This window comes from Umezawaea sp., assembly GCF_036375055.1.
Taxonomy (GTDB): Bacteria; Actinomycetota; Actinomycetes; order Mycobacteriales; family Pseudonocardiaceae; genus Umezawaea.
This window is the reverse complement of record NZ_DASUSQ010000135.1, coordinates 1-86,497: the sequence shown is the minus strand read 5'-3', so window position 1 is coordinate 86,497 and position 86,497 is coordinate 1. Positions and strand designations below refer to the sequence as shown.

General features: G+C 72.6%; 75 protein-coding genes. 37 read left to right on the top strand and 38 right to left on the bottom strand.

What is annotated here, in order from left to right; all coding sequences use genetic code 11:
• Together VFZ92_RS33845 and VFZ92_RS33840 are read left to right on the top strand one after the other, a co-directional pair.
• Nucleotides 1–375, top strand: a 375-nt coding sequence (locus VFZ92_RS33845; protein ID WP_330880534.1) for a S8 family serine peptidase, incomplete at its 5' end; no start/stop codon positions are given.
• A gap of 189 nt (nucleotides 376–564) precedes the next feature.
• Complete coding sequence (locus VFZ92_RS33840) at nucleotides 565–1,080, top strand: GNAT family N-acetyltransferase (RefSeq protein WP_330880532.1); 516 nt, start codon at nucleotides 565–567, stop codon at nucleotides 1,078–1,080.
• A gap of 149 nt (nucleotides 1,081–1,229) precedes the next feature.
• Here VFZ92_RS33840 and VFZ92_RS33835 read toward each other — a convergent pair whose 3' ends face one another.
• Complete coding sequence (locus tag VFZ92_RS33835; RefSeq protein WP_330880530.1) at nucleotides 1,230–2,390, bottom strand: cytochrome P450; 1,161 nt, start codon at nucleotides 2,388–2,390, stop codon at nucleotides 1,230–1,232.
• Between the two features lie 116 nt (nucleotides 2,391–2,506).
• Nucleotides 2,507–3,214 (bottom strand): peptidylprolyl isomerase, encoded by a 708-nt coding sequence (locus tag VFZ92_RS33830; protein ID WP_330880528.1) that lies wholly within the window; start codon nucleotides 3,212–3,214, stop codon nucleotides 2,507–2,509.
• Nucleotides 3,215–3,345: 131 nt separating this feature from the next.
• On the opposite strand from VFZ92_RS33830, the gene aspS reads away from it, so the two are divergent.
• The 4 genes from aspS to VFZ92_RS33810 all read left to right on the top strand — a co-directional run bounded on the left by aspS (nucleotide 3,346) and on the right by VFZ92_RS33810 (nucleotide 7,913).
• Complete coding sequence (aspS, locus tag VFZ92_RS33825; RefSeq protein WP_330880538.1) at nucleotides 3,346–5,121, top strand: aspartate--tRNA ligase; 1,776 nt, start codon at nucleotides 3,346–3,348, stop codon at nucleotides 5,119–5,121.
• Entirely contained in the window at nucleotides 5,122–6,063 is a 942-nt protein-coding gene (locus tag VFZ92_RS33820) for a DUF389 domain-containing protein (protein ID WP_330880526.1), read from the top strand.
• 141 nt (nucleotides 6,064–6,204) lie between these two features.
• Complete coding sequence (locus VFZ92_RS33815; RefSeq protein ID WP_330880524.1) at nucleotides 6,205–7,404, top strand: hypothetical protein; 1,200 nt, start codon at nucleotides 6,205–6,207, stop codon at nucleotides 7,402–7,404.
• A 191-nt stretch (nucleotides 7,405–7,595) separates the two neighbouring features.
• On the top strand, nucleotides 7,596–7,913 hold the full coding sequence (locus VFZ92_RS33810; RefSeq protein WP_330880522.1) for an STAS domain-containing protein: 318 nt from the start codon (nucleotides 7,596–7,598) through the stop codon (nucleotides 7,911–7,913).
• Between the two features lie 73 nt (nucleotides 7,914–7,986).
• Here the strand turns inward: VFZ92_RS33810 and VFZ92_RS33805 are convergent, their stop codons facing one another.
• The 9 genes from VFZ92_RS33805 to VFZ92_RS33765 all read right to left on the bottom strand — a co-directional run bounded on the left by VFZ92_RS33805 (nucleotide 7,987) and on the right by VFZ92_RS33765 (nucleotide 19,899).
• Nucleotides 7,987–8,157, bottom strand: a complete 171-nt coding sequence (locus VFZ92_RS33805; protein WP_330880520.1) for a hypothetical protein — start codon at nucleotides 8,155–8,157, stop codon at nucleotides 7,987–7,989.
• A 58-nt stretch (nucleotides 8,158–8,215) separates the two neighbouring features.
• A complete protein-coding gene (locus VFZ92_RS33800) occupies nucleotides 8,216–10,063 on the bottom strand; it encodes a CheR family methyltransferase (protein ID WP_330880518.1) in 1,848 nt (615 codons plus the stop codon).
• Between the two features lie 11 nt (nucleotides 10,064–10,074).
• On the bottom strand, nucleotides 10,075–10,821 hold the full coding sequence (locus VFZ92_RS33795; protein ID WP_330880516.1) for an ATP-binding protein: 747 nt from the start codon (nucleotides 10,819–10,821) through the stop codon (nucleotides 10,075–10,077).
• Entirely contained in the window at nucleotides 10,818–11,840 is a 1,023-nt protein-coding gene (locus VFZ92_RS33790; RefSeq protein ID WP_330880514.1) for a chemotaxis protein CheB, read from the bottom strand. The genes VFZ92_RS33795 and VFZ92_RS33790 overlap by 4 nt, the downstream gene beginning before the upstream one ends.
• 305 nt (nucleotides 11,841–12,145) lie before the next feature.
• On the bottom strand, nucleotides 12,146–15,025 hold the full coding sequence (locus VFZ92_RS33785; RefSeq protein ID WP_330880512.1) for a CBM35 domain-containing protein: 2,880 nt from the start codon (nucleotides 15,023–15,025) through the stop codon (nucleotides 12,146–12,148).
• A 24-nt stretch (nucleotides 15,026–15,049) separates the two neighbouring features.
• Nucleotides 15,050–15,913 carry a carbohydrate ABC transporter permease gene (locus VFZ92_RS33780; protein WP_330880510.1) on the bottom strand — a complete coding sequence of 288 codons (864 nt, stop codon included), beginning with the start codon at nucleotides 15,911–15,913 and terminating at the stop codon, nucleotides 15,050–15,052.
• Nucleotides 15,910–16,887, bottom strand: coding sequence for a sugar ABC transporter permease (locus VFZ92_RS33775; protein ID WP_330880507.1), 978 nt, complete (start codon nucleotides 16,885–16,887; stop codon nucleotides 15,910–15,912). Before VFZ92_RS33775 ends, VFZ92_RS33780 begins: the two co-directional genes overlap by 4 nt.
• A complete protein-coding gene (locus VFZ92_RS33770; protein ID WP_330880505.1) occupies nucleotides 16,884–18,230 on the bottom strand; it encodes an ABC transporter substrate-binding protein in 1,347 nt (448 codons plus the stop codon). The genes VFZ92_RS33775 and VFZ92_RS33770 overlap by 4 nt, the downstream gene beginning before the upstream one ends.
• 22 nt (nucleotides 18,231–18,252) lie before the next feature.
• A complete protein-coding gene (locus tag VFZ92_RS33765; protein ID WP_330880503.1) occupies nucleotides 18,253–19,899 on the bottom strand; it encodes a glycoside hydrolase family 13 protein in 1,647 nt (548 codons plus the stop codon).
• 182 nt (nucleotides 19,900–20,081) lie between these two features.
• Here VFZ92_RS33765 and VFZ92_RS33760 point away from each other — a divergent pair, with 182 nt between their 5' ends.
• On the top strand, nucleotides 20,082–21,104 hold the full coding sequence (locus VFZ92_RS33760; RefSeq protein ID WP_330880501.1) for a LacI family DNA-binding transcriptional regulator: 1,023 nt from the start codon (nucleotides 20,082–20,084) through the stop codon (nucleotides 21,102–21,104).
• Nucleotides 21,105–21,147: 43 nt separating this feature from the next.
• Here VFZ92_RS33760 and VFZ92_RS33755 read toward each other — a convergent pair whose 3' ends face one another.
• The 7 genes from VFZ92_RS33755 to VFZ92_RS33725 form a co-directional block, all read right to left on the bottom strand.
• Nucleotides 21,148–22,980, bottom strand: a complete 1,833-nt coding sequence (locus VFZ92_RS33755) for a glycosyltransferase family 39 protein (RefSeq protein WP_330880499.1) — start codon at nucleotides 22,978–22,980, stop codon at nucleotides 21,148–21,150.
• Nucleotides 22,980–24,230, bottom strand: coding sequence for a bifunctional glycosyltransferase family 2/GtrA family protein (locus VFZ92_RS33750; protein WP_330880497.1), 1,251 nt, complete (start codon nucleotides 24,228–24,230; stop codon nucleotides 22,980–22,982). The genes VFZ92_RS33755 and VFZ92_RS33750 overlap by 1 nt, the downstream gene beginning before the upstream one ends.
• Before the next feature lie 38 nt (nucleotides 24,231–24,268).
• Nucleotides 24,269–26,086: an ArnT family glycosyltransferase gene (locus VFZ92_RS33745; RefSeq protein ID WP_330880495.1), complete on the bottom strand. Its 1,818-nt coding sequence runs from the start codon at nucleotides 26,084–26,086 to the stop codon at nucleotides 24,269–24,271.
• A 67-nt stretch (nucleotides 26,087–26,153) separates the two neighbouring features.
• The gene (locus VFZ92_RS33740; protein WP_330880493.1) at nucleotides 26,154–27,860 is read right to left on the bottom strand and encodes a tryptophan halogenase family protein; all 1,707 of its coding nucleotides are present in this window, start codon (nucleotides 27,858–27,860) and stop codon (nucleotides 26,154–26,156) included.
• A complete protein-coding gene (locus VFZ92_RS33735) occupies nucleotides 27,857–29,221 on the bottom strand; it encodes a cation:proton antiporter (protein ID WP_330880491.1) in 1,365 nt (454 codons plus the stop codon). Before VFZ92_RS33735 ends, VFZ92_RS33740 begins: the two co-directional genes overlap by 4 nt.
• A gap of 2 nt (nucleotides 29,222–29,223) precedes the next feature.
• On the bottom strand, nucleotides 29,224–29,808 hold the full coding sequence (locus tag VFZ92_RS33730) for an NADPH-dependent FMN reductase (protein WP_330880489.1): 585 nt from the start codon (nucleotides 29,806–29,808) through the stop codon (nucleotides 29,224–29,226).
• A gap of 20 nt (nucleotides 29,809–29,828) precedes the next feature.
• Nucleotides 29,829–30,716: a phytanoyl-CoA dioxygenase family protein gene (locus VFZ92_RS33725; RefSeq protein WP_330880487.1), complete on the bottom strand. Its 888-nt coding sequence runs from the start codon at nucleotides 30,714–30,716 to the stop codon at nucleotides 29,829–29,831.
• 513 nt (nucleotides 30,717–31,229) lie between these two features.
• On the opposite strand from VFZ92_RS33725, the gene VFZ92_RS33720 reads away from it, so the two are divergent.
• The 6 genes from VFZ92_RS33720 (at nucleotide 31,230) to VFZ92_RS33695 (ending at nucleotide 36,635) form a co-directional block, all read left to right on the top strand.
• Nucleotides 31,230–31,664, top strand: a complete 435-nt coding sequence (locus VFZ92_RS33720) for a lasso peptide biosynthesis protein (RefSeq protein ID WP_330880485.1) — start codon at nucleotides 31,230–31,232, stop codon at nucleotides 31,662–31,664.
• The gene (locus tag VFZ92_RS33715) at nucleotides 31,655–33,493 is read left to right on the top strand and encodes an asparagine synthase-related protein (RefSeq protein WP_330880482.1); all 1,839 of its coding nucleotides are present in this window, start codon (nucleotides 31,655–31,657) and stop codon (nucleotides 33,491–33,493) included. Before VFZ92_RS33720 ends, VFZ92_RS33715 begins: the two co-directional genes overlap by 10 nt.
• Nucleotides 33,490–33,744: an actinodefensin-associated protein B gene (gene adfB, locus VFZ92_RS33710; RefSeq protein WP_330880480.1), complete on the top strand. Its 255-nt coding sequence runs from the start codon at nucleotides 33,490–33,492 to the stop codon at nucleotides 33,742–33,744. Before VFZ92_RS33715 ends, adfB begins: the two co-directional genes overlap by 4 nt.
• On the top strand, nucleotides 33,737–34,612 hold the full coding sequence (locus VFZ92_RS33705) for a DUF6895 family protein (protein WP_330880478.1): 876 nt from the start codon (nucleotides 33,737–33,739) through the stop codon (nucleotides 34,610–34,612). Before adfB ends, VFZ92_RS33705 begins: the two co-directional genes overlap by 8 nt.
• The gene (locus VFZ92_RS33700) at nucleotides 34,609–36,039 is read left to right on the top strand and encodes an FAD-dependent monooxygenase (RefSeq protein WP_330880476.1); all 1,431 of its coding nucleotides are present in this window, start codon (nucleotides 34,609–34,611) and stop codon (nucleotides 36,037–36,039) included. Before VFZ92_RS33705 ends, VFZ92_RS33700 begins: the two co-directional genes overlap by 4 nt.
• 368 nt (nucleotides 36,040–36,407) lie before the next feature.
• Entirely contained in the window at nucleotides 36,408–36,635 is a 228-nt protein-coding gene (locus VFZ92_RS33695) for a helix-turn-helix transcriptional regulator (RefSeq protein WP_330880474.1), read from the top strand.
• On the opposite strand, the gene VFZ92_RS33690 is transcribed toward VFZ92_RS33695, so the two are convergent.
• Entirely contained in the window at nucleotides 36,599–37,402 is an 804-nt protein-coding gene (locus VFZ92_RS33690) for an FkbM family methyltransferase (RefSeq protein WP_330880472.1), read from the bottom strand. The genes VFZ92_RS33695 and VFZ92_RS33690 overlap by 37 nt on opposite strands.
• 245 nt (nucleotides 37,403–37,647) lie before the next feature.
• On the opposite strand from VFZ92_RS33690, the gene VFZ92_RS33685 reads away from it, so the two are divergent.
• From VFZ92_RS33685 to VFZ92_RS33675, 3 genes are read left to right on the top strand one after another with little or no spacing between them, the layout of a single operon-like run.
• On the top strand, nucleotides 37,648–38,856 hold the full coding sequence (locus VFZ92_RS33685) for a glycosyltransferase 87 family protein (RefSeq protein WP_330880470.1): 1,209 nt from the start codon (nucleotides 37,648–37,650) through the stop codon (nucleotides 38,854–38,856).
• Nucleotides 38,834–39,946: a sensor histidine kinase gene (locus VFZ92_RS33680; protein ID WP_330880468.1), complete on the top strand. Its 1,113-nt coding sequence runs from the start codon at nucleotides 38,834–38,836 to the stop codon at nucleotides 39,944–39,946. Before VFZ92_RS33685 ends, VFZ92_RS33680 begins: the two co-directional genes overlap by 23 nt.
• Complete coding sequence (locus VFZ92_RS33675; RefSeq protein WP_330880466.1) at nucleotides 39,943–40,590, top strand: response regulator transcription factor; 648 nt, start codon at nucleotides 39,943–39,945, stop codon at nucleotides 40,588–40,590. Before VFZ92_RS33680 ends, VFZ92_RS33675 begins: the two co-directional genes overlap by 4 nt.
• 22 nt (nucleotides 40,591–40,612) lie before the next feature.
• Here the strand turns inward: VFZ92_RS33675 and VFZ92_RS33670 are convergent, their stop codons facing one another.
• Nucleotides 40,613–42,034: a HAMP domain-containing sensor histidine kinase gene (locus tag VFZ92_RS33670; protein ID WP_330880464.1), complete on the bottom strand. Its 1,422-nt coding sequence runs from the start codon at nucleotides 42,032–42,034 to the stop codon at nucleotides 40,613–40,615.
• A 37-nt stretch (nucleotides 42,035–42,071) separates the two neighbouring features.
• Complete coding sequence (locus tag VFZ92_RS33665; protein ID WP_330880462.1) at nucleotides 42,072–42,812, bottom strand: response regulator transcription factor; 741 nt, start codon at nucleotides 42,810–42,812, stop codon at nucleotides 42,072–42,074.
• Nucleotides 42,813–42,993: 181 nt separating this feature from the next.
• Here VFZ92_RS33665 and VFZ92_RS33660 point away from each other — a divergent pair, with 181 nt between their 5' ends.
• Nucleotides 42,994–43,644 (top strand): hypothetical protein, encoded by a 651-nt coding sequence (locus VFZ92_RS33660; protein ID WP_330880460.1) that lies wholly within the window; start codon nucleotides 42,994–42,996, stop codon nucleotides 43,642–43,644.
• Nucleotides 43,622–44,029: a hypothetical protein gene (locus tag VFZ92_RS33655; RefSeq protein ID WP_330880458.1), complete on the top strand. Its 408-nt coding sequence runs from the start codon at nucleotides 43,622–43,624 to the stop codon at nucleotides 44,027–44,029. The genes VFZ92_RS33660 and VFZ92_RS33655 overlap by 23 nt, the downstream gene beginning before the upstream one ends.
• Here VFZ92_RS33655 and VFZ92_RS33650 read toward each other — a convergent pair.
• A complete protein-coding gene (locus tag VFZ92_RS33650) occupies nucleotides 44,014–44,853 on the bottom strand; it encodes a helix-turn-helix transcriptional regulator (RefSeq protein WP_330880456.1) in 840 nt (279 codons plus the stop codon). The two genes, VFZ92_RS33655 and VFZ92_RS33650, sit on opposite strands and share 16 nt — an antisense overlap.
• A gap of 101 nt (nucleotides 44,854–44,954) precedes the next feature.
• On the opposite strand from VFZ92_RS33650, the gene VFZ92_RS33645 reads away from it, so the two are divergent.
• Nucleotides 44,955–45,716: an SDR family oxidoreductase gene (locus VFZ92_RS33645; protein ID WP_330880454.1), complete on the top strand. Its 762-nt coding sequence runs from the start codon at nucleotides 44,955–44,957 to the stop codon at nucleotides 45,714–45,716.
• Here the strand turns inward: VFZ92_RS33645 and VFZ92_RS33640 are convergent.
• A complete protein-coding gene (locus VFZ92_RS33640; RefSeq protein ID WP_330880453.1) occupies nucleotides 45,713–46,564 on the bottom strand; it encodes a tat pathway signal sequence in 852 nt (283 codons plus the stop codon). The genes VFZ92_RS33645 and VFZ92_RS33640 overlap by 4 nt on opposite strands.
• A 224-nt stretch (nucleotides 46,565–46,788) precedes the next feature.
• Between VFZ92_RS33640 and VFZ92_RS33635 the strand changes: the two genes are divergently transcribed.
• Nucleotides 46,789–48,606 carry a bifunctional metallophosphatase/5'-nucleotidase gene (locus VFZ92_RS33635; RefSeq protein WP_330880451.1) on the top strand — a complete coding sequence of 606 codons (1,818 nt, stop codon included), beginning with the start codon at nucleotides 46,789–46,791 and terminating at the stop codon, nucleotides 48,604–48,606.
• A gap of 1,127 nt (nucleotides 48,607–49,733) precedes the next feature.
• Here the strand turns inward: VFZ92_RS33635 and VFZ92_RS33630 are convergent.
• A complete protein-coding gene (locus VFZ92_RS33630) occupies nucleotides 49,734–50,570 on the bottom strand; it encodes an SDR family NAD(P)-dependent oxidoreductase (RefSeq protein ID WP_330880449.1) in 837 nt (278 codons plus the stop codon).
• A 72-nt stretch (nucleotides 50,571–50,642) separates the two neighbouring features.
• Between VFZ92_RS33630 and VFZ92_RS33625 the strand changes: the two genes are divergently transcribed.
• Nucleotides 50,643–51,548: a LysR family transcriptional regulator gene (locus tag VFZ92_RS33625; RefSeq protein ID WP_330880447.1), complete on the top strand. Its 906-nt coding sequence runs from the start codon at nucleotides 50,643–50,645 to the stop codon at nucleotides 51,546–51,548.
• A 182-nt stretch (nucleotides 51,549–51,730) separates the two neighbouring features.
• On the opposite strand, the gene VFZ92_RS33620 is transcribed toward VFZ92_RS33625, so the two are convergent.
• Complete coding sequence (locus tag VFZ92_RS33620; protein WP_330880445.1) at nucleotides 51,731–52,714, bottom strand: NAD(P)/FAD-dependent oxidoreductase; 984 nt, start codon at nucleotides 52,712–52,714, stop codon at nucleotides 51,731–51,733.
• 67 nt (nucleotides 52,715–52,781) lie between these two features.
• On the opposite strand from VFZ92_RS33620, the gene VFZ92_RS33615 reads away from it, so the two are divergent.
• The 3 genes from VFZ92_RS33615 (at nucleotide 52,782) to VFZ92_RS33605 (ending at nucleotide 54,947) form a co-directional block, all read left to right on the top strand.
• Nucleotides 52,782–53,363 carry an XRE family transcriptional regulator gene (locus tag VFZ92_RS33615; protein WP_330880442.1) on the top strand — a complete coding sequence of 194 codons (582 nt, stop codon included), beginning with the start codon at nucleotides 52,782–52,784 and terminating at the stop codon, nucleotides 53,361–53,363.
• 171 nt (nucleotides 53,364–53,534) lie between these two features.
• On the top strand, nucleotides 53,535–54,539 hold the full coding sequence (locus VFZ92_RS33610; protein WP_330880440.1) for a hypothetical protein: 1,005 nt from the start codon (nucleotides 53,535–53,537) through the stop codon (nucleotides 54,537–54,539).
• Between the two features lie 9 nt (nucleotides 54,540–54,548).
• Nucleotides 54,549–54,947, top strand: coding sequence for a hypothetical protein (locus VFZ92_RS33605; protein WP_330880438.1), 399 nt, complete (start codon nucleotides 54,549–54,551; stop codon nucleotides 54,945–54,947).
• Here the strand turns inward: VFZ92_RS33605 and VFZ92_RS33600 are convergent.
• Nucleotides 54,893–55,345 (bottom strand): hypothetical protein, encoded by a 453-nt coding sequence (locus VFZ92_RS33600; protein WP_330880436.1) that lies wholly within the window; start codon nucleotides 55,343–55,345, stop codon nucleotides 54,893–54,895. The genes VFZ92_RS33605 and VFZ92_RS33600 overlap by 55 nt on opposite strands.
• Nucleotides 55,346–55,449: 104 nt before the next feature.
• Between VFZ92_RS33600 and mug the strand changes: the two genes are divergently transcribed.
• Nucleotides 55,450–55,983 (top strand): G/U mismatch-specific DNA glycosylase, encoded by a 534-nt coding sequence (gene mug / locus VFZ92_RS33595; RefSeq protein WP_330880434.1) that lies wholly within the window; start codon nucleotides 55,450–55,452, stop codon nucleotides 55,981–55,983.
• Nucleotides 55,984–56,086: 103 nt separating this feature from the next.
• Here mug and VFZ92_RS33590 read toward each other — a convergent pair whose 3' ends face one another.
• From VFZ92_RS33590 to VFZ92_RS33575, 4 genes are all read right to left on the bottom strand, one after another.
• Nucleotides 56,087–56,374: a WhiB family transcriptional regulator gene (locus VFZ92_RS33590; RefSeq protein WP_330880432.1), complete on the bottom strand. Its 288-nt coding sequence runs from the start codon at nucleotides 56,372–56,374 to the stop codon at nucleotides 56,087–56,089.
• Nucleotides 56,375–56,431: 57 nt separating this feature from the next.
• Nucleotides 56,432–57,271 carry a MerR family transcriptional regulator gene (locus tag VFZ92_RS33585; RefSeq protein WP_330880430.1) on the bottom strand — a complete coding sequence of 280 codons (840 nt, stop codon included), beginning with the start codon at nucleotides 57,269–57,271 and terminating at the stop codon, nucleotides 56,432–56,434.
• 54 nt (nucleotides 57,272–57,325) lie between these two features.
• The gene (locus tag VFZ92_RS33580) at nucleotides 57,326–57,973 is read right to left on the bottom strand and encodes a DUF742 domain-containing protein (protein WP_330880428.1); all 648 of its coding nucleotides are present in this window, start codon (nucleotides 57,971–57,973) and stop codon (nucleotides 57,326–57,328) included.
• A gap of 167 nt (nucleotides 57,974–58,140) precedes the next feature.
• Complete coding sequence (locus VFZ92_RS33575; protein WP_330880426.1) at nucleotides 58,141–58,335, bottom strand: hypothetical protein; 195 nt, start codon at nucleotides 58,333–58,335, stop codon at nucleotides 58,141–58,143.
• 22 nt (nucleotides 58,336–58,357) lie between these two features.
• Between VFZ92_RS33575 and VFZ92_RS33570 the strand changes: the two genes are divergently transcribed.
• From VFZ92_RS33570 to VFZ92_RS33530, 9 genes are all read left to right on the top strand, one after another.
• Nucleotides 58,358–58,588, top strand: coding sequence for an RNA-binding S4 domain-containing protein (locus tag VFZ92_RS33570; RefSeq protein ID WP_330880424.1), 231 nt, complete (start codon nucleotides 58,358–58,360; stop codon nucleotides 58,586–58,588).
• A 1,147-nt stretch (nucleotides 58,589–59,735) separates the two neighbouring features.
• The gene (locus VFZ92_RS33565; RefSeq protein ID WP_330880536.1) at nucleotides 59,736–61,169 is read left to right on the top strand and encodes a sugar transferase; all 1,434 of its coding nucleotides are present in this window, start codon (nucleotides 59,736–59,738) and stop codon (nucleotides 61,167–61,169) included.
• Nucleotides 61,169–62,230 (top strand): Gfo/Idh/MocA family oxidoreductase, encoded by a 1,062-nt coding sequence (locus VFZ92_RS33560; protein ID WP_330880422.1) that lies wholly within the window; start codon nucleotides 61,169–61,171, stop codon nucleotides 62,228–62,230. Before VFZ92_RS33565 ends, VFZ92_RS33560 begins: the two co-directional genes overlap by 1 nt.
• The gene (locus VFZ92_RS33555) at nucleotides 62,227–63,201 is read left to right on the top strand and encodes an SDR family NAD(P)-dependent oxidoreductase (RefSeq protein ID WP_330880421.1); all 975 of its coding nucleotides are present in this window, start codon (nucleotides 62,227–62,229) and stop codon (nucleotides 63,199–63,201) included. The genes VFZ92_RS33560 and VFZ92_RS33555 overlap by 4 nt, the downstream gene beginning before the upstream one ends.
• Nucleotides 63,202–63,209: 8 nt before the next feature.
• Nucleotides 63,210–64,346: a DegT/DnrJ/EryC1/StrS family aminotransferase gene (locus VFZ92_RS33550; protein ID WP_330880419.1), complete on the top strand. Its 1,137-nt coding sequence runs from the start codon at nucleotides 63,210–63,212 to the stop codon at nucleotides 64,344–64,346.
• Nucleotides 64,347–64,497: 151 nt separating this feature from the next.
• Nucleotides 64,498–69,285 carry a DUF4082 domain-containing protein gene (locus tag VFZ92_RS33545; protein WP_330880417.1) on the top strand — a complete coding sequence of 1,596 codons (4,788 nt, stop codon included), beginning with the start codon at nucleotides 64,498–64,500 and terminating at the stop codon, nucleotides 69,283–69,285.
• Entirely contained in the window at nucleotides 69,282–69,923 is a 642-nt protein-coding gene (locus VFZ92_RS33540; RefSeq protein WP_330880415.1) for a NeuD/PglB/VioB family sugar acetyltransferase, read from the top strand. The genes VFZ92_RS33545 and VFZ92_RS33540 overlap by 4 nt, the downstream gene beginning before the upstream one ends.
• Nucleotides 69,920–70,999 carry a DegT/DnrJ/EryC1/StrS family aminotransferase gene (locus VFZ92_RS33535; protein WP_330880412.1) on the top strand — a complete coding sequence of 360 codons (1,080 nt, stop codon included), beginning with the start codon at nucleotides 69,920–69,922 and terminating at the stop codon, nucleotides 70,997–70,999. The genes VFZ92_RS33540 and VFZ92_RS33535 overlap by 4 nt, the downstream gene beginning before the upstream one ends.
• Nucleotides 70,996–71,556 (top strand): acyltransferase, encoded by a 561-nt coding sequence (locus VFZ92_RS33530; protein WP_330880410.1) that lies wholly within the window; start codon nucleotides 70,996–70,998, stop codon nucleotides 71,554–71,556. Before VFZ92_RS33535 ends, VFZ92_RS33530 begins: the two co-directional genes overlap by 4 nt.
• A 57-nt stretch (nucleotides 71,557–71,613) precedes the next feature.
• Here the strand turns inward: VFZ92_RS33530 and VFZ92_RS33525 are convergent, their stop codons facing one another.
• Both VFZ92_RS33525 and VFZ92_RS33520 read right to left on the bottom strand, forming a co-directional pair.
• A complete protein-coding gene (locus VFZ92_RS33525; protein WP_330880408.1) occupies nucleotides 71,614–72,963 on the bottom strand; it encodes an O-antigen ligase family protein in 1,350 nt (449 codons plus the stop codon).
• A 7-nt stretch (nucleotides 72,964–72,970) separates the two neighbouring features.
• Nucleotides 72,971–73,918, bottom strand: a complete 948-nt coding sequence (locus tag VFZ92_RS33520; RefSeq protein WP_330880406.1) for a hypothetical protein — start codon at nucleotides 73,916–73,918, stop codon at nucleotides 72,971–72,973.
• Between the two features lie 277 nt (nucleotides 73,919–74,195).
• Here VFZ92_RS33520 and VFZ92_RS33515 point away from each other — a divergent pair, with 277 nt between their 5' ends.
• Nucleotides 74,196–75,101, top strand: coding sequence for a hypothetical protein (locus VFZ92_RS33515; RefSeq protein WP_330880404.1), 906 nt, complete (start codon nucleotides 74,196–74,198; stop codon nucleotides 75,099–75,101).
• Between the two features lie 18 nt (nucleotides 75,102–75,119).
• Here VFZ92_RS33515 and VFZ92_RS33510 read toward each other — a convergent pair whose 3' ends face one another.
• From VFZ92_RS33510 to VFZ92_RS33500, 3 genes are read right to left on the bottom strand one after another with little or no spacing between them, the layout of a single operon-like run.
• The gene (locus VFZ92_RS33510; protein ID WP_330880402.1) at nucleotides 75,120–76,322 is read right to left on the bottom strand and encodes a glycosyltransferase family 1 protein; all 1,203 of its coding nucleotides are present in this window, start codon (nucleotides 76,320–76,322) and stop codon (nucleotides 75,120–75,122) included.
• Nucleotides 76,319–77,749 carry a lipopolysaccharide biosynthesis protein gene (locus VFZ92_RS33505; RefSeq protein ID WP_330880400.1) on the bottom strand — a complete coding sequence of 477 codons (1,431 nt, stop codon included), beginning with the start codon at nucleotides 77,747–77,749 and terminating at the stop codon, nucleotides 76,319–76,321. Before VFZ92_RS33505 ends, VFZ92_RS33510 begins: the two co-directional genes overlap by 4 nt.
• Nucleotides 77,746–78,843 (bottom strand): glycosyltransferase family 2 protein, encoded by a 1,098-nt coding sequence (locus VFZ92_RS33500; RefSeq protein WP_330880398.1) that lies wholly within the window; start codon nucleotides 78,841–78,843, stop codon nucleotides 77,746–77,748. Before VFZ92_RS33500 ends, VFZ92_RS33505 begins: the two co-directional genes overlap by 4 nt.
• 119 nt (nucleotides 78,844–78,962) lie before the next feature.
• Between VFZ92_RS33500 and VFZ92_RS33495 the strand changes: the two genes are divergently transcribed.
• Nucleotides 78,963–79,808 carry a glycosyltransferase gene (locus VFZ92_RS33495; RefSeq protein WP_330880396.1) on the top strand — a complete coding sequence of 282 codons (846 nt, stop codon included), beginning with the start codon at nucleotides 78,963–78,965 and terminating at the stop codon, nucleotides 79,806–79,808.
• A 56-nt stretch (nucleotides 79,809–79,864) separates the two neighbouring features.
• Here the strand turns inward: VFZ92_RS33495 and VFZ92_RS33490 are convergent, their stop codons facing one another.
• Genes VFZ92_RS33490 through VFZ92_RS33480 form a run of 3 tightly spaced genes read right to left on the bottom strand, consistent with a single transcriptional unit; the run spans nucleotide 79,865 to nucleotide 84,950 of the window.
• Complete coding sequence (locus tag VFZ92_RS33490) at nucleotides 79,865–81,085, bottom strand: MFS transporter (protein WP_330880394.1); 1,221 nt, start codon at nucleotides 81,083–81,085, stop codon at nucleotides 79,865–79,867.
• A 2-nt stretch (nucleotides 81,086–81,087) separates the two neighbouring features.
• Entirely contained in the window at nucleotides 81,088–82,914 is a 1,827-nt protein-coding gene (gene asnB / locus VFZ92_RS33485) for an asparagine synthase (glutamine-hydrolyzing) (RefSeq protein WP_330880392.1), read from the bottom strand.
• Nucleotides 82,902–84,950, bottom strand: a complete 2,049-nt coding sequence (locus VFZ92_RS33480) for a glycosyltransferase (RefSeq protein ID WP_330880390.1) — start codon at nucleotides 84,948–84,950, stop codon at nucleotides 82,902–82,904. The genes asnB and VFZ92_RS33480 overlap by 13 nt, the downstream gene beginning before the upstream one ends.
• 171 nt (nucleotides 84,951–85,121) lie before the next feature.
• Between VFZ92_RS33480 and VFZ92_RS33475 the strand changes: the two genes are divergently transcribed.
• Nucleotides 85,122–86,456 carry a glycosyltransferase family 4 protein gene (locus tag VFZ92_RS33475; protein ID WP_330880388.1) on the top strand — a complete coding sequence of 445 codons (1,335 nt, stop codon included), beginning with the start codon at nucleotides 85,122–85,124 and terminating at the stop codon, nucleotides 86,454–86,456.
• Nucleotides 86,457–86,497 lie beyond the last annotated feature (41 nt).

Here is an 86,497-nt window from a genome sequence, read left to right as displayed (position 1 = left end):
GCGGGCAACAGCAACGCCAACGCCTCCACGTTCTCCCCGGCCCGCGTCACGCAGGCCATCACCGTCGGCGCCACCGAGCGCACCGACGCCCGCGCCAGCTACTCCAACTACGGTTCCGTGCTCGACGTCTTCGCGCCCGGCAGCGCCATCACCTCGTCCTGGAGCACCAGCGACACCGCCACCAACACCATCAGCGGCACCTCCATGGCCACCCCGCACGTGGCGGGCGTGGCGGCCAGGTACCTCCAGTCGAACACCGCGGCCACCCCGGCCCAGGTCTCCTCGGCACTGGTGGCGGCGGCAACGGCCAACAAGGTCACCAACCCCGGCTCGGGCTCCCCGAACCGCCTGCTCTTCCTGTCCCCCAACGCATAGAGACAACGCGCGGCCAACAGGGAGGGCTCGGCGACGCCGGGCCCTCCCTGCCGCACGACCACGACCACCGGCGAACAGCGAGCCACGGCGTGCACCCGAACGCGACCGGCTGCGGCGGAACGGCCACCGTCGCCCAGCGCTGGTCCGCCCCGTTGGGTCCCGTGCGGTGCCGGGTGTGATGCTGGCGCCATGACTGATCAGCGCGAGGTCGTGGTCGTCCGCTGGCCCGACGGGTCCCCGTCCTCCGACGAGGGGTTGGCCGCGCTGCTGGCGGCCTACCACCTGCGGACGGAGGCGGAGAAGGGCGAGACCGCGGTGGACGTGGACGGGCTGCCGGACCGGTACCGGGCGGAGGTCACCGACCCGCGCACCGTGTTCGCCGACGACGTGGTGCTGGTCGCCCTGAGCGGGGGCACCGCCGTGGGCTGCCTGGTGGTGACCACCCCCACCGCGGGGCAGGCGGAGGTCAAGAGGCTGTGGACGGACCCCGCGTTCCGCGGCCTGGGCGTCGCCTCCGGGCTGCTCGGCGCCGCGCTCGCGCGGGCGGCGGACAGCGGTGCGAGCACCGTGCGGCTGTCGGTGTGGAGGTGGCGGACCGGCGCCATCGCCCTGTACGAGCGGTTCGGGTTCACCGCCACCGAGTCGTGGGACGAGCGGGATCGGCTGGTGTGCATGGAGCGCGTCGTCCCGCGCCGGGTGTTGTGACTGTTGAGGTTGTGGACGGCGTGTCGAGTTGACCGAGCGAGCACCTCCGGGACGGCTCCCGGCACGGGGGTGTGCTCGGCGTGGCCGGAGTCGATTCGGCCACCCCGGCTGGGACCGGCAGTCACCCCATCCGCCGGGACCCCGACCCCCTACCGCCGAACGGGCAGCACCACAGGCCCGTACACGGCCTCGCCGGCGGGCAACCACTCCCCAGCCCCGTCCCGCCGCAGCGAAGGCAACGCCCTGGCCAACCGGGGCAACGCCTCCTGCAACTCCACCCTGGCCAACGCCGCCCCCAGGCAGTAGTGGATCCCACCCCCGTACGTCAGGTGGGCCACCCGCCCCACCGTCACGTCCAACCGGTCGGCCCCCGAGAACACCGCCGAGTCCCGGTTGGCCGACCCCGTCACCGGCAGCACGCACGACCCGGCGGGCAGCACCACCCCGTTCACCACGATGTCCTCCTTGGCGATCCGGGGCAGTCCCAGCAGCGAGGCGGGCTGGAACCGCACCACCTCCTCCGCCGCCTGCCCGGCCAGCGACGAGTCCGACGCCAGCAGCCGCCACTGGTCCGGGAACTCCAGGAACGCGGCCACCCCGCCGCTCAGCTGGTGCTGCACCGTCCCCTGCCCGGCCGACATGAGCGTGACCACCAGCGACCGCAGCTCGGCCTCGGTCAGCGACTGGTCGACCAGCGAACTGACCAGGTCGTCGCCCGGAGTGCGGCGCCGCTGGTCCAGCAGGTCGTCGATGAACGAGTGCAGGTCGTCCAGCGCGGCCTCGATGCGGGACGCGTGCGGGGCGACGGAGTACCCGAACAGCAGCCCCACGTCGGCCGCCCACGAGCTCACCTCCCGCCGCACGTCCTCCGGGACCCCGATGAACCGGCACAGCGCCCGCAGCGCGAACGGGTGCGCGAAGTCGGCGACGAAGTCGAACTCGTCGCCCAGCCCCTCGATCAGCTCGTCGGCCAGGAACCCGGCGGTGGAGCGGAACTCCTCGACCCGCTTCACGGTGAACGCCCGCCCCACGGCGCGCCGCAGGCGCTGGTGCTCGGAGCCGTCGGCGTTGAGCAGGAAGCCCCGCATCGCGTCGACGAGCGGCCCGTCGGTGATGCCCTGCGCGGCCAGGAAGTCCGTGCCGGGCGTGCGCAGCGACCACGACGACAGCACCGTCCGCACCTCGTCGTACCGCAGGATCGCCGTTCCCGCGGCGGTGTCCGCCCGCCAGTCGGCCTCGCGCAGCTCGCGCAGCGCGGAGTGGGGATCGGCCAGGAAGTCCTCGCCGTGCAGGTCCAGGAAACCCCTCATGCCCGACGATAGGCAGCTCGGAGGGGGTGCCGACGCGGAGTTCATCCGGTCGGCCTACCGAACCGGGCCGCGCACCGCCCGCGTCGTCACGGGCTGGTGACCGCGCCGCGTCCGGATCACCCCTCCGTGACCCGGACGAAGGAGAGCGGCGTGGTGGGCTTGCCGTCCTCCGCCCCGCCCGCGACACCGCCCGCCACGACCTGGTCGACGACCTCCATGCCCGCGACGACCTTGCCGATCACCGGGTAGTCGGGGTTGATCTGCGCGGCGCCGTGCACGATGAAGAACTGGCTGCCGTTGGTGCCGGGTCCGGCGTTGGCCATCGCGACGACCCCGCGCGCGTAGGCGCCCCTGGCGGGCAGCTCGTCGTCGAACCGGAAGCCGGGCGTGCCGGTCCCGGTGCCGGTCGGGTCGCCGCACTGGAGCACGCCGAGGTTCGGGTTGGTGGTGAGCCGGTGGCACGTCGTGCCGTCGTAGAACTTCTTCCCCACGAGGTACCGGACGGCCTGCACCGAGCACGGGCCCGCCGCCGGGTCGAGCTCGACCCTCACGTCGCCCCTGTCGGTGGTGAAGGTGAGCGCCGAGGCCTTCGGGTTCGGGGTGGACGGCGGGAAGCCGACCGTGCCGGGGGAGCCGTCCTCGGCGTACTCGCACGGCCCGTCGGTGCCGCTGGTGGCCGTGGTGGGCGCCGTCGTGGAGGCGGTGGTGGACCGGGTCGTGGTCGGGACCGGGGCTCCGCCCGCGACGGGCCGCCCGTTCACGCGCACCGCGCAGCCCGACAGGAGCAGCAGGGCGAAGACGATCACCAGCAGGCGTTTCGGCACCAGCGGATCCTACGGTTCCCGCCGTCACCCACAAGTGGATCGGAAACCTGGTGGCCATACCCGCGGGGCTGTTGGCTAGCCTTGACTGCCAGCCGCCAGTCGGATAGATGAGCACGAGGAGAGCAGCACCCGTGATGCGCACGCACGAGGCCGGGACGCTCCGGGCCGAGCACGCCGGGCAGTCCGTCACCCTGACCGGGTGGGTGGCCCGCAGGCGCGATCACGGCGGGGTCATCTTCATCGACCTCCGCGACGCCTCCGGTGTCGCCCAGGTCGTCTTCCGCGAGGGCGAGATGGCGGAGCGGGCCCACCGCCTGCGCTCCGAGTTCGTCGTGAAGATCGTCGGCGACGTGACCGCGCGCCCCGAGGGCAGCGCGAACCCCGACCTGCCCACCGGCGCGATCGAGGTCTACGCGACCGAGCTGGAGGTACTGAACGAGTCGGCCCCGCTGCCGTTCCAGCTCGACGACCACCTGGAGGTCGGCGAGGAGGCCCGCCTCAAGCACCGCTACCTCGACCTGCGCCGCAGCGGCCCGGCCAAGGCGATCCGCGCGCGCAGCGAGGCGAACCGCATCGCCCGCGAGGTGCTGCACGCCGAGAAGTTCGTGGAGATCGAGACGCCGACGCTGACCCGCTCCACCCCGGAGGGCGCCCGCGACTTCCTGGTGCCCGCGCGCCTGCGCCCCGGCTCCTGGTACGCGCTGCCGCAGTCGCCCCAGCTGTTCAAGCAGCTGCTGATGGTCGGCGGCATGGAGCGGTACTACCAGATCGCCCGCTGCTACCGGGACGAGGACTTCCGCGCCGACCGCCAGCCGGAGTTCACCCAGCTCGACATCGAGATGAGCTTCGTCGAGCAGGACGACGTGATCGCGCTCGGCGAGCGGATCATCTCCGCCCTGTGGAAGGAGCTGGCCGACCACGAGCTGCCCCGGCCGTTCCGCCGGATCAGCTACGCCGAGGCCATGGCGAAGTACGGCTCGGACAAGCCCGACCTGCGCTTCGACGTCGAGCTGGTCGAGCTGACCGACTACTTCAAGGACACCCCGTTCCGGGTCTTCCAGGCCCCGTACGTCGGCGCGGTCGTCATGCCCGGCGGCGCCGACCAGCCCCGTCGCACGCTCGACGGCTGGCAGGAGTTCGCGAAGCAGCGCGGCCACCGCGGCCTGGCGTACGTGCTGGTCGCCGAGGACGGCACGCTCGGCGGTCCGGTCGCCAAGAACCTGTCCGAGGCCGAGCGCGAGGGCCTGGCGAAGGCCGTCGGCGCGAACCCCGGCGACTGCGTGTTCTTCGCCGCGGGCGACCCGGACGGCGCCCGCTCGCTGCTCGGCGCCGCGCGCGTCGAGATCGCGTCCCGCGTCGGCCTGATCGACGAGAACGCCTGGTCGTTCGTGTGGGTCGTGGACTTCCCGATGTTCGAGTCGGCCGAGAAGCTCAAGGACGGCGACGTCGCCGTGGGCGGCGGCAAGTGGACGGCGCTGCACCACGCGTTCACCTCGCCCACCCCGGAGTGGCTGGACCGCTTCGAGGAAGACCCCGGCAACGCGCTGGCCTACGCGTACGACATCGTCTGCAACGGCAACGAGATCGGCGGCGGCTCCATCCGCATCCACCGGGCCGACGTGCAGCAGCGCGCGTTCGGCGTGATGGGCATCGGGCCGGAGGAGGCGCAGGAGAAGTTCGGCTTCCTGCTCGACGCCTTCAAGTTCGGCGCTCCGCCGCACGGCGGCATCGCGTTCGGCTGGGACCGCATCGCCATGCTGCTGTCCGGCACCGACTCGATCCGCGACGTGATCGCGTTCCCGAAGTCCGGCGGCGGCTACGACCCGCTGACCGCGGCCCCGGCGCCGATCACGCCGCTCCAGCGCAAGGAAGCGGGCGTGGACGCGAAGCCGCCGGTCGACAAGTAGGTGCTCCACCTGCGCGCGGTGTGCCCGGTCGACGTCACCGACCGGGCGCTCGCCGTGCTCAAGGCACACCCCGGCGCGACGCACGTGGTGCTGCTGCGCGGGGCGGCGATCGCCCCCGCGGGCGACGTCGTCGAGGCCGACCTGGCGCGGGAGGCCACCGACGAGGTGGTGGCCTCCCTGTGCGACCTCGGTGTCGACCGGGACGGCGGCGTGACGCTGGAGCAGATCGACACCGCCCTGTCGGACGCCGCCGACCGGGCCCAGGACGCCGCTCCCGGTGAGGGCGCGGACGCCGTGGTCTGGGACGAACTGCTGTCCAGGACCGGGGAGGAGTCGCGGCTCAACGCGACCTTCCTGGCGTTCCTGACCATCGCGTGCCTGCTGGCCGCCGTCGGGGTCGTCACGAACTCGACCGTGACGCTCGTCGGCGCGATGGTGGTCGGCCCGGAGTTCGGTCCGCTCGCCGCCATCTCGGTCGGCCTGGTCCTGAAGCGCTGGGACCTGGTCCGCCGGGCCGCCCTCGCGCTGGCCGTCGGGTTCCCGGTCGCGATGCTGATCACCGTGATCGGTGCGCAGATCGGGTCGTTCACCGGGCTGTTCGACCGGCAGACCGTGATCAACCAGCACGACTTCGACTTCGTGTACACCGTCGGCCCGTTCTCGCTGATCGTCGCGCTGCTGGCCGGGGCCGCGGGGATGCTGTCGATGACCTCGGCCAAGTCGGCCGCGCTCGTCGGCGTCTTCATCTCGGTGACCACCGTCCCGGCCGCGGGTTACGCCGCCGTCGCCGCCGTTCTCGGTGAGTGGGAACGTTTCGCCCAGTCCACGGGACAGCTCGTGGTGAACCTGGTAGGCATCGTGGTGGCGGCGTCGCTGGTCCTGGCGGTGCGCAGCCGCAAGAACAGGGCGGACGACCCCGGCAGACCGCTGTCGACGGGATGACGGCACCGCATCTCGCATGGTTCGAACCCGTTACCAACTAGTAGTGGTGGTCATCACCGGCGGAGCACTACCGTCACGGTGCCCAGCCCACTTCTGTCGAGCAGCACGGCACGATGGCCAATCGGAGTAGGGTCGGAGGGGATGAGCGTGGAGATCACCGCCGGCTCACCGGACGTCGACGACGACGCCACGCCCGAGATCGACGAGGCGGTGGCCGCCGCGCAGTCCGTGTTGAGCGGGCGGTTCGGGGCACAGATCAGGCTTGCCGATCCCGAGGACCTCGGGGGTGCGGGCCGGTCCGTGGTCGTCCGGGTCCGGGTCGCCGCGACCCCGTTCTCCCTCCCGCGCACCCTCGTGGTCAAGCGGTACCCGCCCGCGGCGGCCGACCGCGACCCGTTCGCGCACGAGACCGTCAGCCACCAGCTGCTGACCGCGCTGCCGTCCGAGGAGCGCCTCACCCCCGAGCTGGTCGCGCACGACATCCGCAAGCGGCTGGTCGTGCTGGAGGACCTGGGCAAGGCCCCCCGGCTGGCCGACAAGCTCCTCGGCCGCGACGCCCGCGCCGCCGAGCGCGGGCTGCTGTCGTGGGCGCACGCGATGGGCAGGCTGCACGCCACCACCGCGGGCCGCGACGCCGACTTCGACGCGCTCATGCGCCGCCAGGGCACCCAGTGCTGCCAGGACCCGGTCGCCGTGGACGTCCACGCCGCCCTGGAGGGCCTGCCGGACCTCCTGGAGCGCGAGCTGGCGGTCGAGACCACCGGCAAGGCCCGCGACTTCGCGACCGCCGCCGTCAAGGGCTTCGTGTCCTCGCGCCGCCGCGCGTTCAGCCCCTCCACGTCGTGCCCGGACAACCACCTGGTCACCAGCAAGGGCGTCCGGTTCCTCGACTTCGAGGGCGGGTGCGTCCGCGACATCGTGTTCGACGCGGCCTGCCTGCGGGTCCCGTTCCCGTCCTGCTGGTGCGCGTACGGCCTGCCCGCGGGCATGTCCGAGGCCATGGTGGCCGCGTGGCGCGCCGAGGTCGGCTCGGTGTGGCCCGACCTGGACGACGACGCGGTGTTCCTGCCGCGGCTGCTGGAGTCGCAGCTGCTGTGGGTGTGGCTGTCGACGTGGCGCGCGCTGCCGAAGCTGACCGCGACCGAGCAGAGCGGCCACCGCGGCCAGGACGCCCCGCCGCGCAGCACCATCCTCACGGTGCGGTGGGTGCGGCTGCGCACCGACGCCGCGTCCCTGGGCGCCACGGCGATCGTGGAGCACGCCGACGCCGTCATCGGCGCGCTGGTCGAGCGCTACGGCGAGAAGGCCACCCAGCTCCAGCTCTACCCGGCGTTCCGGTAGCCCTCGCGGCCGTCGTGGCGGGCGCCGGGGGTGGTGCGGATCATGGTCACCGACCGCCGGTCTGAACCGATTCGATCGGACAGGACGCCGTGGCGGGGCTACCCTCGGAGGCGGTTGAGCGCACAGCCGCGGGAACGTCAGCCACAACTCGACCGGTCGGGGCAGAACTGGTGGAATACCCGGATTTCGCAGTGGACGAACGGCGCCAGTCGGGGTGCGCCGTCGTGGTCGTGCGCGGTGAGGTCGACGTCGACACCGCCCCGGACGTGTGGGTCGTGGCGCGCCGCGCCCTCGACACCAAGCCCGTCTCGCTGGTGGTCGACTGCACCGGCGTCACCTTCTTCGGGTCCACCGGCATCAGCCTGCTGCTGGAACTGCGCGGCGCGTGCCGCGAACACCGGCTCCCGTTCCGGCTCGTCGCCGACACCAGGGCGGTCCTGCGGCCCCTGGAGCTGACGGACCTGCTGCGCGAGTTCGTGATCCTGCGCGACGTGGCCGCTGCCTGCTAGTCCTGCCGCCCGCGGCACGTCCTGACCTGGTCACCGCGGAGCCCGGTGCCCCGTCAAGCCGTTGAACCCCCGATCACGGCCGGAGCCGCGCGTCAGCGCGCACCGCGGAAGCCCGCGGGTCGGCGCGGTCCAGGGCCACCCCTCGCAGTGCGGCGCCCGGCACCGTTCGCTCCTCCGCGTCCACGCCCCTGCCGCCGCACGCGATCACCGGCCGCACGCTCCGCGCCACGTCCACCGCTCTCACAGCGGTCCACCCCTGCGCGGGAGCGGTGACCGGCGCCGTCGACACCGCCCCGGCCCCGCTACTCCTGCTGCTCCATCACCAGGATCGCGCCGTTCGGCTCCCCGGTGCTCGACCGCAGCGAGCTGCACACGATGCGGACGTGCACGTCCCGGCCGCGGCGGTTGATCGCGTCGACCTTCACCTGCGTGGTGAACGAGCCGTCGGCGAGCGCCTGGCGGACGACCGGCCGGAGTTCCGGCAGCGGCAGGCCGATGTCGAGGTTCAGCAGGTGCATGCCCTCGGCCTCGTCCCGCCGCACGCCCCACAGCTCCTCGGCACCGCGGTTCCAGGCCAGGACGCGCATCTCCAGGTCCAGCACGACGACGCCCGCGCGCAGCGACGTGAGGATCGACTCCAGGAAGCCGTTGACCTGGTCCAGTTCGCCGCTGCGGTCGCGCAGCGTGTCGTTCATGGCCTGGAGCTCGTCGTTGGTCGACTGGAGCTCCTCGTTCATCGTCTCCAGTTCCTCGTTCGTGGACTGGAGCTCCTCGTTGGTCGTCTCCAGTTCCTCCACGGTGGACTGGAGTTCCTCGTTGGTGGTCTCCAGCTCCTCGTTGGTCGACTGGAGCTCCTCGTAGGCCGCTTCGAGCTGGTGGTTCGCCTGCTCCAACTCCTCCAGCAGCCGCCGTGCGGCGCTGACGTCGTGGAACACGATGGAGACGCCGAGGATCCCGTTGCCGGAGTCGACGAGCGGGTTGACGTGGACCTCGAACCACATGGTCTCGCCGGGACTGCGGGCCCACTCGACGTCCTTGACGCGCAGCGCCCGCCGTTCCAGCCTGGCCTGGTCGACGTAGCCGCGCAGCTCGACCGGCCGGTAGGACAGGTCGAGGTCGCGCAGCGGCCTGCCGACGTCCTTGCCGGAGAGGCCGAACGTCGCCTCCGCCTGGTGGTTGACCAGCGCTACCACGTCGTCGCTCGTCACCACGACCTGCGCGACCGGACTCGCGGAGAAGCCCAGCTCGCGCAGCTGGTCGAGGCCGCTGATGTCGATCCGCCGGTCCTGCACGAACGCGTGCGTCACGAAGTGCGAGGCGCCGGTGCCGTTCGAGGCCCGCCGGAAGATCCGCCGCTTGAGGTCGACGGAGTCGAAGATCCGGGTGTGGCTGAGCAGCATCTCGGCCTTGCCGAGGAACAGCACACCGCGCGGCACCAGCGCGAAGTGGAAGCGCCCCAGGATCTTCGCCTGCGTCTCCTGGGTGAAGTACATCAGCGTGTTGCGGCAGATCAGCAGGTCGATCCGCGAGATCGGCGCGTCCTGCACCAGGTCGTTGCGGCCGAAGATGACCGTGCGCCGCAGGTCCTTGCGGAACGAGAACCGGCCCTCGTGCGGCTCGAAGTACTTCTCCAGCAGCTCCGGGGCCAGACCCTCCAGCTCCCTGGCCGAGTAGGTCGCCTGCCGGGCCTGGCCGAGGGCCTCGTCGTCCACGTCCGTCGCGTAGATCTTCACCCGCTGCCGGAACTGGTCCGGCCCCAGCGCCTCGGCCAGCACGATGGCGATGCTGTACGCCTCCTCGCCCGACGCGCAGCCCGCGCTCCACACGCGGATCGGGTCCTCCGGGGCGCGTTCGGCCAGCATCGACGGGATGACCTCGTCCCGCAGGCAGTCCCACGCCTCCGGGTCGCGGAAGAACCCCGTGACGTTGATCAGGATCGTGTTGAACAGCGCGTTGAACTCGTCGGGGTTCAGCTGGAGGTAGTCGATGTAGTCCGCGTGGTCGCTGATCGACACCTGGTTCATCCGGTGCGCGACGCGCCGCATCAGGCTCGTGCGCTTGTACCCGGTGAAGTCGAAACCCCTCGACTCCTTGAGGTAGACGAGCACCTCTTCGAAGTCGCTGTCGTGCTCTGGCCTGCGGTCCGTCACGGCGGACAACGCTACTCGCTCGTCATCGCGCTGTCGGCGAGCGGCAGCACCGCCCAGACCACCTTCCCGCCGCGCGGGGTCGGTGACACGCCCCACGTCTTGCTCAACGCCGCCACCAGGGGCAGACCCCGTCCGCCCGGTCGGTCGGAGGTCAGCGGACGCGGCCTCGGTGGGGACGGGTGGTCGTCGCGCACGGCTATGGCGAACTGGCCGGGCCGCAGTTCCAGCCGCAGGGACGGCGCGGCCTTCGCGTGCCGCACGGCGTTCTCCACCAGCTCGCTCGTGACCAGCACCGCGTCGTCGAGGATGCCGAGCAGGCCCCACCGCTCGCAGGTGTCCCGCACGAAGCCCCGCGCGAGCCGGGGCGTCGCCGTGGAGAAGGGCAGCTGGACCTCGTGCCTGCGCCGCGCCCTCGGCGCGCCGACCGCGTCCAGCGCCAGCCGCACCGTCGGGTACTGCGGCACGAACCTGGCGATGCCGTTCAGCTCCAGGGTCGTGCGCAGCACGTCGTCGGCGACGACCATCACCGGCACCCCCGGCCACTCCGACACCCGCATCCACACCGTCGCGAACACGCTCAGCTCGGCGGTCCCCGAGGCGTCGAACCCGTCGAGCAGGTGCACGATGATCGCCGTCGGCTCGGTGACCGCGCACTTCAGCAGCCCGTCGCGGAACTGCGCGTAGCTCGACAGGTCCAGCCTGCCCGTCGCCCGCACCACGGTCGCGCCCTCCTCGGACGACAACCCGAGCGTGATCACGAGGGACGGTCGGATCGGGCCTGCTCGCCGACGGAGTCGGACAACAGGTAGCGCCGCAGCACGTCAGCGGCGTGCGCGGATTCCTCCTCGGTTCGCGCGTACCGCTCCGCGAGCCTCTCACTGCCCCGGTTGAGGGCGTCCCTCCGCAGCTTGCGGGCCAGGCTCACCTTTTCCTCCAACGTGCGCAGCGCGGTCCACAGCGCACGCTCCAGTGTGCCTGCTTGAGCGTCCAACAGCGCGTCGGCGGTCCAAGCGTGACCCACTCGGCAGCGGTACCTCGTCCGTTCGGCGTCCAGTTCGAGGAGCGTGCCCCCGCAGTCGGGGCAGCTGAAGCCGGACGGTTGACCCACCTCGTCCACCCCGTTCACCTCGTCGGACCTCCGCGCCGAGAACCCGGCCTCCAACCGCAGCAGCGGCGACGGCGCGGGCAGGTCGGAGGTCTCCACCAGTTCACCCGCGTGGCGGCGCACGGCGTCGCCCAGCCTGCTCGCGGGCAGCACGTGGTCCACCCGCACGTGCCTCATCACGCTGCCCGGCATCCCCCGGTACAGCGCGTCCTCCAGGTCCTGCGCCATCGTCACCCCGCCCCGCGCCGCCACGGCGACCATGCCCGCCGTCCCGTCGTCGAGCGCCCCGGACAGCACGATCCCGATCACCCCCGGCCCCCTGGCCATCGCGGCGGACCGGAACAGCGTGTCCACGGCGGGCCGGTGCCCGTTCTCCGTCGGCCCGTGCGACAGCGTCAGCGCCCCGTCCTCCACCACGACGTGGTGGTCGGGCGGTGCCACGTGGATCCGGCCGGGTTCCAGTTCCGTGCCGTGCCGCGCGCTCACGGCGGGCAGCGGGCCGCTGCGGTCCAGGATGGCGGGCAGCGCGCTGGTCCCGCCCGCGGGCAGGTGCAGCACGACGACGACGGCCGCGGGCAGGTCGGCCGGTAGACCGGCGACGAAAGCGCGCAGCGCCTCCACACCTCCCGCCGAGGCTCCCACCACGACCAGGTCACGCGCTTCCAGAGCCATCCGCCTCAGTCCCTCGTTCGTCGGCGGGATACCCCAGTGTGACCCCGATCAGTCCGGAATCACACCCGTGGGCGCCCGCCAACCGGAAGAGCGGGACGACCGCGGCGGACCCACGTCGGTCCCGCGGCTCCGCACGGTCGAGAACCGGCTGGTCACCGTCGCCCCGACGCCGGCACGGCCGTCCCCGCGCCGCGCGATCGGTTGGCACGTCCCGGTTCTCCGTCGGCGCCGTCCCTGGGCCACACGGGTGACGGCGCGCCGCCGGGCCACCCCGCCCGGAGGCGGGGTGGCCCGGCGGAGGGGACTCAGAAGCCCGAGTTGCCGCCGCCCCTGTTCAGCGTGTAGCCGGTGGAGTTGAGCAGGCCGCCCGACGCCGCGCCGGAGACGGTCGTGTTGGAGATCGACGCGCTGCCCGCGGCGTTCAGCTCGATCCCGTGGGTGCCCGCCCCGGCGATCGTCACGCGGTCGAAGCTGATGCCGGTGATGGTCTTCTGGAAGCTGAGCAGCAGACCCTGGTAGGTGCTGTCGGTGATGGTCATGTCCGACACCGCGATCGGCGCGGTGATGTCCCCGGTGTCGGCGTAGATCCACAGCGCGCCGAGCCGCGCGCCCCAGTTCGGTTCGAGGCCACCGGTGCGCAGCAGCGTGTTGCGCCGCACGGAGGTGGTGCCGGTGAAGGGCGTCGGGTTGAACCTGGTGCTGATCGCGATGCCCGCCGATCCGGTCACCGTGTCGCTGACCAGGTTGTCCTCGGCCCGGTTGCCGGTGCCGCCGTAGACGCCGATCCCGTTGGCCAGCAGCGGGCTCTGCACGGTGTTGAACGTGTAGGCGCCGCCGACCACCGGCCGGCCCTCGGAGAACATCGCCAGCGCGTCGTCGCCGGTGTTGCGGAAGGACGACTGGTCGACGCGGACGTTCGTGGTCGGGCCGTCCTTGGCGTGGATGTTCACGCCGTCGGCGAAGGTGTCGCGGACGCGCACCCCCACCACGTACAGGCCGTTGGTGCCCGAGTCCGGCCACAGACCGGTCTTGGTGTGCTCGACCCAGACGTTCTGCACCAGCGAGCCGGTGCCGAAGTTGCCCTCGACCGCGGTGTCGGAGGCGTTGTCCAGCCTGGTCCTCACGTCGCCGAAGACGGCGAGGTCCGCGATGGTGACGTTGCCGCCGGTGGCGAGGAAGCCGCCGCGGGCGGCGGTGCCCTGGACGACCGTGTGCCACGGGCCCGCGCCGAAGATCCGCACGTTGGCGACGGTGATCGCCGCGGTGATCCGGAACGTGCCCGCCGGGATGAACAGCGGCTTGTCCTGCGCCGAGGCCGCCGAGATCGCGGACCTGATCGCCGCGGTGGCGTCGGACCCGTTGTCGGGGACGGCGCCGTAGGCCGTGACGTTCAGCGCGCCCTCGGGAGCGGTGGCCGCGGCCGGGGCCACCTCGGCGTCGATCAGGTCGACGTCGACGTGCGCGGCGGAGCCGGAGTCCTTCCGGAGCATGAGGACCGTGCCCGCGGGCAGGTCGCCGACGATCGCGCGGGTCTCGTCGTAGAAGTGGTGGGCGTCGCCCTCGGCCGGGTTGTTCGTGTACGGGTACGCGCCGTAGACCCAGCTGTAGGCCGAGGTCAGGGTGAGGTCCTGCCTCTTGGTCCCGTTGGCGTACACGGCCAGCGGGGCGGTCTGGCCCGCGCCGTCCGCGCTGTCCGGGATCGAGTAGCGGACGACGATCGCGTTGGCGGGCCTGGTGAGCGTGACGCTGACGGACTGGCCGGTGGTCAGGCGCACCGCGCGCCTGCCGCTGGACTCCGACTGCACGGTCTTGAAGGTGCGGTCGGCCGCGAGCACGGTTCCGGTGGTGCTGCCCGCCTCCGCCTCGTACTGCGTGTAGGGCACCGTCGCGCCGCGGGCGGCGAGCGCGGCCTCGTTCGCGACCACGACGCTGTCGACGAGCACGTCACCGCCGGTTCCGGTGAGCGCCAGGGTGTTCAGGCCCGCGCGCAGCGGGACGGTGACGGCGGTGGTGCGCCAGCCCGTGCCCGAGGCGAGGGTCGCGGTGCCCGCGTCCCGGCCGTTGGCCGACACCGCGAGCGTCCGGGACGAGCCGCTGGTGTTGGCGAAGCGGACCGTGGCGGTCGCCGTGCCCGCGGCGGGCATCGAGACCGTGCGGACGACGCGGGCGCCGCTCGTGCCGAAGCCCGTGACGTAGCCGGAGCCGCTGAAGCCGGACGTGGCGGTGGCCGTGGTCGCGCCACCGGACAGGAACGCCGATTCGGCCTCGCCCGGCCCGGCGGGCGGCGCCACGACGACCGGGTTCACCGCGAGGCTGTCGAGGTTGACGTTGCCGGAGTCGGTGGTGTCGAAGGCGTAGGCGACGGAGTGGGACCCCGCCGGCAGCGCGACCGCCTCGGACGCGGTGCCCCAGGTGTCCCAGTTCGCCGTGGCGGGCAGGGACACCTGCCGCGCCCTGGCGCCGTCGACGTAGAGCGACAGCGTCATCGCCGTGCCCGTGCCGTTGGCGTACCGCAGGTCGAGCGACTGGTCGCCGGACGTGGTGGTCACCTGGAACGTGGTGCGGGCCCGGCCCTTGTCGGCGTCGGTGTAGCCGCCCACGAAACCGGTCCCGGTGTAGCCGGGGTGGTCGCTCGCGACGACCGCGCCACCGGACAGGGCGGCGTTCTCGGCCTCGTGCGGCGGACCGCCGTCCGGGGTGGCCGCCACGACGTCGAGGTAGTCGACGTTCACGTTGCCGTTGTCGGCCGAGCCGAACGAGTAGGCGATGGAGTGGTCGCCCGCGCCCAGCGCCACGCTCGTGCCGGAGGTGCCCCAGGTGTCCCAGCCCGCCGTCGGGGGTAGGGAGACCTGCCGCGCCGCGCCGCCGTCGACGGTCAGCGTCAGGGTCCTGGTCGAGCCGGTGCCGTTGGCGTAGCCCAGGACCAGCGAGTACGTCCCCGCCGTGACGGTCACGGGGAAGGCGGCCCTCGCCGTGCCCCTGTTGCCGTCGGTGAAGCCGCCGACGAAGCCGGTGCCGCTGTGGCCTGGGTGGTCGGTCGCGGTGGTCGCGCCGCCGGAGAGCGTGGCGCGCTCGGCTTCCACGCGGGTGGTCGCCGCGCGCGCGTCGACGACGGGGGAGAGGGCCAGCGCGGTCAGCGCCAGCAGGGTGACGAGGCGACGTCCGTGGCGCCGGGGTGTGTTCACGAGTCCATCCGTTCCGTTGGGGGCTCAGCCCTTGACCGCGCCGGACAGCGCGCCGCCGTTGAGGAAGAGGCGCTGGAAGGCGAGGAAGAGGGCGACGGGGATCACCGTGGAGATGGCGAGCGCGGCGAGGAACACGTCGAGCTCGATGAAGCGCTGCAACGCGGGCAGCCGCACCGACAGCGGCTGGACGGCCGGGTCGGGCAGGACGAGCATCGGCCAGAGGAAGTCCTTCCACGCGGCGATGACGGCGAACACCGACACCACCCCGAGGATCGGCCGCGACAGGGGGAGCACGATCGACCAGAACAGCCGGAAGGGGCCCGCTCCGTCGACGCGCGCGGCCTCGAAGACCTCGCGGGGCAGGTTGTCGAAGAACCGCCGCACCAGCAGGACGTTGAACGCGTTCGCCCCCGCGGGCAGCCACACCGCCCAGAAAGTGTTGATCATCGACAGGTCGACCACGGTCAGGTACAGCGGCACCAGCAGCACCACCGACGGCACGAACAGCGTCGCCAGCACCACACCCGACACCACCCCGCGGTAGCGCGGGCGCAGCACGGACAGGGCGAAGCCCGCCGTCGTCGCGACCACCAGCTGCACCAGCCACGCGCCCGCCGCGATCCACACCGTGTTGAGGAAGTACTCGTCGATCCTCACCCGCGTCCACGCCGTGGCCAGGTTCGCGAAGTCGAACCCGGTGGGCCACAGCGCGAGCGGGTCGCGCAGGGTGTCCTGCGTCGGCGTGATCGCCGACTTCGCCAGCCACAGCACCGGACCGAGGCCCGCGAGGAACAGCAGCGCCAGCAGGACGGCGTGCACCGCGCGGGCCGTGCCGCGCACCCGGCGCCTGCCCCAGTCGAAGGAGGAGAGCACTCCGCGGTCGGTCATGACGCGCTCCAGGAACGGGTGAGCCGGAAGTAGACCGCCGACAGGATCCCCAGCACCACGGCGAGCAGCAGGCTCAGCGCGGTCGCGGAGCCGTAGTCGCCGCCGAGGCTGTTGGCGAAGGCGTAGTCGTAGATCAGCAGCAGGATCGTCGTGGTGGAGTTGGCCGGACCGCCACCGGTGAACAGGAACGGTTCCAGGAACACCTGGGCCGTGCCGACGACCTGGAGGATGAACGTGATCAGCAGGACCCCGCGCAACCGGGGCAGGGTGACGTGCCAGACCTTGCCCCACACCGACGCGCCGTCGATCTCGGCGGCCTCGTACTGCTCGGGCGGGACACCGGTCAGCGCGGCGAGGTAGATGATGATCGTGCCGCCCGCCGCCGCCCACGTCGCCTCGACCACCAGCGACACCATCGCCGTGCTCGCGTCCTGCAACCACGGCACCGGACCGAGCCCCACGGCCCCCAGCAGCGTGTTGAACACGCCGCCGGGGCTCGCGTCGTAGAAGAACTTCCACAGCAGCACCGCGACCACCGGCGGGATCACCACCGGCAGGTACGCCAGCGTGCTGTACAGGCCCTTGAACCGGCGCACCTCGCTCATCAGGACCGCCGCCACCAGCGGGACCGGGTAGCCCAGCAGCAGGGCCAGCACCGCGAACCACAGGGTGTTCCGCACGGCCGTCCACAGCAGCGGATCGGCCAGCACGGCCCGGAAGTTGTCCAGTCCCACGAACGTCGGGTCGGTGACCAGGTTGGTCTCCTGGACGCTCATCACGACCGTCTGCACGATCGGGGCCCAGGAGAACAGCCCGAACACCACCAGCATCGGCAGCAGGAACACCACCGGGCCCAGCCCGCCGCCGCGCACCCACGTGACCGGCGAGCGCCGGGGACGGCGCCGGACGGGCACGGCGGGCTGGACGGCGGCGGCCACCGGCTGTGCCGCGTCCAGCGACGGCGGCGCGGTCACCTCCGGTCCAGCAGCGCTTGCGCCTGGACCTGGACCCCGCTCAGCAGGGCGCCGACGTCCGCGCCGCGGTCGGTGAGCACGGCCTGCACGACCGGGTCGAGCAGCGCGTACACCTGCTGGGTGGAGCGGGTCGGCTCGGGCACCAGCGGCTGGTCGAACATCCTGTCCGTGTACGGCGTCATCTGCTCCACCGGGACGTTGACGTACTGGGCGATCCACGTCATCCGCTCGTCGAACGCGGCCTTGTCGAAGACCGGCAGCTCGGGCGATCCGACGGCCTGGCCGGAGTCCGCGGTGGTCTTCGCGTCGGCCACGGCCGCGTCCTCGTTCGTCAGCTTCTCCAGGTAGTAGAAGTCGATCCACTCCACGGCCGCCGCCCTGACCGGGTCGGACGCCCCGGCGCTGACCGCCGCGAGCGTGCCGCCGCCCAGCACGCCCGCGTCCGGGCCACCGGTCAGCGGCAGAGCCGTCACGCCGTAGTCCTCCGGCTTCATCGCGTTCTGGGCCTTGAGCGACCCGTAGTTGCCGCCGCCGGAGACGTACATGCCGATCCGGCCCGCCGCGAAGTCCTGGTTGATGGTTCCCCACTCGTACAGGAAGTTCGCGCCCATGCTGTTGTCGTCCCACCGCATGGCCTTGACCGCCTGGAGGGCCTTCACCATCCCCGCGCTGTCCGCGGTGGACTTCGCGGTGTCGCCCTCCAGCTTCTCCGTGCGCCCGCCGAACGCGTAGGCCAGCGTGGTCGCGATCCAGCCGCCGGTGTTGCCGCTGGTCATCATCGCGAACCCGGCCTGCCCGGTCTTCTCCGAGATCTGCCTGGCGGCCGACCGGATCCCCTCCCACGACGTCGGCGGCTCGTCCGGGTCCAGACCGGCCTGCGTGAACAGCGTCCGGTTGTAGTGCAGCGCCTGGCCGTGGGCGGCGATCGGCACCGCCCACATCCTCCCGTCGTCGGCCGACCCGGCCTTGGCGACCTCCTCGTTGAACTTCCCCGCGTACGGCAGCCCGGCTACCTCGCCGCTGATGTCCGCGATCTGCTCGCGCTCGATCAAGCCGCGTCCGTCGGTGAAGGGCACGGTGAACACGTCCGGCAGCGTTCCACCGGCGAGCTGCGTGGTGAACGTGGTCGCGTCCCACTCGTACTCGCGCGGCACGAGGTCGATCGCGGGGTTCGCCGACTCGAACCGCGCCACGCGGGCGTTGAACGCGTCGACCGCCCCCTGTTCGAGGCCGGGGTCGAGCGAGACGGTCACGACGGTCCTCCCGTCGGCGCTCCGCGCGCCACCGCCGGAACACGCGGCCAGCACGGCGGTGGCGACCGCCAGAACAGCGATGGACTTCATCGTCCCTCCAGGGGCGGATCTCTCAGGAACGCAGCCAGACGGCTGTGTCGGTGGGCAGGAGGTCGCCGTCCAGGTCGCCGCTGGCGAGCAGGACGGAGGTGTGCGGGGGCAGCGCGGTCGCGGGCCCGAGGTTCACCAGGCACACGAGGTCGCCGCCGCGGCGGAAGGCCAGGACCCCTCCGTCGGACCCCAGCCAGTCGAACGACCCGCCGAGCAGCGCGGGTTCGGTGCGCCGGATCGCCAGCATCCGGCGGTACAGCGAGAGGACCGAGTCGGGATCGTCCTCTTGCGACGACACCGAGTACTCGCCCCACCCGGTCGGCTGCGGCAGCCACGAGCCGCCGTCGCCGAACCCGAACGACGGACCGTGGGCGGTCCACGGCAGCGGCACGCGGCAGCCGTCGCGGCCGGGGTCGACGCCGTCGGACCGGAAGTGCATCGGGTCCTGGAGGGCGTCGAGCGGCAGGTCCTCCACCTCGGGCAGGCCGAGTTCGTCGCCCTGGTACAGGTAGAGCGAACCGGGCAGCGCGCCGGTCAGCAGCGCGGCGGCCCGTGCCCGGCGGCGACCCGTCGCCAGGTCCGTCGGGATGCCGAACCGCCGCGCGGCGAAGCCGAACGAGCTGTCCTCCCGGCCGTAGCGGGTCACCGGCCGGGTGACGTCGTGGTTCGACAGCGTCCACGTCGGCGGCGCGCCGACCGGCCGGTGGGCCTCCACGGTGGACCGGATCGAGGCCCGGAGCTGATCGGGGTCCCACGGCCGCATCATGAAGTCGAAGTTGAACGCGGTGTGCATCTCGTCGGGCCGCAGGTAGCGGGCGAACCGGTGCTGGTCGGCCAGCCAGATCTCGCCGACCAGCACCCGCGGCTCCTCGTAGGAGTCCGCGACCGCGCGCCAGCCGCGGTAGATGTCGTGCAGCTCGTCGCGGTCGACGAACGGGTGCTCTCCGGGCCGCTGCTCGCCGACCAGCTCGGGGAGCTCGGGATCCTTGACCGGCATGGTGGCCGAGTCGATCCGGATGCCCGCGGCCCCCCGGTCGAACCAGAACCGCAGCACGTCCTCGTGCTCGCGCCGCACGTCGGGGTGGTTCCAGTTCAGGTCCGGCTGCTGCGGCGCGAACAGGTGCAGGTACCACTCGCCGGGCGAGCCGTCGGCGTTCACCGTCCGCGTCCAGGTGCCGCCGGAGAAGCTCGACACCCAGTCCGTCGGCGGCTCCGAGCCGTCCGGTCCACCGCCCTCGCGGAACCAGAACCGCTGCCGCTCGGGGGATCCGGGCCCCGCGGCGAGCGCGGCGCGGAACCACTCGTGCTGGTCGGACACGTGGTTGGGCACGATGTCGACGATGGTGCGGATGCCCAGCGCCGCCGCCTCGGCGATCAGCGACTCGGCCTCCTCCAGCGTGCCGAACGCCGGGTCGATCGCCCGGTAGTCGGCCACGTCGTAGCCGCCGTCGGCCAGCGGTGAGGAGTACCAGGGCGTGAACCAGATCGCGTCCACGCCGAGGGAGGCCAGGTACGGCAGGCGGGAGCGCACGCCCGCCAGGTCGCCGGTGCCGTCGCCGTTCCCGTCGGCGAAGCTGCGCGGGTACACCTGGTAGATGACGGCGGTGCGCCACCACCCGGTCGATTCGGTGGAATCGTTGCGGACAAAGGTCGATGTGCTGGTGCTCACGAAGCTCCATCCCGGACGGCTGGTCACCGTGGACGCTCCGGCCGCTCGATCCGCGGACTAGGTTTAGCGCTCCACCTAGAGGGACGGTAATGTGACCCCCGGCACCCTGTCAACGGTGGAACCGGTCCTCCGCCGCGAGGGGGCGTCGTATCCTGGGATGCCGGACGAGAGGAGTTCGACAGGTGCGGGTCACCCTGCGGGACATCGCCGACGAGGCGGGCGTGAGCATGATGACCGTGTCGAACGTCGTCAACGGCAACAAGGCCCGCGTCTCGCCGGAGACGATCGAGCGCGTGCGGCGGATCGTGGCCGAGCGCGGCTACGTGCCCAGCGCGTCCGCGCGCAGCCTCGCGGCCAAGTCGTCCCGGCTGATCGGGCTGCTGGTGCCCGCGGCCGACGAGGACAGCATGATGATCAGCCCGCACAACGTCGCCATCGCGGGCCAGATCGAGCGCGAGCTGCGCAAGCGCGGCTACCACCTGCTGCTGCGCGGCATCGCGCACCCGGACGAGGTGACCGAGGCGCTCCAGTCGTGGAGCCTGGACGGCGCGGTGCTGCTGGGGTTCCTGGACGAGGAGCTGGACCGGCTCACCAAGGCCACGATCGGCGGCGTCCGCGTGCTCGCCGTCGACAGCTACTCCGAGAACCGGATCACCACGGGCGTCCGCGCGGACGACTTCGCGGGGGCCAGGCTCGCCGCCGAGCACCTGATCGGCCTCGGGCACCGGCGGATCCTGTTCGCGGGCCCGGCGTTCTCCGACGTCGGCGTGGTGCACCAGCGGTTCGAGGGGTTCCTGCACGCGTTCGCCGAGGCTGGCCTGACCTGGGACGACGGGCTCATCGAGACGGTCAACACCACGCACGCCGACGGCCTGGAGGTGGGGCGGCGGCTGCTCGCCGCGCACCCGAGCGCCACCGCCGTGTTCGCGACCGCGGACATCCTCGCGATCGGGATCATGGAGGGGGTGGCGGACAGCGGCGCGACCGTGCCGGACGACCTCTCGGTGATCGGCTTCGACAACCTGGACCTGTGCGCGTACGTCACGCCGAAGCTGACGACGGTCGCCCAGGACATCGGCGAGAAGGCGGCCACGGCCGTGCGGATGCTGATCGGCTCCATCGAGGGCGGCGAGCAGCCCCGCGAGCCGGTCACGATCGGCGTCGACCTGGTCGAGCGCGCGTCCACCGCCCGGCCCCGGACGTGAGGACGCGCGCGCGGCCCGGTGGCCACGCGCGCGCCCCGGTGGACTACTCGCCCAGGTCGTAGACGGTGGTCCCGTCGACCTCCACGGCGGTGAAGTTGGCCTCCACCCACGTGGCGATCTCGCCGCTGCCGCCCGCGCCGCCGAACCCGCCGCGTCCGCCCGGCACGTAGTACCCGATCTTCCCGTCGGCCACGTACCGCTGGAACTCGGCCAGCGTCGGCGCCGGGTCGGACCCGCTCCAGCCGCCGATGCCGATCACGGCCTTGCCGGTGGCCAGTTCCAGGCTCGCGGCGCTCTGCGAGCCGACGGTCGCCGCCGCCCACAGGGTGCTCGTGCCCTTGAGCAGCTCGGTCAGCCCGCTCCCGGTCGACTCCTCGCCCGGACCGCCACCCATGCCACCGGAGACGTAGTCCGCGGGGCCGGACACCGGGATGGAGCCGCTGTGCGAGGCCGCCGCCGTGGCCGCAGAGTACGAGACGGTGCCGAGCAGCCCGGCCACCAGCACACCGGTCAGCACGGCCTTCCTGGCCCGCGTGACGCCGAGGACGATCACCGTGGCGACGACGACCGTCACCACCGCGGTGGTCCACCGCACGAACGGCAGCCACTCCGGCACCCGGTCGAGCAGCGCGAAGCTCCAGAACCCGGTCGCCGCGACCATCGCCGCCAACGCGATCCGCACGGGCGTGTGGGCCCGGCCGCGCCACAGCTCACGACCGGAGATCGCGACCGTGCCGACGATCCCCGGCGCCAGGGCGACGCTGTAGTACGGGTGGATGATGCCGCTCATGAAGCTGAACACCAGCGCCGTGACGACCATCCAGCCGCCCCACAGGATCAGCGCGGCCCGCGTCCGGCTGGTGCGCGGTGAGCGGCGGGTGAACCACAGCCCGGCGACCAGGCCGATCAGCGCGGCGGGCAGCAGCCACGACACCTCGCTGCCGAAGCTCGCGCCGAACATCCGGCCGATCCCCGACGCGCCGCCGAAGCCGGTGTTCCCAGCACCACCGGTCATGACGGCGCCTCCTCCTCCGCCCTGGCCGAACAGCCGGCCGAGACCGTTGTAGCCGACGGCCAGCTCCCACAGGCTGTCGTTGGTCGAACCGCCGATGTAGGGCCGCGAGTCGGCGGGCCACAGCTCGACCAGCACGATGAACCAGCCCGCCGACACGATCATCGCGGCGGCGGCCCCCAGCAGGTGCAGCAGCCTCCTGCCGAGTCCGGTCGGGGCGGCGATCAGGTGCACGAGCCCCAGCGCGGGCAGCACCAGCAGCGCCTGGCCCATCTTCGTCAGGAACGCGAACCCGATCGCCGCGCCGGCGAGCGCGATCCACAGCGGGCTCGCCTTCTCCAGCGACCGGACCACGCAGTACGCGGCGGCGATCATCAGCAGCACCAGCAGGGCGTCCGGCAGGTTGAACCGGAACACCAGCGTCGCGACCGGCGTCAACGCCAGCGCCGCACCGGCGAACAGCCCGGCGACCGGGCCCGAGGTGCGCTTCACCGTGGCGTACAACAGGCCCACGGCCGCGACGCCCTCCAGCGCCTGCGGCGCCAGCACCGTCCAGCCGGAGAACCCGAAGACCCGTGCGAACAGGCCGCTGACCCACAGGAAGGCCGGTGGCTTGTCGACCGTCAGCACGTTGCCGGAGTCGAGCGACCCGAACAGCCACGCCTTCCAGCTGTGCGTGGCGGACTGGGTCGCGGCGGCGTAGAACCCGTTGCCGTAGCCCGAAGCCGACAGGTTCCACAGGAACAGCACCGCGGTGGCCGCGAGCAGTGCGAAGAACGCGGGCCTGACCCACCGGGGATCGCGCCGGGGTGCCGGAACCACGGGGGCGACGGTAGTCGCGCTCGGCGACAACGTCGTGGTCATCAGTTGTTCTCCAGGGGAGTCGGAAGGGGACGGGAGCGGAACACCCAGTTGCGCAGCAGCAGGAAGCGCAACACGGTGGCGACCAGGTTGGCGCCGACGACGGCGGCGACCTCGGCGACCTGGCCGGGATCGGTGGAGCCGTGCAGCAGCGCGAGCGACCCGCTGGTCAGCGCCAGCCCGAGACCGAACACGATCAGCCCCTCGAACTGGTGGCGGCCCGCGCCGTGCCGGCCGCGCACGCCGAACGTGAAGCGGCGGTTGGCGGCGGTGTTCGCGACGGCGGTGACGAGCAGCGCCACCAGGTTCGCGCCCTGCGCCCCCAGCCCGCCGCGCAGCAGCAGGAACAGCAGCAGGTAGGCCAGGGTGCTGGTCACGCCGATCGCCCCGAACCGGACGAGCTGGCGCAGCAGACCCGTCGGCACACCGGGGGTCTTGCTCTCCAACGGCTCACGGCCGAGCTGCTGGCGGAGTTCCGCGATCGGCAGCCCGCCGGTCGCCAGCGCCCGCCCCAGCCGGGCCACGCCCTTGAGGTCGGCCATCGCGGTGGACACGATGTCGACCCGGCTGTCCGGGTCGTCCACCCAGTCCACCGGGACCTCGTGGATGCGCAGGCCCGCGCGTTCGCCCAGCACCAGCAGTTCGGTGTCGAAGAACCAGCCGGTGTCCACGACGTGCGGCAGGAGCCGCTTGGCGACGTCGGCGCGAATGGCCTTGAACCCGCACTGCGCGTCGGAGAACCGCGTCGCCAGCGTCCCGCGCAGCAGCAGGTTGTAGCACCGCGAGATGAACTCCCGCTTCGGCCCGCGCACCACCCGAGCGCCGCGGGCCAGCCTGCTGCCGATCGCGATGTCGGAGTGCCCGGAGATCAGCGGGGCGATCAACGGCGGCAACGCGGCCAGGTCCGTCGACAGGTCGACGTCCATGTACGCCAGCACCGGCGCGTCGGACGCGAGCCACACCTGGTGCAGCGCCCGCCCTCGGCCCTTCTGCTCCAGGTGCACCACCACGACCTCGGGCAGCTCGTCCACGAGCGCCTCGGCGACCGCGGCGGTCCCGTCCGTGCTGGCGTTGTCCGCGATGGTGATCCGGAAGGGGTACGGCGAGGTCCGGACCAGGTCGGCGTGCAGTCTGCGCACGCACGGTCCGAGGTCCACCTCCTCGTTGAACACCGGCACCACCACGTCCAGGACGGGGGTCTTGGTGTTCGTCGCGATGGGGGTCGCACCGGGCCGCAGCGTCGTGAGTGTCATGAGCCCAACCTCGGGGCCGGGGCTGGGTGCTCCGTGTGTCATCGCTGTGCGCCGACTGTGAGGTCGTGGACGGCCACACCGTCCACCGTGGACGCGTCGAAGTTCTGCTGGACCCAGGCCGCGATCTCCTGCGCCGCGTCACTTCCGGTGGATCCGGACATACCGGCCCCGCCGAGGAAGTAGTGGATCCTCCCGTCCGCCACGAGCCGCTGGAACTCGGCGAGCGTGGGAGCCGGATCGGTCCCGTTGAACCCGCCCACGGCCATCACCGGCACACCGCTGCCCAACTGGTAGCCCGCGGCGTTGTTCGACCCCACCGCGGCGGCGGCCCAGGTCCGCGAGCCCGACCGCAGCAACGAGACCAGCTCGGCACCTGGTGTCGGCGCGCTCAACAGACCGCCCATGCCCCCACCCATCCCGCCGCCACCGCGGAACCCACCCGTGCCCGCCGGACCGGCGGACGGGATCGCCCCGGAGTGCGGAGTGGCCGCGGTCGCGACCGAGTAGGCGCCCGGCCCGATCAGCGCGGCGACGAGGGCGACCGGCACGAACACCTTGGGGCTGAAGAAGAACCCGGCGGCGGCGAGGAACCCCAGCACCAGCACGACGATCGCGAACGTGCCGGACCACGAGGTCAGCAGCAGGTAGGCCTGCAACGCCGCCAGCGCCACCGCCCCGGACAACCCGGCGAGCGCCACCGGATCGCTCCGCCGACGCCACAGCGCCGTGGCCCCGATCCCGACGATCGCACCGATCGCGGGCGCCAACGCCACCGTGTAGTACCCGTGGATGATCCCGTTCATGTAGCTGAAGACGGCGGCGGTGACCAGCGACCAGCCACCCCACAACGACAATCCCGCGCGGGAGGCCCGGTCACCGGCCCACCACCCCGCGACGAGCAGCACCACGGCGGCGGGCAGCAGCCACGCGATCTGGTCGCCCATCTCGCCGCCGAACAACCGGAACCACCCGGTGGACCCCCAACCACCACCGGCACCGCCGCCGACACTGCCCACCTCGTCACCGGTGAGCCTGCCGAAACCGTTGTAGCCCAACGTCAGTTCGAGCACGCTGTTCGTCTGCGACCCGCCGATGAACGGCCGCGACCCGGAGGGCACCAGCTCGACGACCAGGACCCACCACCCGCCCGCGACCACCACCGCCCCGAGCGCGGCGGCCAGGTGCGCGATCCGCCTCCCCAGCGTGGCGCGGGCGAACACCAGGTACGTCGACCCGAAGGCCGGCAGCACCAGGAACGCCTGGAGCATCTTCGCCAGGAACGCGAACCCGACCGCCGCGCCCGCCAGCGCGAGCCAGCGCCAACTCGCCGTCTCCACCGCCCGCACCGTGCAGTACGCGCCCGCCACGAGCAGCAGCACCAGCAGCGCGTCCGGGTTGTTGAACCGGAACATCAGCACCGCGACCGGCGTCAGCGCGAGCACCGCGCCCGCGACCAGCCCGGCCGCCGCACCCGACGTCCGCTTCACCGCCGCGTGCAGCAGCCAGACGCTCGCCACGCCCATCAGCGCCTGCGGCACCAGGATGCTCCACGCGTTCACCCCGAACAGCCGCGCAGACAGCCCCATGACCCACAGCGCCGCGGGCGTCTTGTCGACCGTGATCGAGTTCGCCCAGTCGGTCGCCCCGAAGAACCACGCCTCCCAGCTCCGCGCCCCGGCCTGCGCGGCGGCCGAGTAGTAGGCGTTGGCCCACCCGGAGTCGCCGAGCCGCCACAGGTAGAGCACGGCGGTCGCGGCGAGCAGCCCGACCAGCGCCGGGCGTTCCCAGCGAGGCTCTCCGACCGCCGGAGGGGGTGGTGCCGTCGGGGCGGGAGCGGGGGAGTCGACAACCGTCATGGTGCCGACGGTCGCGCTCCCGGCTGGGTCCTCCTTGTGCCTCGCCTGTGCGCGAGCTGTGCGCGGATCAGACCAGTCGGATCGGCCTGCTCGCCGCGGCCCAGCTGTCCTCGTCCTCGAACAGCGAGGTCAGCAGGTGGGGTTCCTTGTCGAACACGGCCAGCGCCTCGTGCTGCGGCAGCGCCGTGCGGACCAGCGCGTCCGCGGCGGCCTTCCGCGTCCGCCACGCCGACAGGTCGTCCTCGGTGATCGGCAGCAGCCGGGCGGGCACGTCCTGGCCGAGCAGGACGCAGTCGTAGGCCTGGAGGTCGTAGAACGTGCGCACGGACGCCCGCACGGCGCCGCGGGTGAACCCGTCCCGCAGTTGCAGCGGTGCGCCGTCGGCGAACGCGCCCAGCAGCGGTTCGAGGCCGTCCACGTTCACCCCCGCTCGCGCGTCCCGCCAGAACGGCGTGTCGCGCCGCCGGTTGAACCGGTAGTGCGCGGCCAGGAACCACCGCAGCGCGTCCCACTTCGCGGTGAGCGAGCCGTTGAACGCGCTGCGGCTGACCGGTTCCGCCCACGTGCCGGGCAGCGCCCGCGTCAGCTGCATGACCATCAGCGTGATCATCAGCAGGCTGCTGGACTCCAGCGGCTCCACGAACGCGAACGCGTTGCCGATGCCCACGACGTTGCCGCGCCACGCCTCGGTGTGCCGTCCGCTGCGGAACCGGATGAACGTCGGCTCGGTGACGCCGGGGAAGCGCCGGGCCAGCTCGGCCGCGGCCCGGTCGTCGTCGAGGTACCGCGAGCTGAACACGTAGCCGAGGTGGTCCGCGTCGCGGGTGGGGATGTTCCAGCACCAGCCCGCGTCCATGGTGATGGCCGACGTGTACGGCTTGAGCGACCCGCCGTGCTCGACGTTGCCGATGACGGCCGAGTCGGTGAACAGGCTGTCCGAGTAGCTGTGGAACGGCGTGCCCAGCGCCTTCTCCAGCAGCACCGACCGGAACCCGGTGCAGTCGACGTAGAAGTCGAACTCCAGCCGCTCGCCGTCGTCGGTGCGCAGGTGGTCGACCCAGTCCGGGGCGGACAGCTCCACGCCGTCGATCTTCGCGTCGACGTGCCGCACCCCGCGCTCGCGGGCGAGGTCGCACAGGAACGCCACGAGCGGCTGGTTGTCCAGGTGGTAGGAGAACGGCAGGTGCTTCATCAGCGACACGTACCGGCCGCCGAGGTCGTACACCGGGGTGCGGTCCGCGGCCATCAGCAGCGACTGGAAGGTGAACGCGTTGATGTCACCCCTGGTCTCCAGCGAGCCGAGCAGGCCGATGGAGTTCGCGCTCCAGTCGAACGGCGCCATGAACCCCTCCGGCGCCGACCCCCAGTCGAACTTGATGCCCAGCTTCCACGTCGGCCGCACCCGCCGGTACAGCTCCTGGGGATCGATGCCCAGGTAGTTGTGCAGGAACTGCACGATCGACTGCACCGTCGACTCGCCGACCCCGATCACCGGGATGGCCGACGACTCGACGACGGTGACCTCCAGCCACGGCCGCTTCGCGCGCAGCGCCAGAGCCGTGAGGTACCCGGCCGTTCCGCCGCCGACCACGCCGACGCGGCGGATCGCCTTCGGGTCGTCCGCGGGGGGTCTGGGCATCGGCTGGGGCGTCCGCTCCCGGTCGCGCAGGAACGCCAGCGGGTCCGCTCCCGGCCCGCCGCCCAACCAGCCGCGGACCGCGTCCGCCTCGTCCGGGTCGAGCGCGTCCAGCAGTGCGGTGAAGTCCTCGGTCATGGTGGTAACCGCCTTTCCGTCGTGGTGGAACGCAGGAACGGTCCGGTCATCGCCGTGGAGACCAGCGCGGTGACGACCAGCACCGAGAAGAGGTCGGGCCCGATCACGCCGAGCCTGCGACCCAGGTCGAGCACGACCAGTTCGGTCATGCCGCGGCAGTTCATCAGCGCGCCGAGGCGCACGGCCTCCCCCGCGCGCAGGCCGATCAGCCGGGCCGCCGCCGCGACCCCGCCGAACTTGCCCGCCACGGCCACCGCCAGCACGACCGCGCACCAGCCCCAGGACTCCGCGACCCGGCCGAGGTCCGTGTGCAGGCCGCTGACCGCGAAGAACAGCGGCAGCAGCACCGTCGTCACCCCGCCGAGGCGGTCGCGCGCCTCCCGGCTGAGCCGAGAGTCCCCCGGCACGGCCAAGCCCAGCAGGAACGCGGCGCACAGCGCGGGCACGCCCGCGCTCTCGGCCCCGGCGGCCACGAGCAGCACCGCGACGACCACCGCGGGAACCGCCCACCACGGCACGCGGTCGCCCGCGCGCCGCAGCAGCGACCGCACGGCCACGAACACCACCGGTCCGGCGACGACCACCGCCACGGGCACCAGCACGACCGCCCACGCCGTGGACGCGCCCAGCAGCGCGACCGCGACGCCGAGCAGGCACCACGCCGTGACGTCGTCGACCACCGCCGACGTGAGCGCGAGCGCCGCCAGCGGCGACCTCAGCAGGCCCGCCTCCTCCAGGATCCGCGCCAGCACCGGCAACGCGGTCACGCTCATCGCGACGCCGATGAACAGCGCGAACGGGGCGGGGGCGACGCCGTCGGGGGCGAACGTGGAGTAGCAGGCCAGCGCGAGCACGACGCCGGACAGCAGCGGGACGGCGATCCCGACGTGGCTCACCACGACCGACATCCGGCCGCGGCCGCGCAGCGCGGCGACGTCGACCTCCAGTCCGGCCAGGAAGACGAAGAACAGCACCCCGAACTGGGCGAGGGCGCCCAACGGCCCCACGACCCCGGCGGGCAGCAGCCACGCGGCTCCCTGCGGCCACAGCAGGCCGAGCACCGACGGCCCGAGCAGCACCCCGCCCGCGATCTCGCCGACCACGGCGGGCTGCCCCGCCTTGCGGGCGAGCGCCCCGGCGGCCAGGCACGTCGCGATCATCACCCCGGCGGCGAGCAGCAGCCGGGCCACCGGGACGACGGCGACCTGCGCGGGGTCGGTGCGGCCGGTCAGCGGGGGACCGGTGCCCGCGTGCCACAGGAGCGCGGCGGCGACCAGCAGCGGCACCACCACGAGGCAGGCGTAGACCGGCGCGAACCGGCGGGGGGCGGGCAGGCCGACGTCGGGGAGGGTGGCGGTCATCGTCACGCCACCACCGGCGCCGACAGCACGTCGGGGACGCGCGACAGGCGTACCTGGGCGAGCATGGTCCGCAGCTGCGCCACCGCGTCCGGGTGCGAGGGCTCGCCCGAGAGGTCGAAGGCGGCGCGGTCTCCGCACAGGGTGACCCCGAGCGGCGTCGGCCAGGCCCGCAGCGCGTGCCCGACCGCGCGGAGCGTGGCCAGCGCGGAGGCCGCGCCCTGCTCGCCACCCGCGAGCACGGCCAGGCCGAGCGACCGCCCGTCCAGGTACGGCCGGTCCGCCGAACCGAGGTCGGCGACGTAGTCGAGCGCGTTCTTCAGCAGCCCGGACAGCGCGCCGTGGTAGGCGGGCGACAGCAGCACGACACCGTCCGAGGTGGACAGCGCGGTCAGGAACCGCCGCACGGCGGCCGGGCGCTCCGCGCGCACCGGGTCGAAGATCGGGAACTCCAGGTCGCCGCCGCGGAACACCGTGGCCGCTGCCCCGGTCGCGGCGCACTGCCTGCCGCACCAGAGCGCGAGCTGGTCCGTGCGGGAGCGCGGGTCGAGCGAACCGCTCAGCACGACGACGGAGGGCGAGGTGGTCACGGCGGCGTCTCCAAGTCAGGTCAACGGCGGTAGGGCGCGAGGTCGAGACCCGGGTACAGCGCGGCGGTGCCCGCCAGCGCCTCCTCGGTCCAGTAGTCGCTGTCGACGGCCGGGAAGCCCAGCAGCTCCCGGCGGTGCGGGGAGGCCGACTCGACCAGCCGCCGCACGGCGGGCCCGTTCGGCGCGGCGGGCGAGCCGGGCCAGCCCTGCTTGTCCAGCCACGTCGAGCGCGCGGAGTGGAAGTTCAGGAAGTGCGCGAAGCGGTGGCCGGTCGGCCTGCGCACGGCCGACCCGCGGTGCACGGTGTGACCGCTGAACAGCAGCACGCTGCCCGCGGACGCCACCACCGGCTGCTCCTGCTCGTACAGCTCCGGGTAGTCCGCCCTGTCGTAGGCCGCCTCGCCGGACCTCGTCAGCAGCGGCACGTCACGGGTGAGCTTGGCGGGCACCGCGTACGTCGGCGCGAGGTCCACCTCGACGTCGGTGTAGTAGACGATCGCGAACACCCGCTGGAACTCGGGCCTGCGCGGCGGGTGCACGAGGGTGTTGCGGCCCCACGCGTCGTTGTGCAGCCGCTGGTCCTTGACCGGGCCGAGGGCCGGGCCGTACTTGGCCTGGAGCAGCGAATCGCCGAGCCGCACGTCGTCCCGGCCCAGCACGCGCTCGACGAACGACTGGAGGTCCGGGTGCGTGGAGACCTCGTTGAGGACGTCCTGCTGGTAGGGGAAGCCCGCGGACTTCCGCACCCCGCGGTACTTGTCCGGTGCGGCGGCCCACTCCTCGCCGGTCGGGAAGTACGCCGCCACCGCCCGCCCGCACTCGGCGAGCGTCGCCGCGTCCAGGAAATCGGGGACGAGGGTGCGGCCTTCCTCGACCAGCTGTTCCACGTGGTCGTCGGAGATGGGCATTTCGCTACTCCTCTTCGTTCTGCGGAAACGAGTTTTCCGCGGCCGAAATTAGCAGTCGGAGTAGCGCTCGGGCTGTAGGTGATTGTGCTGACGTGATTTCCCGTCGGTGATTTATCGGACTGGTCCGGTCGGCCCCGTCCGGGAAATGTGATCGGCGGACGCGGACGGCTGGTCCGCGTCGAACTGGGATACCGGACAGCGGAAGGGGGGTGCGATCGTGCAGGAGCACTCCGAGGACACCGAGGTCGAGTTCGTGGGGCAGCTCGAGGAGGTCACCATGGGCTGGACCGGCCCTACGGACGACTTCATCGACGGTGACTGGACGCCGTGATGGGCGCGCTGTCGTGAGTTGCGCGGCGTGGTCGTCCCGAAGAGGGGCGGCCACGCCGTTCGGACAATTCCGAAAGGCAGGAAATGTCGACGCTGCGGAATTATTCTCGAACCCGGCGTGAATCGCTCGACGGACTCCGATCACTGATGCTCGGGGACGGGTCCGCCCCTTCCGCGATTCGGGTGCGCGACCGCGAGTTGATCTCCGCGACGCGCGCCTACCTGCGGACGGGGAGGGCGTTCCGCGGCGGCGGGCTGCCCGCCGCTCGGCAGTCCCTCCCCCCGGTCGACCCCGTGCCCGCGCGGGCGGGACGGGACGCCACGACGGCGTTCTGGGCCCGTGACGCGGCGTGGCGGGTGATGGGCCTCGCCCGCACGTTCGGCGGGCGGCACCTGTGCCTGCACGAGTCGCTCGGCGTGTGCGCGGCGCTGCGGCGGCTCGGCTTCGCCGTCGAGGTCGTGGTCGGCTACCCGGTGATCGAACTCGCCGACGGCCGCGAGGAGCTGCACGCGTGGCCCGCGCTCGGCGACCTGCCGCTGGTCGGGCGACCGGGGGAGCGGCCGCTCGGCTACGTGGAACTCGAACGCTACCCGGAGGGGGAGGACCGATGCTGCTGACCGCGTTCGGGATGGCGGGCGCGGTCCGGCTCCCCTCGCCCTCCGCCACGGCCCGAGTGACGTCCGGGCCGGTCTGGGACGCCGACCTGAGCGGCGGGTCGGTGGTGTGGCAGGGCCCGGTCGAGGAGTCCGGACGCCCGGTCCCCGCGGTCGACCGGCTCCAGCTCACCGGCTGGATCGACGTCCCGCCGAGCCTCGTGCGCGGGGACGAGTCGGCCGCGGTCGCCGTCCGGCGGCTGCTGGACGAGCGCGGCGCCGACGCCGTGCGCTCGCTGCGCGGTGACTTCGTGCTCGCGCACCTCGGCCGGGACGGCGTGCCGCGGCTCTACCGGTCGGTCACCGCGCTGATCCCGCTGTTCTGGCGGGCGGACGGCGATCGGCTGGCGTGGGCCGCGGACCCGGCGCTGCTGCTGGACGGCGGACGTCCGACGCTGGAGGACGTCGACGCCGACCTGCTCCCGATGATCATCGCCGAGCGGGGTTTCCCCCACGACCGGTCGTGGTTCGCGGCGGTCCGGCGGCTGCCCCCCGGCCGGTCGCTGACCGTGCGAGCGGGCGGACCCGAGACCGCCGAGTTCGACGCGCTGCGGCCGGTGGCCGAACCACCCCGGTCCCTGGCCGACGCCGCCGAGGGCCTGCGGTCGCGCCTGGCCGACGCGTGCACGCGGATGCTCGCTGAGCAGCGGTCGTTCGTCGTGGCCCTGAGCGGGGGCATCGACTCCGCGGCCGTCGCCTGGGAAGCGGGCAGGCAACCGGGCCGCGGGTCGGCCATCCACTACACGCTCGAATCGTTCCCCGGCTTCGACGCCGACCTGCGCGCCGCTGAGGAGGTCGCCCGAGCCTGCGGGCTGTCCTGGGTGCCGTACGAGATGTCCAAGCACACCCGGCACGGCGGCGACTACCTCCAGGTCCCGGACGGTGGCGGGCTGCCGCAGACCCACGTGCCGTCCCACGGCGTGACGGCCGCGGTCGAGCAGGCCGAGATCGACGGCGCCACGTTCGTCCTGTCCGGACTGCTGTCCGACCAGGTCTTCGCGCACGACGTGCACCGCGGTCTCCTCGAGGTGGCGGGCCCGCGGCTGCTCGACCCCAGGGTCGCGGGGGAGCCGATCTGGCAGACCGTCGCGAACGCCGCCGCCGCCACGTTCTCCACCTCGTCGCGCGGCGGGTCCCTCCGCTACCTGCGCAGGCTCGCGTCCGCCGACCCGACCACGGCGTTGCCGCCCAGGGACGTGATCGTGCACCCCATCGGCTTCACCGCCGAAGCGGGCGACCGGGTCACGCGGGCGCTGCGCGACGCCGCGACCCTCGCCGAGGAACGCCTGAGGTCGGTGACGAGCGACGCCACCCGCGGCCTGCCGCCCGGCCTCACGTCGCTGTTCCTGCTGGCCGAGGGCTTCAACACGGCGAACCTCCAGGCCGCGTGGCTGAGCCACTGCCTGCCGAAGCGGAAGTTCTTCAGCACCCCCTACGCCGACCGCGACCTGGTCGAGTACGCGCTCGCGCTGCCCGCCGCGCACCGGCTCGGGTTCGGGCACGGGATGACGGTCGACAAGTTCGCGTTCCGCCTGGCGTACGCGAACCGCGGGCTGCCCGTCCGCGCGGGCACCCGGATGCAGCAGGCCCGGATCGACGCCATCTCCGCCGTGTTCGCGAACCAGAACTTCGCCACCTGCCGGGACCTGCTCGGCCCCGACTCGCTGCTGCGCCGCCTCGGCGTGCTGAGCCACGGGTTCGCCGACGGCCTGACACCGGGGCGGGTGCACCGCAACGGCGAGGAGATCGCCCGGCTGTGCGTCGTCGAGAAGTGGTTGAGGGGGTTGTCGTGATCGCGCTTGCCGACGACGTCGTGTTCCACGAGCTGCCGTTCGGCGGCGTGCTGCTGGACCGCGGCGAACTGCGCGTCTACCGCCTGTCCCAGCGCGCGGCCGGGGTGCTGCGCCGGGCGCTGTCCGGCGGCCACGCGGTGAGCCCCTACGCGTCGCTGCTGTCCGAGGAGGACGAGGACTCCGCGTTGCGGGACGAGGTGCTGCGGAGCCTGGCGTCCCGCGGTCTGATCCGGGGAGGCGGTCGTGGCTGACGGGCGCGCGGCCGTGGAGCGCGGCGCGGACTGGGTCACCGGACGGCTGGAGGAGTTCACGCCGTGGGCCGGGTCCGGCGGTCGCGGTCGGGAGGACCGGTCGCGGCTGAAACCGTTCGGGGAACTGGCGATGGTGTTCGCCTACCTCACCGCGTGGGCCGCCCGCGCGACCCCGCCGTGGCCGGAGCTGGACCGCGTGCTCGACCGGTGGCGGACCTTCCTGGTCGACCGCTGCTCCGACGAGCGCTACCTCCGGCAGGCGCGCGCCGACCTCGACGACGGCCCGTACCTGATGCAGCCCTACGCGTGGCTGCGGTCGACCGGCGTCCGCCTGCCCGCCGCCGAGGACGTGGTCACCGAGCTGTGGCGGTCGGGTCGCGGACCCACCTCCATCGGCCAGGTGCACTCGTTCGCGAAGGGGGGCTACGTGCGGGGCGAGCCGCGCTGGGACGACTTCTGCCGCAGGCAGGTGCTGGCGCCGACGTGGTCGACCGGCCGCATCGCCCGCGAGGCCTACCGCGTCACCCACGCCGTCTTCTACGCGACCGACCTCGGCGACCGGCGGACGGGGCTGACGAGCGCCGAGCGGCGGTCCGTGGCGGCCGTGGTCGAGCGGGTCGCCGACCACGCCCGGCGGACGCGGCACTGGGACCGCCTGCTGGAAGCGGTCATCGCGACCCGCAGCCTCGGCTCGTCCGTGGAGCCGTTCGCGCGGGCCCGTGCCGACGTCGAGCGGGCGCGGTCGGCCGACGGGGCCGTTCCCCGCGCCGCCGACGCGGGTGGCGGCGGGTTCGCGGTCTGCTACCACGCGACGCTCGTCGGCCTGCTCGACGGCGTCCAGCACGAGGTCCTCGGGAGGGCGGCATGACCGCCGACGTCGTCGTGGTGGGCGCCGGGCCGGTCGGGCTGATGCTCGCGGGAGAGCTGGCGCTGGCCGGGGTGTCGGTGGAGGTGCTGGAGCGCCAGACCGCGTTCGACACCCGGCTCCGCGCGCCCGGCATCACCGCGCGCACCATCGAGGCGCTGGACCGCCGCGGCCTGCTCGACGTGCTGGCGGACGCGGTGGCGGAGGTGGTCGAACCGGCGTTCCGCACCGGACGGGCTGCCGACGGCACGGCCCCCGACCTCATGCCGATCCGGCCGGAGGTGCTCGAACGCGTGCTGTTCGACCGCGCGGTCGACCTCGGGGTGGTGGTGCGGCGCGGCGTCGACGTGACCGGCGTGCGGCAGGACGCCGACGGCGTCGACGTGCTCACCGCCGACGGCGCGTTCCGCGGCGCGTACGCCGTGGGCTGCGACGGCGGCGGGAGCGTCGTCCGCAAGACCGCGGGCGTCGACTTCCCCGGCGGCGACACGGGTCTCGTCGGCTACCAGGCGGTGGTCGAGCTCGTCGACCCCGACGCGCTGGGGCGCGAGTGGCGGCGGACCGACCGCGGTGTGGTGGCGTTCGCGCTCGCGCCGAGCAGGGTCGTGTCGATCGAGTTCGCGGGTCCGGGGGAGCGGCGGCGCGGACCGGTGACGCTGGAGGAGGTCGAGGAGAGCCTGCGCCGCACGAGCGGCGTCGACGTCCGGCTGCGCGAACCCACGTCGCTGACCCGGTTCACCGACAACTGCCGGGTCGCCGCCACCTACCGCACCGGCCGCGTGCTGCTCGCGGGCGACGCGGCGCACGTGCACCCGCCGTTCGGCGGCCAGGGCCTCAACCTCGGTCTGCAGGACGCGGTGAACCTCGGCTGGAAGCTCGCCGCCGAGGTCCGCGGCCGAGCCCCGGACGGCCTGCTCGACTCCTACCACCTCGAACGCCACCCGGTCGCCGAACGGGCCATCCGCAACTCGCGGGCCGCCATCGCGATCCTGCGGCCCGGCGAGGCCAACACCCCGCTGTTCGAGCTGTTCTACGGCGAGCTGATGAAGCTCGGCGAGGTGCGCGCACGGCTGCACGCCCTGTTCTCCATGACCGACCTGCGCTACCCCGGCGGCGACCACCCGCGGGCGGGCGCCGCGCTCGGCGACCCGCTGCTGCTCACCGGATCGGGCCGGGCGCGGTTCCACGAGCTGTGCGCCTCGGGCCTGCCGGTGCTGCTGGACCTCGCGGACGACGAGGAGCTCCGGCGCGGCGCGGCCAAGTGGGCGGACCGGGTCGACGTCGTCGTCGCGACGACCGCCGACCTCCCCGGGGTGGACGCCGTGCTGGTGCGGCCCGACGGGTACGTGGCCGAGGTGTGGCCCTCGGCCGCGGGCGGGACGCGGAGCGGGTGCGAGGAGGCGCTGACCCGCTGGGTCGGCCCCGCCTGATCCTTCCCCGGCACCCGGTGGCCGAATCGGTCACCGGGCGTTTCCGCGTCCGTGAATGGACCGGTCGAACGCCATTCCACGTGTTCTCGATCTGATTTTTTCGGCGAGTCCGCATTTGAGGATGGCACTCCCGAGTTACGCCGAACAGGCGAAAGGGCTTGCCGCTGTCGGCGGTGTGCGCGCGGTGAAGTCGCCTTGACGCTCTCCTGGTTCCTCCGTAACGTGGATTAAGAGGAGCGTGCAGGATCTTATTCATGGACTGACGAAGGCGACATTCTGAGTGCATCTCTGGGGGGGATGGCTTTGCTGCTCCACGTCCTGGTGTCCACGATCGACCGGTTCACACCCGCGCCGGAAAGCGCCGAATGATGCGTACCAGCCCCAGGCAGAACGAAGTCCTGCTGCTGGTCGCGGAGGGGTTGTCCAGCAAGGAGATCGCCAGGCGGCTGGCGATCTCGCCGAAGACCGTCGAGTCCCACCTGCAGAGGCTGTTCGACCGCTACGGCGTGCGGAACCGCGCCGGGTTGATCGCGAAGTGGCTGTCGGACTCGACCGAGGCCTACTCGAAGCTCGTCGACACCGTCGGGGGCCGCTGACCCGGTTCCCGCACGCTGAACAGGTAGTTCCGGAAACGGTCGTCCGCCTGGCGCACCTCGCGCCAGGCGGACCCGTGCCACACGAAGGCCCGGTACCCGCGGTCGGCCATCCAGTCCACAACGGACTCCGGGCTGCGGTCGAAGCGGCGCAGGTGCCGGGCCTCGATCTCCAGCAACACCGTCGGCGTGTGCTTCTCCAGCACTCCCTCGCCGCCGCTCAGCACGTCCAGCTCCGCCCCTTCGACGTCCGCCTTGAGGAAGTCGACGCGGTCGATCCCGTGCCGCGCGCAGAACCCGTCGAGCGTGTCCGTCTCCACGGTGAACTCGACCTGGTCCTCGAACTCGTCGTTCGAGCCGAGGCCGTTCGCCCCGTCGGTGACGAACGAGCGGCCGGTCACGAAGACGCCGCGCCGAAGGGGGACGCTCATCGTGGACGTGCCCGCGCGGGCGCCGAGCGCGACCCGGTGCCACGTCGTGCCGGGCAGGTCCCGCAGGCCGAGCAGGCGCGACGGCAGCGCGTGGGCGAACGGCAGGGGTTCGACGCTGTGCACCCGTCCGGTCGGCCCGGCCAGTCGGGAGAACTCGGCGGTGTAGAGGCCCAGCGCCGCCCCGACGTCCAGGCACACGTCGCCGGGCGCGATCAGGCCGCGCAGCCCGAGCAGCTCCGGCTCCACCCAGCGCCCGGTGCGGGCCAGCAGGCGGATCCCGTCGTCCACGAGGTGGTCGCGCAGCCGTCGCGTGCGGAGGCGTGCGGAGTCGAACGGCATGGTGGTGGTCCCGGCTTTCGGTAATCGTGCGTTGGTCCTGTTATGGGATTCGCCGAAAGCTATCCGGATCGACAGAGGAAGTCATCGTTCGCCAGGACGATTTCGACATGCCTCCCAAGAGCTACTCGGTACGGGTGGCTGGCTCTGGGGAGCTATTCAGTTTTGGCTCCGCTCGGTGACGTGCCGACCAGCGTTGATTCCTACGCTGGTGGACTCGGGAAACAATTCGGAAGGGGGTGTTCCGCGTGCTCGCAGAAATCGAGTCGACCACCCGGTCGACCGCCGTGCCGACGCGGGACGTCCTCTTCTACGGGGCGTGCGCCGCCTTCGCCGCGGTCGTCACGTGGACCGGACTGCCGAACCACCGGACGTGGGCGTGGTGGGCCCTGTGCGCGTACGGGCTGGCGGCGCTCGTGCCGCTGGTCCGGGGGCGGGCCTCCTCGGCTCCGGTCGTGCTCGCGACCACGGGCGCCGTGGTCGGGCCGCTGGTGTGGATGGCGGTCGCGGGCCAGGCGCAGAACGAGGTCGGCGTGGTGTTCGACGCGGCCGAGCGGCTGCTGGGGCCCGGTTCGCTCTACCCGACGGGGGACGAGCTGGCCACCGCCACCAAGGGGGTCGACGCGTACTTCCCCTACCTGCCCGCGATGGCGCTGCTCGGCGTTCCCGCCGTGCTCGCCGACCGCGCGGGCCTCGGACCCGTCCTGTCCGACCCCCGTGCCACGTTCGCGCTGGTCTACGCCGCCACCGTCCTGCTCGTCGTCCGCCGCACCGGGCGGTCGTCGTGGCTCTGGCCCGTGCTGGTCGCGTCCCCGCTCGCCGCCCTGCTGCTGGCCTCCGGCGGTGACGACCTGCCGGTCGTCGGCGCGCTGCTGGCGGCCTTGGCGCTCTCCCGCGACGACCGGCACGCCGCCGCGGGTCTCGCCGTCGGCCTGGCGTGCGCGGCGAAGCTGACCGCGTGGCCGGTGGCCGTGGTGCTGGTCGTGGCGGTGCTGGTCCGCCGCGGTCGTGGCCCGGCGCTCGCCACGGCGGGAGTCGCCGCGGCCGTGGTCGCCCTGTTCCTGCTGCCCGTCCTGGCGACGTCGGCGGACGGCCTGCTGGTGCACGACGTCCGCTTCCCCGCCGGGCTGGAGCCGATCCCGTCCCCCGCCGCCAGCCCGTTCCCCGGTCACCTCCTCGCCCAGCACGTGCCTGCGGGTCGGGTGCTCGCGCTGGTCCTCCTGGCCGCCGTCGCCGTGGCGCTCGGCGTCCGGCTGCTGCGCCTGCCGCCGCGCGACGAGGTCGAGGCCGCGCGGTTCTGCGCGGCCGGGCTCACGGCCGCCACCGCCCTGCTGCCCGCGACGCGCGTGGGCTACCTGGTCTACCCCCTGGCCCTGCTCGTGCTGGCGCGGGCGATGCGGGACACTCGGGAACGACGAGGGGGCGAGGTCGGACGTGACGTGGCTGCGCGGGGTTGACGTCGAGCGCTGGACGCGGTGGCTCACGCCGTTCGCCGCCCTGGTGCTCTTCGGCGCCTCGCTGTGGGCGTTCCTCCGCGGCCCCGTGCCCGACGACTGGCCCGCGCTCGCCCGGATCGCCACCTGCGTCGCGCTGGCCGCGAGCCAGAGCGCGCCGGTGCTGTGGTGGCGCCGCGAACCCGTCCTGGCGTGGGTCGCGCTGCTCGTGGCGTGCGGCGCCGGCAGGCTGCTGGAGACGGGGCTCGACGTCGCGCCGGGGTCGCTGTTCACCCCCGGCCAGTTCGCCACCGTGCTGGTGCTGCACGGGATCGGCCTCGCCCTGCCCCAGACCCGTGCCCTCGCGGTCGCGGCCGTGACGCTCGTCGGCGCGGTGCTCGTCGGCATCGGCCGTCCGGAGGTGCTGGTGCTGGCCATCGTCACGGCCGTGCTGCTCGGCACCTCCCGCGCCGCGAAGGCGGACATCGCCAGGGCGCTGGCCGTGCGGGAGGAGCGCACCAGGATCGCCCGCGAACTGCACGACGTCGTGGCGCACCACATGTCTGTGCTCGCCGTGCAGGCCGAGACGGCGCCGTACCGCCTCGACGGGCTGCGGCCGGACGCGGCGCGGCAGTTCACCGAGATCGCGCAGAAGGCGAGGGACGCGCTCAACGAGATGCGCAGCCTCCTCGGCGCGCTGCGCGGCGGCGAGTCGGCGAGCCTGAACCCGCAGCCGACGCTGCACGAGCTGGAGGAGCTGGTCGAGTCGGTCCGCCGCGTCGGCACACCGGTCGAACTCGAATTCGACGACCGGCTGCGCGACCTGGAGCCGCTGCGCGCCCTGTCGGTCTACCGGATCGTCCAGGAGAGCTTGAGCAACGCCCTCAAGCACGCCGCGGGCCAGCCGCTCGACGTCCGCGTGACGTGGGACGACGACGAGGTCCGCGTCCGCGTGCGCAACCGGATCGTCGCCGTCGTCGGCGCGGCGGGCCAGGGCATCTCCGGGATGCGCGAACGCGTCGACGTGCTCGGTGGCGCGCTGGACGCGGGGCCGGACGGCAGCGGCGAGTTCGTCGTGGAAGCGGTCATCCCGACCAGTGGAGGAGAACGGTGATCCGGATCGTCGTCGTGGACGACCAGGTGATGGTCCGGGAGGGTTTCGGCGCGCTGCTCGACAAGCAGCCCGACATGTCGGTGGTCGGCTCGGCGGGCGACGGGCTCGACGCGGTGGCGGTGTGCCGGAGGGTCGAACCGGACGTGGTGCTGATGGACATCCGGCTGCCGATCATGGACGGGCTCCAGGCCACGCGGCAGCTGCTCGCCGACCAGGTCAGCCCCAAGGTGCTGGTGCTGACCACGTTCGACCTGGACGAGTACGTGTACGACGCGCTGCGCGCCGGGGCCAGCGGCTTCCTGCTCAAGGACGCCCGCGCCGACGAGCTGACCAACGCCGTGCGCGTCGTCGCGCAGGGGCACTCGCTGCTCGCGCCCCAGGTCACCGGGCGGCTGATCGAGCGGTTCGTGGAGCAGAACCCGCCACGGCCCCGCGAACTCGCGGGCCTGACCCCGCGCGAGACCGAGGTGCTGGGCCACATCGCGCGGGGCCTGTCCAACGCGGAGATCGCGGGCGCGCTGTCCATCGCGGAGGAGACGGTGAAGACGCACGTGGGCCGCATCCTCACCAAGCTCCGCCTGCGCGACCGCGTGCAGGCCGTCGTCCTGGCCTACGAGACCGGTCTGGTGCGAGGCGCCCGCTAGCGCCGATGGCCCGGCCCGTGCGTCAGCGGCGAGCGGGCAGCCGGACGGTGAACCGGGTCTTGCCCGGCTCGCTGGCCACCCCCACCGCGCCGCCGTGCGCCTCCACCACGGCCAACACGATCGACAGCCCCAACCCGGTGCTGCCCGCGGCCCGCGACCGCGACCCGTCGCCGCGGGTGAACCGCTCGAACACGTTCGGCAGCAGCCCGGCCGGGATGCCCGGTCCGTCGTCGGTCACGGTCAGTTCGACGCCCCGCCCCGGTGACACCGACAGCCCCGTCGTCACGGTCGTGCCGGGCGGTGTGTGGGTGCGGGCGTTGGACAGCAGGTTCGCCAGCACCTGGTGCAGCCGGTCGCCGTCGCCGACCACCGTCACGGGCTCCGAAGGCAGTTCCAGCTGCCAGTTGTGGTCGTGCGCGGCGATCCGGGCGTCGCTCACCGCGTCCAGGACCACTCGCGTCAGGTCCACCTCGGCGTCGTCGAGCGGCCGACCCGCGTCCAGCCGGGCCAGCAGCAGGAGGTCCTGCACCAGCACCGTCATCCGGTCCGCCTCGGACTCCACGCGGCTCATGGCGTGCGCGACGTCCGGCGGCACCTCGGCCTTCGACCGCCGGGTCAGCTCCGCGTAGCCCCTGATCGCCGCCAACGGCGTGCGCAGCTCGTGCGAGGCGTCCGCCACGAACTGCCGGACCCTGGTCTCCGTGGCGTGCCGAGCCGTCAACGCGGCCCCGATGTGCCCCAGCATCCGGTTCAGCGCGAGGCCGACCTGCCCCACCTCGGTCCGGGGATCGGCGTCCTGCTCGGGCACCCGGACGGCGAGCGCCACCTCGCCCTCGTGCAGCGGCAGCTCCGACACCCGCGTCGCGATGCCCGCGACCCGCTGCAACGGCGTCAACGTCCGCCGCACGATGAACGCCCCGGTCAGCCCGGCGACGAGCAGCCCGCCCAGCGCCACCCCGCCCAGCACGAACCCCAGTTGCAGCACCGTCGCGTTCACCGACGCCAGCGGCAACCCCGTCACCAGCACGTCCCCCGACGGCGTCGTGGTGGCGACCAACCGGTACGCGCCGAGCCCCTCCAACGTCACCGACCGCGGAGCGACGTCGGGCGTGAGGGCGATGAGCTGCGGACGTGCCGCGTCGGGCAGTATCTCCTGGTCACCCCGGTCGGGGGTCAACCTCAACGCCAGGGTGATCGTCTTGTCGTGGACCACCGCCGTGAGCGTCCCCGGTGCCTGACCGGGTCCGGACAGCGGATTGCGGTCGTTGGTCACCGTGCCGGGGAACCTCGGGAACCCGCTGGGCGGCGGCCGGTCCCCGCGGAACTCCGACGCCCGGTCCGACGCGAACTTCAGCTGCTCGTCCAGCTTCCCGATCTGGAAGTCCCGCAACGCCACCATCGTGACCACGCCGATGATCAGGCAGACCACCGTCAGCAGCGCCATCTGCTCCGCGATGATCCGCGTGCGCAGCGACCACGACCTAGGGTGCCGGCTTGAGGACATAGCCCGCGCCCCGCATCGTGTGGATCATGGGCTCGTGGCCCGCGTCGATCTTCTTGCGCAGGTAGGAGATGTACAGCTCCACGATGTTCGCCTGCCCGCCGAAGTCGTAGCTCCACACGCGGTCGAGGATCTGGGCCTTGCTCAGCACCCGCTTCGGGTTGCGCATCAGGTACCGCAGCAGCTCGAACTCCGTCGCCGTGAGGTCGATCGACCGGCCGCCGCGGTGCACCTCGCGCGTGTCCTCGTCCAACCGCAGGTCGCCGACGACCAGCTCCGCGCCCGCCGTCGCCCCGGTCACGCCCGTGCGGCGCATCAGCGCGCGCAGCCGCAGCACGACCTCCTCCAGGCTGAACGGCTTCGTCACGTAGTCGTCGCCACCCGCCGTGAGCCCGGCGATGCGGTCCTCCACGGCGTCCTTCGCGGTCAGGAACAGCACGGGCAGGTTCGGCTGCTCGGCGCGCAGCCGCCGCAGCACCTCCAGCCCGTCGACGTCGGGCAGCATGACGTCCAGCACGACGGCGTCCGGCCGGAACTCCCGCGCGGTCCGCACGGCCGAGGCGCCGTCCAGCGCGGTGCGGACCTCCCACGTCTCCATCCGCAGCGCCATCGACATCAACTCGGCCAGGGTGGACTCGTCGTCCACCACCAGCACCCGCACCGCCTGCCCGTCCGGGCGGCGGAGTTCGGCGTGCTTCTTGCTGGTCGTCACCGCGCGCATGTCCTCAGGGTGGGCGGGGGCCTTGGGCCGCTGCTGTGCGAACCCTGTGTACCACCTGTGAGCGGCACGGGCAGGCCCACAGCGGTCGCCCATCCGACGCACAGCGCACGCACAGGCTCGGGGGTGACCGTGGTCTCCGCAGCGGGTGGACGCCCGCTGGGAGAGCGCAGGAGGAACGACGATGAGCACCGACCAGAACGGTCCGGCGGAGCAGCCGGGTTCGGCCGTGCCACCGCAGGCCGTGCCACCGGAGGAGCCCGCCTGGGGCGCAGAGCAGCCGAAGGGCTCCGCGGTCTCGTGGTCCGGCCGCAAGACCATCGCCGCCGTCGCCATCGCGGTGGGCATCGCCGCGGCGGGCGGCACGGCCATCTACGCGGCCAACGGAGCCGTCGGCGCGACCGGGACGGGCCCCGGAGGGCGAGGGGGCCCCGGCGGCTACGGCCGCATGGGCGGCCCCGGCGCGGGCGGCCCGTTCGGGGGCGGCTTCGGCTCGACCCTGCACGGCGAGTTCCAGGTGGGAGCCGTGACCGAGGTGTCCGACTCGTCCATCGGGGTCAAGAGCACCGACGGCTACACCAAGACCTACACGATCGACAGCACCACCGTGGTCGGTGGCGGAGGCGGCCCGAACGCCAGGGCCGAGGGCGACCTCAGCGGCATCGCGGTCGGTGACACGGTCACCGTCATCGGCCAGACCGCCGACGGCGCGACCAAGGCCACGTCGATCGTCGAGCGCCTGGTCGTCGAACGGGGACAGCAGCCCGGTGGTCAGCAGCAGGGCGTGCCGCCACGCCGTGAGGACCAGGGCAGTGGGCAACCGCCGACCTCTTGACCGGAGCGCCTCCGCCGCGGCGCCCGAACTCGGGAGGCTGATAGCGGTGCTGTTCGAGGCCGGGACGCCGCTGTGGCGCTCGCTGGCCGCGAGCGTGACCGTCGACCGGCCGGTGGTCGTGTGCGACGCGGTGAGCCCCGCGCAGGTCGTGGTGCTCACCGCGTCGCCCGACCTCGTGCTCGACGGCCTGCTGACGGTGGCCCGCACCGTCGGCGTGCACCGCGTGTACCTGCGCACCCCGCCCGGCATCGGCTCGGTCGCCGTCCGCCGGGCGCTGTCCCGCCGCGGCGATCCCGTCCGGGTCGTCGTCGACCAGCACGAACGACCCGGTGACATCGTCCACGAGGCCGTGGAGTTCGTGCGGCTCGCTCAGCTCGTCAACTGAGAGGAGCGGGGGGAGGACGCGGTCCAGCTCGCCAGCACGGCGAGCTTGTCCGCCGTCGCCGACCCCGCCACCGGGATGTAGGTCAGCAGGTGCTGGCCGACGTCACCGGGCAGCGCGAACGTCTGCCACTCGACCTCCAGCTCACCCACCAGGTCGTGGTTCATGACCTTGCGGCCGAAGACCTTGTCCTTCACGTCGTGCCGCGCCCAGAGCCGCCGGAACACGTCGTTCTTGATCGACAGCTCGCCGACCAGCGCGGCCAGCCCGGCGTCGTCCGGCCACCGGCCCGCCTCCAGCCGCAGGTAGGCGACCGTCTCGGCGGCCACCTTGTCCCACTCCGGGTAGAACAGGTGCGCCGTGGGGTTCAGGAACGTCTGGCGGGCCATGTTCCGCTCGGCCTCGGGGTGCGCCGAGAACCCGCACACCGCGTCCGCCAGCGTGTTGTAGGCGAGCACGTCCAAGCGCTTGCCCAGCACCGCGGCGGGCACCGTGTCCATCAGGTCGATCAGCCGCTGCACGTTCGGCTGGACGCGGTTGGGGCCGGTGTCGCCGTCGGAGGGGCGGACCAGGTTGCCCAGGTGCGTGCGCTCGACGGCGTCCAGGCGCAGCGCGCGGCCGACGGCGTCCAGCACGGAATCGGACACCCCGGCCGTGCGGCCCTGCTCCAGGCGCACGTAGTACTCGACGCTCACGCCCGCGAGGCTCGCGACCTCGTCGCGCCGGAGCCCCGGCACGCGGCGGCGGAGTCCGGCGGGCAGGCCGACGTCGGAGGGCTTGATGCGGGCGCGGCGGGAGCGGAGGAACTCCCCGAGTTCGCGACTCATGTGGACAGTCTGCACCCTCGGTCCGGTCGATGGGTGGTTCTCCCGGTACCACCATCGAGCGAGCCTCCCTCCGGGACTTCCGCGCTGCCAGTTTCAGTCCCATGACGAACTACGACACCCTCACCGACCGCACCGCCGTCGTCACCGGGGCCTCCAGCGGCATCGGCGAAGCCACCGCCAGGGCACTGGCCGCGGGCGGCGCGAAGGTCGCGCTGCTCGCGCGGCGCGGCGACAGGCTCGCCGACGTGGCCGCCAAGATCACCGCCGACGGCGGTCGCGCGATCGCCGTCGAGGTCGACGTGACCTCGACGGCGTCCGTGGCCGCCGGTGGCGCCGCCGTGCGCGAGGCGTTCGGCCGGGTCGACCTGGTGGTGAACAACGCGGGCGTGATGCTCGCGGCCCCGATGGCCGACGTCCGCGCCGACCACTGGGCCCGGATGGTCGACCTCAACCTCACCGGCGCCCTGCGGGTGATCGGCGAGTTCACCCCGGACCTGCTGGCCACCGCCGCCGAGGGCGGAACGGCCGACCTGGTCGACATCTCGTCCGTCGCCGCGCACGGGCTGTTCCCGAACTACGCGGTCTACTGCGCCACCAAGGCGGCCATCACGCACCTGTCCGCGAACCTCCGGACGGAGTTCGGGCCCAAGGACGTGCGGGTGACCAACGTCGAGCCCGGCATCGTGCGGTCCGAACTGCTCAGCCACCTGGACGACGACCAGGCCGCGGGCCTCGCCCCGTGGATCGACTCGGTGGGCTCGCTGTCGGCCGAGGAACTGGCCGACGTGGTCGCCTACGCGGCGAGCCGCGCGCGGCACGTGAACCTGCGGCAGATCGTCGTCCAGCCCACCCGGCAGATCTAGAAGCGACCGCCGAACAGCAGTCCGGCGATCTCCGTGTCGGTGTCGCGGCCCTCCTGGTAGCCACCCTGGCGGTGCAGGTCGTTCATCACCGCCAGGGTGTACCGCTCGTCCGGGCCGACGAAGCCGACGCTGTTCACCACCCAGCCCGTGTCCTCCTCGGACCAGCCGTCCTTGTTGCCCGGCCTCGCCGCGGGTCCGGCTCCCCAGACGCCCCACTGCTGCTCCGGGCCGACCTCGCGCATCTCCTCCACCAGCAGCGCGCGGTCCTCGGCGGGCACCTCGGTCAGCACGTGGGACATCAGCCGGTCGAGGTCCTCGGTCGTGCACTTCTGGAAGCCCCAGTACGGGAACGTGTCGCTGTAGCCCTCCTGCGGCACCAGCGACGTGAGGCCGTAGGAGGCGAACGAGTCGTTGAACGCCCGGTGGTCGGCGCCGGAGTAGCGGTGCCACAGCTCGTCCGCCGCGTGGTCGTCCGAGCTGTGCAGCATGGCCCTGATCAGGTCGCGGTCGTCGTCGGTCAGCTCGACCGCGCCCTCGCGGTCGCGGCGGAGCAGGTCGACCACCATCGCCAGCTTGATCGTCGAGGCGGTCCACACCAGGTCGGCGGAGTGGTCGTTGTGCCACACCGCGCCGGTCCCGCGGTCGCGCACCACGATGCCGACCGTGCCCGGCCGGGTCGCCACGTACTCCCGCACCCGCGCGAACCGGCTCTGGAAGTCGCAGTCGAACCCCGTGCCGGCGCAGTCCACGTCCGCGCCGGTCGCGGCCACGGGCTCGGACGGGGCTGAGCCGCACGCCGAGAGCGCGAGGAGGGCCACGAGCAGGACCGGCAGGGAGCGTCGGGGCATGGGCCGCAGGCTAGCCGCACCGCCGAGGCGGTCCGGGTTCCTGGCGGGGCAACGTCCCAGTCGTCCGGTTCGTCACTCCGAGCGATCTCGCGAATCACCCGTTCCAGCGACCGCGCGGAGGCCGGTTTTTGTCGGTGCCTCACGCTTCACTGAACCCGTGCGAATCCGAAACCCCAGGTCGAACGCAGGTATTGCGGTCAACGGTCAAGACGTACGGTGCCCGGATGACCGAGAATCCAGTTCGGCGTCGCGCCGTGCTCGCGGGCACCGCCGCGGGCGTCCTCGCCGCCGCGGGCTTCCGCCCGGCCGCCGCCCAAGCGGACACGCGTGGCGTGGACAGGGCGTTCACCCTGACCGTCATGGGCACCACCGACCTGCACGGCAACGTGTTCAACTGGGACTACTTCGCCGACAAGGAGTTCGACGACTCCGGCCACAACGACATCGGCCTGGCGAAGATCTCCTCGCTGGTGACGGCGGTCCGGCAGCAGCACGGCGAGCACCGGACGTTGCTGCTGGACGCGGGCGACACGATCCAGGGCACGCCGCTGGCGTACTACTACGCCAAGGTGGAGCCGATCACCCGCCGCCGCGTGCACCCGATGGCCGCGGCGATGAACGCCATCGGCTACGACGCCGCTGCGCTGGGCAACCACGAGTTCAACTACGGCATCCCGCTGCTGCGCACGTTCGAGCGGCAGCTGCGGTTCCCGCTGCTCGGCGCGAACGCGATCGACGAGAGCACCGGGCGGCCCGCGTTCACGCCGTACACGGTGAAGACGGTGTGGCGCACGGGCACCGCCCCGCTGCGCGTGGGCATCCTCGGCCTGACCAACCCCGGCATCGCGATCTGGGACAAGGCCAACGTCGAGGGCAGGATGAGCTTCCCCGGCCTGGTGGAGCAGGCGAAGGTCTGGGTGCCGAGGATGCGCCGCGCCGGTGTCGACCTGGTGATCGTGTCCGCCCACTCGGGCGCGGACACGTCCTCGTCCTACGGCGACGCCCTGCCGTACCCGGAGAACGCCGCCACCCTGGTGGCCGAGCAGGTGCCGGGCATCGACGCGATCCTCGTCGGCCACGCCCACGTCGAGATCCCGCAGCGCCTCGTGGCGAACAGGACCACCGGCAAGCAGGTGCTCATCACCGAGCCGCTGTTCTGGGGCAAGCGCCTGAGCCTGATGGACTTCGACCTCACCTGGGCGCCCCGCGGCGGCTGGACCCTCAGGGCGTCCCGCTCGCAGGTGCTGAACTCCAACACCGTGCCCGAGGACCCGAAGATCGTCCGGCTGCTGACGGCCGACCACGCCAAGGTCGTCACCTACGTCAACTCCAAGGTGGGCACGAACAAGCAGGCCATGTCGGCCGCCACCGCCCGCTACGAGGACGTGGCGGCGCTCGACTTCATCAACCACGTCCAAGCGGTCGAGGTCAAGAAGGCCCTGCCGTCCAACACCCTGCCCGTCCTGGCGCTCGCGGCACCGTTCAACCGCGCCGCGGCGATCCCGGCGGGCGACGTCTCGGTCCGCGACGTGGCGGGCCTGTACATCTTCGACAACACCCTGCTCGCCGTCCGCCTGACCGGCGCGCAGCTCAAGGACTACCTGGAGTTCTGCGCCCGGTACTTCAAGCAGGTCACCACCGCGGGCCCCCACCCGGCCGACTCGATCACCAACGCGCCCACCCCCACGGCCCCCGGCGGCACACCCGACTACAACTACGACGTCGCGGCGGGCCTCGACGCCCCGCTCACCTACGACATCGACATCGCCCAGCCGGTGGGCACCCGCATCACGGGCCTGTCCTACGCCGGAACCCCCGTCACCCCGACCCAGGAGTTCGCCGTGGCGGTCAACAACTACCGCCAGTCGGGCGGCGGCGGCTTCCCGCACATCTCCACCGCACCCGTCCTGCTCAACCAGCAGCAGGAGATCCGCCAACTCATGATCGACTGGGTGAGGCAGACAGGCGAGATCGACCCGACGACCTTCGCCGCCACCAACTGGCGCCTCACCGCCAACGGCACCCCACTCCAAATCCAATAACCCCGACCACGGGCGGCATCCCACCGTTCACACCCCAACCACGGGCCGCATCCCACCGTTCACACCCCGACCACGGGCCGCATCCCACCGCTCACACCCCAACCACGGCGACGACGCACCGCGGCACCGCGCTCGGCGGCACTGGCGGCCACCAGTGCCGCCCTGGTAGCCGCGCACCACCTCACGTCACGCTGCGCCCGCTCCGCGGTGGCAGGCACAACGGTGGTCCCTGGCCGCCCGTAGTGAGGGCTGGCAGTGGCGGGCACAACGGTGCGCCCTGGCCACCCGCAGTGGGGGCCTGCTCCGCGGTGGCAGGCACAACGGTGGGCCCAGGCCACCCGTAGTGGGGGGCTGGCGGCTGGCTCCGACCAGCCAGCCCTCAGCGGACCGGGTGGTGCCGCGCAATCCCAACCACCGATCTCGATCGGCCACCCGCCCAACACCACCCGCCCAACACCACCGGCCCGCTGCAACCAGACATCCCCGGCACGACTCGGCACAACCTCCGCCCCACCCGAACCAGCACCGCCCACCACCCGTGGGCCATCGCTCCGGAGCCCGCACCCGCCGCAACCCGACACCGCCCTGCCCGGCAATCCTGTTCGGCCCGCTGGGCTCGCCCACCTGACTCTGCTCGGTTCGCCAGCCCCGCCCAGCCCTTTGCCGCCCCGCCCCGCCCAGCCCTTTGCCGCCCCGCCCAGCCCCTTGCCCGCCCAGTCCGCGCTCTGCTCACCCGGCCCGGCCCGCCCGCTCCCTCTGTCCTGCCTGCCGTGCGCGCCCCACCAGCCTCGGCTCCCCCACCACCACCCAACCCACCAGAACCTCACCGACCTCACCGAGCCGCGTCGTGGAGCGGCCCGGTGATCGCCGTGGTGAGCTGCGGTCCGCCCAGGTGGCGGGTGCAGGTCGGGTCGTTCAGCGAGCACTCGCGGTTGTCCGCGTCCACGAAGCACCCCTGGTGTTCACGCCCCCGACCGTGCGCGTCCGGCCGCCACGTCGAACCCGGCCATCCGCGGCCCGCCGCTCGACCCGCCACCCATGTCGCACGCGACACCCACGGTCCGGGCCACTCCGGCGTGCCGGTCCGTTCCACCGCCGGACCGGTGGTGAAGCGAACGGCACCGGGCTCAGGAGGCGGCGCCGTGCCAGGGCAGGACGTGGCCGAAGCGGACCAGTTCGCCGTGGTGGGCGGGGTTCACCGGGGTGGCCAGCACGAAGTCGAGCACGCGCCTGGCCGCCTCCGTCGGCGTGAGGGCGTGGCTGAAGTCGTCGAACCACGGCCGGGACGTGGGGGTGTCGACCAGGCCTGGGCAGACCGCCGCCAGCAGCGTGCCGTTGGCGAGGTCGGCGGTGCGGCGTTCGGCGGCGACCGCCCGCACGGCCGCCACCTGCGCCACCTTCGACGGCTTGTTCACCCACTCCGGCCAGCCCTCCTCGGCCGCCGTGCCGTCGTGGACGGCGGCCCGCCACGACTCGACGGCCTCCTCCACGGCGTCCAGGGAGACCCCGTCGAACAGGTGGTGCAGCCGCTGGGGCAGGTGTTCGAGCGTGCCGAGCGAACTGGCCACGACGACCAGCCGCCCACCGGGCCGCAGCACCGGGCCGAAGGAGCGCAGCACGGCGTGCGTGCCGCCGTTGGACACGTCGATGAACTCGTCGGTCTGCTCGGCCTGCCGCTCGGGCGTCATCCTGGTGACCGCGTTGGACAGGACGACGTCGACGCCGTCGGTGAACTCCGCGGCGAGCTTCGCCACGGCCTCGGCGTCGGTCACGTCGAGCACCCGCCCCTCCACCCGGCTCCGGGTCGACGACGACCCGACCACCCGCGCCGCGGCGTCCGCGACCCGGCCCGCGTCGCGGCCGGTGAGCAGGACGAGGTCGGCGCGCTCCCACCTGGCGGCCAGTTCTTCGACGAGCGCGAACCCGATGTTCTGGTTCGCGCCGGTGACCAGTGCGATCCTCATGGGAACCACGCTAGGAGCCGCCGCGGGTATGCGTCCAACGAGAGTTCCGCATGTCTGGTATGCGTAACGGTCATGGACTTCACCGACGTCTCGCTGGTCTCGCTGCGGGTGTTCCAGGAGGTGGCCGAGCGCGGCACGCTCACGTCGGCCGCCGCCGCGCTCGGCTACACGCAGTCCGCGGTGTCCCGCCAGGTCGCGACGCTCGAACGGGCGGCGGGCGCGCCGCTGCTGGAGCGCCGCCGCGACGGTGTCCGGCTGACCGCGGCCGGGCACGTCCTGCTGCGGCGCGCCGCGGCCGTGCTGGAGCAGATCGACGCGGCGGGCCGGGAACTCGCGGGCCTGCCCGCGGACGCGGGCACCGTGCGGCTCGGGTGGTTCGCCAGCGCGGGTGGCGCGCTGGTGCCGAAGGCGGTGGCCGCGCTGCGCCGCACGCGTCCCGGCATCACCGTGACCAGCCGGGAGGGCAGCACTCCCGTGCTGGTCCGCGCGCTGCGGGCGGGCACGCTCGACCTGGTCGTCATCGCGTCCGCGCCGCCGTTCCGCGCGCCGGACACCGAGTCGCCGCCGCTGGAGCTGCGCACCCTGTCCGAGCGCGGCCTGTGCCTCGCCGTGCCCGCGACCCACCCGCTGGCCGCGGAGGACTCCGTGGACGTCGCCGACCTGCGCGGGCAGCGCTGGATCGCGGGCCACTCCGGGGACGACGGGCTGATGGGCGTGTGGCCGGGGCTAGACGAGCGGCCCGAGATCGCGCACACCGCCCGCGACTGGCTGGCCAAGCTGCACCTGGTGGCGGCGGGCTGCGGCCTGACCACCGTGCCGCCCGCGCTGCTGCCCGTCGTGCCGCCGGGGGTGCGGACCGTCACCGTGCGCGGCGGACCCAGCGAACGACGGCGCATCCTCCTCGCCTGGCTGCCGGGCAGGCTGACCGCCTCCGCGGGTCACCTCGCCGACGCACTGGCGGCGGCCTGCACCACCTGATCACGGTCACGCCATCCGCGCGCCGCGGCCACGCCATCCGCTCACCTGGTCACGATCACGCCATCCGCGCACCTGATCACGGTCACGTCGTCCGCGCACCTCGCCGCGGCCACGCCATCCGCGCACGTGGTCGCGGATCACGCCGGTCCGCCCACCTGATCGCCCACCACCCGTCCGTCCACTCAGGCCGGTGGATTCCCGTTGCGGCGCGCGGACTTCCGCAGCGCGGCCACGGCGGTGGCCGTCTCCTCGGCGATCAGGTCGGCGTTGACGGCCGCCGCGGCCTGCACGCCCGCCGCCGCGGCGGCGACCACCTGGGCGCGGGGGTCGGTCACGTTGCCCGCCACCCACACGCCGGGGATCTCCGTGGCACCGCTGGGATCCGCGGCGACGTGGTCACCCAGGACGTGCCCGGCCATCTCCCAGTCGGTCGCCTTCACCCCCAGCGCTCCCAGGACGTCCGCGCGGGCGCCGACCTTCGGCGTGACCGCGACCGCCTGGCGAGCCACGACCTCTCCGGACGCCAGCCGCACTCCGGTGAGGCGGTCGTCCTCGACCTCCACCGCCACGACCTCGCCCTCCACCACGGTGATCCCGCGCGCGGCCATCTGCTCGGCCTGCTCGTCGGACAGGGCGGGCGCGGTGTGCCGGAACAGCACGACGTCGTCGCTCAACTGCCGGAACAGCAGGGCGCTGTGCGTCGCCATCGGTCCGGTCGCGAGGATGCCGATCGCCTGGTCCCGCACCTCCCAGCCGTGGCAGTACGGGCAGTGGACCACGTCGCGCCCCCAGCGCCCGGCCAGGCCCGCCACGTCGGGCAGCTCGTCCGCCAGGCCGGTCGCGACGATCAGCCGCCGCGACCGCACGGTCGCACCGTCCTCCAGCGCGACGACGAACCCGCCGCCGTCGTTCGCCACGTCCGCCACGACGCCGTCCACGACCCGCGCGCCGTACCGCTCCGCCTCGGCCCGTCCGATCGCCACCAGCTCACCGGGACTGATCCCGTCGCGCGTGAGGAACCCGTGCACGCCCGCGGCGGGCGCGTTGCGCGGTGACCCCGAGTCCACGACGACCACCTCGCGCCGCGCGCGCCCCAACACGACGGCGGCGCTCAGACCCGCCGCGCCACCACCGACCACCACCACGTCCACCACGTTCTCGCTCATGGTCCCACTGTCGCCCGGCACCCGGAGGTGTCGCAAAGAAACTTGCCGTTGTGGCAAGCTCGACGGGGTGGACGACGAACTGAACTCGGTGCTGAGCGCGGTCGGTCCCCGGCTGCGGGCCCTGCGCAAGCGGCGGGGGACGACCCTGACCGACCTCTCCGCGACGACGGGCATCTCCGTGTCCACCCTGTCCCGCCTGGAGTCGGGGCAGCGCCGCCCGACCCTGGAACTCCTGCTGCCGCTGGCGAAGGCCCACGGGGTCCAGATGGACGAGCTGGTGGGCGCCCCGCCCACGGGCGACCCGAGGATCCACCTGCGCCCGGTCACGCGCGGTCGCATGACCATGGTCCCGCTGACCCGCCGCGCGGGCGGCGTGCAGGCCTACAAGCTGCTCATCCCGTCGCACGGCTCGGCGGTGCCGGAGCAGAAGACCCACGAGGGCTACGAGTGGATCTACGTCCTCAGCGGGCGGCTGCGGCTGGTCCTCGGCGACCAGGACCTCGTCCTGACCCCCGGCGAGGCCGCGGAGTTCGACACCCGCGTGCCGCACTGGTTCGGCAGCGCGGACGCCACTCCGGTCGAGGTCCTCAGCCTCTTCGGCAGGCAGGGTGAACGGGCGCACCTGCGAGCCAGGTCGGGAACCGGGTAGGGCGGACGGCCACGCACGGGTGGCGCGCACAGCGCCGCTGGTCCCGCCACCCGATGTTGATCATCAACATGGCTGATTCCTGTCACCTTGACGAGTGAATTCCCAGCCACGTCCTGCGTTTTCGCCACTCGCGGTTCGCAATCGGACACCGCCATCGGGTACTAACGCCCGGTGTTGAAACCCCGACCACACCGGTTCTGGCTGTTCGGCGCCGTGCTCGTGCCCGCCCTGCTGGCGGCGACCGGCGTGGCGATCCAGGGCGACCGCATCGAACGCGACCTGGCCGACCGGGTCACCCACGCCATCGACGAGTCGGGCCATCCGGGCAACGACGTCTCGGTCGACGGGCTGGGCGTCACCGTCACCGGTGTCGTCCCCCGCGACGCGGCCAGGGTCCAGAACCTGGTGGCCGCCGTCCCCGGCGTGACGGCGGTGACCCTCCAGGACGCCGAACCGGGCGACTTCTCGGTCTTCGTGCGCGCCGACGAGGTCGTGCTCGCGGGCACGACCTCCGACGCCGACGAGCGGCGGGCGCTGGTGGACGCCGTGACCGCCCGCGCGAACGGCTACCGGATCACCGACGTGATGTCGCCCAGGGCCGGGACGAGGCTGCCGGTCTCGGCGGAGCAGGCCGCGTCGATCGTCGCGGTGGTGGTGGACAACGGCGTGCACGACTTCAGCGGCGTCGTGCGCGGCGGGGGGCTGACCGCCCGCGCCACCGTCGTGGACCAGGAGAGGGCCACGGCGTTCCAGCGGCTGCTCGCGGCGTCCGCGGGGGAGTTGCGCGTGGAGCAGGCGATCGCGGTGGGGTCGTCGAACCACGACCGCGAACTCGACCTGGCCGCGCTGAACGACTCCATCGGCAGGCTCGTCGGCGGCAACGGCGGCGTCCGGTTCCAGCCGGGGTCGACCGACTGGCAGGGGCACGGCCCCGTGCTGATCGAGCGCGTGGCGCGGATGCTGCTGGTCGCGCCGCGCGCGACGGTGACGGTGCGCGGCCACGCCTCCGCGGAGGTGCCGGACGCCCGCGCGCTCGCCGAGACGCGGGCGCGCATGGTCCGCGACGTGGTGCTGGGCCAGGGTGTCTCGCCCGCCCTGGTGGAGATGGCCGTCAGCATCGACACCGCGCCCGAACTCACCGACACCACCCGTCAGGTAGACATCACCGTTCGCTAGGAGTTCGCTGTGCTCTGGTTGTTCACGCAGGTGTTCGTGCTGTGCGCGGGAGCGTTCCTCGTCGGGTCGCTGCTGACCTGGCTGCCCATGCGCGCCGTCACCCGCAAGCTGCGCGCGGACCTGGACGCCACCCGGCGTCCGGTCGTGGCCCTGCCCGCCCGGTCGGTCGTCGTGGTGCCCGAGCCGAGGGATGAGGCACTTGGGTCCGAAGTGGACCGCGAGGAGTCCGAAGTGGACCTCCCGGTGAAGGGCAACTCGAAGTCCGGGATCTTCCACACCGAGACCTCGCCGTACTACCGGCGGATGAAGGGCGACGTGCGGTTCCGCTCCGTCGAGGACGCCGAGCGCGCGGGCTACACGGCCTGGTCGCCGCGCTCGCGCTCCCAGCTCGCCGGGTCGGCCCAGTAGCTCGGGTCCGACCACCGGGGGTTCCACTCCCAGTGGGCCTCGTCCGAGGGCTTCTCGCGGGTGGCGAGCAGGGCAAGCGCGTTGACCGCGGCCCAGCCGAGTGCGACCGCGACGACCTTGTTGCGGGTCGCCCTGTCCGGCGCGGACAGGGCGAGCACGGCGTCGCCGACGTCCATCGCGACACGGGCCAGCAGCGCGAGCCGGAGCGGTGCCCCCGCGGGCGCCAGCGCCACGGCCAGCCCGGACACGAGGTCGCGCGCGCCGACGGCGGCGGTCAACGCGTGGGTGGCGGGCGTGTCGCCGAGCCCCGTCGGCGTCGTCAGCACCTCGGGCCTGGCGATGACGGCCGCGCTGTAGGCGGCCGTCGCCGCCCCGAGCACTCGGGGGAACCAGCTCATGTCGAACACTCCTCGGTCGGCGTCGCAACCAGGCTGGCGCGGCCCGGCGGTCCCGACAACCCCTGATCGTCCACGGCCGACTAGGGGTGGTGGATGATGGACCCATGCGCCACGACTTGGCCGCCGCGCGGGACAAGCTGCTCCCGGACGTGCTCGCCCCCGGTCTGGACGTCGTGTTCTGCGGCATCAACCCAGGCCTCTACTCCGCGGCCACCGGCCACCACTTCGGCAGGCCCGGCAACCGCTTCTGGCCCGCGCTGCACCTGGGCGGCTTCACGCCCACGCTGCTCTCGCCCGCCGACCAGGACCAGTTGCCCGCGCACGGCCTCGGCATCACGAACCTGGTGCCGCGCGCCACGGCCCGCGCGGACGAGCTGACCGACGCGGAACTGCGCGCGGGCGCGAAGCGGCTCACCGCCGTCGCCGAGCGGTACCGGCCCACGATGATCGCGGTCGTCGGCGTCACCGCGTACCGCACGGCCTTCGGTCGGAAGAAGGCCGCGATCGGCCCGCAGGACGAGCTGATCGCCGACAGCCGCCTGTGGGTCCTGCCGAACCCGAGCGGGCTCAACGCGCACTACCAGCTCCCCGCGCTCGGGGACGCGTTCGCGGAACTGCGCGCGGCGCTCGACCGGTAGGGGTGGCCGCACCTCCGGCCCGCCGCTCCCCGGCCCCCGGTCACGCGCGCCCGTGGTTCCGCTCCCGGTCACGCGCGCCCGTGGTTCCGCTCCCGGCCCCCGGTCACGCGCGCCTGTGGCTCAGCGAGATGAGCCTGCGCAGTTCGCTCTCCCCGAGGCCTCCCCACACGCCGTAGGTCTCCTCCACCGTGAGCGCGTGCTCGCGGCACTCGCGCCGCACCGGGCAGCGGTCGCAGATCTCCTTGGCCCTGGACTCGCGGCGTTCGCGGGCGGTGCCCCGCTCGTTCGGCGTGTGGAAGAACAACGAGCTGTCGACCCCGCGGCAGAGGCCACGCAGCTGCCAGTCCCAGGACTCGGTGACCGGCGTGGGCAGCCGGGACAACTCTGGCATGTGACCACATCCTCGTTCGGCCGGTGGTCACCACCATAAATTCGATTCAAAATCGTTTCAACTTGAGCGACCGGAATGGGTGAGGACTTCGTCGACGCAACCGTGGAGGGTGTGGACGCGGTGCACGCCCGCGGGCAGCGCGACCCGGTCCCAGCCGGGGCCGCCCAGCAGCAGGATCGTCCTGGTGGCGGCCACCTTCGCCAGCGGGACGAGGCGGGCGCGGGCGGTGTCGTGCGCCCACAGCACCACGCACCGCGGGGCGAGCACGTCGAGCGCCGCCAGCAGCGCGCCCGCCGGGACGCGGGCCCCGAGGTTGCGCGACGCGCACCCGCGTTCGGCCAGCGCTGCGCCGAGCGCCTCCAGCGGCAGCGTGTGCTGCTCGTCGGGCGCGGCGGCCATCAGCGCGGGCAGCCTGCCGCCTTCGAGGGGATCGCCGACCCGGCGCAGCACCGTGAGGAGCGCGTTGCTGGCGACGTGCTCGACCCCGACGCCACCGCTCTCCTCCACGGCGCGCTCGCCGAGTTCCACGAGGAACGGGGTCAGCACGGACTCCCAGGCGTCGACGACGCCCAGCGCGCCGATCAGCTCGGTCGCGAGCCTGCCCAGCCTCGGCGCGTCGAGCTGCGTCGCGGCGCGGATGAAGTCGTGGACGTCCGGGACGGGGCCCGCTCCGCCGCGCGCCATGGTCGCCGCCGCGGCGGGCGAGACGCCCTGGCCGGTCAGCTCCAGCATCCGCCGCAGCGTGGCCACGTCGACGTCGTCGTACCGGCGGTGCTTGCCCTCTTCGCGGGTGCGCGGGCCGAGCCCGTAGCGCCGGTCCCAGGTCCTCAGCGTCGTGGGCGAGATGCCGAGCGTGCGCGCCACCGCCCCCGCGCTCCAGCGGGCGCCGTCGCTCACGATGATCACCGCCGGTAGCTGGGCATTACCTCGTCCGGAGGTAGATCATAGGCCTCACAGGCGGCGGAGACCGCTCAGAACCCGTTCCAGCAGCGCCAGGTCGGCATGGCCGCCGACCGAACCGCCGTTCGTCTCGTGCACCGACACGACGCCCATCTCGACCAGGTCGCTCAGCAGCACCCGCGCCACGCCCAGGGGGATGGCCAGGACGGCCGACACCTCGGCGACCGAGCGGGGCCGCGCGCACATCTCCACGATCGCCCGCTGCTCGGGAGTCGTGGACGACGGGACCGCGGCCCCACCGGTCCCGTCGACCGAGATCAGCGTCTCCAGCCGCAGGTCCACGGTCGCCGTCGTGCGCCCGCCGGTCCACGCGTACGGCCGCACGAGGGACTTGCCGTTCTCCTCGTAGGAGAACCCGTCCGGATCGGGCTCCTCCGGGATCGGCTCCGCGCAGGCGACCGGCGCGGGCATCGGCGCCGTCACCTCGACGGTCTCGGGCTCCGCCTCCTCCGCCAGCGCCCGTCGCACGGACGCTGACCCGAACCGGGCCCCGGTCTGCCCGACCTCGCCCCTCAGCGACCGCCGGGCCCGGCGCGGCTTCGGGGGCTCCAGGTGCTCCGGGACGTGCTCGACCGGCGCGTCCTCCTCCAGTTCGCGCCGCAGCGACGGCGACCCGAACCGGGCCCCGGTCCGTCCCACCGCACCGCGCGACGTCCGGCGGCGCCCACGCCCACCGGACGCGCCTAACTCCGCGCCGTCACCCATGACCACCACGTTGCCACCCAGCGTGAACCGTCCGTCGCACAACGGTAGACGCAGGCGGGGACCGCTCGTTGCGAACAGGTTTCGACCTGGTGTTTTCCTGGTTACCTGGAAGGCTTCTTCCGCAGCCCGCCCACCGCCAGCGTGAGCCCCGCGATGACGGACAGGAGTCCGATCGCGGTCCACAGCTGCTGGCCCGTCATGAAGCTGCCCTTGATCACGTTCAACCCCTGGAGGGTCCACACGGAGCCCAGCAGGACGAGCACCACGCCGACCACCACGGACACCCACTTGTTCATGACCAAGTCGTACCATGTGCGGATGACCAAGCCGCCCATCCGAGACGTGCAGATCGCCGACGACATGATCAGGCTGGGCCAGTTCCTCAAGCTCGCGGGCCTGGCGGAGGACGGCTCGCACGCCAAGGAGCTCATCGACGCCGACGAGGTCATGGTCAACGGCCGCCTGGAAACCCGTCGGGGGGCCCAGCTGCACGACGGCGACGTGGTCGCGGTGGGCGACGAACGCGCCCGTCTGCACGCGGCCGGGTAGGCACCGGCCCGCTCGCGATCCGACGGACACGGCCCGCACCGCCCCGGCGGACCGGGCTGCTCGGCGTGCCCGCCGCCCTCAGGGGAGCGTTCCCGTTCTTCGCGACGCCGTCGAACCCCGGACCGACGATCGGCGCGCGGGCTGGACCACTCCCGTTCGGCCGGGCTCGACGTTCGTGATCGACATTCCCATCCCGACATCGAGTGGTACTCACGTCGAGGGCCGCCAACGGGACCACCCCGTGGCTCGGATCGGACGATGAATCCGACCGCCACTCGTCCGCGCGCCCCCGGTGCCGTCCTGTCGTCCGGAGGTACCAATGCCGTCCACCGACGAGCGGCACCCCGGAAAAAGGCCCGAGACCAATACATCTCCCGCTGGAGTCCGCCCCCTATCCCGCCCCCGTCGCGCAAGGCGCCATCCGTCTCAACGCCGCCGCGAAACACCGCCCGTGCGGAGGACGCGGATTCACGAGTCTGAGGGATGACGTACGCCACATCTGCCGACAAACCCGTGATCGTCCGCGTACCGCGCGTTGCGCCAACCGGGCGGTGGCGTTTCTTCGACGGTTACGAGAACGCTATGGGCGACTGGTCTGAATAGCTGCCTCCGCTGCGTGAATGGGTGACCACGCGGCGGAGGTGTCCTGATTGGACAAGGGCCTTTCGGCCCATTGTCCGATGCGGTGGGCCGGCCGGGTGAACTCTACTCACAGTGGGTGTAACGGGTTGTCGGCGGTGAACGATATGTCGTGCGACCCGGCTCGTTCGGTCACATTTCAGAGACTGGGACTAGGACTCGGCGTCAGTTTGGTCTAACGTGCGTTCACCTGGTAATGGATCGTCACCCGTCGTCACTCGGCGGACCGGCCGAGTCACTTCGCAACATTTCTTCCTCTCGACTATCTCCGTGTGTAACGCCCACGGGCGGCCGAGCGAATGATGGTTTGCAAGCGCCGGTTCATCAAGGGAAAAGGTGCCCTGGCGATGTGCGAAGTGTCGGTCAACCAATTGCCGTACCACGCGGGTCCTCGGGGATGCCCTGCGAACGTGCACGTCCGAACCGGCTGAACCGGGGGAGAACCACGATGAGCGAGCAGGTCCAGCCCACACGACGGAGACCCGTCGTGGGGATCACTCCTACCAGCATGGAGTCGTCGAGGCAGACGCACCCGCCGGTGGCCGCGTGGGAGTCGCGGTACCGCGGGGGTGTCATCCTCGGTGACGTCCTGGCCACGGTGCTGGTCATCGTGTCCTTCGGCGGTCTGATGGCGTCCAGGCACAGCGCGTTCGTGCCGATGTCGATCGTCACGCTCGAACTGCTGACGGTCGCCGCCGTGCTCGGCTCGCTGTACCTGAGCCGCGTGTGGAGCCCGAACGTGCTCGGCCAGGGCGCGGAGGAGTTCCGCCGCCTCGGGAAGGGCCTGTTCGCGTCGGTCGTCGTGCTCGGCTTCGGTGCCCTCGCGGTGGACATCCCCGGCGCCCGCCTCTGGGTGTTCGTGGTCGGACCTGCCATCGCCCTCGTCGTCTTCCCCCTCCGCTACCTGCTCCGCAGGCCTCTGCACCGCGCGCGCTCCGAAGGACGCTGCCTGCTGCCGGTGCTCGCCGCGGGGAACGTGGCCACGGTCGGGGACCTCATCACCCGCACCCGCAAGGCCCCCCACCTCGGCTGGCGCGTCGACGCCATCTGCACCCTGGACGGCCGGGCCGCGCTCGGCATCGACATGGAGGGCGTGCCGGTCGTCGGCCGCTTCCGCGACCTCGCCGAGCAGGTCCGCCGCGGCGGCTACCGCATCGTCGCCGTGACCCCGGACGCCTACTGGACGCCCCGCAGGCTCCAGCAGCTCGCGTGGGACCTGGAGGGCACCGGCACCGAGATGGTCGTCGCCCCCGCCCTCATGGACTTCGCCGGACCGCGCCTGCACGTGACCGGCGTGCTCGGCATGCCGCTGCTGCGGGTCAGCGAGCCCTCGTTCACCGGCTTCCGCCGGGTCGTCAAGGGCTGCGTCGACCGCGTCGGCGCCCTCGTCCTCGTGCTCGCGCTCGCCCCCCTGCTCCTGGTCGTGTCCGCCGCCGTCATGATCGACAGCCGGGGCCCGGTGTTCTACCGGCAGCGCCGCGTCGGCAAGGACGGCGCGGAGTTCACGATCATCAAGTTCCGCACCATGGTCACGAACGCCGACGCGCTGCGCACCAAGCTGGCGGCCGTCAACGAGGGCTCGGGCGTGCTGTTCAAGATGCGCAAGGACCCCCGCGTGACCAGGGTCGGCAGGCTGCTGCGCCGCTACTCGGTCGACGAGCTGCCCCAGCTGCTCAACGTGCTCACCGGGACCATGTCGCTGGTCGGCCCCCGGCCGCCGCTGCCCGAGGAGAGCGCCAAGTACGCGCCCGAGGTGCGCAGGCGCCTGCTGGTGAAGCCGGGGCTCACCGGGCTGTGGCAGGTCAGCGGCCGGAGCGACCTCTCGTGGGAGGAGTCCGTGCGACTCGACCTGCGCTACGTCGAGGACTGGTCGCTCGCCCTCGACGCTCTCATCTTGTGGAAGACCTTCCGCGCCGTCTTCGGCGGCCAGGGAGCTTACTGATGGAAAGGGAAGACGTGACGCCGATCGGCATCGCCGTGATCGGCGCGGGTTATTGGGGCCCGAACCTGGTGCGCAACGCCCAGGCGACCCCCGGACTGGACCTGCGCTACCTGTGCGACCTCGACGTGGAGCGCGCCCGCCGCGTGCTCGGCCAGTACTCGACGGTCGCCGTGTCCGGCTCGCTCGACGACGTGCTGGCGGACCCCGACGTCCACGCCGTCGCCATCGCGACCCCGGCCGCCACCCACCTGCAGGTCGCGATGGCCGCGCTGGAGGCGGGCAAGCACGTGCTGGTGGAGAAGCCGCTCGCGGCGAACTTCTCCGACGGCCGCAAGCTGGTCGAGGCCGCGGAGAGCCGCGGCCTGACCCTGATGCTCGACCACACCTTCTGCTACACCCCGGCCGTGAGCCACCTGCGCGAGCTCGTGCGCGGCGGCGAGCTGGGCGAGATCCAGTACATCGACTCGGTGCGGATCAACCTGGGTCTGGTGCAGCCGGACGTCGACGTCCTGTGGGACCTCGCGCCGCACGACCTGTCGATCTTCGAGGCGATCCTCCCCGACGACGTCCGCCCGGTCGAGGTGTCCGCGCACGGCTCGGACCCGATCGGCGCGGGCCACGCGTGCGTCGCCCACCTGACCATGAGGCTGTCCAACGGTTCCATCAGCCACGTGCACGTGAACTGGCTGTCCCCCACCAAGATCCGCACGATGGTGATCGGCGGGTCCAACCGCACGGTGGTGTGGGACGACCTCAACCCGACGCAGCGCCTGTCCGTCTACGACAGGGGCGTCGACCGCGAGCGCGAGCACAAGATCATTTCCTACCGCTCCGGCGACATGGTCGCGCCCGCGCTGCCCGAGCGCGAGGCCCTGCGCGGGGTGATGGCGGAGTTCGCGGCCTCGATCGCCGAGGGCCGCCCGCCGCTGACCGACGGCCGCGCTGGACTGCGCGTGCTCGCGATCCTCGAAGCAGCGTCGGAGAGCCTGGCGAACGGCGGGTCCTTCGTCCCCGTCCAGCAGGTCGACGCACCGACCACCAGTGGAGGCACGACTTCATGACCCAGCCCATTTCCGGTCAGCGGGCGCTGGTCACCGGCGGAGCGGGGACCATCGGGTCCTCCGTGGTCGACCAGCTGGTCGCCGCGGGGGTGTCCGAGGTCGTCGTGCTGGACAACTTCGTGCGCGGCCGCAGGGAGAACCTCGCCGACGCCGTCGCCGCGGCGGACGACCGGGTGACGGTCGTCGAGGGCGACATCAACGACCGCGCGCTGGTCCGCGAGCTGTCCGAGGGGATCGACCTCGTCTTCCACCTCGCCGCGATCCGCATCACCCAGTGCGCCGAGGAGCCCCGGCTCGCGCTGGAGTGCTTGGTGGACGGCACCTTCACGGTCCTGGAGGCCGCCGCGGCCGCGGGCGTCAAGAAGGTGGTCGCCTCCTCGTCGGCGTCCGTCTACGGCCTGGCCGAGACGTTCCCGACCACCGAGCGGCACCACCCGTACAACAACGACACCTTCTACGGCGCCGCCAAGGCGTTCAACGAGGGGATGCTGCGCAGCTTCCACGCCATGAACGGCCTGGACTACGTGGCGCTGCGCTACTTCAACGTGTACGGGCCGCGGATGGACGCGCACGGCCTCTACACCGAGGTGCTCATCCGGTGGATGGAGCGCATCTCCGACGGCGAGTCCCCGCTGATCTTCGGCGACGGCGCGCAGACGATGGACTTCGTGCACGTGCACGACATCGCCCGCGCGAACGTCCTGGCGGCGCGGGCGAACGTCACCGACACCGTCTACAACATCGCCAGCTCGCAGGAGACCAGCCTCGCGGACCTCGCGCGGGCGCTGCTGCGCGCGATGGACTCCGACCTCCCGCTGGAGCACGGGCCGGAGCGCAAGGTGAACGGCGTGACCCGGCGCCTGGCGGACATCTCCGCCGCGGCGCGGGACCTCGGCTGGAAGCCGGAGATCAGCATGGACGACGGCCTGCGCGAGCTGGTGTCGTGGTGGCGCGCGGAGACCGGCCGATGATCCCGGTGATGAGGCCCCTCCTCGGCGAGGAGGAGGCGCTGGCCGCCGCGGAGGCGGTCCGGTCCGGCTGGGTCGCGCAGGGACCGAGGGTCGCGAGCTTCGAGGAGGCCTTCAGCGCCCGCGTCGGAGCCCGGCACGGGGTGGCCGCGTCGTCGTGCACGACCGCGCTGCACCTCGCGGTGCACCTGCTCGACATCGGTCCCGGCGACGAGGTGGTCGTGCCGTCGCTGTCGTTCATCGCCACCGCCAACGCGGTCCGCTACTGCGGGGCCACACCGGTCTTCGCCGACGTGGACGCGACGACCGGCAACCTGACGGCCGAGACCGTCCAGCCGGTCATCACCGACCGCACCCGCGCGGTGCTGGTGGTGCACCAGGCCGGTGTGCCCGCGGACGTCGAGGCGCTGCGCGCGCTCTGCGGTCCGCTCGGCATCCCGGTGGTCGAGGACGCGGCGTGCGCCGCGGGCTCCACCTACCGGGGCGCTCCCGTCGGGACCGGCGCGCTGATGGCCGCGTGGTCGTTCCACCCGCGCAAGCTGATCACCACCGGCGAGGGCGGGATGCTCACGACCGACGACCCGGAGTGGTCGGCGCGGGCGCGCCGGTTGCGCGAGCACGGGATGAGCGTCAGCGCCGCCGATCGGCACAGCGGTGGGGGAGCGATCGTCGAGGAGTACCTCGAAACCGCGTTCAACTACCGGATGACCGACATCCAGGCCGCCGTCGGCATCGTGCAGCTGTCCAGGCTGGACGCCATCGTCGAGCGCCGCCGCGAGCTGGCGGCGCGCTACCACGCGATGCTGGCCGACGTGCCGGGGCTGCGGGTGGTGCGCGACCCGGAGTGGGGAACCACGAACTACCAGTCGTTCTGGGTCTGGCTGCCGGACGAGCTTCCCCTGTCCCGCAACGAGGTGCTGACCGAACTCGCCGCGCGCGGGGTGTCGGCGCGGCGGGGGATCATGGCCTCGCACCTGGAGCCCGCGTACCGGGACCACCCGGCCGCGGAGCTGCCCGTGACCGAGGCCTTCACGGCCAGGACCCTTGTGCTGCCGCTGTTCCACGACATGACCGGCGTGGAGCAGGAGGCCGTCGTGGAGGCGCTGTCCTCCACGCTCGCGGGTGCCCTCGTCACCCGCCGTGGCTGACCGCGGCCGCGAAGCGGTTCACGGATAACGGTTCGCCATGGGGTGTAACGACAGTCTCCCCCCGTTCGACGTTCGGAGTAGTGGCGATCACCTGTCCGGTCCAGTGTGGACGCGACTACCCAACGTGTTTCTCGTTCGAGAGGTGAACCTCATGGTGGCCCAGCACTCGCGTGTCGTGCGGATGCTCCTCGTGACGGCCGTGCTCGCGTCCTGCATGGTGGTGCTGGGGGTCTTCAACGCGCCGGAGGCGAGCGCGGCGCCGTGCGACGCCCCGGTGGTCAACAAGATCGCGTGCGAGAACACGCAGGCGGGGACGCCGGACTGGCAGGCGCCCTACCGCGACGACTCGATCCTGGGCTTCACCACGGACATCAGCACCACCCCCGGCGGGGTGGTGGACTTCAAGATGCTGACGAGCGCGTCGTCGTACAAGATCGACATCTACCGGCTCGGCTGGTACGGCGGCGTCGGCGCGCGGATCATGGGGACGGTCACCCGCAACACCGCGCAGAACCAGCCGCCCTGCCTCAGGGACGGGCCGACGGCGCTGATCGACTGCGGCAACTGGTCCAACTCGGTGAGCTGGACCGTGCCGTCCAACGCGGTGTCCGGCATCTACTACGCGCGCACCCACCGCAACGACACCGGCGCGGAGAACGAGATCGTGTTCGTCGTCCGGGACGACACGAGCCACTCCAAGGTGCTCTTCCAGACCTCCGACGCCACGTGGGTCGCCTACAACCGCTACGGCGGCAACAGCCTCTACTTCGGCGACGGCCCCGGCCAGGGCGGCTCGTCCTACAAGGTCAGCTACAACCGCCCCTACACCGGCGGCGACGGCGACGAGAACTTCATCTTCAACGCCGAGTACCCGATGCTGCGCTTCATGGAGGCCAACGGGTACGACATGAGCTACACCACCGACGTCGACTCCGCCCGCCGCGGCCACCTCATCAAGAACCACCGGGTGTTCATGGCGGTCGGCCACGACGAGTACTGGTCCAACGAGCAGCGCGCCAACGTCGAGGCGGCCCGCGACGCCGGTGTGCACATGGCGTTCCTGACGGGCAACGAGATCTTCTGGAAGACCCGCTGGGAGAAGAGCATCGACACCAGCCAGACCGACTGGCGGACGATCGCCTGCTTCAAGGAGACCAAGGGGACCCAGAACGACCAGCTCGCCGACTGGACCGGCACCTGGCGCGACCCCCGCTTCAGCCCACCGCAGGACGGCGGTCGCCCGGAGAACGCCTTGCTGGGCAACATCTTCACCGTCAACGGCAGGAGGGACGACTCCCTCCAGGTGCCCGCGGCGTACGGCAAGATGCGGCTGTGGCGCAACACCCCGCTGGCGAACCTGCCCGCCGGGCAGACCTACACCTTCCAGCCGGGCACCCTGGGCTACGAGTGGAACACCGTGGAGGACAACGGGTTCCAGCCCCCCGGCGTGGCGCAGCTCTCCCGCACGACGGTGGAGCTGGACGGCTACTACGCGCTGAAGAACCACGGTGACGTCTACGGCTCCGCGACCAAGACGCACGCGATCACCTACTACAAGCACGCCAGCGGTGCCCTGGTGTTCGGCGCGGGCACGGTCCAGTGGGCCTGGGGCGTCGACGACGAGCACGCGTTCCTGACCAACACCCCGACCTCGGACGTCCGGATCAAGCAGGCGACGGTCAACTTCCTCGCCGACATGGGCGTCACGGCCGCCACGCTCCAGCCCGGTCTGGTCGCCTCGACCGCCAGCACCGACACCGCGCCCCCCGCGGTCACGGTCACGAACCTGCCCGCCGGGTCCACCGTCGGCCTCCCGTACACGTTCTCCGGCACCGTCGTCGACGCGGCGGGCCGGGTCGGCGGCGTCGAGGTCTCGACCGACGGCGGCACCCGCTGGCACCCCGCGGTCTGGGAGGCGGGCAGCACCACCTGGAGCTACACCTACACGCCGCCCGCCGCCGGGGCCGCCGCGCTGCGGGTCCGCGCCGTCGACGACTCGGCGAACCTCTCCGCCCCGGTCTCGGCCTCGCCCGGCGTGTCCGCGCGGACGTGCCCGTGCGGCATCTTCAGCAGCCAGGACGTGCCGACGAACACCTCGGCCGACGACAGCTCGCAGCTGGAGCTGGGCGTCAAGTTCCGCAGCAACACGGCGGGTTACGTCCGCGGCGTCAAGTTCTACAAGGGCGCGGGCAACACCGGCACGCACACCGGCTCGCTGTGGGGCACGGACGGCACGCTGCTCGCCACCGGCACCTTCACCAACGAGTCGGCGGGCGGCTGGCAGACCCTGAGCTTCCCGTCGCCGGTCGCGGTGGCGGCGAACACGACCTACATCGCCTCCTACTTCACGCCGACCGGGCACTTCGCCTACGACGAGGAGTACTTCTTCCGCAAGAAGGCGTACCTGGAGCCGTTGACCGGTCTGGAGAGCGGCGTCGACGGGCCGAACAGCGTGTTCAAGTTCGGCGCGGGCTTCCCGACGCAGACCTTCGGCGACACCAACTACTGGGTCGACGTCGTCTGGGCACCGGACCCCGGCCCCGACCTGCGCGCCCCGGTGAGGACCGGCACGTCGCCCGGCAGCGGGGCGGGCAGCGTCGCGCTGACGCCCACCGTCTCGGCGACCTTCGACGAGGCCGTCGCGCCCGCGTCGGTGCAGTACACCCTCACCGGTCCGTCCGGTGCGGTGACCGGCTCGTCCGCCGTGTCCCCCGACGGCCGCACGGCGTCGTTCACGCCGAGCCAGCCGCTCGTCGCGGCGACCGCCTACACGGCGACGCTCCAGGTGGCCGACGCCGCGGGCAACACGCTGCCCCAGCCCGCCACGTGGTCCTTCACCACCGGCTCGCCGCGACCCGCGACCTGCCCGTGCACGGTGTGGGACGACTTCGCCCGACCGGCGGCCGAGGACGCGGGCGACCCGTCCGCCGTCGAGGTGGGCACCAAGGTGAGGTTCGACGGCAAGGGCGAGGTGCTCGGCGTCCGCTTCTACAAGGGCGAGGGCAACACCGGCACGCACACCGGGTCGCTCTGGTCGTCCACCGGCCTGCTCCTCGCCACGGGCACGTTCACCGCGGAGTCGGCGTCCGGCTGGCAGAAGCTGGTGTTCGCCAACCCGGTCGTCGTCAACCCGAACACGACCTACGTGGTGTCCTACTACGCGCCCAACGGCCGGTACTCCGTCAGCGGCGGGTACTTCAACGGCCAGAGCGCGGACCACGCCTCGCTGCACGCCCTCGCGACCGGTGTGGACGGCGGCAACGGCGTCTACCGCTACGGCAGCGGCGGCGGGTTCCCGAACGCGAGCTACAACGGCAGCAACTACTGGGTCGACGTGATCTACCGCAACGGCCTGAACGGCGACACCACGCCGCCCGAGCTGACCGGCCGCACGCCCGCGGTCGACGCGACGAACGTCCCGCAGACGACGTCGCTGACGGCGACGTTCGGCGAGGCCGTCGACCCCGCCTCCGCGCAGATCTCCCTGAGCGACCCCAGGGGCGCGAAGCTGACCGGCACGGTGTCGCTGTCGGCCGACCAGAAGACCGTGACGTGGGTGCCCTCGGGCAAGCTGGTGCCGGGAACCCGGTACACCGCCAGCGTCCTGGTCGCCGACGTCAACGGCAACCCGATGACGTCCGCGAGCACCTGGTCGTTCACCACGAGCGGCGCGGTCACGTGCCCGTGCTCGCTGTTCAGCTCGGCGACGGTCCCGACGACCCCGTCGGCCGACGACGACGGCGCGTACGAGCTGGGCGTCCGGTTCACGCCGACCGCCAGCGGCAAGATCACCGGCGTGAAGTTCTACAAGGGAGCCGGGAACACCGGCACGCACACCGGGTCGCTGTGGTCGGCGAGCGGCCAGCGGCTCGCCACGGGGACGTTCTCCGGCGAGTCCGCGACCGGCTGGCAGACGCTGACGTTCGGCAGCCCGGTGGTGGTGTCGGCGGGCACGACCTACACCGCGTCCTACACGACGACCACGGGCCGCTACTCGGTCAACAGCGGGTACTTCGCGCCCGGCGCGGTCACCAGCCCGCCGCTGGTCGCGCTCCAGGAGCAGAACGGCGTGTTCCAGCCGGGCTCCGGCTTCCCGACGACGACCTACGGCAGCGCCAACTACTGGGTCGACGTCGTCTACCAGCCCAACGACGACAACGACCCGCCGGTGGTCAACGGCCGCACCCCGCTCGACGGCGCCTCCGAGGTCGGGCTGACCAGCCCGGTGACGGTGACGTTCGACGAGCCGGTCGACCTGGCGAGCGCGCAGTTCTCCGTCACCGACCCCGGTGGCGCGCGGATCTCCGGCACGCTGTCGCTGTCCGGCGACCAGAAGACCGTCTCGTGGACGCCGGGGGCCCCGCTGGCCGCCGCCACGCGCTACGCGGTCAGCGCCCGGATCTCCGACGCCTACGGCAACGTGATGCCCGCCGCGACGACGTGGTCCTTCACCGCGGCGACCACGCAGACGTGCCCGTGCTCGCTGTTCAGCTCGGCGACGGTCCCGACGACCACCTCGGCCGCCGACGACGGCGCGTACGAGCTGGGCGTCCGGTTCACGTCCTCGGCCGACGGCCAGGTCACCGGCGTGAAGTTCTACAAGGGAGCGGGCAACACCGGCACGCACACCGGGTCGCTGTGGTCCGCGGACGGCCAGCGGCTCGCCACGGGGACGTTCTCCGGCGAGTCCGCGACCGGCTGGCAGACGCTGACGTTCAGCAGCCCGGTGTCGATCACCGCGGGCACGACCTACGTCGCCTCGTACACGACGACCACGGGCCACTACGCCCTGGACGCCGGGTACTTCCAGACGACGCCGGTCACCAGCCCGCCGCTGAGCGGCGCGGGCCTGCCCAACGGCGTGTTCCAGGCGGGGTCGGGCTTCCCGACGGCGAGCTACAACGGCAGCAACTACTGGGTGGACGTGGTCTTCTCGTGACACCTCGTCCCCTGCTCCTGGTCGGCGGAGGCGGACTGGCCCGCGAGGTCCTCGCGGCCGTCCGGCTCCTGCCGGACACGTGGACGCCGCTGGGCGCCCTCGACGACGACCCGGTCAGGCACGGCTCCGAGCTGGACGGGCTGCCCGTGCTCGGCGGCTCGGAGCTGCTGGCCGACCACCCCGACGCGGCGGTGCTGCTGTGCGTGGCCAACGCGCACCGGCCCCTGTCGCGGCTCCGGCTGGCCCGGCGGCTCGACCTGCCGGAGGACCGGTGGGCCACCGTCGTGCACCCGGCGGCGTCCGTGCCGCCGGGCACGACGCTCGGAGCCGGGACGGTGCTGCTCGCCGGGGCGGTCATCACGACGCCGCTGGAGGTGGGCGGCCACGTGGTGGCCATGCCGCACGTGCTGATCACGCACGACGACGTCGTGGAGGACGGCGTCACCTTCGCCGGGCGGGCCTCGCTCGGCGGCGGCGTGCTGGTCGGTGAAGCCGCCTACCTCGGTCAGGGGGCCCTGGTGAGGGAGAACGTGAAGATCGGCGCCGGTGCCGTGATCGGCATGGGCGCCGTCGTCCTGCGGGATGTTCCGGCAGGCCAGACGTGGGTCGGGGTACCGGCCAGGAGGAGCGACAGGTGATCGAGATCCCGCTGGTGGACCTGCGTGCCCAGCACGAGCAGGTCGCCGACGAGGTCGCGGAGGGCTGGGCCGAGGTGCTCAAGACCACCGCGTTCATCGGGGGGCCGCAGGTCTCGCGGTTCGAGGCGGAGTTCGCCGCCTACCAGGAGGTCGCGCACTGCGTGGGGGTGGCGAACGGCACCGACGCGATCGAGCTGGCGCTGCGCGCGCTGGGCGTCGGCCACGGCGACGAGTGCGTGCTGCCCGCCAACACCTTCATCGCCACGGCCGAGGCCGTGGCCCGAACGGGGGCGACCCCGGTGCTCGTCGACTGCGTCGACGACACGCTGCTGATCGACACGGACCGGATCGCCGACGCGATCACGCCGCGCACCAGGGCGGTCCTGCCGGTGCACCTCTACGGCCAGGCCGCCCCGGTGGAGCTGATCGAGGGCGTGCCGGTGGTCGAGGACGCCGCGCAGGCGCAGGGCGCGCGGCGCCGCGGCGTGCCCGTCGGCGGCCTCGGTGTCGCCGCGGCCACCAGCTTCTACCCCGGCAAGAACCTCGGCGCCTACGGCGACGGCGGCGCGGTGCTGACGACGTCGGCCGAGGTGGCCGAGCGGGTGAAGCTGTTGCGGGAGCACGGTTCCCCGCGCAAGTACGAGCACACCGTGCTCGGCTTCAACAGCAGGCTCGACACGCTCCAGGCCGTCGTCCTGTCGGCCAAGCTCGCCCGGCTGGAGGGCTGGAACGCCGACCGCCGCGCCGCCGCCGCGCGCTACGACGAGCTGCTCGCGGACGTCGAGCAGGTCCGCACCCCCGTCGTGCTGGAGGGCAACCTGCCGGTCTGGCACCTCTACGTGGTCCGCGTCGCCGACCGCGACCGGGTGCTCGCCGAGCTGCACGCCGCGGGCATCGGTGCCGGCATCCACTACCCGACCCCGGTGCACCGCACCGGCGCGTTCGCGTCGCTGGGCGGCTCCTTCCCGGTCACCGAGCGCAGCTCGGCGGAACTGCTGTCGCTGCCGCTGTTCCCGGAGATCACCCCGAGCCAGCAGGAGCGGGTCGTCGAGGTGCTCCGCGGGGCCGTCCGGTGAGCGGGGTCCAGGTCCACCCGGCGGGCCTGTGCGAGAGCGAGGACGTCGGCGACGGCACGCGGGTGTGGGCGTTCGCGCACGTCCTGCCCGGAGCCCGGATCGGCCGCGACTGCAACGTCTGCGACGGCGCGTTCGTCGAGGGCGGCGCCGTGCTCGGCGACCGCGTGACGGTCAAGAACGGCACGCTCGTGTTCGACGGCGTCGTCTGCGAGGACGAGGTGTTCCTCGGCCCGAACGTGCTGTTCACCAACGACCTGCGTCCCCGTGCCGCGATCCGCCGGACCGGGGACGCCCTGCTGTCCACCACCGTCCGCCGGGGCGCTTCCCTCGGCGCGGGAACCGTCGTGGTGTGCGGGATCGAGATCGGCGGCTACGCGTTCGCCGCCGCCGGTTCGGTGATCACCGAGGACGTGCCCGCGCACGCGTTCGTGGCGGGCAACCCGGCGCGCCGCAAGGGCTGGGTCTGCGCCTGCGGGGAACGCCTCGCCGACGACCTGTCGTGCCCCGTGTGCCACAACCGCTACGCGGAGGCCGCGGGGGGCCTGGAGCCCGCGTAGGGGAGTCGGACCGGTCGGACCGGGAAGCGCGTTCAGGAACCGGTGCCGGTCGCGGCACTAGCGGCCCGAGCGCGCTTTCTGCTTGCGGCGCATCTTCTGGAGCCTGCCCGCGGCGGGCACCGAGACCGGGTCCGCCAGGGCCTCGGCCCGTGTGACGCGCAGCAGCGCCCCGCTCGCGCCGACGACCACGAACAGCAGCCCGGTGGCGACGCTGAAGCTCAGCAGGTCGAACGTGGCGGCGCCGAGAGCGCTGACCAGCGAGGCGCACACCAGGCACGCGGCGATGCCGCGCAGGTTCTCGTCCTTCGTGAGCGACCGCGCCTTGAGCGCCGCGTAGATCGACACCAGGAACAGCCCGGCGAACGCGCACAGGCCGAGGTAGCCGTTCTCGATCATGGTCAGCAGGTACTGGTTGTCCAGGATGGGGTTCTTGCTCGGCAGGAACGTGCCGAACCCGCGGCCGAGCCACGGGTGCAGCGCGATCTCCTTCCACGCGCCGTCGTAGTCCTTCGTCCGGCCCTGGAAGCTCGGGTCGTCCTCGATGTTGGAGAACATCCCGCTCAGCGTGCCGAGCAGGCCCGGCACGACCGCGCTGGCGCCGACGAAGAAGACGGCGCCGAACGCCAGCATCGGGATGCCGCGCCGCCTCGGCAGCATGATGCCCATGACCAGTCCGGCGACCACGAGGCCGATGATCGCGGTGCGGGACAGCGAGAGGATCGCGCCGAGGCCGACGAGCGCCAGCACCAGCACCCACCGTCCGGTGTGGACGCCGCGGTCACGGGACTGGAACAGGAAGTGCGCGGCCAGCGGCACCGCGATGGCGCAGATGAGGCCGAACTCGATGGGGTGGTTCACCGTGCCGGACGGGCGGCGGAAGATCGACCGCGACTCGAAGGCCGCGTAGGCGTTCTCCTGGAGCCGCAGGCCGGGCAGGTTCACGTACGACGCGAGGTCGACGCCCAGCCCGAACTGGACCAGGCCGACGAACGCGACGACGGCCACGCACGCGGTCAGGACCCGCAGCACGCGGTCCAGCCGGTCCCGGCCCCGCACGGCGTCGCAGATGAAGACCGCCACGGTGACCATCGCGAGGATCCGGATCATGCTGCTGTCGGCGACGCTCAGCTCGTCCGTCGGCAGGTAGCGGCGGGTGGCCCGCGCGAACGTCAGCAGGTGGATCACCAGGAAGATCGCGATGGCCGTCCGCACCGCGTTGCGGCCCTTGGCCATGGACATGGTGTCCATGAGGTGCGTGCTGAACCACACGACGCCGAGGAACAGGGCCACCACCATCGCGGGCGGCAGGGTGATCGGCACGAACGCGACGATGAGCCGGGCCGGGATGATCAGCAGTGCCAGCAGGTACAGGCAGGCCAGCGTGGCGCCGTCCGCGCGCTGCCGCACTACCCGCTCACCTGGTGCGGGGGTCTTCACTGCTGGGCCACGTCGGATCCGCCTTCGGGGCGGAGATGAAGACGGTGGCCTGGTTGGCCAGGTGTTCGGGCTTGGGGGTGGTCACCCCGTTTCGCTGCTGGCGGACCGGCTGCTGGCGGGGAGCCTCGGGCTGCGGGCGCGCGGGAGGGCGGGTGTGGTCGTGCCCGTCCTGGGAGGCGGGCCGGACCGGGTGCCGGGGGGCGTCGGGCGCGTCCTGCGGTGCGTGGCGGGCCGGGGTGCGGGAGCTGTCGAGCGGGTCGGACCGGACGGGCCGGGGCGGGGTGTCCGCCGGGGGCCTCGGCCGGTGCGAGCCGGGCGGCACGTCCACGTCGTCCGGCTCGTCGCCGTCGCCGTCGACCTCCGCGGGCTCCGTGTCCTTGCGCCGCTTCGCCTTGTTCAGCACGCTGTCCGACCCGAAGGTGACCGCGATGGTCAGGAGCAGCAGGACGACGGCGGCGGCGCCGACGAAGCGCACCTTGCCGCCGATCTTCGCCTCGGCGGAGGTCGGCCGCACGAGCACCTGGGCGGTGATGAACGTCGGCTCGGGCGCGTTCAGCGTCCGCTGCCGGGCGTCCAGCTCGACGCTCGCCCGCTCCAGGACCTTGGTCACCAGTGCCTGGGCCTGGTCCGGCGAGTCGGCCTCGGCCGTCACGAAGAGCAGCGGTCCGCCCACGGGGCCGGTGTTCGCGGTGTAGGTGCTCGTCGACTTCTCGCCCGCGAGCTCGGTGCGGGTCATGGGGTCGCCCAGCACCTGGGTGAGGATCTGCGCGGTCGTGGTCAGGCTGCCGTCGAAGGCGAGCAGCGGGTTGACGCGCACGACGTCCTCGGGCTTCGTGTTGTCCGAGAACCGCCCACCCGACGACGGAGAGGTGAACACCATCGTCCCGGTGGACTCGTAGCGCGTCGGCACTGACGCGTAGGTCATGAACGCCAGGAGCGCGGAGACGAGCAGCGCTGGGACCGCTATGTACCAGCGTCTCCTCAGAACACGCGTGGTCTCCCAGAAATCCATCAAAATCCCCGATCTGGACCTGGCTCCGCAACCGCGGAGTATCGCTACCCAACAAATCGGCGCCGGTGCTCAATTGTTACAGGCCGTGATGGACATCGGCCGTCCGTGAGGCATCCTGGACGACATGAGACGCCTTGTTGTCCCCGTAGCGGCGATTCTACTGGTAGTTCTCGGGGGGACCGGGTACGTCGTGAGCCAGGTGCGGGCCAAGGACGACGCACCGTCGTCACCGTCGGCGGCGGCGACGCGGGAGGGAGACCTCCTCTTCGTCGACCTGCGCGACGGCCGCAACCGCGTCGAGAAGCTCAGCACGACCGATCCGGCGGGCCCGAGGGCCACCACCGAGCTGACCTGCCAGCGGGTCTACGCGGCGGGCGGGACGACCGTGTGCCTCGCCCTGGCCGGACCGGGTCCGAGCTACGCGGCCGAGGTCAGGGACGGCGCGGGGGCCGTCGTGCGCAGCGTCGCGCTGCCCGGCGTGCCCAGCCGCGCGAAGGTGTCGGCGTCCGGCCAGGTGGTCACGTGGACCAGTTTCGTGAAGGGCGACTCCTACGCCGTGCCCGGCGGCTTCTCGACCCGCACGGGCTTCCTGAACCTGCGCACGGGCGAGGTCGTGGAGTCGATCGAGCACTTCGAGGCGACCGTCGACGGCGTGGTGCACCAGGCGCAGGACGTGAACTACTGGGGCCTCACGGTGGCCTCCGACGACCGCACGTTCTACGCCACGCTGGGGTCGGGCGGCTACACGTGGCTGGTGCGCGGCGACCTGGAGACGAAGAAGCTCACGTCGCTGCGTCGTGACGCTGAGTGTCCGTCCCTGTCGCCCGACGGGACCAAGGTGGCCTACAAGAAGCGCATCGGCAGGCTCGGTCCGTGGGACCTGGCGGTCCTCGACATCGCGAGCGGGCGGGAGACCAGGCTCCCCGGCACGGCGGGCGTCGACGACCAGGCGACGTGGCTCGGCGGCGACCGGCTGGCGTTCGCCGCCGTGCCCAGGGACGCGAAGGCCCCCGCGGTCCACGTGGTCGCGGCCGACGGCTCGGCCCCGGCGACCGTGCTGGTGGCGGACGCGACCTCACCGTCCCCGACGACCTGAGGCGGGGGTCGCCCCGCCTCAGGCGGACAGCTCGCGCCGGAGGACCTTCTCCAGCTCGTGCCCGGCCGCGTCCCAGGAACGGCCCGCCACGCTCGCCGAGGCGGCCGCGGCGAGCGCGGGGAAGCCGGGGGTCGTCACGACGTCCGAGAGGGCGCGAGCGAGCTCGTGGGGGGTCGCCGCGGCGTACCGCACGTGCTCGTTGTCGAGCACCACGCGGTTGTGCGCGGCCTCGTTGACCACCGGGACGCAGCCCGCGGCGAGCATCTCGTGCGGTACGAGCGACACGTTGGTCATGGACAGGCTCAGCCCGGCGAAGCAGCGGTTGTAGATCCGGTTCAGCTCGTCGGGGCTCACCAGCCCGTGGTCGACGAACCGGGGACCGAGGTCGCCGACCTCCTCGCCGTAGACGTGGATCCACAGCTCGGGGTGCCGCTCGGAGAACAGCTCCAGCGCCAGCGCGCCCAGCTCGTAGGCCCGCCTCGGCGCCTTCCTCCTGGCGTAGAACACGATCCCGTCGCGGACCGCGCCCTCGTCCAGCCGGTAGCGGTCGGCGTCGCAGCCGAAGTCGAACCAGTCGGCGGCCATGCCGTCCTCGTCGCGCAGCTTCTCGGCGAGGAACCGGCCCGCGGTGAACCCGTGGAAGCCCATCCGGTAGGTGTTCGCGGCCAGTGTGGACAGTCCGCCCACGGGGAAGAACCACGGCTCGTAGTCCTGCACGAGGTAGAAGCGCTTGCCCGCGCACGGGTCGTTGAACACCGGGTAGGCCGTCATCCACGCGGTGGCGAACACGGCGTGCGCGTCGGCCATGCCGTCGGTGACGTCGTGGACGGTCCCGCGGAACGCCGGGAACGCCGCCCGCACCGAGGGTTCGAGGTCGACCGCCCGGTTCCCGAACGTGTCGTACAGGTAGAGCCTGCACGTGTGCCCGAGCGACTCCAGGTGCGTGATGAGCCGGAACATCGTGGTGTGCCCGCCCGACCCGTGGGCGGGCGGCGTGGTCACCCAGTTGACCGTCAGCCTGCCGTCGGCCGGGACCGGCGGGACCACGACGGGCTTCACCGCGCCGAGGTCGGCGGCCCGCACGTCCCGCTCGCGCACCGGCAGCGCCTCGGCGCCGGGGCCGAGCCGCTTGGCCGCCGCGGTCAGCGCGCGGGAGCCGAGGCCCCGCACACCCTGGTCCCTGACGATCCTCGACACCTGCCGCAGACGCCGCTGGATCACGGGGCCGCCCTCCTCAGAACGCCCAGCGCCTCGTGGCGCAGCGGGTACACGACGGCGGTGTAGGCCGCCAGGGACAGGACTCCGCCGACGAGCAGCTGCCACACGTTGCCGGGCACCACGAACGTCACCGCCTGCGCGACCGCGATCATCAGCACCCCGCCGAGCACCGGCCTCGCGAGCGTGGCGCCGAGCGCGCGCGCCTTCACGCCGTAGGGCCGGAACGCCACCAGGTAGGCGGGCACGATCACCAGCACGGCCACCACGACGTGGGCCGCGGCCACACCCCGGATGCCGTCCAGGTGCGCGCCGACCAGCAGCAGCGGCACCAGCGCGCCCAGCCACACGACGTGGATCACCAGGATCGCCCGCGAGCGGCCCGCGCTGGCGAGGAAGTCGTAGCCCAGCTCCAGCGCCACCCGGACCGCGCCCAGCAGCACCAGCATCGCCAGCGCCGTCGCCGCGGGCGCCCACCGCTCGCCGTAGACCACGCGGATGAGCGGGTCGGCGAGCGCGGCCAGCAGCACGCAGGCGGGCACGGTGAACAGCGCCAGCAGGCCGAGCGCTCGGCCGAACGTCCGCTGGAACTGCTCGGGATTGTCCCTGACCTGCGAGAACGCGGCGAGGGACACGCTGCGGACCGGTGCGGAGAAGGCACCGACCGGCCAGCTGGAGAGGTTGAACGCGAGCAGGTAGTAGCCGAGCGGGACGGTGCCGAGCACCGAGCCCACCACGATGTAGTCGACGTTCATCACGCCGAACACCAGCAGGCTGGACCCGGCGAGCGGGAGGCCGAACGCCAGCAGCGACCGGGCCTGCGCGCGGTCGAAACCGGGCCGGTAGCGCTCCTTGGTGAGCGCGAACATGACCACCGCTGCGGCCACGTTCGTCGCGAGCCGCGACCACGCCAGGCTCCACGCGCCGAAGCCCAGCAGGGCGAGCACGACCACCACGGCCGTGCCGACGACGAAGCCCGTCGTGTCGGCGGCGAACTTGTGGTCCTGCCGGAAGTCGCGCTGGAGCATCGCGCCCGGCACGGCCGACGCGCCCGCGACGACGAGCGCCAGCGACATCAGCTGGATCACGCCGGTGGCCTCGGGGGCGCCCATGGCGTTCGAGAACCACGGGGCGCCCACCACGCAGATGACGGCGAGCAGCGTGCCGGAGGCGATCGACAGCGTGGTCACCGTCGGCGCCATCTCGTCGATCGGGCCCCTGGTGCGCACCAGCGCCGCGCTCACGCCCATCTCGCTGACGCTCAGCACGATGTTCAGCACCACGAGGGCGACGGCGAAGACGCCGAACTGCTCGGGGGCGATGAGGCGGGCGAGCAGGACGCCGACACCGACCTGGCTGACGCGCTGGAGGACGCTGTTGACCGCGCTCCACCGGATCGCCGACCCGACCTTGCGTTCGAGCTGCGACGTCATTGACCGCGCCACTTCCAGAGCTGGTGGGACAGCCACAGGCGCCCGCGCTTGACGGCGTGCGGTGCGAGGAAGACCTGGGTCCGGTTGCAGAGGCGGGCGCCGAGGCGCTTGCGGCGGCGCAGCGCGCGGTACTCGGGCAGCTCCTCCGCGTCCGGGTAGGTCGCCAGCGCGAAGGCCGCCAGCTCGTCGGCGGGCACCTCGTCGAGCTGGTCGCGGTCGTGGGCGCGCACGGCGCGCCACAGCGCGTCCTTCGCGATGGCCTTGTGCGCCAGGCTCCGCAGGCGTTCGGCGCCCGGCAGCTCGGGGTGCTCGTCGACGACGCGGTCGAACACGTCGCGGCGCTGCTCCAGGTCCGCGAAGACCGACGAGAACGTCGTGCGCATCATGCTCTGGGCGTGCACGCGGTAGTACGCCGCCTGCCTGCCGCGGACGTAGCCGATGTCCGACACGGCCGCGATCCGCAGCCACATCTCCAGGTCGCCCGCGTGCGGCAGGTCGGGGCGGTAGCCGCCGACCCGCTGCTGCACCGACGTCCGGACGACGACCTCCGGCGAGGAGATGACGTTGCGGCTGCTGCGGAAGCGCCGCTCGATCCAGTCGTGCCCGGCCCACGTGCTCGTGCCCAGCGGCAGGGTGGTGACCTTCGGCAGGGCGTCGTGGTCGGAGTAGTAGACGACGCGGCCGTAGACCATGCCGACCCGCGGGTGGCGCTCGAAGACCTCAGCCGCGCGCGCCAGGGCGCCGGGGGCGAGCAGGTCGTCGGCCGAGAGCAGCACGGTGTAGTCGGCGCTCGCCCACTCCAGCAGGCCCTCGTTGTAGGTCGCGATGTGGCCCTTGTTCACCTCGTGCCTGCGTCCCGCCACCCTGGGGTCGGCGGCCACCAGTTCGGCCACCACCTCGGGGGTGTTGTCCGACGAGGTGTCGTCGATCACGAGCACGCGGACGTCCACGCCCGGCTGGTCCAGCACGCTCCGGACGCACGCGGGCAGGAAGTGCGCGTAGTTGTAGCAAGGGATGACGACGTCGACCGTCGGCAGCCTGCCCGCTCGTCGGGGGCTCGGTCGGCTCAACTGGTCCGCGGGGTGCGTTGGCACGTGCCCGGTCCTCCTCGCTGGTGGTCTCCTCCTACACATCGTGCGCGCGGGCGCTTTGTTAACCGCGGAACGATTCGCCGTCCACGACCGATGTAGGGGACAACGGGAATGGGGTGTTGATGGACCACGTCGTCCTGACGCGATTCAACCTGCCGTCCAAGGGCGCGGAGAGCTACATCCGTGCGAAGGACGGTTGGCTGGCCGAGCGCGTCGAGCTCTTCGAGACCTACTGCCTGCCCTCGGTGCTGGCGCAGACCGACCGCCGGACGAAGTGGATGATCTACTTCGACCCGGAGAGCCCGCAGTGGCTGCTCGACCGGATCGCGGGCCACGGCGACGCGTACACGCCGGTCTTCCGCGCCGAGGTCAGCCGGGAGGAGCTGCGCGCCGACGTGGCCGCGTTGTTCGACGTCAAGGGCACCGAGCTGGTCACGACGAACCTCGACAACGACGACGGTCTGGCCCACGACTTCGTGGAGCGTCTGTGCTCCGCGCCCGGTCGCGGTCAGCGGGCCGCCTACTACCTCGTCAACGGGCTGGTCAAGAGCCCCACCGGTCTGTACGGCCACCGCGACCCGCACAACGCGTTCGTGTCGGTGCGGGAGAGCTGGACCGAGCCGATCACCTGCTGGGGCCACTGGCACAACAGGATGCACGAGCACATGCCGGTCCTCGAACTCGGCGGCGAGCCCGGCTGGCTCCAGGTCGTGCACGGCGGCAACGTGAGCAACCGCACACGCGGGCGCCTCGTCTCGCCCGCGCGGTACCGGAAGTCGTTCGGCACCGCGCTGGACGACGTGCCGGAGCCGGACGGCCGGTCGCTGGTCAAGGACCGGGTCGTCGGGCGGCCCGTGCGGGTCGTGCGCGATTCGGGGCGGGTGCTGGTGAAGAACGCCGCGCTGAGGGTGCTGGGCAAGTCCGGCTTCGAGCGGGCCAAGCAGCTGCTGGCCGCGCGGACGGGCTGATCGGGCCTCGGGGTGGGGAACGCCCGCCGGGTTCCCCACCCCGTTCCGCCGCGGACTCAGCCGCGGGAGCGGTCGAGCTGCCAGGCGATCAGCAGCGTGGACGTGAGCGCCGCGAACGCCGTGCCGACGGCGAGGCCGAAGGTCGCGAACTGGAGCAGGAACCCGAAGGCGACGGACGCCACGAGGCGGGTGAGCGCCTGTCCGGTTTGGACGACCGCGAGACCCGACGCCCGCAGGGTTTCCGGGGCCAGCGCGCTGACCCTGGCTGACAGCACGCCGTCGGTGCAGCCGTAGAACAGCCCGTGCAGCGCCAGGGCGAGCACCGCGACGGGGTACCCGGACGCGGGGGTGAACAGCAGCGCGTACACGCCCAGCAGCAGCACGTGCCCGATGAGGAACATCCGCCAGCGGCCGACGCGGTCGGCGAGCCGTCCCAGCGGCGCCGCGGTGAGCAGGAACACCAGCGCGGTCGCGAGCGGGAGCAGCGGCAGCAGCCCCAGCGGGATGCCGGTCGCCCGCTGCACCAGGATGTAGACGAACGCGTCGGACATCGTGGCGAGGCCGAGCGCGGCGGACGCGACGGCCGTCCGGCGGAACGCGGGTTCGCGCAGCAGCGCCAGCCCGGCGCGCAGGGACGGCGGGGGGCCGGTGGCGGCCTTGTCGGCAGGCCGTTCCCGCACGAACCAGACGAGCACGATCAGGCCCAGCAGCGCGAAGCAGGCGCTGACGACGAACACCGGGCCCGGCACGATGCCGATCTGCGTCAGCAGCAGGAACGTGACCAGCGGGCCCATCAGCGCGCCGAAGGTGTCCATGCTGCGGTGCACGCCGAACGCCGTGCCGAGCTGGTCCGCGGGGGTGCTGAGGGAGATCAGCGCGTCCCGCGGCGCGGTGCGCAGGCCCTTGCCCGCGCGGTCGGCCGCGAGCAGCGCGCCGATGCCGAACGCGGAACCGCCGACGACGGGGAAGAACAGCTTCGTGACCGCGGACAGCCCGTAGCCCGCCGCCGCGACGGCCTTGGGCCGCCTCAGGCGGTCCGACGCGTGGCCGCCGACCAGCCGCAGGACGGCGGTGGCCCCGGTGTACAGCCCGTCGAGGATGCCGAACTGCGCGTACCCCATCTGGAGGCTGAACAGCAGGTACACCGGCATGAACGCGGTGATCATCTCGGACGAGACGTCCGTGAGCAGGCTCACGGTGCCGAGCGCGAACACGGTGCTGGGCAGGCGCTTGCCCAGCTCGGTCTTGCCCGTGGGACGGCTGGACGCGACGTACACGGCTAGCGCCCCGCCATCTCGCGGTGCCACACCTCTAGGGACAGCAGCGTCCAGATCCTCGGCTGCTCGTTGCGGGCGCCGCTGGCGTGCCCGGCGAGCAGCGCGGCGACGGCCGCCCGGTCCAGGGCACCGCCGACGAACGACGAGGGACCGGTCAGCAGGTCGAACGCCATGTCCTTCAGGCCGTCGCGGAACCAGGCGTCCAGCGGCACCTTGAAGCCGGACTTGGGGCGGTCGACGACGTCGGCGGGCAGGTGCTCGCGCGCGACCTCCTTGACGACCCACTTGGTCGTGCCGCCGCGCACCTTCACGTCGCTGGGCAGGCTGAACGCCAGCTCGGCCACGCGGTGGTCCAGGAACGGCGGCCGCAGCTCCAGCGAGGCGGCCATCGACATGCGGTCGCCGCGCTCCAGGAGGTTGTCGGCGAGCCAGGTGTGCGAGTCGGCGTAGAGCATCCGGGTCAGCGCGTCCCCGCCGCCGTCCTCGTAGGGCCCGAGGACCGACCGGGTGGCGGGGCCGCCGAGCAGCGCGTCGCGCTCGGCCGTGGTGAACGGCGCGAACCAGCCGCGCATCCGCTCGGCGTAGCTCGGTTCGCCCAGCGCGCGCACGGCGACGCCGAGGCGGGCCCTGCTCGCGGGCAGCGCCCCCTCGATCCGGCGCAGGGCGGCACCGGGCAGCACACCGGCCAGCTTGGTCGCGCGCGCGAAGCGGTACTTGGGGTAGCCGCCGAACAGCTCGTCGCTGCCCTCACCGGACAGCACGACCTTCACGTCGCGGCGGGCGAGTTCGGCGAGGCGGAACACGGCCACGTCGGCGGGCTCGGACAGCGGGGCGTCGCGGTGCCAGCTCAGCTTCGCCCAGCTGTCGCGGAAGTCGTCCGCCGTCACCACGACCTCGTGGTGCTCGCTGCCGACGATCCCGGCCACCTTGCGGGCCCACGCCGTCTCGTCCACGCGCTCGTCGCCGAACCCGGCGGAGAACGTGTGCAGGCCCGCGCCGTCGCGCTCGCGGGCGACGAGGGCGGTGATGAGGCTGCTGTCGACGCCGCCGGAGAGGTAGGCGCCCACGGGCACGTCGGCGATGAGCGCGTCGCGCACCGACGCCGTGAGGGCGTCGTCCACCAGCCGCACGGCCTCCTCGGGCGAGACCTGCCGGACGTCGGGCTCCCTGGGCAGCTCCCAGTACGGCTCGGTGCGGATCGCGCCGTCCGCGGTGACCACGAGGTGGTGGCCCTGCGGCACCTTCCGCACGCCCTCGACCAGCGTGTACGGCGCGGGCACCGAGCGGTGCGCCAGGTAGTCGTGCAGGCTCTCGCCGTCGACCCGGTGCGCCCCGATCACCGGGAACAGCGCCTTGATCTCGGAGGCGAACGCGAACACGTCGGCGGTCGCGTAGTAGTACAGCGGCAGGATGCCGAGCCGGTCGCGCACCAGGTGCGTCTCGCCGGTCGCCGAGTCGTGCAGCGCGTAGGCGAACTGGCCGCGCAGCCTCGTGGCGCCGCGCACGCCGTACCGCTCGTAGAGCGCCAGCAGGACCTCGGTGTCGCCCTTGGTGCGGAACGGGTACGCGAGTTCCGAGCGCAGCTCCCGGTAGTTCAGGACCTCGCCGTTGAACGTGATGTGCGTGCGACCGCTCGCGCCCTCCATCGGCTGCGGCGACCCGGCCAGGTCGATGATCGACAGCCGGGTGTGCGCGAAGCCGACCGAGCCCTCGGACCAGAAGCCGCTGTCGTCGGGACCGCGGTGGTGCAGCCGCTTCGCCATCTCCGCGAGCAGCCCGGCGTCGACCGGCTCCCCGTCGAAGCGGCGGATGCCCGCTACTCCGCACACGGTGTGCTCCCCGCGGCGGTGTGCGTGCCCTCGGCCAGCGCCATCAGCTCCAGCGCGCGGGAGTCCCACGACGCCGTGAGGACGGCCTCGCGCCGCTCCCGCGGGGTCTTCGGACCGCCGTCGGAGAGGGTCTGGCGGACCAGGTCGACGAAGGCCGTGTGGTCCGGCGCGATCCGGACGACGTCGGCGTACCGGGCCACCTCGGGGAAGTCCGTGCTGACCACGGCGAGCCCGAGCGCCAGGTACTCCTTCATCTTGATGGGGTTCGCGTGCTTGATCCAGTCGTTGTCGAGCCACGGCATCAGGGCGACGTCGAAGCCGGAGCCGTACGCGGGGATCTGCGCGTAGGAGCGGAAGTCGAGCCAGTGCACGTTCCGGTACTTGTCGTACCGCTCCATCGAGCAGGTCGCGTCGCCGATCATCACCAGCGAGGCCTCGGGGAACTCGACCGCGATGCGCTCCAGCAGGTCGAAGTCGACCAGGTAGTCGTCGAGGCTGCCGAAGAACCCGATGCGCGGGCCGGGGATCGACGCGAGGTCGGCGGGCAGCTCGTCCGTGCGGCGGAAGTGGTCCACGTCGACGCCGTGGTCGAGGAAGTGCGCGCGGTCGCCGGTGAGGCCGCGCTCCTCCTCCTGGAGGGCGCGGCTGACGTAGAGGACCCGGTCCGAACGGGACAGCAGCTGGTCCTCCAGCGCGCGGATGGTCGACTGGTCCGACTCGGGGAACGCCGAGTGCCGGTCGGAGCGGTTGAACAGCAGCGTGCGCCGCTTCATCGGCTCGACGACGTCCCACGCGGTCGGGATGGTCGCGACGACGGCGGGCGTGCCCATCCGCAGCGCGAGGCACACGGCCCGCACCTGGGCGCGCACCAGCACGGAGTTCAGCTTGCGCAGCCACGGCTTGCCGTAGAACGGCAGCGGCAGCGGCGTCATGACGTGGAAGCCGGGGGTGTCGGGCAGCGGGCGGCGCACGAGCTTCGCGACGCTGCGGGCCTTGCGCAGGATGCGGCGCGCGAACTGGGTGCTGCGGCCCGGCAGCGGCATCCGCAGGCCGATGCTGTTCACCAGGAGGACCTTGCGGTGCTCGGCCACCCGGCGCAGCAGCTGGAAGTCGGAGTGCGCCTGGTTGTGGTACCACCAGTCCTGCGCGGAGAAGCAGAGGTAGCTCGGCCCCCGCTCCGCGGTCGTCGCACTCGGCGTCTCGGCGGGCCATTCCGTCATCGTGAGCAGTCCTCGCAGTGCCGTGCGGTGCCGCGGGTCCCGCGAGCGGAGTCCTTCGTTCAGCGCCACGGCCAGCCACATGAGGGCCGCGGCGGCGCGCCCGTGCCGCTCGCGGTGCACCCGCACCCGGTTGGCCGTGAGGATCGACCACAGCCTCGGCGACGTCCGCACCTCGCCGCCGATGTGCTCGACCACGGCCCGCGGCTCGTAGCGCACGGGGAAGCCCGCCCCACCCGCGCGGAGCATGTACTCGGTCTCCTCGGAGTACAGGAAGTACCGCTCGTCCAGCGGGCCCAGCGCGTCGAGGACCTTCCGGGTGACCAGCCAGGCGGCGCCCGTGGCCCAGTCGACGACGTGCGGGTGCTCGTACTCCCGCGCGGCGACGACGGTCTCGCCCAGCGCCGGGAACCGGCCGGCCCGACCGCCGCCGAGCAGCGCCTCGCCGAGCGCGCGCAGCACCGTCGGCTCGCGGCGCAGCGAGTGGTGCGGCGCGCCGTCCGGTCCCACCAGGCGGGGGACCGCGATGGCGGCGCCGGTCGCGCGCAGCGCCTCCACGGCTCCGGGGCGCAGGCGGATGTCGGCGTTGAGCACGAGCACGTCGTGGCCCTCGGCCGCGGCGACGCCCAGGTTCACGCCCGCGGCGAAGCCCGCGTTGACCGGGTTGCGCACGACCACGGCGGTCGGCGACACCTCCTCGACCACCGCGAGGGTGCGGTCGGTGGAGGCGTTGTCCACCACGACCACGCGGACGTCGTCCGGGAGCGAGGCCAGGCAACCACCGATCACCTTCTCGCTCTGGTAAGTGACGATGACCACCGCGACAGGTGACCGATCCACCGCATCTCCTAGCCGAAGTCCTGAACGGGGCACGTATCCGCTACATCGAGCCCGCCGGGATCTCCGTTACGACGGCGGGGGAGGTGTAACCGATCCGACTCCCGGAACGAGAACACAACGTCAGGGCAGTCAGCGAGGAAGAGGATCCGGGTGTCGCATTCGCCGCACGTGTTGATCATCGTGCAGAACCTGCCGGTCCCGTTGGACCGGAGGGTGTGGCTGGAGTGCCGGGCGCTCGTCGCGGCCGGCTACCAGGTGTCGGTGATCTGTCCGAAGGGGCCTGGTGATCCCGCCTACCAGGAACTCGACGGTGTGCACCTGCACAAGTACGCACCGCCACCGCAGGCCGACGGCGCGGCGGGCTACGCGTGGGAGTTCCTGTACTGCTGGGTGCGCACGGCGTTGCTCAGCGTGAAGGTCCGCCGCCGTCAGCGCTTCCACGTCGTGCAGGCGTGCAACCCGCCGGACACCTACTGGGCGCTCGCCCTGCTGTGGCGGCTCGGCGGTGTCGGGTTCGTGTTCGACCACCACGACCTCAACCCCGAGGTCTTCCTGTCCCGCTTCGGCGAGCCGACCGGGATCGCGGGCAAGGCGCAGCTGCGGATCCTGCGCTGGCTGGAGCGCCGCACGTTCCGCACGGCCCAGCGGGTGATCTCCACGAACACCTCCTACCAGCGCATCGCCTGGGAACGCGGCGACGTGCCGGAGGAGCGCACGACGGTGGTCCGTTCGGGCCCCGACACCACGGTCATGCGGCCGGTCGAGGGTGATCCGGCGCTGCTCCGCGGCGGCAAGCACCTCGTGGCCTACCTCGGCATCATGGGTCCGCAGGACGGGGTCGACGGCGTCCTGGAGATCGCGAAGCGGGTCGTGCTCGACAAGGGCCGGACGGACGTCAGGTTCGCGCTGCTCGGCTTCGGCGACTGCCTGGAGGACCTGAAGGGGCGTTGCACGGCCATGGGGCTCGACGACCACGTCGAGTTCACCGGGCGGGTCGGGCCGGAGCAGATCACCCGCTACCTGTCGACCGCGTCCGCGGGCCTCGGGCCGGACCCGCTGAACCCGCTGAACGACGTGTCCACGATGAACAAGACGATGGAGTACATGGCCTACGCCGTGCCCGTGGTCGCCTACCGGCTCACCGAGACGGTCGTGTCGGCCGCGGACTGCGCCGTCTACGTGGAGCCCGGCGACGTCGACGGGTTCGCCGACGCGCTGGTCGAGCTGCTCGACGACCCGGAGCGGCGGGCGGCCCTCGGCGTCGCCGGTCGGCGCCGGTGCGAGCGGGAGCTGGACTGGCGGCCCCAGGCCGAGAACTACGTCGGCGTGTACGACGAGCTGCTCGGGTTCCCGTCGAAGGGCCCGTTCCCCGAGGGCCCTCCCGTGCTGGACGGCGACCTCGTCGACCGGTGGGGCAACCGGCTGGTCGACCTGCGCGACGAGGCCGCGCTGCGCGCGTTCGCGGCGGACCGGGCGGTGCGCTGACGACCCCGCTCGCGCGACGGGCCCGCACCCGGCGCCGGGTG

What these genes read in the sequence shown, in the direction of transcription:
- VFZ92_RS33840 (WP_330880532.1), top strand. Translation starts at nt 565, where the DNA reads ATGACTGATCAGCGCGAGGTCGTGGTCGTCCGCTGGCCCGACGGGTCC.
- VFZ92_RS33835 (WP_330880530.1), bottom strand. Translation starts at nt 2,390, where the DNA reads ATGAGGGGTTTCCTGGACCTGCACGGCGAGGACTTCCTGGCCGATCCC.
- VFZ92_RS33815 (WP_330880524.1), top strand. Translation starts at nt 6,205, where the DNA reads ATGAGCGTGGAGATCACCGCCGGCTCACCGGACGTCGACGACGACGCC.
- VFZ92_RS33790 (WP_330880514.1), bottom strand. Translation starts at nt 11,840, where the DNA reads ATGGCTCTGGAAGCGCGTGACCTGGTCGTGGTGGGAGCCTCGGCGGGA.
- VFZ92_RS33780 (WP_330880510.1), bottom strand. Translation starts at nt 15,913, where the DNA reads ATGACCGACCGCGGAGTGCTCTCCTCCTTCGACTGGGGCAGGCGCCGG.
- VFZ92_RS33770 (WP_330880505.1), bottom strand. Translation starts at nt 18,230, where the DNA reads ATGAAGTCCATCGCTGTTCTGGCGGTCGCCACCGCCGTGCTGGCCGCG.
- VFZ92_RS33755 (WP_330880499.1), bottom strand. Translation starts at nt 22,980, where the DNA reads ATGACCACGACGTTGTCGCCGAGCGCGACTACCGTCGCCCCCGTGGTT.
- VFZ92_RS33750 (WP_330880497.1), bottom strand. Translation starts at nt 24,230, where the DNA reads ATGACACTCACGACGCTGCGGCCCGGTGCGACCCCCATCGCGACGAAC.
- VFZ92_RS33745 (WP_330880495.1), bottom strand. Translation starts at nt 26,086, where the DNA reads ATGACGGTTGTCGACTCCCCCGCTCCCGCCCCGACGGCACCACCCCCT.
- VFZ92_RS33740 (WP_330880493.1), bottom strand. Translation starts at nt 27,860, where the DNA reads ATGACCGAGGACTTCACCGCACTGCTGGACGCGCTCGACCCGGACGAG.
- VFZ92_RS33735 (WP_330880491.1), bottom strand. Translation starts at nt 29,221, where the DNA reads ATGACCGCCACCCTCCCCGACGTCGGCCTGCCCGCCCCCCGCCGGTTC.
- VFZ92_RS33725 (WP_330880487.1), bottom strand. Translation starts at nt 30,716, where the DNA reads ATGCCCATCTCCGACGACCACGTGGAACAGCTGGTCGAGGAAGGCCGC.
- VFZ92_RS33715 (WP_330880482.1), top strand. Translation starts at nt 31,655, where the DNA reads ATGCTGCTGACCGCGTTCGGGATGGCGGGCGCGGTCCGGCTCCCCTCG.
- VFZ92_RS33700 (WP_330880476.1), top strand. Translation starts at nt 34,609, where the DNA reads ATGACCGCCGACGTCGTCGTGGTGGGCGCCGGGCCGGTCGGGCTGATG.
- VFZ92_RS33695 (WP_330880474.1), top strand. Translation starts at nt 36,408, where the DNA reads ATGCGTACCAGCCCCAGGCAGAACGAAGTCCTGCTGCTGGTCGCGGAG.
- VFZ92_RS33690 (WP_330880472.1), bottom strand. Translation starts at nt 37,402, where the DNA reads ATGCCGTTCGACTCCGCACGCCTCCGCACGCGACGGCTGCGCGACCAC.
- VFZ92_RS33670 (WP_330880464.1), bottom strand. Translation starts at nt 42,034, where the DNA reads ATGGCGCTGCTGACGGTGGTCTGCCTGATCATCGGCGTGGTCACGATG.
- VFZ92_RS33665 (WP_330880462.1), bottom strand. Translation starts at nt 42,812, where the DNA reads ATGCGCGCGGTGACGACCAGCAAGAAGCACGCCGAACTCCGCCGCCCG.
- VFZ92_RS33660 (WP_330880460.1), top strand. Translation starts at nt 42,994, where the DNA reads ATGAGCACCGACCAGAACGGTCCGGCGGAGCAGCCGGGTTCGGCCGTG.
- VFZ92_RS33650 (WP_330880456.1), bottom strand. Translation starts at nt 44,853, where the DNA reads ATGAGTCGCGAACTCGGGGAGTTCCTCCGCTCCCGCCGCGCCCGCATC.
- VFZ92_RS33645 (WP_330880454.1), top strand. Translation starts at nt 44,955, where the DNA reads ATGACGAACTACGACACCCTCACCGACCGCACCGCCGTCGTCACCGGG.
- VFZ92_RS33640 (WP_330880453.1), bottom strand. Translation starts at nt 46,564, where the DNA reads ATGCCCCGACGCTCCCTGCCGGTCCTGCTCGTGGCCCTCCTCGCGCTC.
- VFZ92_RS33635 (WP_330880451.1), top strand. Translation starts at nt 46,789, where the DNA reads ATGACCGAGAATCCAGTTCGGCGTCGCGCCGTGCTCGCGGGCACCGCC.
- VFZ92_RS33630 (WP_330880449.1), bottom strand. Translation starts at nt 50,570, where the DNA reads ATGAGGATCGCACTGGTCACCGGCGCGAACCAGAACATCGGGTTCGCG.
- VFZ92_RS33625 (WP_330880447.1), top strand. Translation starts at nt 50,643, where the DNA reads ATGGACTTCACCGACGTCTCGCTGGTCTCGCTGCGGGTGTTCCAGGAG.
- VFZ92_RS33620 (WP_330880445.1), bottom strand. Translation starts at nt 52,714, where the DNA reads ATGAGCGAGAACGTGGTGGACGTGGTGGTGGTCGGTGGTGGCGCGGCG.
- VFZ92_RS33600 (WP_330880436.1), bottom strand. Translation starts at nt 55,345, where the DNA reads ATGAGCTGGTTCCCCCGAGTGCTCGGGGCGGCGACGGCCGCCTACAGC.
- mug (WP_330880434.1), top strand. Translation starts at nt 55,450, where the DNA reads ATGCGCCACGACTTGGCCGCCGCGCGGGACAAGCTGCTCCCGGACGTG.
- VFZ92_RS33590 (WP_330880432.1), bottom strand. Translation starts at nt 56,374, where the DNA reads ATGCCAGAGTTGTCCCGGCTGCCCACGCCGGTCACCGAGTCCTGGGAC.
- VFZ92_RS33575 (WP_330880426.1), bottom strand. Translation starts at nt 58,335, where the DNA reads ATGAACAAGTGGGTGTCCGTGGTGGTCGGCGTGGTGCTCGTCCTGCTG.
- VFZ92_RS33570 (WP_330880424.1), top strand. Translation starts at nt 58,358, where the DNA reads ATGACCAAGCCGCCCATCCGAGACGTGCAGATCGCCGACGACATGATC.
- VFZ92_RS33565 (WP_330880536.1), top strand. Translation starts at nt 59,736, where the DNA reads ATGGAGTCGTCGAGGCAGACGCACCCGCCGGTGGCCGCGTGGGAGTCG.
- VFZ92_RS33560 (WP_330880422.1), top strand. Translation starts at nt 61,169, where the DNA reads ATGGAAAGGGAAGACGTGACGCCGATCGGCATCGCCGTGATCGGCGCG.
- VFZ92_RS33555 (WP_330880421.1), top strand. Translation starts at nt 62,227, where the DNA reads ATGACCCAGCCCATTTCCGGTCAGCGGGCGCTGGTCACCGGCGGAGCG.
- VFZ92_RS33550 (WP_330880419.1), top strand. Translation starts at nt 63,210, where the DNA reads ATGAGGCCCCTCCTCGGCGAGGAGGAGGCGCTGGCCGCCGCGGAGGCG.
- VFZ92_RS33545 (WP_330880417.1), top strand. Translation starts at nt 64,498, where the DNA reads ATGGTGGCCCAGCACTCGCGTGTCGTGCGGATGCTCCTCGTGACGGCC.
- VFZ92_RS33520 (WP_330880406.1), bottom strand. Translation starts at nt 73,918, where the DNA reads ATGACCTACGCGTCAGTGCCGACGCGCTACGAGTCCACCGGGACGATG.
- VFZ92_RS33505 (WP_330880400.1), bottom strand. Translation starts at nt 77,749, where the DNA reads ATGACGTCGCAGCTCGAACGCAAGGTCGGGTCGGCGATCCGGTGGAGC.
- VFZ92_RS33495 (WP_330880396.1), top strand. Translation starts at nt 78,963, where the DNA reads ATGGACCACGTCGTCCTGACGCGATTCAACCTGCCGTCCAAGGGCGCG.